Below are 113,629 nucleotides of genomic sequence, written 5' to 3' on the forward strand. Positions count from 1 at the left end.
CTGCCGGCCGCGATGGCCCCGCAGCGGTGGCTCACCCTGGAGGGGCTGCCGCTCACGCCGAACGGCAAACTGGACCGGCGGGCCCTGCCGCACCCCCCGCGCGAGGCTCCGGCATCCCCGGGGGACGCACGGGACGCCGGGTCCGACGACGAGACGACCCGGACGGTCCGCCGGATCTGGGCCGAGGTGCTGGGCCTGCCCGACATCGGCCCCGAGGACGATCTGTTCGACCTCGGCGGGCACTCGCTGACCGTGGTCCGGATCGCCGCCCGCATCCGCGACGCGCTCGGCGTGGAGGTGGACTTCGACGTCTTCTTCGACGTCCCGACCCCGGCGGGCATCGCCGCCGCCGTCCGCGCACTCCTCTAGACCCGCGGTCCCGTCGGACCGCACTCACCCCCGCCGGGGCACGGGCCGCCCGGCCCGTGCCCGGCCCCGCCCTGCCCCGGTCGGCCGACCGCACGGGTCCCGCCCTGCACCGGACCGCCGACCGTCCGGGTCCCGCGCCCGCTCCGAACCGGACACCGGCACGGCCGGCCGGTCGGCACCCGCACCCGCACCCGCACCCGCACCCGCATGTGGCCTTCGCCCCGCTCTCCGATCCCACGCACCTTCCTTCCGAAACGCCCGAACAGGACCCCGATGACGGATACCCAGGACCTGCCCACCGGCTGGTCCGCAGCCAAGCGCGCCCTGCTCAGCCAGCGGCTGCGCGGCACGGCAGCCCCCGCCCGGGTGGTGGAGCCCCGCCCGGCGGACACCTCACCGCCGCTCTCCAGCGGCCAGGAACGCCTCTGGTTCATGGACCAGTTCGCCCCCGGATCCACGGCGTACACACTGGCTCCGGCCCGCCGCCTCCGCGGCCCGCTCGACCGCGCCGCGCTGGACGCCGCGCTCACCGACCTGGTGGCCCGGCACGAGAGCCTGCGGATGACCTTCCCCGCCACCGAGGCCGGCACCGCCGAGGTACGGGTCGCCGAGCCCGCCCCGTTCACCGCCCGGCACGTGGACGCCACGACCGACCCCGACCCTGAGGCACGGGCGACCGCCGCACTCGGCGCCCTCATCGCGGAGCCCTTCGACCTCGGGGCCGGCCCACTGGTGCGCGCCCTGGTGGTCCAGGTCGCCGAGGACGACCACGTCCTCGCCCTGGTCATGCACCACATCATCTGCGACGGCTGGTCGATCGACCTCCTCCACCGCGAACTCGACCTCCGGTACGCCCACCACGCCCACGAGGAGCCCGGCGAACTTCCGGCCCTGGACGTTCAGTTCGGCGACTACGCCCGCTGGCAGCGGGACCGTCTGGAGAACGGCCCGCTCGCCGCCTCCCGCGCGTACTGGCGCACGGCGCTCGACGGCGTCCCGGCCCTCGACCTGCCCTCCGACCGGCCGCGGCCGCCCCTGTTCACGTTCGACGGCGCCGCCACCGAGTTCCGCTGGAGCCCGGACCTCTCCCGCCGGATCGGCGAGGCCGCGCGGGCGTACGGCGCCTCGACGTACATGGTCCTCATGGCCGGGTTCCAGGCCCTCCTCGGGCGCCACGCGGGGCAGCGCGACTTCGCCGTCGGCTCGGCCGTCGCCGGTCGCCTGCACCGTGAACTGGAGAACGTCGTCGGGGCGTTCGTCAACATGCTGCCGATCCGCGCCCGGCTCTCCGCCGAACTGGAGTTCGGGCAGTTGATCAGCCGGGTCCGCGAGACCACGCTCGACGCGTACGCGCACCAGGAGGTGCCGTTCGAGCAGATGGTCGGCGACCTGGCGGTGGAGCGCGACGTCAGCCGCGCCGCGGTCTTCCAGACCACCTTCGCCTTCCAGAACTACGGCGACCGCGCGGCCGGCCCCGCGACGGGCCCGGCGGGCCTGGACTCCCGGGGCTTCGGCTACGAGGCCACCACCACCCACGCCGACCTCGCCCTCTACATGCGCGAGGAGGCGGACGGCGGCCTGTACGGGCTGCTCACCTACCGCACCGACCTCTTCGACGCCGGCACCGTCGAGCGCCTCGTCGAACGCTTCGAGCTGCTGGTCACGGCGGGCGTCGCCGACCCCGCGCTGCCGGTCGACCGGCTGCCGCTCCTGGGCGCGGCCGAGCGTACGGCCGTCCTGGAGACCTGGGCCGCGGGGCCCGCGCTCCCGGACGACGGCCCCGCCACCCTCACCCGGGCGCTGGCCGACGCCGCCGCCCGGACGCCCGGCGATCCGGCACTGGTCTTCGGGGACCGCACCCTGTCCTACGGCGACCTCGACCGCCGGGCCAACGCCATGGCCCGGCGCCTGCGGGCCCTGGGCGTGGCCGCGGACGACCGGGTGGCCGTCTGCCTGGAGCAGTCCCCCGAGCTGGCGGTCGCCCTGGTCGCGGTGCTCAAGGCCGGCGGCGGCTATCTGCCCCTCGACCCCGAACAGCCCCCCGCACGGCTCGCCCACCTGGTCGCCGACGCCGGGGCCCGGGTCCTGATCACCGACCGCGCGCTGCGCCCGCGGTTCGGCGACCACCCCGCGGTCGACCTGCTGACCGACGGGGCCCACGGGACGGACGGCGAGGACGGGTCGCCCCTGCCGGAGGCCTCCGGCGCCGACCACCTGGCGTACGTCATCTACACCTCGGGCTCCACCGGTGCGCCCAAGGGCGTGGCGGTGCAGCACCGTCAGTTCCTCCACTACCTGGCGGGCGTGCGCGAGCGGCTCCGGATCGAGCCCGGGGCGTCCTACGGGCTGCTGCAGTCGCTGTCCTTCGACTTCAGCATGACCATGCTCTACCTGGCCCTGACCACGGGCGGCCGGGTGCACCTGCTGCCGCGCCGGATCGCCGGCGTGGAACTCGCCGGCGAGATCGAGCGGGCCGGCATCGAGTACCTGAAGATGACGCCCTCCCACCTGGCCGCCCTGACGGCCGACGCTCCGCTCGTCGAGCTGCTGCCGAGCCGCGCGCTGGTCCTCGGCGGCGAGGCCAGCGGCGCGTCGTGGGCGGCGGGCATCGCCGCGCTCGGCCGCTGCGCGGTGTTCAACCACTACGGTCCGACCGAGGCGACGGTGGGCATCACCGTCCACGAGGTGACCGCCCGGGCGGCGGGCGCGTCCGGCAGCACCCCGATCGGAACACCGCTGGCCGGCGGGCGCTGCTACGTCCTGGACGAGAACCGCGAGCCCGTGCCGCCCGGGGTGACCGGGGAGCTGTACGTGGGCGGGGACCGGCTGGCCCGCGGCTACCTCGGACGGCCGGACCTCACCGCTGAGCGCTTCCTGCCCGACCCGTACGCGCCCCGACCGGGCACGCCCGGGACCACTTCCCCGCTGATGTACCGCACCGGCGACCTGGCGCGCTGGCGGTCCGACGGGGCGCTGGAGTACCTGGGCCGCGGCGACGACCAGATCAAGGTCCGCGGCTACCGCGTCGAGCCCGGCGAGATCGAGGCCGCGCTCACCGCCCTGCCCGGCGTCACCCAGGCGGTGGTCACGGTCCGCGGCGAGGGCGTCCGGCAGAACCTCGTCGCCCACCTGGAGCGCCCCGCCGGCGGCGAACCGCCGACCGCGGCCGAACTCCGCGCCGCGCTGGGCGAGGTGCTGCCGGACTACATGGTCCCGGCCCGGTACGTCGTGCTGGAACGGCTGCCGCTGCTCGCGCACGGCAAGGTGGACCGGAAGGCGTTGCCGGCTCCGGCGGACGGTCCTGCGGAGGGCACCCGGGTGGACCCCGAGGGCGAGACCGAGCAGGTGATCGCCGCCCTCTGGGCGGACCTGCTGGAACTCCCCCGGGTCGGCGCGCTGGACGACTTCTTCGAACTCGGAGGCCACTCCCTCCTCGCCACCCAGGTCGTCGCGCGGATGCGGCGGGCCTTCCCCGACCTGGCCACCCCCGTCGGTGTGATGGACCTCTTCACGCACCCGACGGTCCGCCGGCTCGCCGAGCTGGTCACCGCGCCCGAGGGGGACCGCGGTCCGCTGCGGCTGCTGCACCGGCTCACCCCGGAGCGCCGAGAGCTCGCCGGCAGCGTGGTCTGCGCCCCCTACGGCGGAGGCAGCGCCCTGATCTACAAGCCGCTCGCCGACGCCATGCCGGCGGACTGGGCCCTGCACTCCCTCGCCGTCCCCGGCCACGAACTGGGCGAGGAGGCGATGGACATCGACGAGGTCGCGCGGCTCTGCGCCGAGGAGATCGTCGCGAACGTCGCCGGCCCGCTGGTGCTCTACGGCCACTGCGGGGTCGGTGTCCGGCTGACCGTGGAGATCGCCCGCCGGGTGGAGGCCGCCGGCCGGAAGATCGACGCCGTGCACCTCGGGGGCATCTTCCCGTTCGCCCGACCGGGGGGCCGGGGCGCCGCGCTCGCCGAGCGGTTCGCCGAACTCTCCGCCCGTCTGCGCAGCGACCAGGGCATGATCAACGCCCTGGCCGCCGCGGGACTGGACACCGACGAGGTGGACGAGGACCAGCTGCGGCTGATCGTGCGCAACCGGCGGGTCGGCACCAAGGAGGCCGAACGCTACTTCGGCGAGCTCTACGAGACCGAGGGCGGGGTCCTGTCGGCGCCGGTGATCGCCGTGTGCGGCGACCGCGACCCGGCGACCGAGTTCTACGAGGAGCGGTTCCGCGAGTGGCACCGCATCACCGGGACCGCCGCGGTGGTGGTGCTGGACGAGGCGGGGCACTTCTTCCTCAAGTACCGGGCGCCGGAGCTGGCCGCCATCCTGACCGGGGTGCACCGCTCGCTCGCCGCCGGGGAGGAGGCGCGCCACCGGCGTGCCGACGGCGCGACCTGGTGGCTGGCCGGGCTGTCCCGCGACGGCGCGGGGGCGGAGTCCGTCGCCGGGGTGCCGGAGGAGGCGGAGGCGGCCGGGCGGGCGGGCCGGGGGGACCGGGCCGGGGCGCGGGGAAGGTCCGGGACGCGCCGCCCGGTCCGCCCGACCATGGGCCGTTTCCTCACCATCGCCACCGGCCAGCAGCTCTCGATGATCGGCTCGGCCCTGACCGAGTTCGCGCTGCCGATCTGGGTCTACCTGCAGACCGGTTCGCTGTTCCAGCTCGGGCTGCTCGCCGCCTTCGGCCTGGTGCCGGGCATCGTGGTCGCCCCGCTGGCCGGTGCCGTCGTGGACCGGGGCGACCGCCGCCGGGTGATGCTCTGGGGCGACGTGGCCGCCGGTCTCACCCAGGCCGCCATGCTGGTGCTGTACCTCGGCGGTTCGCTGGAGGTCTGGCACTGCTACGTGATGATCTCCCTGCTCTCCGCCGCACTCGCCTTCCAGCGGGTCGCCTGGGGTTCGGCGGTCCCGCAGCTGGTGCCCAAGCGCTACCTCGGCCGCGCCAACGGCGTGGTGCAGATGGCGCTCGGCCTGGCCCAGTTCCTCGTCCCGCTCATCGCCGTCGGCATCCTGCACGTGATCGGCCTCGGCGGCATCCTGGTCTTCGACGTCGTCAGCTATCTGCTCGCCACCGGTGTGACCCTGGCGGTGCGCTTCCCCGACGCGATGGCCGCCACCCGCCGGGAGAGCGTCGCCGCCGAGATGCGGGCCGGGTTCCAGCGGGCCCTCGGCAGCCGCTATTTCCGGGCCATGCTGTTCTGGTTCGCGCTGCTCAACATCTTCCTCTCGCCGCTCTTCCTCCTCGTCACCCCGCTGGTCCTCTCCTTCTCGTCGACCGCGGCCGCGGGCTGGGTCTCCACCGCGGCCGGACTCGGCGCCGTCCTGGGCGGGCTCACCCTGCTGGTCTGGGGAGGCCCGCGACGGATGCGGCTGCGCGGCGTCCTGTGCGCCACCCTCGGCCTCGCCGCCGCCTGCGTCCTCACCGGACTACGGCCCTCGGTGGCCGTGGTCGCCGCCGGCGCGTTCGGCATGACCTACGGGCTCGCCCTGCTCAACGGCATCTACGCGACGGTCGTCCAGACCAAGGTCCCGATGCGCTTCCACGGGCGGGTGATCGCGGTGAACACCATGGTCGCCTGGTCCACCCTGCCGATCGGGTTCGCCCTGGTGGCCCCGGTGGGCCCGGGGCTGCTCCAGCCCCTGATGGACGAGGGCGGCGCGCTGGCCTCCAGCGTCGGCGCGCTGATCGGCACCGGTGACGGGCGCGGCATCGGCCTGCTCTACCTGGTGTTCGGCCTCGCCATGGCCGCACTGGCCCTCGTCAGCTTCTTCGTTCCCGTCCTGGCCCGGTTCGACCGGGAAGTCCCCGACGCCGAGTCCGACGACCTGATCGGCCTGGAGACCCTCCAGGCCCGTGCGAAAGGCGAGATCACCGCATGAGCTCCCCGACCGCGGACACCCGCCATCCGCTGACCGACGAGCAGCGCCGGCTCTGGATGCTCCAGCAACTGCACCCGGAGGACGCCGGGTTCAACATGTACCTGAACCGGCGCTGGAGCGGCCCGCTCGACCCGCGCGCCCTGCGCACGGCGCTCACCCGGCTGACCGCACGGCACCAGGTGCTGCGCACCCGGTTCACGCTGGACGGCGAGCGGCCCGTCCAGGTCGTCGAGCCCGTGCGCGAGGTCGTACTCACCCGCGTTCCGCTCCCCGACGCGGCGGACGAGGCGGCCTTCACCGCGGCCTGCGCCCCCTTCGCCAACGCCCCGTTCGACCTGGGTGAGCGCCCGCCGCTCCGCGCCGTCCTGGTCAGCTCCGGCGAGCACGAGCACGCGCTGAGCGTGGTGGTCCACCACATCGTCTCCGACGGCTGGTCGTTCACCGTGCTCTGGCGGGAACTCCTCGCGCTCTACCGCGAGGAGATCGGCGAGGGGCCCGCCGGGCTCCCGGAACTGGAGCTGTGCTTCGGCGACTTCGCACGCGCCGAACGGGCCAGGCTCGACGGCGGCGCCGCCGAGGAGGCCTTCCGGTACTGGAGCGGGCGACTGGCCGGTGTCGGAGCCCTGCGGATGCCCCTGGACCACCCCCGGCCGGCCGAACCCGCCCGGCCTGCCGGCTTCGCCGACCTCGCCCTCGGCGCCGATCTCGTCGCCGGGATCGACTCCCTGGCCCGCGAGCAGCGCTGCACCCCGTTCATGGTGCTGCTCGCTGCCTACCAGATGGTGCTGGCCCGCTGGAGCGGCAGCCTCGACTTCGCCGTCGGCACCCCCCTCGCCGGCCGCACCGAGACGGCCCACGAGGCGCTGCTCGGCTACTTCGCCCGCACCGGGGTGATCCGCGCGGACCTCACGGGGGACCCCGACTTCCGTACCGTGCTGCGCCGGGTCCGGACCGCCACGATGGCCGCGCTGAGCCATCAGGACGTGCCGGTCGAGCGGGTGGCCGCCGCACTGGGACTGCCCGTGCGGCCCGGGGCCGACGCGCTCTGCCAGGCGGTGTTCGTCCACCAGAGCCAGCACGACCCGGCCGACGCGGGCGCGGTGCTGCCCGCGGGCGTCCGCACGGCCGGCATGCACTCGGGCTTCGACCGGGCCAAGACCGATCTGCTGCTGGACAGCTGGCGCACCCCGGACGGCGGGATGACGCTCTCCTTCTGCTTCGACCGGGAGCTCTTCGAGCGGTCCACGGTCGAGGCGCTCGCCCGCCGGGTCCGCGGACTGCTGGCCCGCGCCGTCCTGGACGCCGGGACCCCCCTGCACGGCGACTGGCTGCTGACCGGCGAGGAGCGCGCCGGGCTGCTCGCCCTCGGTGCCGGGCCCTCCGTCGCCGGGGACGCCCCACCGGTCCTGCGCGGTTTCGCCGGCCAGGTCGCCGCCCGCCCCGGCGCGCCCGCCCTCGTCTGCGCGGGCGAGGTGCTCACGTACGCCGAACTCGACCGCGCGTCGGACGCGTTGGCCCGGCGGCTGGGTCCGGTGGCGGGCCGCGCGGTGGGGGTCCTGATCGAGCCCTCCTTCGGCCTGGTCGTCGCGCTGCTGGCGATCTGGAAGGCCGGGGCGGGCTACCTGCCGCTCGATCCCGCCCACCCCGGCGAGCGGCGGCGGCTGATGCTCGACGAGGCGGACGCCGCCCTGCTGGTCACCGGCGGCGACCGGCCGGACCTCGGCGTCCCGGTGCTGGTCCTCGACGAGCCGTCCGCCGGCGCCGGGGGGACCGAGGAGCCGGGTGCCGTGCCCGGAGCCGACGGAGCAGCGGCCGACCCGGGCGGACTCGCGTACGTCCTCTACACCTCGGGCTCGACCGGCGTCCCCAAGGGGGTCGCCGTCGAGCACGGCGCCCTCGCCGAGCGCGTCCGGTGGATGGCCGGCCCGGAGGGCTACGGGCTCGGGCCCGGCGACCGGATCGTGCAGTTCGCGTCGATCGGGTTCGACACCCACGCCGAGGAGCTCTGGCCCGCCCTCACGGCGGGCGCCTGCGTCGTCCTGCTGCCCGGCGGCGGGCGGATGCTGCCGGACCTGCTGCGCGGGGAGGCGGGACGGTCCGTCACCGTCCTCGACCTGCCCACCGCGTACTGGCAGGAGCTGGTGTCGCTGGGCGAGGGCACGCCCTGGCCGCCGGCGCTGCGCCTGGTGGTCCTCGGCGGCTCCGAGGCACGTGCCGTCACCCTCGCCCAGTGGCGGGAGCGGCACGGCGACGGCGTCCGCCTCGTCAACACCTACGGGCCGACCGAGGCCACCGTCATCGTCACCGCGGGCGATCTCGCGGGCGGCCGCGCCGACGCCCCCGTCGTCGGACCGGACGCCGGGCGGCGTCCCCCGCTCGGCCGCCCGCTGCCGGGCGTGCGCCTCTACGTGCTGGACGAGCGCGGCGGTCTCCTGCCCGCCGGCGCCGAGGGCGAGCTGTACGTCGGCGGCCGCGGCCTGGCGCGCGGCTACGTCGACCGGCCCGGGCTCACCGCGGAGGCCTTCCTGCCGGACCCGTTCGCCGACGCGCCCGAGGCACGGATGTACCGCACCGGGGACCGCGTCCGGTGGCGTGCCGACGGGCAGCTGGAGTTCCTCGGCCGCGCCGACGACCAGGTGAAGATCCGGGGATACCGGATCGAGCCGGCCGAGATCGAGGCCGCCCTCACCGCCCACCCGGCCGTCGCACGGGCGGCGGTGCTGGTCCGCGACGGGCGACGGCTGATCGCGTACGCCGTGCCGCGACCCGCGGCCGGGGAGGCCTCGGCCGCGGCGGGGGCGGGGGCACTGCGCGAGCACCTGGCCCGGCGGCTGCCGGCCTTCATGGTGCCGGAGGCCGTGGTGCTGCTGGACACCCTCCCGCTCACCGCCAACGGCAAGCTCGACACCGCCGCCCTCCCCGACCCCGGCCTCGATCCGGCGGGCGGTCCGGACGGGTATCTGGCGCCCCGCACCGAGGCCGAGGCCCTCGTGGTGGAGCTCTGGCAGCAGGTCCTCGGCCTGCCGAGGGTCGGGGTCGTGGACGATCTCCACGCCCTCGGCGCGGACTCGCTCCTGGTCACCCGGGTCGCCGCCCGCATCCGGGCGGACGTCGGGCTCGACGTGTCGATCCGCGACGTCTTCGAGAGCCCGACCGCGGCGGCCCTGGCGGCCCGGGTGGAGGCCCTGCTCATCGCCGAGATCGACGCCCTGAGCGAGGAGGAGGCCGCCGGCCGGCTGGTCTGACCCGCCACCGGGGAGTCCGTGCGCCGACCCGTCCCGCGCGGACTCCCCGCCGAGGAACACCCCCGCCCCGCCCGGTCGTGGGGCACCGGGTACGCCCGACGCCACCGCACGACCGGAGCGAGGTGCCCGACCACGCCGTACGAGCGGGGCGAGATGCCCACCGCGCCGTACCACCGGAACTGGGTGCCCGACGCCCCGCACTCCGCCGCAACGCCGGGCCGTGCGGTGCCCAAGGCGTCCGCCCGGACCGTCGCACGACCCGGGCGGACGCGCCCCCTCTCCCTCCACCCGCCCGGCCCCCTCTCCCTCCACCCGCCCGCCGCCCTTCCCCGACGAACGCACCGGAGATCACCATCGCCACCAACCCGCCGCCCGCCGCGACGACCGTCCCCGAGCTCCTCGACGCCCGTGCCGCCGAACACCCGGACCAGGCGGCCCTGCAGGTCGTCGGCGGCGGGCGGCTCTCCTACCGCCGCTGGCGCGAGGAGGCGCTGCGCGCCGCCCTCGGGCTCGCGGCCGCCGGGGTCGCACCGCGCGACCGGGTCGTGCTGCGCTTCTCCAACGCGCGCTGGGAGCGGTACGCCGTGGGCTTCCTCGCCGTCCAGTACGCGGGCGGGGTGCCCGTACCGGTCCGCGAGGACCTGTCCGCGACGGACGCCGCCGCCCTGGCCGCGCTGGCCGAGGCCCGCACGGTCCTGACGGACGGCGGGCTTCCGGGCGTACCGGGCCTCGTCGAGCTGACCCTGGACGCCCTGCTCACGGCGTACGACGCGGTGCCGGACGGCCCGCCGCACCGGGTCGGCCCGGACGACCCGGCGCAGGTGATCGGCACGTCCGGCACGACCGGCGCGCCCAAGGGCGTGCTCGCCGCCCACGGGAACCTGACCGCCGGCCTGGTCCCGCGCCCGCGGCGCCGCGCCTACGCCCACTCGCGGCACGCCCTGCACGCCTTCCCTATCGGAACCAACGCGGCCCAGGTGATGCTGCTCAACGCGCTGACCGCCACGCCCACCACGCTCAGCCTGCCCCGCTTCGACGCGGACCTGTTCGGCGACACCGTGCGGAGGTTCGGGGTGGGCACCGCCTTCCTGGTGCCCTCGATGGCGATCGAGCTGCTCCACGCGGGCACCGCGGGACGGTACGACCTGAGCAGTCTGCGGCTGGTCAACTCCTCGGCCGCGGCCCTGCCCGTGCCGGTGGCGGCCGCACTGGCGGCGGCCCTGCCCGACGCGACCCTGGTCAACACGTACACCTCCGCCGAGGCCTCGCCCGCGCAGATCTCGACCGTGGTCGACACCCGCCGGCCGGGCTCCCTGGGCCGTCCGGCGGACCCCCGCGACCTCCGGATCCTCGACGCGGAGGGGCTGCCGCTGCCGGCGGGCCGCGTCGGGGACGTCTGGCTCCGCCAGCCCGGGCCGCCCCGCGGCTACCTCGGCGCCGACGGCCGGGGCGACCGGGTGTTCCGGGACGGCTGGGTGCGGATGGGCGACGTCGGACACCTGGACCGGGACGGCTACCTGTACCTGGTCGACCGGGAGAGCGACGTCATCAAGAGCGGCGCGCTGAAGGTCTCCACGCTGCGGATCGAGGAGGTGCTGCACGAGCATCCCTCGGTCTCCGACGCGGCGGCACTCGGCGTGCCGCACCCGGTGATGGGGGCCGTCCCGGTGGCGGTGGTGGTGGCCGGACCCGGCGGTGTCGACCCGGACGAGCTGCGGCTGTTCCTGAGCGGACGGCTGAGCCGTCCCGAGCTCCCCGTCCGTCTCCTGGTCGCGGACGAACTGCCCAGGAACCCGAGCGGCAAGGTCCTCAAGCACCGGCTCCGCCCGCTGTTCGAGGCACCCGCGGAGCCGACCGGGCCCGTGGTCGCCCCGGCCACGGAGACGGAACTCCGGCTGGCGAAGCTCTGGCGGAGCCTGCTCGGCCGCCCCGTGACCGATGTGGCGGCCGAGTTCTTCGCGCTCGGCGGCGACTCGTTCCGGGCGGTCCAGCTCGCCACCGGGATCGGCGCCGAGTTCGGGATCCGGGCGGGCACCGCCCTGGTCTTCGAGCGGCCCTCGCTGCGGGCCCAGGCAGCCTGGCTGGACCACCCCGACCGGCGGCCGGCCGGCCCCGCCGGACCGGTCGCCCGACGGCCCGCCGCGCCGGACACCGTGACGCCGTATCTGGCCGCCCTCCGGGCGCAGCCGCACGCCGTCCCCCTCACCTCGCAGCAGGAGAACTTCTTCCGGTGGATGGCCGAGGCGCCCGGGCGGGACGCGGGCGCGGTGACGGCGCTGTTCCGGGTGACCGACCGGCTCGCGCCGGAGACCCTGGGCCGGGCCCTCACCGAGGTCGTCCGTCGCCATCCGGCGCTGCGCACCCGCTACGAGGCGGTGGACGGGGTGGTCCGGGCGGTGCTGGACGAGGAGCCCCGGGTGCGGATCACGCTGACCGCGGCTCCGGACGCCACGGACGCGGAGGTGGACGCGCTGCTGCTGGCAGAACGCGACCGGCTCACCGACCTGGGCCGCGACCCGATGACCCGCCTCCTGGTGGTCAGCCGGTCGGCGACCGACCACGTGGTGCTGGTCGCCGTGCACCACATGGTGTCCGACGGCTGGTCGATCGGGGTACTCCTGTCCGACCTGGGCGTCTGCTACTCCGCGCTGCGCCGGGGCCGGCCGGCCCCGCCCGCCCGGGTGGGCCCGGGCTACGGGGAGCTGGTGGACTGGGCGAACGGGCACTGGCCGGCCTCCCGCGCCCACTTCGCGGCCGCGCTCGCCGGCGCGCCGGAGGCCGTGGAGGAGTTCGACGGCCGCCGTCCGGTCGACGAGGTCCTCACCCGGGCCCTCGGGTTCGAGGTGCCGGTGCGGGCGGCGGACGCCCTGCGGGCCCGGGCGGCCGAGCTGGGCGCCACGCCCTTCCTGGCCGTCGCCGCCGCCTGGACCGGGCTGCTGGCGCGCCGCGGCGGCCGTCCCGACCTGGTGGTGATGACGCCGGTGCCCGGCCGCCCCCGGCCGGAGGCCGAGCGGACGGTGGGCTGCTTCGTCCAGTCGCTGCTGCTGCGGGTGGACGCGAGCGGGGGCCCCGGTTTCGCCGAGCTGGTGGACCGGCTGCGGACGGTCTACAGCGAGGCGCTCGACCACCAGCTGTACCCCTTCGCCGAGTTCAGCCCCTCCGTGCCGTTCGCGGCCTGGCTCCGGTACGAGGCCTGGGCCGCGCCCGCACAGCTGCCGGGCCTGACCTGCGAGCCCTGGGAGCTGCCGCGCGGCAGCACCGTGCCCTGGCCGCTGCCGGGCGGTGACCGGGGCGTGCCCGAGCTGACCGTGGTCGAGCAGCCGGACGGCGGGCTGCGGTGCTGGTTGCAGTACAACGCGCTGGCCTTCGACCTTCCCGTGGTCACCGGACTGGCGGAGGAGTTCACCGCGGCGCTGACCGCGGCCTGCGGCTGAGGCCCCGGTTCGGGTGGCCGCCGACGCGCGTCCGCAGCCCGGGCCGTGGTCGGCCACGGCCCGGGCTCCGGACGGCCTCGCGGGTGGTCAGCAGATCACCCAGTGGCCCGGGGAGGTCTCCCGGAGGGTGCTGAAGACGCCGACGCTCCACAGGCCGAGCTTCTGCTCGGAGCCGTTGGCGTAGGCGTAGCCGCCGGACTGGTGGGCCCGCCCGGCCTGGGTGTGGGCGTAGTTGCTCGCGGTCACGCACGCCCCGGAGCCCGTCGTGGTGGCGACGACGGGTCCGCTCCTGGCGCCGGGCGTCCCGGCGGCGTCGACGGCCGCGACGGCGTAGGAGTAGGTCGTGCCGGCCGTCAGTCCGGTGTCGGTGTAGGCGGTGGTCGTGACCGGCGCGCCGTCGACCCGGGCACCGTTGCGGTACACGTGGTAGGAGGTCGCGCCGGGGACCGGGTTCCACGCCAGCGAGGCGCCGGTCGCGGTGGTCGCGGTGACGCTCAGCCCGGTCGGGGCGGGCAGGGACGGCTGGGTCGTGCCGCCGCCCGCGCCGAGCGCCCTCGCCATGTTCGTCACGGCCGTCATCTGGGGACCCGCCTTCTGGGCGTAGTCGGCCGACTTGTACCCCCACCAGTCCCAGCAGCCGCGCGGGTTGCCGGTCATGGTGGTGGCCTGCGGGTACAGGACGATCATCTGGTTGGTGTCGGCGTACTCGTTCAGGTAGGCCTTGTCCATGAGGGCGTCGCCGACCGTGCCGAAGTGCTGGTGACAGCCGTGCAGGGTGACCATGAGGGTGCAGGTGGCGCCGTTCCGGCAGGACTTCGGGACGTAGGCGAAGCCCTCGTCTCCCATGCTGATCGCGCCGGCGTCGCCGCCGGGGGCGTAGGCGTTCTGGTCGAACCGGACCAGCGTGCCGTCGAGGGCGGCGGTCGCCGGGTTCACGGGGCCGAGCAGGTGGGTCAGCATGTCCCGCACGGGGTCGCCGCCGCAGTCGTTGACGTACGGCGAGCTGGTGGAGGAGCAGGCGTTGGGGCCCAGCGGGCTGACCCAGGCGTGGCCCGCGGACGAGGTGTCGGCGTAGACGACGTCCGCGCCGAAGTCCCGGTAGTAGGTGGCGAGGTCGTCGTTCACGGCCTTCTTGACGGTGGTGTCGTTGGTGCCGTGGAACAGCCAGACCTTGTCGCCGGACAGGTTGGCGACCGGGTCGACCGTGCCGGCCGCCGCCCGGTCGCGGGTCAGCTGCTCCAGCTGCGCCGGGGTCTTGCGTGCGGTGAAGGTCTCCATGCAGGCGTACTGGGCCGTGCTGACGCTGTTCTGGGCGCAGTCGTACGGACCGGCCGAGAAGATCCCCGCGCCCCGGAAGACCTCGGAGTAGGCGACGTGCAGCTGGTTCGCCATGAAGCCGCCGGACGAGAGCCCGCTGACGTAGGTGGCGCCGATGGCGTGGGGCTGGAGCGGGCCCGGGGTCGGCGGGGGTACGGCCGCCGTCGCGCCGGCGACCGTGGAGACGGCGATGCCGACGGCCGCCAGGGCCGCGGCGAGGTACTGCCTGATCTTCGTCTTCATTCGGGTTCTCCAGACGGGGGTGGGATGCCGACATCCTGGGGAACGGCGGCGTCTGCGGCCCACGGGCGGGTCCACCACTTCAACGGGTCGCGGTGTGGGGCCCGTTGCCATAGGAACGGGACGGGGCCGGCGCGGTGTCCGGCAGGGCGTTCAGTGGCCGGGAGAGCCGTGGGACAGCCGGTGCAGCCGGAGGGCGAGGTGGATCTCCAGGGCGCTGTCGGGGCTGTTCCAGTCGGGGCCGAGGAGTTGGGCGACCCGGTCGAGGCGCTGCACGACCGTGTTGACGTGGACGTGCAGGGCGTCCTTGGCCCGGGACAGGCTCGCCCCGTGCTCGTGGTACGCGGACAGGGTGCGCACGAGCTCGGTGCCGCGCTCGGCGTCGTAGGCGAGGACGGGGCCGAGGACGCGGTCGACGTACGGGCCGATGTCCGCGCGGTCGCCGAGGAGGACGCCGACGAAGCCGAGGTCGGCGACGTCCGCCCCGCTGCCGGTGCGGCCGAGGGAGTGGAGCGCGGTGAGGCAGCGCACGGCCTCGGCGTGCAGCGCCGCGTGGTGCGCGGGGGCGGTGCCGGGGCCGGCGGCGCCCACGGTGACCGGGGCGCCGACGGTCCGGCCGAGGTCGGCGGCGAGACCGCGGGCGAGGGTGCCGGGCTCGTCGCAGGGGACGAGGAGGACCGCGGCGCCGTGCCGGGTCCCGGCCAGGCCGCCGAGGCGGCGGGCCGTGCGGGCGTTCTCGGCGGCGAGCCGGGTCCGCAGGGCGGGCGCGCAGTCGAGGACGGCGACGGCGTGGGGGCGGGCCAGGTCGAGCCCGAGGCGGCGGGCGCGCAGGGTGAGGCTGCCGTCGTCCCGGTGGGCCACGGACCCCGGGCCGGCGAGGAGGTCGTCGAGGAGTTCGCCGCGTACCCGGTCCTCCGTCTCGGCGACGGAGCGGCGGATCAGCAGGAGCATGGCGGTGACGAGCGCCGCGCGTTCGAACAGGCGCCGGTCCGCCTCGGGCAGGTCCGCCCGGCCGGTCAGGACGATGCTTCCCAGGGGTTCGGCACCGGCGAGGACGGCGCAGGTCCAGACTCCGTCCGAGCGGACGGCCCGGCCCCCGGTGCGCGAGGCGTCGAGGTCCGCGGGCGAGGGGGCGACCGGGTCGGTGCCGACGCGGGCCAGTTCGCTTCCGTCGGTGTCGTGGAGGGCGACCCCGCCGCCGAGGAGGGCCGCGATCTCGGCCGCGACCTCGTCGCTGCCGGCGCCGCGCAGCACCAGCTTGGACAGCCGGTCGTGGGCGTCGGACGCCTGGTGGAGGGCTTCGCCGTGGGCGTGGGCCCGTGCGGTGGCCGATTCGAGGCGGGCGAGCGCGGTACGGGTCTCCCCCAGTCGGCGGGCGCTGTCGATGGCGACGGCCGCGTGGTCGGCGAGCGACCCGAGGAGGGCGATGGCGTCGGGGGTGAACTCGCGGGGGCTGCGGTCGGCCGCGAAGAGGACGCCGATGACCTCCGCGCCGAGGCGCAGCGGCACGCCGAGGATGCCGCGCAGCCCCTCCTCGGACACGCCGTCGTCGATGGTGCCGGTGTGACGGTAGCGGCGGTCGGCGTGGTAGTCGGTGCTGGCGTACGGGCGGGCGGTCTGCGCGACCAGACCGCCCAGGCCCTCCCCCATCCCCAGGCGGAGCTGCTGGAAGGCCGCCGACACGGAACCCTCGGTGACCCGCATGAAGGTGTCCTGCGCGACGGGGTCGTTGAGGGTCAGGTAGGCGACGTCCGCGCCGAGCAGCGTGCGGGCCCGGCGGACGATGGCGCGCAGGACGGCGTCGAGGTCGCGCAGCCGGGCCAGGTCTCCGGCGGTGTCGAAGAGCGCGACCAGTTCCGCCTCCCGGCGCCGGTACTGGTCGAGGACCCGCCGTACGGTCAGGGCGGCCTCGGTGGCCTCCTCGATCCGTGCGACCTCCGGCGCCGCGGCCCCGTCCGCCCGCGAGCGCGCGGGTTCCAGGGCGAGGTCCTCGGCCGGGGAGTCGGCGGCGAGCAGGTCGAGCAGGCGGCACGCGGCCGTCTCGGTGGGCGACGGCGTGCGGGCATCGGCTCGGCGACCGGTGGCCACGGGGCCTCCTGGCGGTGGTGCGGACGGGGGGTGACGCGGTGACGGGCCCGGACCGCGGCCGTCAGGGAGGTGACGGCCGCGGTCCGGGCCGCTCCGGGCGCGGGACGGGTGCTAGACGCGGTCGCCCGCGGGGACCGGGGGCTGTGCGGCCGTCTCCTCGTCCCGGCCGCGGCGGAGGTCGCGGCCGAGGGTCTCCCGGGTGACGGCCACGGTGATGGTGGTGATCACGGCCGCCGCGCAGAGGTAGACGCTGATCGGGGTGGAGCTGCCGTAGTCCTTGAGGAGTTCCACGGCGATGATCGGCGCGAGGGCGCCGGCGAGGATGGAGGCGAGCTGGGAGCCCATCGAGGCGCCGGAGTAGCGGACCTTGGTGTCGAACATCTCGGAGATGAACGCGGCCTGCGGCCCGTACATCGCGCCGTGCAGCAGCAGGCCGGCGGTGACGGCGAGGGTGATCACCACGAACGACTTCGAGTCGACGAGGCCGAAGAAGACGAACGCCCAGACCGCCATGCCCGCGGAGCCGATCAGGGTGACCGGGCGTCGGCCGACGCGGTCGGAGAGCGCGCCCCACATCGGGATGGTGACGAAGTGGACGGCCGAGCCGATGAGGACGGCGTTCAGCGCGGTGCTCTTCGGGAGTTCCAGGTGGACCGTGACGTAGACGAGGAGGAAGGAGGTGAGGATGTAGTAGGAGATGTTCTCGCCGAAGCGGGTGCCGATGGCGGACAGGACCTCGCGCCAGCTGCGCCTGAACACCTCGACGACCGGGGCCTCCTCCTTGGCGCCCGCGGCGGCGGCCGCCTCGGCCTTCGCCTGGGCCTCCAGGAAGACCGGGGACTCGGAGACCGAGACGCGGATCCACAGGCCGATCAGCACGAGGAGTCCGGACAGCAGGAACGGGATCCGCCAGCCCCAGGCCTGGAAGTCGGCCTCCGACTGGACGGCGGCGAGCAGCGCCAGGACACCGGTGGCCAGCAGGTTGCCGCCCGGGGCGCCGGCCTGGGGCCAGGAGGCCCAGAAGCCGCGGTGCTCGGCGCCGCCGTGCTCGGAGACGATGAGGACCGCCCCGCCCCACTCGCCGCCGAGGGCGAAGCCCTGCACCAGCCGCAGCACGGTGAGCAGGATCGGAGCCCAGACGCCGATGGTGGCGTACGTGGGCAGCAGGCCCATCGCGAAGGTGGCGCCGCCCATCAGGAGGAGGCTCAGCACCAGGAGCTTCTTGCGTCCGATCTTGTCCCCGAAGTGGCCGAAGACGATGCCGCCGAGCGGGCGGGCGGCGAACCCGATGGCGTACGTGATGAAGGCGATGAGCGTGCCCACCAGGGGGTCCGCGCTGGGGAAGAACAGGGTGTTGAAGACGAGCGCGGCGGCGGAGCCGTACAGGAAGAAGTCGTACCACTCGATGGTGGTGCCGATCAGGCTGGCTCCGACGATGCGGCCGATGCCGCTTCTCGGCTGGGTGCTGGTGTCAGACATGGGTTCACCGGTTTCGCGAACGGACGGGGACGGGGTGGGGCGTGAAGGGTGGGGCGCGAGGGGGTGCGGTGGGCGGGGGCCGGCTCAGCCCGCGGTCCAGCCGCCGTCGAGCGGGAGCGAGGCTCCGGTCAGGTAGCCGGAGTGGGGACCGCACAGCCACAGCACGGCGGCGGCGACCTCGTCGGCCTCCAGGAGCCGTTTGACCGGGGAGCGGGCCAGCATCACGTCGGACAGGACGTCGTCCTCGCTGATGCCGTGGGCCGCGGCCTGGTCGCGGATCTGTCCCTCGACGAGCGGGGTGCGGACGTATCCGGGGTTGACGCAGTTGCTGGTGACGCCGTACGGGGCGCCCTCGATGGCGGCGACCTTGCTCAGGCCCTCCAGGGCGTGCTTGGCGGTGACGTAGGCGGACTTGAAGGCGCTCGCCCGCAGTCCGTGGACGCTGGAGACGTTGACGACGCGGCCCCAGCCCCGCTCGTACATGTGCGGCAGGGTCCTGCGCATGAGCAGGAAGGGGGCGGTGACCATGACCTTCTGGATGAGTTCGAACCGCTCCGGCGGGAACTCCGTGAGCGGGGCGACGTGCTGCAGGCCCGCGTTGTTGACGAGGATGTCGATCTCGGTGGGCAGGAGCGCGATCGCGTCCGGGTCCGCGAGGTCGGCCACCTGCGCGCGGCCGCCGGCGGACTCGGCGACCGCCGCGGCCGCGTCCGCGTCCCGGTCCACCACGTGGACGAGGGCCCCGGCCCGCGCCAGCGCGAGGACGCAGGCCCGGCCGATGCCGCTGCCGCCGCCCGTCACCAGTGCGGCGCGTCCGCCCAGTTCGGTGCCGGCCGCGGGCGACACCGGGCCGTCCGGGGTGGGAGATGTGTTCGTCATGGCCGGAAACAGTAGGGAGACGGCGGGGCTTCCCCCATGGGTGTCACCGCCATAAAGAGGAGACGTTCCATGGGGGCATCCACCATAGGAGGACGACGTGCGGGCGTGCCGGGGGCGGGACGGGCGGACGGCGGGGCACGCGCAGGCCGAGCGGGCGGGGGCGGGCCGGCGGCCGCGGCGGTCAGGAGCGCTCGCGCACGGCCTTCCCCGCCGTCAGGGAGCAGTTGGCGGCCAGGCTCACCGGGTCCCGGTCGGCGGGCAGGGCGACGGTGCCCGACACGGGCGGCCGGTGCCCCTTCCCGAGCCAGTCCTCCAGGGCCGTGAACGCGGTGCGGTGGCACGGTGTGAGCGGCCTGAGCCGGCCGGGGAAGGCGTCGACGAGGGAGTCGGCGTGGGTGCCGCCCTCGATCCGGTAGTAGCGGTGCAGTCCGCCGCGGCCCGCCTCGCGCACCATCCGCGCGTAGACGTCGGAGTCCCGGCCGATGGGCAGCAGGGTGTCCAGGGTGCCGTGCAGCGTCATCAGCGGCTTGCCGATCCGTCCGGTCAGGGCGATCCGCTGCACGGCCCGCCGGACCTCCGCGGGGCGGGTCGTGTAGTCGTAGTCCGCGTCGCAGCCGGGCGTGCCCGTCGCGCAGTACGGGGTGCCCGCCTCGGTCGCCCCGTCGTAGTCCGGGTCGAGTTCCTCGCGGTAGACGCGCTGGGTCAGGTCCCAGTACACCTGGTGATGGTACGGCCACAGGAACTCCGAACCGGCGGGGAAGCCCGCGGCGTGCATCTTCCGGCGCGCCTCCTCCGCGCCCGCGCCGCCGGCGGCGTACACGGGGTAGGCGCGCAGGGCCGGGGGCAGGAAGTCCAGCAGGGTGGGCCCGTCGGCGCGCCAGAGCGTGCCCTCCCAGTCGACCCCGCCGTCGTAGAGCTCGGGGTGGTTCTCCAGCTGCCACCGCACCAGGTAGCCCCCGTTGGAGATGCCGGTGACCAGGGTGCGGGCCGGGGGACGGTGGTAGCGCTGGGCGATCGTGGCGCGGGCGGCCCGGGTGAGCTGGGTGACGCGGTCGTTCCACTCGGCGACGGCCTCGCCGGGCGCGTCTCCGTCACGGTGGAAGGCGGTCCCGGTGTTCCCCTTGTCGGTGGCGGCGTACGCGTAGCCGCGGGCGAGGACCCAGTCGGCGATGGCCCGGTCGTTGGCGTACTGCTCGCGGTTGCCCGGGGTTCCGGCGACGACCAGGCCGCCGTTCCACCGGTCGGGGAGGCGGAGGACGAACTGGGAGTCGTGCTGCCAGCCGTGGTTGGTGTTGGTGGTGGAGCTGTCGGGGAAGTAGCCGTCGATCTGGATCCCCGGCACTCCGCGGGGCACGGCGAGGTCCTTCGGGGTGAGACCCGCCCAGTCCGCCGGGTCGGTGTGGCCGGAGGCGACGGTGCCGGCCGTGGTCAGTTCGTCGAGGCAGGCGGTCTGCTGGTGCGCGGCGCCCGGCACCCGCAGGGCGGCCGACCGGGCGCAGTGGCCGCCCGCGGCGGGCGGTGACGCCGTCGCGGGGACGGTGGTGAGGGCGAGTGCGGCGAGGGCGAGTGCCGCGGGTGCGCTCCTCCGCGGGAGCACGGGCGAGGAGCGGAAGGGGGGACGGCGCATCGGTGTGCCTCCGGGCCGGTGGAAGGGGTCTCGCGGGAGGCTATGCGGCCGGCCGGCCACCAGACATGGCTGTGCGGCCCACCATCGGCGACCCGCCGGTGGGGGCCGGCACCATCCGCCGAACGGCCGGAGGCCGCGGGCCGCCACGGCCCGCTCGCCGCCGGGCGGCGCCGGAGCGCGCCGTCCGATCCGTCCTCCGGCGACGGCCGGGGCAGCGGTCGCCGCCACATCGGAGGGGGGTGGTGTGTGGGCGGCGGCCATGGTTGCGCCCGGTGCCCGCTGCCTAGGCTCCGTGCTCGTCGCTGGTACCGGCACCGGCTCTGACCGGCAGGTCATCCGGCTGCCCGAGGGAAGGGATCCTCATGGGTCTGGACAAGACGGTCGCGAGCGCGGCGGAGGCGGTGGCCGACATCCCCGAGGACGCCTCGCTCGCCGTGGGGGGCTTCGGCCTGTGCGGGATCCCGGAGACGCTGATCGACGCGCTGTGGCAGCGCGGTACGGGTGGTCTCCGGGTCGTCTCGAACAACTGCGGGGTGGACGACTGGGGCCTCGGACTCCTGCTGGCCGCCGGGCGGATCGCCCGGATGACCAGCTCGTACGTGGGTGAGAACAAGGAGTTCGCCCGGCAGTACCTCAGCGGGGAGCTGGAGGTCGAGCTCGTCCCGCAGGGCACGCTGGCGGAACGGCTGCGGGCCGGCGGCGCCGGCATCCCGGCCTTCTACACCCCCGCCGGCACGGGCACGCAGGTCGGCGAGGGCGGGCTGCCGTGGCGGTACGCCGCCGACGGCTCGGTGGCCGTGGCCTCGCCGCCCAAGGAGACCCGGGACTTCGACGGCCGCCCGCACCTGCTCGAAGAGGCCATCACCACGGACTTCGCCCTGGTCCGGGCGACCGTCGGCGACCGGCACGGCAATCTGGTCTTCCGCTCCTCGGCCCGCAACTTCAACCCGCTGGCCGCCATGGCCGGGCGCGTCACCGTCGCCGAGGTCGACCACCTCGTCGAACCGGGCGAGCTCGACCCCGACGAGGTCCACCTCCCCGGTGTCTTCGTCCAGCGCGTGGTCCGGGTCGTGCCCGGGGACCCCGCGGCCGAGCGGCGTGTCGAGCGCCGGACCGTACGACAGGAAGGCGCCGTCTGATGGCCCTCACCCGCGAGCAGATGGCGGCCCGCGCCGCCCTGGAGCTGGCCGACGGCAGCTACGTCAACCTCGGCATCGGACTCCCGACGCTCATCCCCAACCACCTGCCGCCCGGCGTCGAGGTGGTGCTCCAGTCGGAGAACGGCATCCTCGGCGTGGGCCCGTACCCCACCGAGGACGAACTCGACGCCGACCTCGTCAACGCCGGCAAGGAGACCGTGACGGCCCTGCCGGGCGCCTCCTTCTTCGACTCCGCGCTCTCCTTCGGGATGATCCGCGGCGGCCACATCGACGCGGCGGTCCTCGGGGCCATGCAGGTCTCCGCGGGCGGCGACCTCGCCAACTGGACGATCCCCGGCAGGATGGTGAAGGGCATGGGCGGCGCCATGGACCTCGTCCACGGCGCCGGGCGGGTCGTCGTCCTCATGGAGCACACCGCCAAGGACGGCACCCCCAAGCTCGTCGACGCCTGCACCCTGCCCCTGACCGGCCGGGGCGTGGTGCAGCGCGTCATCACGGACCTCGCCGTCGTGGACGTCGCCGCCGACGGGTTCGTACTGGCCGAGCTCGCCCCCGGCGTCACCGTCGACGAGGTCGTCGCCGCCACGGCCGCCCCGCTGCGGATCCCCCGGGAGGTCGGGACGGCCGTCTGATCCGCCGGGGTCCGCTTCCCGGGAAGGGCCGCTTCCCGGCGGCCTTCTGTGAACAGCGTGTTGCTGGCCCCGGTCCGGTCGCCGCGGGTGATCCATACTTCCCTCGGGCCGGGGAGGGGCGGGGAGTCGCGTGGAGTGGACGGTGGTGGCGGGGCTGGTCGCCGGGCTGCTGGTCGCGGTCGTCACGACGCCCGCCGGGGTCTCCGGGGCGGTGTTCCTGCTCCCCGTCCACCTGAGCGTCTTCGGGGTGCCGAACCCTGCGGTCACGCCGACCAACCTGCTGTTCAACGTGGTGTCCGGGCCGGGCGCCCTGTGGCGGTACCGCCGGGACGGGGCGCTGCGGGGGCGACTGGCCCGCCGGCTGGTCGCCGGGACCCTGCCGGGCGTCGTCGCGGGGGCGGTGATCCGCGTGTACGCCCTGCCCGGGCCGGGTGTCTTCCGGCTGCTGATCGCCTGTCTGCTGCTGCCGCTGGGCCTGTGGTTGTGCCTCCGCACGCTCTCCGCGCCGGCCGGCGCGGCGGTCCACGGCCGGGCCGAGCCGTCCCCGGCCGCCCTGGGCGGGCTCGCGCTGGGGGTGGGGGTGGTCGGCGGGGTCTACGGGATCGGCGGCGGCTCGCTCCTGGGCCCCGTCCTGGCGGCCCGCGGCATGCCGATGGCGCAGGTCGCCCCGGCGGCGCTGGCGACGACGTTCACCACCTCGGTGGTGGGCGCCGCCGCGTACGCGCTGCTCTCCGTCGCCGAGTCGGGAGCGGTCGCGCCGGACTGGTGGCTCGGTCTGGCGTGCGGCGCGGGCGGACTCGTCGGCGGCTACCTCGGCGCCCGCCTCCAGCCCCGGCTCCCGGAGCGGGCCCTGCGCCTGCTGCTGGGCACGCTCGCCGTCGCGCTCGGCGGTCTGTACGCGGTCCAGGCCGCGCTCTGAGCGAGGCTGTCGGGAGCCGGGCCGGGGGCGGTGACTCCGTGGCGCCCGGGCGGGGGCGAACGCCGTTCGGCCCCGCCCGGCGGTGCCGGTCGGGGCCGTGGCGGATCGGGCGGCCGGTGGTCGTCGCCTCCGGCCGGGCCGTGGTGTTCGCTGCCGGGGCTCAGGCGTTGCCGGCGAGCATGCCCTCCCGCAGGCGGTTCAGGGTGCGCGAGAGGAGGCGCGAGACGTGCATCTGCGAGCAGCCGAGCCGCTCACCGATCTGCGACTGGGTGAGTTCCTCGACGAAGCGCAGGTGGATGATCTGCCGGTCCCGCGGGTCGAGGTCGGCGAGCAGCGGGGCGAGGGCGTGGAAGTCCTCCACCAGCTCCATGGCCGGGTCCTCGCTGCCGATGTAGTCGGCGAGGGAGGCGTCGCCCGCCTCGTCCTCGCCGCTCAGCGCCGCGTCGAGGGAGGAGGAGTTGTAGCCGTTGGAGGCGAGGCGCGCCTCGGTGACCTCCTCCTCCGTGAGGCTCATGAGCTCGGCCAGTTCCTTGACCGTGGGCATCCGGCCCAGCCGGGTGCTCAGCTCCTCGGTGGCCTTGGCCAGCTCGACCCGGGCCTCCTGGAGGCGGCGGGGGACGTGGACCGCCCAGGAGGTGTCGCGGAAGAAGCGCTTGATCTCACCCACGATGTAGGGGACGGCGAAGGTGGTGAACTCGACCTCGCGGGACAGCTCGAAGCGGTCGATCGCCTTGATCAGGCCGATCATGCCGACCTGGACGATGTCCTCCATCTCGTCGGCACGGTGACGGAACCGGCCGGCGGCGTAGCGGACCAGGGTCATGTTCATCTCGATGAGGGTGTTCCGCGCGTACTGGTACTCGTGCGTCCCCTCCTCGAGCACCGTGAGCTGGCGGAAGAAGATCTTCGACAGGGCGCGGGCGTCCTTGGGAGCGACCGCCATGGGGTCCGGTACCGCCGGAAGAGTCTCCGCCCCGACCTCAACACCCGTGGCCGACATCGTGGTGACCGTCACACCATTCCCCTTTCGTGTTCATCCCGTGCCCCTGCTGGGTGGCCCGATGGCTGCCGCCTACCCGGTCGACGCGGGTCCATGCACACATATTTTCCAGGAAGTTCGCCCGGAACCCGAATGTAGCCCGGTGTGACGGGGCATCACGTAAGGTCACGCTGCACCCTGTTGAAACATCCCCTCTCGTCCGGTTTCGGCCCGATATGACATCCGGGTTTCTCGGTCTCCCCCTCGCCGGACCTTCCGGAGGGCGGACCCTCTCCGGCCGTGGCGGATGACCGGCCTCCGGGTTCCCCGCACGACGGCAGGGCAGACGGGACCTGCCGGACGGCCGATCGGAGGAGAGAGAGTCATGGTGCAGGATCCGTCGATGAGAGCGGTCGGATGGGCCCGGACGCTGCCCATCAGCAGTGGGGTGAAGGAGGCCCGGGACTGGACGCGCGAGCACCTGGAGACACTGGGCTGGGACCGTACGTCCCCGGACCTGCTGGACTCCGTGGTCCTGGCCGTCTCCGAGCTGGTGACCAACGCCCATGTCCACGCCCACAGCGACGCGCAGCTCATCCTGACGTGGGACGAGAAGTGCCTCCACGTGACCGTGCACGACGCGTCGTCCCACGTGCCCGAGCAGCGGGCGGCGGACGACGACGCCCTCGGCGGGCGGGGGATGCTCCTGATCGACGCCCTCGCCGACGAGTGGCAGACCCGCCCCTGCCCCCGGGGCAAGGACGTCACCGCCTGCTTCCACCCGCCGGCGCCCGGCCGCACCGCCTGACGACGCCGGGCGGGCCTCCCCGCCGGACGGCTCCGGCGTGCGGACGAGGGTCCGTCAGGGGCTCGGCCGCTGCGGGTTCTCGGCCTCGCCGCCCGGGGCGTCACCGTCCCCGGCGCGCGCCTCGGACAGGCCCGTCAGGTGCTCGTACGTGCCGGTGAGCACGAGCATGCGGTCGAGGTGGGCCGGTCTGCGCTCCAGGGACAGCCGCACCCCCGCCGCCATGGTGTCCCGGTGCAGAGCGAGGAACGTGGAGAGCCCCATCGAGTCGCACAGGGTCATGCGGGCGCAGTCGAGATGGACGTCGCCGGGGACGGAGGCCGAGGCGAGGTGCGCGCGGACCGCGGTCAGCAACTCGTCGGTGGTGTCCCAGGTGAGGTCGCCGGAGAGTCGCACGCGCAGGGCGCCGTCCTCACCGGTGGTGGCCTCCAGCTCGAAGTCGGTGTCGGGGAATGCGGTCATGCGTGGAGTCCTGGGGCCTGAGCGGGTACGCGGGTCAGAGCGCGGCGGCCGGCCGTGAGGTGGGCCTGCGCGCGGGGGAAGTCGTGCTGGGCGTCGGCGAGGAGGTCGAGCGCGCCGAGGAGGGCGCTGCCCGGGACACCGCGGGCCGCGAGCACTCCCGCGGTCCAGGTGAGGAATCCGGTGAACAGCTCCGGGTCGTCGACGTAGAGGGACGCGGCGAGGAAGTCGATGATGTGCGCGATGTCCTCGGCCGTCCGCTCCCGCTGCTCGTCGCTGTAGGCGGCCATGGCCGGGACCTTGGCCTCGAGGCCTTCGAGGACGTCGCGGGTGAGCTGGATCCGGGCCCGGGAGACGAGGGTGTACTCCTGGTCGAGGAGGTGCGGCAGGTGGTGGTCCGGGTCGGCCAGGGCCTCTCCCGGCGGTCCGAGACCGTCGACGAGGAGGGTCGCCGCGGCCCGGGCGTCGGAGGCCCACCCGTCGGCGCCGAAAAGCCGGGCGTACCGGCCGTCGGGGCCGAAGGCCGCTCCGCCGACGACCACGGGGATCCCCACGGCCTGGACGGCGGTGACGGCCGCGTGGGCCGTCGGCAGGCGGACGGGCAGGGACGAGGAGAGCGCGACCACGTCCGTGCCGCTCTGGTGCACGTGGGCGATCAGGTGCGGGGTGGGGACGTGCGCCCCGAGGTAGTCGACGGCGAAGCCGCGGGCGCGCAGCACCTCGGCGAGGAGACGGGCGGGGAGGGCGTGCCATTCGCCGTCGACGCAGGCGACGGTGACGTGCCGGCGGAAGGCGCCCGGGTCGTCCCGGCCGGCGGGGAGGCCGGGCGGGGTCCGGTGGGCGAGGGCGGAGATGACGCGGTCCTGGATCGCCGTCACCGCGTGCTCCTGGGCCACGGTCATCCGGCCGGCGGCCCATTCGCCGCCGACCCGGGCCTGTACGGGGCCGATGACGTCGAGCAGGACGTCCTCCAGGGGCGTACCGGCGTCGTACGCGGCGAAGACGGCGTCGGCGGCGGCCCTCTCGTCCCTGGCACCGAGGGCCGCCCACAGGCGTTCCCGGACGTCGGCGAGGTCCGGCGGCGCGATCACGGTCTCTGTCGTCATGCGGTGTACCTGCCCCGGGTGTGACCGTTGACCGCGGTCAGATGGGTGGTGTGCGGCGCGGTGATCGCCACGACCGCCATGTCGTCGTGCGGCCCGCCGCCGACCCAGTTCCCGGCGAGCATCTGGATCCGCTCGACGACGGCCTCGGCCGACAGTCCGACGCACTCGGCCAGCGCGGTCCGGAGGCGCCGCTCGCCGAACATGGTCGATCCGAGGGGGCCGCCGCGGGCCTCGGTGATCCCGTCCGTGTAGAGCAGGCACGTCTCCCCCGGTGCCAGGTGCACCGTCGCGGACCGGGAGTTGACGTCGGGGAGCACGCCCACGAGGGTTCCGCTCGTGTCCACGTCCTCGACCTCGCCCGTGCCGCGCAGGATGAGCGGTCCGGGATGGCCCGCGCTGGTCAGCCGGATCCGGACCCGTCCTCCCGAGCGCCGCACCGAGGCCAGGACCAGGGTGGCGAAGCGGGTGTGCCGGGCGGTCAGCAGGGCGCCGTTGAGCAGCTTCAGGACGTTCTGGTGGTCCCCGGCGAGGGGCAGCAGCGCGTGGAGGGTGCTGCGGATCCTGCCGGTGAGCACGGCGGCGTCGAGTCCCTTGCCGCACACGTCGCCCAGCACGGCCAGCGATTCCTGCTCGGCGTCGGCGCCGGGGTGGACGTCGTAGAAGTCGCCGCCGATCCGCTCGGTGTCCTGGGAGGTGCGGTATCCGCCGGCGAAGTCGACCCCGTGGACGTGGTGGAGCTGCGGGGGGAGGAGTTCGGCGATCAGCGCGCGGGTGATGCTCGCCTGCTCCGCGTACATGCGTGCCGCCGAGAGGGCGGCGCCGGCGCGGGCGGCGAAGAGCCGGGCGAAGAGTTCCTCGGAGGCGTCGAAGGCCGAGCGGCCGCTGCGCCGCAGCAGGATGAGGGCGCCGGCGGGCACGCCGTGGCCGGGGAGCGAGGTGATGGAGACGGATCCCGGGGGGCCGTCGAAGCCCTCGGGCACGGCCCAGTCCGGCAGGTCGGCGGGGTCCATCCACCGGGCTGGCACCCGGGGGAATCCCTGGAGGGCCTCGGCCAGGCCGGGAACGGCCGCGGGGTCCATGCGGACCGGGCGCGCGGTGACCCGGTCCCCCACGGCGGTCACCACGCCGTACCGATTCTTCGCGGGCGGGGAGATGACGAGGGCCGCGTCGGCGAGGTGGGTGGCGGCGAGCAGGGCCACCCGCTCCAGGCAGCGCTCGGGGTTGAGCGAGGCCAGCAGCTGCGTGGAGGCCTCGGACAGGAGCGCGGCGCGCTCCCGCTCGGTCCTCAGGGCGTCCTCGGCCGCGGTGAGGTCGGAGTCGTCGACGAGCCACCAGGCCACGTCGCCGTGGCCGGACTCGGTGGGGTGGGCCCGCAGGAGCCGGCCCTCGTGGCTGCCCCGGAGGGCGGGGCCGCCCATCCGGGCGGGGGCCGCCTCGGACCTGGGGCGCGGGGGGAGGGCCAGGCGGCGGTGCGCGTCGGCCAGCCAGCCGGGGACGACCTCGTCCAGCCAGGAGCCGACGCCGATCAGGGGGAAGAGGTCGGCGGCGGCCTCGTTGAACTCCACGACACCGCCCTGCCGGTCGGCGACCACCGCGGGGTGGGGCGAGCGGAGCCAGGAGGTGCCGACGGTCGCGGGGGTGCCCCGCGACCGGCCGGACTCGTCTTCGAAAACAGTCATATGCGAGGCCCAGCCTAGCGGCCCGCCACCTTCCCGCTCGACGACACTCGGTCATCCAGCCTCCCTCAGGGCGGGGAGCACATCAAGCGAAACCACCTCTTCCGGTACACCTGCGGCGGATGCTCGGCGATACCCCCACCGTCCTGCCACAGGAGCTTCACACCCGGGGCACGCGGTCTCCTCCGCCGCGGGGCAGGGATCAGAATTCGCGCCACTTCACCTGGCCGAAGGAGAAGACCCCGAAGAGCACGAGTCCGGCGGCCACGGCGATCAGCAGCCAGGGGCCCGCCGGGGTCTGCGCGAACGAACGGATCGCGTCGTCCATGCCCTTGGCCCGGTTCGGGTCGAACGCCAGCGCCGCCTTCACGCCGGAGAACCCGAGCGCGGCGAAGACGAGGCCGCGGCCCACGCCGCCGGCCACTCCGGTCACGTCCATGAACCGCTTCTGGGGCTTCGACATGCGGCCCCACGCGAGGTGCTTGCGGTACTTCCGCATGGCCGCCCGGCCGCCCATCCAGAGGCCCACGCCGAGGAAGCCGAGGGCGATCGCGCCGACCAGCCAGCGGCCTCCGGTGACATCCATGAGGCGGGCCGTGATGTCACGGCTCTGCCGGTCGGTGGAGCCCGCGCCGCTGCCCCGCTCGCCCATCGCGAAGGACAGGACGAGGAAGGCCGAGACGGCGTAGAAGACGAAGCGGCCGGCGGACAGGGCTCTCTTGTGCGGTTTGTCTCCCTTGGGGCCGGTCCCGCCGAAGACGGCCTCGGAGAGGCGCCAGAGGGACATCCCCGCGAGGCCGATGCCCAGGGCCCACAGGAGGACGGCGCCGATCGGCGTGTCCGAGACGATGGAGAGCGCCCCTCCCTTGTCCGCCTGTTCGTCCGAGCCCGTCAGGCCTATGCGTACGGCCAGTGCTCCGATGAGCAGGTACAGCACACCTCGTGCCGTGAAGCCGGCCCTGGCGGCCATCCGGACCGGCTCGCCCCGGACCGCGTTACCCGCCTCGGACGCCGCCATCTTCGCTGTCGTCATGTCGACTCGCTCCTCTCGGTCGACCTCCGGTTGCCCCGTCCGGGCCGTTCGAATCCATGGGCGCGGGGCTCGGTCCGGGAGGTCCGGCGAGACGGGTGGGGGCGGGGCACGATCGGGGCGCGGGGAGGCTCGAAAGCCACGGCGATAGGCGCCCTCACGGGGGCGGATCCCGCCGTTCACGCGGGGGTGCGCCCCGTCGTCCGCTCAGGCGCGCGCCCCGTCGTCGGCGGCGCGGAGGGAGAGGCGCGCCCGGACCCGCTTGCCCGTGGACTCCGGCTCGACCGTGACGCTCTCGCACACGGCGACGACGATCTCGACGCCGTGCTGCCCGATCCGGCGCGGATCGTGTCCGCGCGGGACGGGGGCCGCGGCTGCGCGGTCGAAGACCGAGACCTCCAGGAGGTCCTCCCGCAGTTCCAGCAGCAGCCGGCAGGGCCCGGGGGCGTGCCGGACGGCGTTGGTCACCAACTCGCTGACCACGAGCTTCGCGAGGTCGACGCGGTCACACGGCAGCGGTCGCGGCAGGACGTCGGACGCGGCGGCGAGGAAGTCGGCGGTGAAGTCGCGGGCGGCGCCGATCGCGCCGCCGGCGGCGGCGCTGTCGAACCCTGCGCTGGCGGACAGCAGGGGTTCCGGCGCTGCACGGTCGGCGATGATCGCGTCCGTCATGGCCCTGGGACTCCCCTCGTACGGTTGGTCGGGGCGCTGGGCACCCCGTACACCGCCTTTCCCCCCTTCGCGGTTTCCACACCGCCCGCCACGGGAATCACGCCGACCGGCCCCGCCCGGGGGGACGCGGGAGCGGGCCTCAGCCCCCGCTCGCCGGGGGCTCGGGGCGCCCGTCCGCGGCGCCGTGCCAGTCGAGACAGACGACGAGCGCGGTGTCCGGCACGTCGCCGGGCGGCTCCCGCAGCGCGCGGACGACGGCCCTGGGGACGTCGGCGCAGCCGAGCCGCGCGGCCCGGGACACGGCCAGGGCGACGGCCCCGTCCGGCGCCCCGTCCGTCCCGCCGGGCCGGGGGCGGCCGGGCTCCCGGGCGACGACGACGAACCGGTCCCCGGGCAGCAGGCGGAGGCGCTGCGTGGCGTAGACGGTGTCCTCGAACATGCCGAGGGGCAGTTGGCGGTCGAGGGCGATGCGCTCGGTGCCGGTGCCGCGGGTCCGCCAGAGCGTCGGCGACCCCGCGTCGACGACCTCGGTCGCGCCGGTCGCGAGGTCGAGGCGCATCAGGAGCGCGGCGAGCGGGCTGGTTCCCCGGTACTGGCCGTAGAGCGCCTGGTCGGTGAGGCTGGCCTGGCCCACCAGGTCGAGCCCGGCCCGCCGGGCGTTGCGGATCGCGCTCAGGGCGAGGGTGCTCACCAGGGCGGCGGGAGTGCCGGGCCCCGCGCCGTCGGCGACCACCAGCAGCAGCTCGTCCTCGGTCACGCTCCAGTCCAGGAGGTGTCCTCCCGAGCCGTAGGCGGGCTCCCAGTGGGCGTGCAGGTCGAACGCCGGGCCGGCGCAGGCCCGGCCCGCCAGGGTGTCCCACTGCATCTCCCCCGCGAGGGTGAGGGGACGCGTCCTGCGGGTGCTGCGGTAGAGGTCGGTGTGGCGGTCGGCCACGCAGAGGGCGTGGCCGAGCGTCTCGGCGACGCGGCCGAGGCTCCGGACCGTCGTCCCGGTGGCACGGTCCCCGGGCAGCAGGACCACGAGGACGCCCAGCCGGTCGCCGCGCACGGTGACCGGAAGGAAAACGGTCGCCGTGAGCCCGTCATCACGGAAAAGATATGGTTGCTGCGTGCGGAGGACCCGACCGACGGTCCCCGCGTCCACGGGCACGGGCCGCACCCCGGCACGTGCCTGCACGGGCCGCACGGGCCGCAGCGACGTGAAGCCGTAGTCGATGAGCAGCAGATCGGCGGAGTGCGCGGCGTACTGCTGCGCGAGACTGGTACGGAGGGAGTCCAGGAGGAGGTGTGGTGCCGCCCCGCGCAGTGCGCTTTCCACTGTCACGTGTCGATCCACCGAATTCGCACCGCCTTCTGGAGAGATGTGGAGATGACCGGTCCGTCGGAAGGTCGACGGCCTCGGCCCCGGACGCCCGAGGAGTGTCGGCAGTCATGAACACCAACCCCTCCCCGTCGCGGCGGGAGCGGCAGCAGACGACGGAGGCCGCCCGGGAGGTCATCGAGCTCCTCGAGGTCCTCTGGGAGCGGGGCCGGGACATGGTGTCGCCGACACCGGTGTCGGCGAGTCAGCTGCGCGTGCTGTACAGCCTGGACCGCGAGGAGGGGATCAGCCTGCGCACCCTGGGCGACCTGCTCGGGTCCGCGCCGCCCTCGGTGAGTCGTATGTGCGACCGGCTGGAGGCGCTGGGCTTCGTCCAGCGGCTGCCCAGCCCCGTCAGCCGGAGGCAGCTGGAGCTGCACCTGACCGCGCACGGCAAGGCGTACCTGCGGGACCTGCGGACCCAGCGCGAGGAGGCCCTGCTCGCGGTGATCGCGGACATGTCGCCGACGAGCCGCAAGGCGCTGCTGCGGGGGCTCACCGGGTTCCAGGAGGCCCTGGAACAGGACGGGCCCGCGGGCTCGTCACGTCCCGACACGCCGCTCAAGGACGTCAGTTCGGCCTGACCTCCGCGCGCCGCCGGCTCCGGTCGGCCGCACACCCCATGTCCGCACTTCCACCCTCCGGTGATCCTCGCCGTGTCCCATCGGGCGGCGCTCCCGATGTTGCCACAAGGATACAGTTGTCACACGGCAACTGTTGACGGGGTCCCGTGCCAGTCGAGACAGATGACGAGGGCGTCGTCCTCCAGCGGGCTGCTGCCGTGGTACGCGGCCAGCTCGCGCAGCACGGCCTGCGGCACGTGCGTGGGCGGGAGCAGCCGCGTCCCGCTGAGGGCCCGGGCGAGCGCCCGCTCCCCGTAGCTCTCCCCCTCGGGCGAGACGGCGTCGTACACCCCGTCGCTGCCGAAGAGCAGCCGGTCCCCCGGCAGCACCTGGAACCGCTCGGGCACGTAGGGGGAGTCCTCGAACATGCCGAGGGGCAACTGCGCCTCGAAGGAGACGGCCTCGACCGAAGGGCCCCGCAGCCGCCACAGCCGGGGCGACCCCGCGTCCACGGCCTCCACCTCGCCGGTCGCGAGGTCGAAGCTCAGCAGCAGCACCGAGACGAAGGCGGTGCCCCGGTACTGCGCGTACACGGCCTGGTCGGCCAGGGCCGCCTGGTCCGCGAGGCCCAGCCCGGCCCGGCGGGCGTTGCGGAGCGCGTTGATCGCCAGGTTCGTCAGCAGGGCGGCGCCGATGCCCTCGCCCATGCCGTTGGTGACCGTCAGGTTCAGTCTCCCGGCCGAGACCGACCAGTCGTAGTTGTCCCCGAAGATCGCGTAGGCCGGTTCCAGATGCGCGCCGAGGGCGAACTCGGGGCGGGCGCACGAGCGGCCGGGGAGGAGCTGCCACTGCATCTCGGCCGCGAGGGTGAGCCGGGTCGCCCGCCGTGCCAGGACGTACAGGTCCGTGTCCCGCTCGGCCACCATGATCTCGTGCCCGAGGGCGTCGCAGACCTGGCCGAGCGCGGGGAGAGCGGGGCCGACGTCGGCCCCGGCCGGGAACGCCACCGTGAGGACGCCCAGGCGGTCGCCCCGCACCGTGACCGGGAGGTGGACCAGGACGCCTTCGAACCCGAGGGTCACGTGCGGCTCCTGGGCACCGAAGGCCCGTCCCTGGGGGCTGTCGTGGATCGGCACCGACGGCGCCGCGCCGGGCGTCCGCTCGACGAGCTGGAGTGTCCGCAGCCCGTAGTCGGCCAGCCGGAGTTCCACCCACCGGGCGCCGTACCGCTTCCCCAGTGCCGCCTCGACGACACCCACCAGCTGGTGCGGCGCTGCCCTGCGGAGCTCCTGCTCCACGTCGGCGATCTCGTGCACGTTCTTCCGCTTCCTTCCTACCGCGCCGTCCGGGGCACCGGACCGCACCACCCTGCGTTCATCTCGCTCCGCCGGCCGCGGCCAGCGCCTCCTCCACACCGCTGTGCGGCGGGATCGTGGTGGTCACCCCGGTGATCTCCAGGATGCGCCGCACCGCTGACGTCGGCGCGGCGAGGTACACGTCCCCCCCGACCCCCCGCGCCTTGTGCACCGCCCTGATCAGGACGTTCAGACCGGACGAGTCCATGAACTCCAGGCCGGTCAGGTCGAGGACGACATGGGCCCGGCCGTCCCGGAGCTGCTCCCCCAGACTGCCTTCGAGCAGCGGGGCGGTCTCCATGTCGAGCTCACCTCCCAGGGACAGCACCGCTGTGCCGGCGTCGCGGATCGTGACGTCAACGGCCAGGTTCGACTCTCGTTCGGACATGTTCCCTGCTTTCCACGGTGGGGACGGACGGTGGGACGGACGAGCGGCGCTCATGTGACCTTGACTCCGACCAGACACGTGTCGTCGTCCGTGTCCGACTTGCTGCGGGACAGCAGCAGGTCGAGCCGTCGTTCGAGGCTGTCGGCGGGCAGCCGGGCGGTGGCCAGCAGTTGGGCCACCGATTCGGGGACCGAGGTGTCGCGCCGTTCGACGAGGCCGTCGGTGTACATCAGCACGGTGTCGTCGGGTTCGAGCCGCAGCTCCGCCTCCTCGTACTCGGCCTCGGCGAGGGCGCCCAGGAGGACCCCCCGCAGCAGCGGCAGGTCGGCCGCCTCGCCGCCCCGGACGAGCACCGGCGGGAGGTGTCCCGCCCGGGCCCAGCGCAGGGTGCGGCTCTCGGGGTCGTAGATCCCGCACACGGCGGTGGCCGTGAGGTGGGCCGTGAGGTGGTGGGCGACGCTGTTCAGCCAGGCGAGCAGCTGTCCGGGACCCGCCCCGGTGACGGCGAGGCCGCGCAGGGCGTTGCGCAGCACCACCATCCCGGTGGCGGCCTCCACGCCGTGCCCCGCGACGTCGCCGACGCAGAGCAGGACCTTCTTGGAGGGCAGCACGACGGCGTCGTACCAGTCGCCGCCGACCATGGAGTCGGACTCGGCAGGGCGGTAGCGCACCGCGACGTCGAGCCCCGGCGCGTCCAGCGGCGGCTTGGCCGGGGGCATGATGGCGTGCTGGAGCTGGAGGGTGAGCCGGTTGCGCTCCTCCGCCTCCTCCTCCGTGGCGACGAGCCGGTCCCGGGTCGCCGTGAGGGCGACCTCGGTCCAGTGCTGCGCCGAGATGTCCTGATAGGCGCCCCGGACCGCCTGGATCCGGTCGTCGGCCCCCAGGGCCGGCTCGGCGATCACCCGGATGTGCCGGGTGACCCCGTCCCGGCGCATCAGGCGGAAGGCCGCGGACCCGGCCCGCCGCTGGTGCAGGACGGAGTGGAGGAAGCGCCGGATGGCGCCGGCGTCGTCCTGGTGGACGTGGGCGGCCAGATCGCGCAGCGAGACCGGCGGCGCCGTCTTCTCCCGGCCGAAGAGGTCGAAGAGCTGGCCGTTCCAGGTGATCTCCCCGGTGAGGACGTCCTCCTCGAAGGCGCCGACCCGGCCCAGCCGCTGGGCGTGCTGGAGCAGGTTGGCCAGGCGGGCGGACTCGTCCTCGATACGCCATATCAGGAAGACGCTGTCGCCGTGCCGGCTGATGCTGATGTCGGCGAGCGAGGACAGCGGCACCTGGTCCACGAGCGCGGTCAGCCGGGTCCGCCGCGAGCGGAACGGTTCGCCCGTCGCGTAGACCCGCTCGATCCGGTCGAAGAGCTCGCTGCCGCCCGCCGTCGCCGGGTACGCCTCCAGGAGCAGCGCCCCCTCGACGGCGCCCCGGGGGCGGCCCGCCGGGTCCTGGAACAGCGCGTTGGCGTGCCGGATGCGGAAGTCGGCGAGGTGTCCCGCGTCGTCCAGGTGCGGGGTGAGGACGAGGGCGGGGTCGTGGAGTCCGTCGGCGAGTTCGGCCAGCTCCAGCGCCCCCTCCCCGCCGGGCGTGGGGTTGGGGGTCGGCCCGCCCTGCGCGGGCAGGGCCTCCAGGGTGTGGGCGCAGAGCTCGGCGAGGGCCTCGATCTGGCGTTCCACGGCGCGGGGCTGGGGCTCCAGCGGGCGGGCCCAGCAGACCTCCAGGACGCCGTGGATGCGGCCGCCGGTCCCGGCGGGGACGACGACGCGGCCGCCGTCGGGGTGGCGGGAGCGTCCGATCGACGGGACGCCCGCGGCGGCCAGGGAGGGGTACCAGACCGCGCGCCGGGCCATGAGGGCCTGCCGGGCCGCGGTGGTCACGCCCGGCGGGACGTAGTGCCAGCGGGCCGCCTCGTCGGGGCCGAACCCGGCGTGGCCGCGCAGGCTGAGCGAGGCGTCCGCGCCGGTGGTCCAGATCGCCACCGCGACGGCGCCGAGCGGTTCGAGGGCGTGCGCCAGCAGCGACTCGGCGACGGACTGGGTGTCGTCGGCGCTGAGCGCCGCGCTCTCCGCCGTGCGCAGGCGAACGCCGACGGAGGCGTCGGACCCGGCCGTCCCGGGCTCGTCGGCGGTCGCCTTCAGGAAGTCGCCGGCGACCTCGGCGACCCGGTCGCGGGCCGCCTGGTTGATGATGTCCGCGGCGAGTTCCAGCTGGGAGAGCCCGGCCTGTTCGGCCAGCTCACCGAGCTGGCGCGCGGCCTGGGCGGGTCCGCACCCCAGACGCTCGACGATCACTCCCTTGGCGAGCTCGATCAGGGCGCGGCCCTCCGCCGCGGCGTGCGCGGCCCGCACCTCGCCGCGCAGCCGTTCCACCACGGCCGTCAGCCGGCCGGCGCCGAAGTGGTCGCGCTCCGTCGTCCGGTCTTCGTCGTCGGGCCGCCCGGGAAGGGCGGCGGGGATCTCCTCGGGCGCCGGAGCGCCGCCCTCCGGGATGCCGGAGCGCGGGTCTCCGTCCCGGAGGTGGGGACCGCTCACGTCGAGGACTCCTGGGGTCGTGCGGCCCGAGGGCCGCCGGAAGGGCGGGGACACGCGCCCGAGGGGCGCGGTGCCCGCGCCGGGGTGCGGCGCGGGCGGGCGGGGGCTGCCACGGGGCTAGGCGTCGTTCAGCCAGCGGTGGACGCAGGCGATGAGTTCGTCGGCGTCGACGGGCTTGGTCACGTAGTCGCTGGCGCCGGCGGAGAGGCTCTTCTCCCGGTCGCCGGGCATCGCCTTGGCGGTGACGGCGATGACGGGCAGCCCGGCGAACCGGGGCATCTCCCGGATCCGCGCGGTCGCCGTGTAGCCGTCCATCTCCGGCATCATCACATCCATCAGCACGAGATCGACCTCCGCGTGCTCCAGGAGGGCTTCGATGCCCTTCCTGCCGTTCTCCGCGTGCAGGACCGTGATCCCGTGCAGCTCCAGGATGCCGCTGAGGGCGTACAGGTTGCGGGCGTCGTCGTCGACGACGAGGACCGTGCGGCCCTGCAGGGTGGTGTCGATCGTCTGCGGCTCCGGAGCCCGGTGCTCCCCCCGGACCAGGGGTACGACGTCCCCGGGCTGCTCCGCGGACAGGTGGAGGGCGATCCGCTCGCGCAGTTCGTCGAGGCTGGAGAGGAGTTCCAGGGGCCGGCGGCGGGCCAGGTCCTGGAGGGTCCGCTCGTGGTCCGCGGCGAGCCGGCGGTTGTTGTGCGCGAGGACGGGCACGGTGCGCAGGGCCTCGTCGCCGTCCATGGCGTCCAGGAAGCGCAGGGCGTCGCCGTCGGCCATGTCGACGTCAAGCACGACGCAGTGGAAGGGCTGGGTGGCCAGGGCGGTGGCGGCCTCGTGGGGTCCGACGACGGCGATCAGCTCGACGTCGTCCCGGCCGGCGCGCCCGCCGTCGTCGAGTTCCGTGACGGCGTTCTCGGCGACGAGCGCGAGGAGCCCGCGCGGACGGTCCTCGATCACGAGCAGCCGCCGCGTCGGACGGGCCGAGGGGGCGGTGGACCGCCGGCGGAACGCGGGGGCGTCACCGGGGTCCGCGGGCGGTGCCGGGGGGAGCACCAGGCCCTCCGCCGCCGGCCCGGGCAGGGCGGGCTGCTCCACGAAGTCGGGGCGGGTGACGGGGAGGTACAGGGTGAAGGTGCTGCCCTCGCCGGGGACGCTGGCGACCGTCAGGGCGCCGCCGAGCAGATAGGCGATCTCGCGGCTGATGGAGAGGCCGAGTCCGGTGCCGCCGTACTTCCGGTTGGTCGTCCCGTCGGCCTGCTGGAAGGCCCCGAAGATCGCCTCCAGGTTCTCGCGGGCGATGCCGATGCCGGTGTCCGCGACACGGAAGGCGACGACGGGGCCGCCCCGGTGCACGGTCGCCGGGAGCTCGTCGTCCGAGACGGGTTCGATGCGGAGCTCGACGCTGCCGTGCTCGGTGAACTTGACGGCGTTGGAGAGCAGGTTCCGGAGGACCTGGCGGAGCCGGGTGTCGTCGGTGACCAGGTCGACGGGGACGCCGGCCGCGGTGGAGACGGTGAAGGCGAGGCTCTTCTGCGAGGTGAGCGGGCGGAAGGTGGCCTCGACGTAGTCGAGGAGTCTGCGCAGTGCCACGCGCTCCGGGTTGAGGTCCATCTTGCCGGCCTCCACCTTGGACAGGTCGAGGATGTCGTTGATCAGCTGCAGCAGGTCGGATCCGGCCGAGTGGATGATCCCGGCGTACTCGACCTGCTTGGCGGTGAGGTTGCGCGTCGGGTTCTGGGCCAGCAGCTGCGCCAGGATCAGGAGGCTGTTGAGCGGGGTGCGCAGTTCGTGGCTCATGTTGGCCAGGAACTCGGACTTGTACTTCGAGGCCAGCGCGAGCTGCTGGGCGCGGTCCTCCAGCTCCTGGCGGGCCTGCTCGATCTGGAGGTTCTTGGCCTCGATGTCGCGGTTCTGCGTCGCGAGCAGGGCCGCCTTCTCCTCCAGCTCGGCGTTGGAGCGCTGGAGCTCCTCCTGCTGCACCTGGAGCTCCTCGGTGCGCGAGCGCAGTTCGCCGGCCAGTCGCTGGGACTCGTCCAGGAGCTCGTCGGTGCGGGCGTTGGCGACGATCGTGCTGAGGTTCACGCCGACCGTCTCCATGAGCTGCTCCAGGAAGTCCCGGTGCACGGAGGTGAAGGGGCTGAAGGACATCAGCTCGATGACGCCGAGCACCTGGCCCTCGACGACGATCGGCAGCACCACGAGGCTGCCGCGGGCCGTGTGGCCGAGCCCCGAGGAGATGGTGACGTAGTCGGCGGGGACGTTCTCGGCGACGATGGTGCGGCGGCTGCGGGCGGCCTGCCCGACGAGCGACTCGCCCAGCCGGAAGCGGTTCTTGCCCTCGTCGCCGGCGGGGCGGCCGTAGGAGCCGACGAGGCCCAGCTCGACGCCGGCCGTTCCCTCCTCGGCGAGGTAGAACGCGCCGTACTGGGCGGTGACGAGCGGGGTGAGCTCGTCCATGACGAGTTCGGCGACGACGGCGAGGTCGCGGGGGCCCTGCATCAGGGCGGAGATCCGGGCCAGGCTGGACTTGAGCCAGTCCTGTTCCTGGTTGGCGCGCGTGGTCTCGCGGAGCGAGCCGACCATCGCGTTGATGTTGTCCTTGAGTTCGGCGACCTCGCCCGAGGCCTCCACGGTGATCGAGCGGGTCAGGTCGCCCTCGGCGACGGCGCTCGCCACCTCGGCGATGGCGCGAACCTGTCGGGTGAGGTTGCCGGCCAGCTCGTTGACGTTCTCGGTGAGCCGCTTCCAGGTGCCGGAGACCCCTTCGACCTCGGCCTGGCCGCCGAGGCGGCCCTCGCTGCCGACCTCGCGGGCCACGCGGGTCACCTCGGCCGCGAACGAGGACAGCTGGTCGACCATGGTGTTGATGGTCGTCTTCAGCGCGAGGATCTCGCCCCGGGCGTCCACGTCGATCTTCTTGGACAGGTCGCCGTTGGCGACGGCGGTGGTGACCTGGGCGATGTTGCGGACCTGGCCGGTCAGGTTGCTCGCCATGGAGTTGACGTTGTCCGTGAGGTCCTTCCAGGTGCCGGCCACGTTCGGCACCCGGGCCTGGCCGCCGAGGCGGCCTTCGGTGCCGACCTCGCGGGCGACCCGGGTGACCTCGTCGGCGAAGGAGGAGAGCTGGTCCACCATCGTGTTGATGGTCGTCTTGAGCTCCAGGATCTCGCCCCGGGCGTCCACGTCGACCTTCTTCGACAGGTCGCCGTTGGCGACCGCCGTGGCCACGTGGGCGATCGCCCGCACCTGCGCGGTGAGGTTCCCGGCCATGGAGTTGACGGAGTCGGTGAGATCCCGCCACGTGCCGGAGGCGCCCTTGACGTCGGCCTGGCCGCCGAGGATGCCCTCGGTGCCGACGTCGCGGGCCATGCGCGTGACCTCGTCGGCGAAGGAGGAGAGCTGGTCGACCATCGTGTTGATGGTGTTCTTGAGCTCCAGGATCTCGCCGCGGGCGTCCACGTCGATCTTCTGGGAGAGGTCTCCCTTGGCGACGGCGGTGGCGACCTGGGCGATGTCGCGGACCTGGGTGGTGAGGTTGCCGGCCATGGCGTTCACCGAGTCGGTGAGATCGGCCCAGGAGCCGGAGACGCCCGGCACCGCGGCCTGACCGCCCAGCGTCCCCTCCGTGCCGACCTCGCGGGCCACCCGGGTCACTTCGGAGGTGAAGAGGGAGAGCTGGTCGACCATCCCGTTGAAGACCCGGGAGATCTCGCCCATCAGGCCGTCGGCCTCGTCGGGCAGGCGCGTGCCGAAGTCGCCGTCGCGCACGGCCGTGAGTCCGGCCAGGAGCTGGCGGAGCTCGGGCTCCCCCACCGCGGCCGGTCCCGGCCGCTCCCCGATCGAGGAGCCCTTGGTCGTCGTCTCAGACATGCCTCATCCTCGTTCGCCATCCGGCATTCGCCTGCGGGCCATTCGGTCACGACCTGGTGCCGCACCGCCCGCGCTCCCATCACGACCACGGTCTCGACCGTTGCCGTACGGCAATGATGACGACCCTACCCCTCCGTGATCGACAAGAGGAGAGCGGTGCCGGGTCAGGAGGCCGAAACCCGTCACGCGGAAGAGCCCGGCGCCCTCCTTCCGGAGGGTGCCGGGCTCATCGCGCCGTGGGCGATCTCACATCGGGCGACCCCGGGTCGCCGGGCCGGGGCCGCGGGGCGAGGGCCCGGGGGGACGTACGGCTCCGGGGGCCGTGACACCGCGCCCCGGCGCGCCGAGGGCTCAGGAACAGATGACCAGGGGCGTACGGCGGAGGCCGGGTGTTCCGCCGTCGCTCAGAAGGGGCGGCCGGGGAAGCGGGCGACCGGGCCGCGGCCGCGTCGACCCGCGCGGCGGCCGAGCGCGTACACGACGGCGGCGGCGGCGGCCGCACCGACGGCGGCACCGGCCCGCGCCGTCTCGGGCGCGCGGACCACCCCCAGGGTCCGGGCCCCGGCGGTCTCCGCCGCAGGCGGGGCGGCCGGAGTCCCCTCGGACGCGGTGGCCGGGACGGCCTCGGTCCGCGGCAGCGGAAGGAAGAGCAGTGTCCCCATGGTCTCCGTGCCCCGCGCGGGATCCTCGCCCGCGACGGCGGCGTGGTCCACACGACGGGCCGGGCCGACACGGCCCCGCCCGGCGTACGACCCGAGGCGAAGGATGGCGGCTCCACTGTTCTCCGAGGCAGTCATGGGTGCCGTCTCGCCCGACGAGCCGCTCGCAAACCTCGGGGACGGCACCGGCACCGCCCCGCCGGGGTTCGCCGGATGCCGCCGCGGCGGATCGACCCGGACACCGTCCGGTTCCACGCGGACCCGTGCGCACGGCTCGGCGTGGGGCGACCGCTCTCTCCCGCTTCGATTCCGTCCTCGGGGGCAGACGACTGGGACGCGTCCCATCCGGACCGGTTCACCCTCCGATGACCGGTTCGTCGCTCTTCGCGGAAGGAGAACCCATGACTCGCACCGTCGCCCAAGTGATCGTCGACGGTCTCGCGGACCTCGGCGTCGGCCACGTCTTCGGCGTCGTCGGAGACGCGCTCAACCCCCTCACCGATGCGATCCGGACCACGGACGGCATCGAGTGGACCGGCTTCCGGCACGAGGAGGCGGCCGCCTTCGCCGCGGGGGCGCACGCCCAGCTGTCGGACGGGCTGGGCGTCTGCATGGGCACCGTGGGGCCCGGCTCGGTCCACCTGCTGAACGGTCTGTACGACGCGGCCAAGAGCGGCGCCCCGGTCCTGGCGATCTGCGGCCAGGTGCCGCTGTCGGAGATGGGCGGCGACTACTTCCAGGAGGTGGACAACGACCTCCTGTTCCGGGACGTGGCCGTGTACCGGGCCACGGTGACCTCCCCCGCCCAGATGCCGAGGCTGCTGGAGTCCGCCGTACGGGCGGCCGTGACGGGCCGGGGCGTGGCGGTGCTGACCGTTCCCGGCGACCTCGGCGACCAGAAGGTGGAGGACGACCGGCCCCTGCGGTTCGCGCTGCCCCGCCCGGCCGTGACCCGGCCCGACGACCCGGCGCTGGCCGAGGCGGCGGAGCTCGTCTCGGCGGGCCCACGGGTCACCCTGCTCGTGGGGCGGGGCGCCCGGGACGCGCGCGAGGAGGTGCTGCGCGCCGCCGAGCTCCTGGCCGCTCCGATGGTGCTCACGCTCAAGGGCAAGGAGGGGTTCGAGCACGAGAACCCGTACGAGGTCGGCCAGACCGGCCTGATCGGCAACCCGGCCGCCGCCCACGCCCTGGACTCCTGCGACACCCTGATCCTGCTGGGCACGGACTTCCCCTACCGCGACTGGTATCCGAAGGACTGCCGGGTCGTGCAGATCGACACCCGGGAGGAGCGTCTGGGGCGCCGGGTCCCGGTGGACGTGGGCCTGGCGGGGGACGTCGGCGCGACGCTGCGGGCCCTGTTGCCGCTGCTCTCCCCCGTCGCCTCGCGCTCCCACCTGGACGGGGCCCGCGAGCGGTTCCTGCGCTGGGAGGAGGGTCAGGCGGGTCTCGCCGACCCCGCCCACGACAAGCGCCACCTGCTCGGGCGGGTACGGGCGGTGTTCGACAACCGGGACGAGGAGATCCGCCCGGAGGCGCTGGCGGCCGCGGTGGACCGCCACGCGGCCGACGACGCGGTCTTCACCTCCGACACCGGGATGGCCACGGTCTGGCTGTCGCGCTTCGTGCGGATGCGCGGCGACCGCCGGCTCATCGGCTCGTACAACCTCGGGTCCATGGCCAACGCGATGCCGCAGGCGATCGGCGCCCAGCTGTGGGCGCCGGACCGGCAGGTCGTGGCCTTCTGCGGCGACGGCGGGCTGAGCATGCTGCTGGGCGACCTCATGACGATCCGGTCCGAGCGGCTCCCGGTGAAGCTGGTGGTCTTCGACAACCGCCGCCTCGGCATGGTCAAACTCGAACAGGAACAGGCGGGGCTCCCCGAGTTCGGCACGGTCCTCGACAACCCGGACTTCGCCGCGGTGGCCGAGGCCATCGGCCTGACCGGCATCCGCGTCACCGAGCCGGGAAAACTCGACGAGGCCGTGCGCCGGGCCCTGGCGATCCCGGGACCGGTGCTGCTGGACGTGCTGACGAACCCCGCCGAGGTGGCCGTGCCCGGCAAGCCGACGGTGTCGCAGGGCTGGGGCTTCGCGATCGCCAAGATCAAGGAGAACCTCCCGTCGGCCGACGGCTGAGGGTTTCCTCCGGCGGGACGGAGGCCGGCGAGCGGCTCGCCGGTCGGCCTCCGTCCCGCCGGAGCCGGTCGGCGCGTCGGCCGGACCCGTCCGGCGCGACCGAGAGCGAAGGGAAGGACACCTGATGAGCAGCGAGAACCCACAGGATCCGGACACCCCCGGAACCGATGAGCCACGCGGACGGATCGGGCCGCCTCCTGAGGACCCCGGCCGGGCCGCGGGGGCTCCGAACGCCGCGGAGGACGCCGAGGCCCAGACCCGGAGCAAGGCCGCCGAACTCGCCTACCAGGGCACGGAGATCGCCGGACGGGCCACCGACCGGGTGCGGGAGAAGGCGGGGCACGCCGCCGGGTTCGTCAGGGAGAGCGCCCCGGACGGGCTGCGGGACACCCCGGCGGACGTCGTGGCGCATCTGCGGGCCGCGGCGGTCCGCGCCGGGCACGTCGTCGCAGGAGGCGAACCGGGGCCGCTGCGGGCGAGGGCCCGTCGCGCCGCGAGGGCGGCGACGACCGGGCCCGCGCCGCTGATCGCGGCGGCGGCCGCGCTCGCCGCACTGCTCCTCGCGCGCCGGGCCCGCAGGGGGCGCTGAGGTCTCCCCCGGTGCCCCGGAGCCGCCTTCGTGAAGGCGGCGGCGCGTACGCGGCCGGGGTCGCGCGCAGCGGCGCCTGGGCCCGGGGACACAGGCCCGCCGCCTTCCTCTGCCGGCGCCTCTGAGGGCCGTCGGGTTCCAGAGGCGTCCGCCGCCGGTGCGGGCACCGAGCTCCGCACCGGCGGCACCGCGGCGGCCGTACGCCTCAGTGCAGACCGTGCCGGTCGTCGTCCGTCATGGTCGGGGTGGTCGGCGGGACGACCATCCGGCGGCGGCGCAGGATGCTGGTGTACACGGCGGTGCCGATGATGCCGACGGCCATCAGGATCAGCCCGACCAGGTCGAGGTCGACCCCCTCGATCTCCCAGTCGGACGCGAACGTGAGGATCGCGCCGACGGCTATCAGGATGATGCAGACTCCCAGACCCATGGTTCCTCCCTTGTCGGGTCGGACGTCACCCGCGTACCCCGGTCCCCGGCTCTCATCCGCCGGCGGGGGCCCGGGCTCGGGACGGCGCCGGGGCATGGGAGGCGCCGCCACGGGTAGCAGCCGTCCGGAAGCCGACGGCAGGCGGCCCTCCGGTGCCGGTCACGGCGGCCGGAGGCCGGGCAGGGAGGTACGGAGACCATGACCGGTGACGGCTCGTACGAGCGCGACCGCGCCTACATCACGACCCGGATCACGGCCGACGGCCGGGACGGCTACGCCGTCGAGCCCGGGCGCTACCGCCTGGTCGTCGCGCGGGCCTGCCCGTGGGCGAACCGGAGCGCCATCGTGCGCCGGCTGATGGGCCTGGAGGACGTGCTCTCCCTGGGGCTCGCCGGGCCCCTGCACGACGAGCGCAGCTGGGCCTTCCACCTGGACCCCGGCGGCCGGGACCCCGTCCTCGGCATCGACTGGCTGCGAGAGGCGTACGAACGGCGCGAGCCGGGCTACCCGAAGGGCGTCACGGTGCCGGCGATCGTCGACGTCCCCACCGGCGCGGTGGTGACCAACGACTTCGAGCGGATCACGCTCGACCTCGGCAGCCAGTGGACGGCCCACCAGCGGGACGGGGCGCCGGAGCTCTACCCGGAGCGGCGGCGCGACGAGATCGACGACGTGGCGGGCAAGGTCTACCGGGACGTCAACAACGGTGTCTACCGGTGCGGCTTCGCCGGGAGCCAGCGGGCGTACGAGGAGGCCTACGCGCGCCTCTGGGAGCGGCTGGACTGGCTGGAGGAGCGGCTCGCCGGGCGCCGCTACCTGGTCGGCGACACCCTCACGGAGGCCGACGTCCGCCTCTTCCCCACGCTGGTGCGCTTCGACGCCGTCTACCACGGCCACTTCAAGTGCAACCGGCAGCGGCTGACCGAGATGCCGGCCCTGTGGGGCTACGCGCGGGACCTGTTCCAAACCCCCGGGTTCGGGGACACCGTCGACTTCGCGCAGATCAAGGCGCACTACTACGTGGTCCATCACGACATCAACCCGACCGGGATCGTCCCCGCGGGTCCGGACGTCCGCGGCTGGCTGTCGCCGCACGGCCGGGAGGAGCTGGGCGGCCGCCCGTTCGGCGACGGGACGCCGCCTCCCCCGCCGCCCCCGGCCGAACGCGTCCCGCGGATCTGACCGCGTGTGCTCTGCCCGCGGGCGCGGGCAGAGCACACGGGTACGCGGCAGGCGCGGCGGCGGGATGCGGCCTCCGGAACGCGAAGCGCCCGCCCCGGTCCACCGGGGCGGGCGCTTCGCGCGGATCACGGTCACCCGCCCGGCCGCGGTGACCGCGGCCGGGCGGGTCTCACGGGGTCAGGGGCCCTGCTCGGTCTGTTCCTCGCGTCCGATCCCGGGACGCTGACTCTTGGCCCGGTGGCCGTCGGCGCCCTCGCGGTCGGTGTCCCCCGCGCGGCCCTTCACGGCGTCCCGCGCCTTCTTCCGCGCCTCTTCGTCCCCGCTCTCCCCCTCCGCTTCGGAGGGGGTGGTGCGGGACGGGCGGCTACTCCGCTCGTGTGCGTTCACAGGGAGCTCCTTCCCTCGTGCTCCGCAGGGCGGGCACGGTCTGGACGGTCCGCCGGGACCCTCGGAGGCCTCGGCCTCCGGGCCGGCGGAACGCGTCTCACTGCTCCGGTCGGTCGTCCGGGGCCGTCCAGGAGTCGCGGCGGGCCGCGGCGGCCGGAGGCTGGGCGGGCGGCGCGGTGGCGGCCCTTCTGCGGGCCGCGCGCCGGGATCCCCACCAGAAGGCGGCGATCAGCAGCACGGCGACCAGGGCACCGACCAGGATCAGCAACAGCGCGGGGGATCCCCCCGCGGCGAGCGGTACGGCGGTCACGGTCGGAATGTGCATGGAAACGCCTTCCTGTCGGTACCGGAGCGGAATGCCCGGATCCGGCGGGTACCCCGCCTGAGATCATCCATGCGGGCGCCGTTCCGGAGCGTCCTCAGATCATCGGGCCGCCGTAGGGGCTGCCTCCGAGTCCGTAGTGCATGCCCAGCTCGGAGCGGTAGCCGGGGTCCTCGAGGTGCTTCTCCCGGTGGAACTCGGGGGCGTCCTTGATCTGCTCCCTGGTGCGGTCGACGAAGATCGTCTGCGCCTCCAGGTCGATGCTCACCACGGTGGAGGCGGGGAGGAGGACCTCCTTGCCGAAGATCCAGACCCCGGTGTCCACGACCAGGTACGCGTCCTCGACCTCGTCGGAGTGCTTGTCCACCTTGCCGACGTGGCCGTCGGTCGCCTCGACCCTGTAGCCGGTCAGGTCGGTGCCGGCCAGGTGCCCCGCGGTCGACTTGTAGGCCCACGCGTGCTCAGTCATGAGAGAACAACTCCTCCGGTCGGCGGGGGCGTTCGGCGGATCGCCGTCGCCCTCCTCGTCGATGTGCCGTGCGCGGCGGGTGCGTTCCCCGCCTGGCGACCGCCTGCCCCGGGTCCGGCGGGCCAATCACCCGTCGTCTCACCCGTCGTCCGCGGAGGGGCGCCGCGGGCGGTGCGCCTCCCGCGCTCGCGTCCCGCCCGCGGACGCGTGCCTTCCGCCCGGGAGGCGTGAAATCCCGGTGCGGGGTTACGAGCAGAGACACGGCGCCGCTGACGCAGTGGTGCGAGTCCCCACGGAACTGGTCACCATGTCTGAATCGCCCCTGCACAAGACGACCGGGCCGCCCGGCTCACCGCTGGTCCGCTCGTGGCGCACGACGGCCCGTCAGCTCCGCGGAAGGTTCGGCCGGCCCGTCGACACCACCTTCCGCTACGACCCGGACGATCCCTGGGCCGTACGGACCACGTTCCGGCTGCCGCTCGGAGTGGAGATCCACTGGACGTTCTCCCGGGAGCTGCTCCGCTCCGGGACCCGGGTCCTGAGCGGCGAGGGCGACATCCGGCTCTGTCCGCTGCGCACCGAAGGCAAGGAGGGGGTCGTCCGCCTGCGGCTGGGTCCGGCCGAGGCGTTCGCCACCGTCGACATCGACCGCGCCGGGCTGCGGAGCTGGCTGGCGGAGACGTACGAGGTCGTGCCGGACGGCGAGGAGGCCGGGCGGATCGACTGGGCGGCCGAGGCATCCCAGCTCTTCGCCCGGCCGTAGGCCGTCGCTCGGCCGTGCCCGATGTCCTCCGGTCCCGGCCCCGGGCCCGTCCCGAGCCCGGACCTCGGTGTCAGTGCCCTGAAGTAGGCTTCCCGCCACCGCACACCGACCCGGAGGATCCAGAGAGTTGACCGGCATGTCCGCTTTCCCGCTGCCCTTTCACACCGCGCGTTCGGCTCCGTACGCGACACCGCGCACGCTGCGGGAGCTGCAGATGACGCAGTGCAGCGCGCACATCCGGTCCAAGCCGGACTGGTCCGAGAAGAGGAACGACGCCGGGATCGTCGCCCGGTGGACACGGGAGGCGCTCGCCCAGGGTCTCACCGAGGCGCAGGTCCGCTACGTGCTCGACGAGCTCGCGCACTACGCCGCGCTGCGGGACGGCGCGACCGGCGCCGAGGTGTCGGCCGTGGACGGGGTGTGGCAGTCGGACAGCCTGGTCGACGCCGCGCTCAGGGAGCGCCTGCGCGAGGCGGTCCGGGTGCTGGAGGAGGTCCCCGAGGAGGAACGGGACTGGCACCCCGGATCCGACGGCCAGGTGCTGGACCTCGTCCACCCCTCGCTGTTCTGCCTGGTGCGGGAGGCGAGCGGGGCCCCCGAGGAGACCTGGAACAACCCGGCGACGCCGTACACGAAGTACGAGTTCTCGGAGCGGTTCCAGTGGCTGCCGACGGACGTCGACGTCGCGGACGACGGCTCCGTCTCCTTCCGCTCGTACGTCAACAACGTCCACCCGGAGAGGCACCGCGACCTGCTCTCCGTCCTGCCGGAGCTGGTCGGGCGCATGCGCCCGCTCTGGGAGGAGGTGCTGACCGACCTGCGCCACCCGCGGCCGCTCAGGATCGAGGCCGACCCCTGGGGCTGGTACGAGCCGTCGCCGAAGCGTCCGGAGAGGGCCTCCTACGCCGACGACGCGGCCTTCGCGGAGGCACGCCGCGCCTGGGACGAGGCCTACGACGCGTGGTGGGAGAACCGCCGCCCGATCGTCCCGGACGCCCCCCGGTTCACCGCGCCCGCGATCCCGGACGCCTCCGAGCGGGTCGACCTGCGCGGCCGCGGTCTCCAGGTCATCGTCAAGCTGGCCACCATCCACCTCACGCCGGAGAAGCCCGAGTACGCCGGCGGGTCGTGGCACGTGGAGGGGATGATGAACGAGCGCATCGTCTCGACCGGCATCTACTACTGGGACAACGAGAACATCACCGAGAGCGGCCTGAGCTTCCGGACGGCCCTCGACGACCCGGACTACGAGCAGAACGACGACGGCGGCCTCCGCGAGGTCTACGGCCTGGAGGACGAGGACGCGCTGAACCAGCTCCTCGGGTCGGCCGCGACGCCGGAGGGCCGTTGCCTGGCCTTCCCGAACGTGCTCCAGCACCGCGTCGGCTCGTTCCGCCTCGCGGATCCCACCCGGCCGGGGCACCGGAAGATCCTCGCGTTCTTCCTGGTCGACCCGGAGCAGAGGATCGTCTCGACGTCCGACGTGCCGCCGCAGCAGCCCTGGGCCGAGACCTCGACCATGACGCGCGAGCAGGCCGAGACCTTCCGCGAGGAGCTCATGAAGGAACGCAAGTTCTTCGTCGACGAGCACAACGAGCAGGTCTACGAGCGGGAGTTCTCCCTCTGCGAGCACTGACCGGCTCCGGGGGCCATCGGCCGGGGGCCGCCGCCGTCCCCCTGGAACTCGTGACCCGCGGCCGCCGCGTGCGGGCCGAGGCCCGCTGAGTCCCGGCCTCCCCGGCCGGCGCCGCCTCATCCGTTCGCACGACAGCACGGGCGGGCCCGGCGCGTGGGACGCAGAGTGGGGGCAGACGCCGAGACGGGGAGGTGGCGATGCGCACGCTCACGAGCCGCCGCTGCTCGCGGGGCCGCGCGCCGGGGACGGGTCGTGGCTGAGCCGCCGAAGGCGGCGCGCGAGGCGGGGCACTCCGTCGAGCGGGTCGTCCGGCCGCGGCGGGCCCTGCGCGCCGGCCTCGCCCACGGTGTGGCCGTCGGCGTGGCGGTCGTGCTCGGCATCCTGCTGCCCGCGGTCGACGGCGGTTCGCGGGTCGCCGCGGACCGCGCGGTGGCCGTGCTCAACGTGCTCGGCGTGGGCGTCCTCAGCGTCACCACGCTGATCTTCTCGCTGATGTTCCTCGTCGTGCAGTGGGCCGCGGGCAACTTCAGTCACCGGCTCGCGCTGTTCCGGTCCGACCCGATGGTGTGGCGCGTGTTCGCGTTCGTCCTCGGGGTGCTGGTCTACTCCGTGACCGCGGTGCTCACGATCGGCTCGCGCCCCACGGTGTCCGTGGCGGTCCCGATCGCGGCCCTGGTCATGGCCGCCGCCGCGTTCGTGCTGGTCCGCCGCCTCCAGCTGGTCGCGCTGCGTTCGATCCAGCTGGCGCACGTCCTGGACGAGCTGCGCGACCGAGGTCTGCGGGCCCTCGACGTGTACGGCCCGCCGGACGGTACGGCCGGCCCGCGGGGACCGGGCGCACCGGGGGCGCAGGCGCCGGACGCCGCGCCGCACGGGCCCGCCGCCGTCTCGGTGCTCTGGCGGGGCCCGTCCGTGCTGGTCGAGCAGTTCCGTCTGGTTCCGCTGGTGGAGGCGGCGCGGCGGGGCGGGGCGACGGTCGTCCTGCGGGTGAAGGTCGGGGACGTCGTCTACGAAGGCGACGTGGTGGCCGACGTGCACCACGGGACCGTCCGGGAGGCCGACGTCCTGGGGGCGGTGCTGGCCGGGCCCGAGCGCGCCTTCCACCAGGATCCGGTGCTCGCCTTCCGGCTGCTGTCCGACATCGGACTGCGGGCGCTGTCCTCCGCGATCAACGATCCGGCCACCGCGGTGCAGGCCCTGGACGCCGTCGAGGACCTCCTGCGTCGTGCCGCCGCCGGCCCGGTCGTACGGACGACCCGGGCGATCCCCGACGCGTCCGGCGCGGTGCGGGTGTTCCTGCCGGTGGCGGGGTGGGACGACCTCCTCCGGGTCGGACTGGACGAGATCCTCGTCGTGGCCCCCGCCATGCCACTGGTGCTCGCACGCTGCCGCAGGCTCCTGACCGGAGTGCTGTCCGTCGCTCCGGCGCCGCTCCGGCCGCCGCTGGAGGAGCGCCTGGCGTGGACGGACCAGCAGCTTTCCGGCCGACCCCCGTTCCTCCGCGACGGGGCGGGGTCCGGCGGCTAGGGGGCGGGGGCGGCCCCTGAGGCGGGGTCCGGCGGCGGCTCGGCCGTGCGCCCGCGGGTCCCGGGGCCTTACCCGTGCCCGTGCCCGACAGGGCGGCGCCCCCCGCGGGCCTGTGGTCCGTGGGGGGCGCCGCCCTGTCGACGCGTCCGGCTCAGACGCCCGAGGGGACCTCGGCCTTCTCCTCGGCCGCCTGTCCGCCGTCCTCCGCCGCCAGCCTGCGGTTGCGGCGGACGGAGGACCAGAAGGACCAGGCGATCAGGATCACGCCGATGAGGCCGGTGACGACCTCGGGGATCTGGTAGCGGATGCTGATCATGAGGATCACGGCCAGCGCGCCGATCGCGTAGTGCGCGCCGTGCTCCAGGTAGACGTAGTCGTCGAGGGTGCCCTGGCGGACCAGGTAGACCGTCAGCGAACGCACGTACATGGCGCCGATGCCGAGGCCCAGGGACATCAGCACGATGTCGTTGGTGATGGCGAAGGCGGCGATGACGCCGTCGAACGAGAAGGAGGCGTCGAGGACCTCCAGGTAGAGGAACATGAAGAAGGCGGCCTTGCCGGCCATGACGACCACGGGGACGTTCTTGCCCGTGCGCCGCGCCTCCTCTTCGGCCTCGTGCTCGCGCTCCTCCTCTTCCTCCAGCTTGTTCTCGAAGTAGCCGGAGAGCCCGCCGACGACGAGGTACGTGATGAGGCCGAAGACACCGGAGAGCAGGACGGTCGCCGTCTTGTCGACGTGCGCGCCGCCGTGCTGGTGGGCCTGGACCGCGAAGGTCATGGCACTGACGGCCAGGACGACGAGCGCCACGCAGACCGAGAGCATGTCGATCTTGCCGAGCTTGGCCAGCGGCCGCTCCAGCCAGCCGAGCCACTTGATGTCGCGGTCCTCGAAGATGAAGTCGAGGAAGATCATCAGCAGGAACATGCCGCCGAAGGCCGCGATCGACGGGTGCGCGTCGGTCACGAGCTGCTCGTAGCGCTCGGCGTCGTTGACCGCGAGGTCGACCGCCTCGATGGGGCCCACCTTGGCGCTGATCGCCACGATCACGACGGGGAAGACCAGCCGCATGCCGAAGACCGCGATCAGGACACCGATGGTGAGGAAGATCTTCTGCCAGAAGGCACTCATCTTCTTCAGGATCCCGGCGTTGACCACGGCGTTGTCGAACGACACCGAGATCTCCAGGATGGAGAGGATCGCCACGATCCCGAAGGCCGCCCAACCCCCGTAGAACACCGCCGCGACGAGGCCGAGCGCGGTCACCGCGAACGACCAGCCGAACGTCTTCAGAACCACTGGCTACCCAATCGTTTCGAGCGGGGCCTCCCCCGCGCCGTACCTGTCTTTGCCAAATGCTGACCAAGTCTAGGGCGAGGCACCCGTCGTCCACACGCCGCCCGAGCCGCGGATCCGGTCCGGCTCACGGCGCACCCGGGAACAGCCTTCACCTACGGCGCCGTTCAGGAGGTCGCACGCGACTCCGCCGCGGCGCCTGACGGGCGAGCTGCTCTATGCCCTCGATGCACTATTCTCACCGTTATGCCCGAAATCGACTTCATGGGGCGGCAGTTGACCGGGAGGCCGTGCGCGGCATGGCGCAACGAACCCGTGACGAGTCAACTCCGGAGGTGCGAGGCTCCGTTGAGGTCGAGAATCGTCCCGGACGACCATTCCGCCGCCGGGGACGCGAGCCACAGGACGGCCGCCGCGATCTCGGCGGGCTCGGCCACCCGGCCGAACGGGCTCTGGGCGCGGATCGCCTCGCCCTCCACCCCTTCGAGGCGGGGCGCGACCCGTTCCGTGGCGAAGAATCCGGGCGCGACCGAGGCGACGGCGATCCCGTACGGGGCGAGGGAGACCGCGAGCGACTGGCCGAGCGCGTGGACGGCGGCCTTCGTGGCGCCGTAGGCGGGGTGGTCGGGTTCGCCGCGGAACGCCCCGCGGGAGCCGATGTTCACGATGCGTCCGCCCGTGCCCTGGTCGATCATCCGGCGGGCCGCGAGATGGCTGAGCTGGGCGGTGGCGAGCAGGTTGACGCTGACGTGCCGCTGCCAGACCTCGACCCACTCCTCGTACGGGGTGTCGGGGAGGGGGTGGCGGACGTTCACGGCCGCGTTGTTGACGAGGACGTCGATCCCGCCGAGCGCCCCGGCCGCCGCGTCGGCGACGGCCGCCGCTCCGGCCGGGTCCCCCAGGTCGCCTCCGACCAGGGCGTGGCCCGTGCCGTCGAGGGACTCCAGGGTCAGCCTGGCCTCCTCGACGCGCGAGGCGTAGTGGACGGCGACCCGGTCGCCGTTGGCGGCGAACGCCCGGGCGACGGCACGGCCGAGGCCTCGGGAGGCACCGCTGACGAGGACGCGGCGACCGGAAGCGGGCAGGTTCATCGGGGGCCTTCCGAGCGGGGACGGGGCGCGCCGGACATTCTGCACGGCGCCCCCGTCACCCCCGGAGGCGGCTCGGGGGCGCTCCCGGCGCCCGGGCCCCCTGGGCACTCCGGCCGCCGAGCACTCCGGCCGCAAGGCGCTCCCGCCGTCAGGCTCTCCGACCGTCCGCCCCCGCCGTCAGGCTCTCCGACCGCGTCAGGCGATCTCCAGCACGATCTTGCCCGTCGTCCGGCCCCGCTCGCCGATCTCGTGGGCCTTCGCCGCCTCCGCGAGCGGGACGACGACCTCGACCACCGGCCGCAGCCGCCCGGCCTCGACCAGGGCGGCGATCTCCCGCAGGCCGAGGTGGTCGGGCTCCACCAGGACCCAGGAAGCGCGTACGCCGTCCCGCGCGGCGGGCACGTCGTCCGGGCCCGGCAGGGTGATCAGCCGGCCGCCCTCGCGCAGCACCTTCAGGGAGCGTTCCGCCGTCTCGCCGCCGATGCCGTCCAGGACAACGTCCACGTCCGAGACGACGTCCTCGAAGGGCGCCTCGCGGTAGTCCACGACCTCGTCGGCGCCCAGCTCGCGCACCAGGTCGTGCTTGGCCGTACTCGCCGTGCCGATGACGTACGCGCCGCGGGCCTTGGCGATCTGCACCGCGAGGTGCCCCACGCCGCCGGCCGCCGCGTGCACCAGCACCCGCTCACCGGGGCGGACGTCCGCCGCGTCGACCAGGGCCTGCCAGGCGGTGAGCGCCGCGAGCGGCAGCGCCGCGGCCTCCACGTGGGTCAGCGAGGCGGGCTTGGGGGCGAGGTGCCGGGCCGGGGCCACCACGTACTCGGCGTAGCCGCCCGCCTGCCGGGGGAAGAGCGGCATCCCGAAGACCTCGTCGCCGGGGCGGAGGATCCCGACGCCCGGACCCACGGCCTCCACGGTGCCGGAGACGTCCCAGCCGACGGCCGGGACGGCGCCCCACTCGATCAGACCCCCACTGGCGCGGGTCTTCCAGTCCACCGGGTTCACACCGGCCGCGTGGACCCGCACCAGGACCTCGCCGAGGCCGGGCTCCGGGCGCTCCACCTCGCGCTCGACCAGGGTCTCGGGTCCGCCCCACTGCTCCACGACCACCGCACGCATGCTGTCCGCCTCGTTTCCTTCTCGTTCGGCCACCGGACCGTTCCGGCGGCGACGCGTCCACGATCCGGTACGGGACGACCGGACGGTGTTGGCCGTTCGGCCAGCATGTGACAGGATCTGGCCATGACCGAGACAGTCGACCGGCCGAGGCCGCACAGCCCGCGGACGGCACCCGAGGCGCCGCACCGGGTGGCCGTACTGGCGCTGCCCGGGGTGCCCCCGTTCGAGCTCGGCATCCCCTCCCGGGTCTTCGGCAGCGCCGAGGACGCGGACGGGCGCGCCCTGTACGAGGTCGTGATCTGCACGGCGGACGGGGCGCCCGTGCTCAGCGACGCCGGCTTCACGGTGCAGCCCGCGGCCGGGCCCGAGGCCCTCGCCGCCGCCGACACCGTGGTCGTCCCGCCCACGCACGCCATGCCGGAGCTCGGCCGCGGCGGTCCGCTGCCCCCCGAGGTGGCCGCGGCCATCGCCGGCATCCGGCCCGGAACCCGGCTGGTGTCCATCTGCACCGGGTCGTACGTGCTCGCCGCCGCCGGACTGCTCGACGGCCGGCCCGCCACCACCCACTGGAACCTGGCCCCGGAGTTCCGCCGGGCCTACCCCGGGGTGAAGCTGGACGACGAGGTGCTCTTCGTCGACGACGGCGACGTGCTGACCTCGGCGGGCGTGGCGGCCGGGGTGGACCTGTGCCTGCACATGATCCGCCGCGACCACGGCGCCTCGGTCGCCAACCGCGCCGCCCGCATGTGCGTGGTGCCCCCGTGGCGGGACGGCGGCCAGGCCCAGTTCATCGACCGTCCCGTGCCCGAGCCCACCCTGGCCAGCACCACCGCCACCCGCGCCTGGGCCCTGGAGCACCTGTCCGAGCCGCTCACCCTGGCCCGGCTGGCCGAGCACGCCCGGATGAGTCTGCGGTCCTTCACGCGCCGGTTCCGCGACGAGGTCGGCTCGACCCCGGTGCAGTGGCTGACGGCCCAGCGCCTGGAGCTGGCCCGTCAGCTGCTGGAGACGACGGACCTCCCGATCGACCTGGTGGCCCACCGCGCGGGCCTCGGCTCCGGGAACTCGCTGCGCGCGCACATGCGGACGGCGTTCGGGGTCTCGCCCGCCGCCTACCGCCGGGCGTTCGGCACCGACGGCCCGGCGGCAGGCGGAGCGGAGACGCGCCCGTCCGGGTGAGCGGTCCCCCGGTGCGCGGCACCCCGGGCGGACCGCCGTCGGCGTGCTGGCGCGGGGCGGCCCGGCGTTCGTCCTACGCTGCAACGCCGGGACGAACCCGCCGGGACCGAGCCTCTCCGAAAGCGCGGATGCCTTGTTCGCCGTCACCGTCATCGCGGGCATTCTGTTCACCTGGTGCGTCCTGTCGCGCCGGCTCGCGCTGTGGAGCATCACCGCGCCGATCGCCATGATGGCGACGGGCATCGCCCTCACCAGCGGCTCGGACCCGCCGCTCGTCTTCGACTTCGGCGACCTGGCCGGATTCGAGCACGCGGTGGAGGTCGTCCTCGCCCTCCTCCTCTTCGTCGACGCGACCGAGGTGCCGGCGGGGGCCGTCCGGCGCGAGAGGCGGATCGCCACCCGGCTCCTCGGCGTCGCCCTGCCGCTCACCCTGGGCGCCGCCTTCCTGGCCGCGCTCGCCTTCTTCCCCGACCGGCCCGGCTGGGTGCTGGCCACCCTGGCCACCGTCGTCGTCCCGCTCGACCTCGCACCCGCCACGGCCGTCGTCCGGGACGCGCGCATCCCGGCCCGCCTGCGGGAACTCCTCAACGTGGAGGGCGGGCTCAGCGACGGGGTGGTCTCCCCCGTCTTCCTGGTCTGCGTCGCCGCTGCCTCCGAGTACCGGACGGCGGGCGAGGACTACGCCGAGGCCCTCCTCGACGCCGTCGGGGCGGCGGGGTGGGCCGTCGGCGCCGGCGCGCTGGTCGGCACGGTGTCCGGCCGGCTGCTGCGCCGGTCCTGGGCCCGCGGCTGGGCGCTGCCCACGGCGACGAGGCTCGCGGTGCTGAGCGTGCCCGTCGCCGCGTACTCGCTGTCCCTCGCCCTGGGCGGCAACGGATTCGTCGCCGCGTTCGTCGCCGGGCTCTGCGTCGCCCCGGCGCTGCGTCATCTGCCGGAGGGCACCGTGAAGATGACGGACGATCTGGCGACCCTGGCGCTGTGGTTCCTCTTCGGCCAGCTGGTCAGCGACGAGTTCTGGGACGGCTTCCACCTCAGCGTCCTCCTGTACGCCGTCCTCGCCTGCACCCTGGTGCGCGTGGTGCCCGTGCTGCTGGCCCTCGCCGGGACGGACCTGTCCCTGTCCGACCGGCTGTTCCTGGGGTGGATGGGGCCGAGGGGCGTGGCCTCGGTGGTCTTCGGCCTGCTCGCCGCGATCGAGCTGCGGGAGGCCGGCGGGGGCGACTTCGTCTCCCGGGTGATGGTGATCACCGTCATGGTCAGCATCGTGCTGCACGGGCTGAGCTCCGAGCCGCTGGGCCGGCGCTACGCCCGGGGCCGGCGTGCCGCGCCGGAGCCCCGGGCCGGCGGGTGACGGCGGGCGGGCCGGGAACCCGGCCCGCCCGACGCCGCTCCGTCAGGCGGGGAGCCAGGTCCGCCAGGTGGCCTCGTTCCCCTCGACCCAGCGGCGGGCCGCCTCCCGCGGAGAGAGCTTCTGCTCCGCGATCATCAGGGCGACGTCGTTCTGCATGTCGGTCGTCCAGCGGAACTTCTTCAGGAAGGCGGCCGCGTCGCCGCCGCCGTCCGCGAAGCGGGCGTTGAGGAACTTCTGCAGGGGCGTGTGCGGGTACGCGCAGGCCACCTTCTCCGGTTCGGCGTCGCAGCCCTCCTTGTAGGCGGGCAGTCGCACCTCCGTCATGGGGACCTTCTCGAACAGCCACTGGGGCTTGTACCAGTAGCTCAGGAAGGGCTTCTTCTCCTTGGCGAACTGCTTGATCTGGGTGATCTGCGCCGCCTCCGAGCCCGCGAACACGACCTGGTAGTCCAGGTCCAGGTTGTTCACCAGCGCCTTGTCGTTCGTCACGTACGACGGGGAGCCGTCGAGGAGCTGGCCCTTGCCGCCGCTCTCCGCGGTGCGGAACTCGTCGGCGTACTTGTCCAGGTTCTTCCAGTCGGTGACGTCGGGGTGCTGCTCGGCGAAGTACGTCGGGACGAACCAGCCGATGTGGCCGGTCACCCCGAGGTCGCCGCCGCGCGCGATCGTCCCCTTGTCGTCGATGTACCGCTTCTCCTGGTCGGGGTGGCCCCAGTCCTCCAGGATGGCGTCCACCCGGCCCTGGCTGAGCGCGTCCCAGGCGGGCACCTCGTCGATCTGCACGGTGTCCACCCGGTAGCCGAGCTCCTTCTCCAGGAGGTACTGGGCGACGGCGACGTTGGCCTGCGCGCCCACCCAGGACTGCACGGAGAGCGTCACCGTGCGGGAGCCCTTGGCGTCGGCGTACGGAGAGGCCTGGCGGGTCATGTCGGCGGCTCCGCAGCCGGTGAGACCGGCCGCGAGGGCGGCGGCGGTCACCAGGGCGGTGCCGCCGAGTGCGAGGCGGGTGCGAGCCATCTCAGGCCCCCTTTCCGGCGAGGTCGCGGCGCTGCGTCGGCTGGGTCACGCGGTCGAGGACGAGGCCGAGGCAGACGATCGCCGCTCCTGCCACGAGTCCGGTCGCCAGGTCGCCCTGGGCGAGGCCGAAGACCGCGTCGTAGCCGAGCGCGCCGCCGCCGACGAGGCCGCCGATGACGACGACCGCGAGGACGAGGACCACGCCCTGGTTGACGGCGAGCAGCAGCGCCGGCCGGGCGAGCGGCAGTTGGACCTGGAGCAGCTGCTGGCGTCCGGTCGCCCCCAGCGACCGGGAGGACTCCATGGCGGCCGGGTCCACCGCGCGGACGCCCTGGGCGGTGATCCGCACGACGGCGGGCAGCGCGTACACCACGGCGGCCGCGACCGCCGGGGCACGGCCCACGCCGAACAGCGCGACCACGGGGATCAGGTACACGAACTGCGGCATCGTCTGGAAGACGTCGAGCACCGGGCGCAGCGCGCGGCCCAGGCGGGTGCTGCGGGCCGCGGCGACGCCCAGCGCGAAGCCGAGCACGAGGGTCACGGCGACGGCGGCCAGCACCTGCGAGAGGGTGTCGAGGGCCGGGTCCCAGACGCCGAGGACGCCGATCGCGGCCATCGCGAGGACGGCGGTCGCGGCGGTGCGCCAGGTGCCGATGAGCAGGGCGAGGGCGCCGACCGCCAGCAGGACCGACCACCAGGGCAGCCACTGCAGGCCGTCGCGCAGGGGGTTGAGGACCCAGGTGGTGAACCGGGCGGCCCAGTCGGCGGTGCCGCCGACGACGGGCACGCCGGAGTACAGGTGGGCGGTCATCCAGTCGACGGCCCGGTTGACGGGTTCGGCGGTGTCGACCGTCCACGCGTCGGGCCAGCCGAGCCGGTCGGTGAGACGGCCGGCGACGGCGACCGCGGCGGTCACCGCGAGGGCGACCGTCCAGCCGGTTCGCGAGCCGCGCGCGGGGGCCGCGCCGATCCTCGCCCCGGCCGCGGCGGTGACGCGGTCCAGGACGACGGCGAGCAGCACGATGGGCACGCCGGCGGCGAGCGCGGCGCCGACGTCGACGGAGGCCAGCGCCTGGTAGACGCGGTCGCCGAGGCCGCCCGCGCCGATGACGGACGCGATGACGGCCATGCCGAGCGCCATCATGATCGACTGGTTGAGGCCGAGCAGGAGTTCCTTGCGGGCCAGCGGCAGCCGGGCCGTCAGCAGGCGCTGCCGTCCGGTGGCGCCGAGGGAGGCGGCCGCCTCCATGACGCCGGCGTCCGCGCCGCGCAGTCCGAGCGCGGTGAGCCGGGCCATCGGCGGGGCGGCGTAGACGACGGTGGCGAGGACGGCCGCGGGGACGCCGATGCCGAAGACCAGGACGACGGGCAGGAGGTACGCGAAGGCCGGCAGGACCTGCATGGTGTCGAGGACCGGCCGCAGGACGCGGTCCATCCGGTCCGAGAGGCCGGCGGCCAGGCCGAGGGCGCCGCCGAGCAGGACGGACGCGGCGACGGCGACGACCATCAGGGCGAGGGTCTGCATGGTGGGCACCCACATGCCGAGCAGCCCGCAGGCGCCGAAGGCGACGACCGACGTCAGGGCGAGCCGGACGCCCGCGACCCGCCAGGCCAGCAGGCCCGCGGCGGCGGTGACGCCGGCCCAGCCGAGGGCGAGCAGCAGCAGGTACACCGCGCGGACGGCCACGACCACGGCGTTGCTGACGTGTCCGAGGAAGTAGAGGAACAGCGGGTGGCCGTCGCGGTTGTCGATGATCCAGTCGCTGGTGCGGCCGAGCGGCCCCGACAGGTCGACGGCGAGCGAGCCGGGCCAGCTGCCGCCGCCCAGGAGCAGGACCCCGAGGACGAGCGCGAGGGCCGCGCCGCCGGCGATCAGCCGGCCGCGGTGGCGCGCGAGCGCGCGCAGCGCACCGGGCCCGCCGGAGGCGGCGGTGGGGCGGGGAGAGGCGGGAGTGGCGGTGGCGGTCATCGGCCCCACCGCCCCAGGACGCGGGGACCGGTCGCGGCGCACACCGGAAGCGGGGCGGCGGGCGTGGTGCTGCCCGCGGCGGCGCGAGCGCCGAAGGTCCGGGCGCCGACCCGGTGCGAGGCCTCCGGGCCCGGCGGTGGCCAGGTCGTGTGGGCGTACATCAGGCCACCGCCTTCCGGGGCGCGGCAGGGACCCCGGCGACGACGCCGAGGAGTCCCACGTGGTCGACCACGCCGAGGCAGCGGCCGTTCTCGACCACCCGGGCGTTGCCGCCCGTCCGGGCGACGGCCTCGATGGCCTCGTGGACGGTGGCGCTGGGGGCGAGCGCGGGCCCGGCCTCGCTCTCGTCGGCGAGCGCGGGGCGCATCGCCGAGCGGACGGTCAGCACCTGCTCGCGCGGCACGTCCCGCACGAAGTCCCGGACGTAGTCGTCGGCGGGGGCGCCCACGATCTCCTCCGGGGTGCCGAGCTGCACGATCCGGCCGTCGCGCATCAGCGCGATGCGGTCGCCGAGCTTGAGCGCCTCGCTCAGGTCGTGGGTGATGAAGACCATGGTGCGGCCCTCCTCCCGGTGCAGGCGGACGACCTCTTCCTGCATGTCCCGGCGGATGAGCGGGTCGAGCGCGCTGAACGGCTCGTCGAAGAGCAGGACCTCGGGGTCGACGGCGAGCGCGCGGGCGAGCCCGACACGCTGCTGCTGGCCTCCGGAGAGCTGGCCCGGCCTGCGGTGCTCCATGCCCTCCAGGCCGACCTTGGTGACGAACTCGGCCGCGCGTGAGCGGCGTTCGCCGCGTCCGACGCCCTGGATCTCCAGCCCGTACGCGACGTTGTCGAGCACCGTGCGGTGCGGGAGCAGCCCGAAGTGCTGGAAGACCATGGCGGCGCGGTGGCGGCGCAGTTCGCGGAGCCGGCCGCCGTCCATGGACAGCACGTCCTCGCCGTCGAGGGCCACGGTGCCCGCGGTCGGCTCGATGAGCCGGGTGAGGCAGCGGACGAGGGTCGACTTGCCCGAGCCGGAGAGGCCCATGACGACGAAGACCTCGCCCTTGCGGACGTCGAAGGAGACGTCGCGGACGGCGGCGGTACAGCCGGTCCGCTCGCGGAGCTCCGCGGCGTCGAGGGAGGCGAGCTCCGGGTCGGCGGGCACGCGCTCGGCCTTCGGGCCGAACACCTTCCACAGCTCGCGCACGGAGAAGACGGGTGCGGCGGCGTCCTGCGGCGGGTGGGTCATCGTCGGGCCCCTTCCAGGAGGTCCACGCATTTCTCGCCGACCATGAGCACCCCGATCATCGGGTTGACGGCGGTCATGGTCGGAAAGACGGACGCGTCGGCGATCCGGACGCCGTCGAGGCCCCGGATGCGCAGGTCGGGTGCGACGACGGCGAGTTCGTCGTCGGCGGAGCCCATCCGGCAGGTGCCGGCGGGGTGGTAGACGGTGTGCGCGACCTTGCGGGCGTAGGCGCTGAGCTCCTCGTCGGAGGTGACCTCCGGGCCGGGGCACACCTCGCGCTTCAGCCAGCCGGCGAGGGGCTCACGGGCCGCGATCTCCCGGGCGATGCGGATGCCGTCGACGAGCGTCCGGCCGTCGTAGTCGTCCTCGTCGGTGAAGTACCGGAAGTCGAGGGCGGGTTTGGCCTCGGGGTCGGCGCTCGTCAGGTAGAGCCGGCCGCGGCTGCGCGGCTTGGGGATGTTGGGGGTCATCGACACGCCGTGCGGGGGCCGTTCGTAGCCGAGCCGCTCGGGGTTGTCGGTGAAGGGGATCTGGTAGAAGTGGAACATCAGGTCGGGCCCCTCGGACTCCGGGTCGCGGCGGACGAAGAGTCCGGCGTCGGAGTCCATGGCGGAGTTCTCCGGGATGGGGCCGTGGGTCTCCCACACGATGACCGACTCGGGGTGGTCGAGCAGGTTCTCGCCGACGCCCGGCAGGTCGTGCACGACGGGGATGCCGAGCTTCTCCAGGTCGGCGCGCGGGCCGATGCCGGAGTGGAGGAGCAGCCGCGGGGTGTCCACGGCTCCCGCGCAGACCAGGACCTCGCGCCGGGCGCGTACGACGTGCTCGGCGCCGTCCTGGGTGCGGATGTGGACGCCGGTGGCGCGGGTGCCCTCCAGCTCCAGGCGGAACGCCCAGGTCTCCAGGGCGATGTGCAGGTTCGGCCGGTCCAGGAACGGGTGCAGGTAGGCGACCGAGGCGGACGACCGCTTGTTGTCCTCGGGGTGGTAGGCGAGGTCGAAGAAGCCGACGCCCTCGTGGAAGGGCTGTCTGTTGAAGCCCTCGACGCGGGGGACGCCGAGCGCGGTCTGCGCCGCGTCGACGAAGTCCCGGGCGATCGCGTTCCGGTCGGCCTCGTCGACGGGGACGATGTTGTTGCGCAGCCGGGCGAAGTAGGGGTCCATGGCGGCCGCGTCCCAGCCGTCGGCACCGGCCTCGGCCCACTCGTCCCAGTCGGAGGGCAGCGGCTTGAACGCGATGAGCGTGTTGTGCGAGGAGCAGCCGCCGAGGACCCGGGCGCGGCTGTGGCGGATGTGCGAGTTGCCGCGGGGCTGCTCGGTGGTGGGGTAGTCGTAGTCCAGCTCGCCGCCGAGCAGGCCCATCCAGCGGCGCAGGGTGAGGACGTCGTCGCGGCCGACGTCGCTGGGGCCGCCCTCGATGACGGCGACGGTGACGTCCGGGTCCTCGGTCAGCCGGGAGGCGATGACGGAGCCGGCGGTGCCCCCGCCGACGACTACGTAGTCGTACAGGTGGGAGTCGTTCATGCCTGGTCCTTCGCCGTCGTGCCCGCGAACCAGCGCACGGGGCGCGGAGCGAGGTTCTGGTAGATGTGCTTGGCCTCGCGGTACTCGGCGAGGCCGGTGGGGCCCAGCTCGCGGCCGATGCCGGACTTGCCGAAGCCGCCCCACTCCGCCTGCGGCAGGTAGGGATGGAAGTCGTTGATCCAGACCGTGCCGTGGCGCAGCCGGGCCGCGACCCGCCGGGCGCGGTTCTCGTCGGAGGTCCAGACGCCGCCGGCGAGGCCGTACTCGGTGTCGTTGGCGAGGGTGACGGCCTGTTCCTCGGTGCGGAAGGTCTCGACGGTGAGGACGGGGCCGAAGACCTCCTCGCGGACGACCCGCATGCCGCGGTGGCAGCGGTCGAGGACGGTGGGCCGGTAGAAGTAGCCGGGGCCGGCGGGCCGCTCGCCGCCGGCGCGCAGGACCGCGCCCTCGCCGAGGGCGGAGGCCACGTACTCCTCGGTGCGCGCGAGCTGGGCGGCGGAGACCAGGGGGCCGCACTCGACGCCCGGGTCGGTGCCGCGGCCGAGCCGGATCCGCTCGGCGCGGCGGGCGAGTTCGGCGACGAAGCGCTCGCGCAGCGACTCCTCGACGATGAGGCGGGAGCCGGCGGAGCAGACCTGGCCGCTGTGGATGAAGGCGGCGTTGAGCGCCTGGTCCACGGCGGTGTCGAAGCCCTCGGCGGTGGCGCAGGCGTCGGCGAAGACGACGTTGGGGTTCTTGCCGCCGAGTTCGAGGGCGACCTTCTTCACGCTGTCGGCGGCCGCGCGGGCGACCTTGGTGCCGCTGACGAGTCCGCCGGTGAAGGAGACGAGGTCGACGCCGGGGTGCTCGGCGAGCCGGGCGCCGACGGTGTGGCCGGGGCCGGTGACGATGTTGGCCGCGCCGAGGGGCAGTCCGGCCTCCATGAGCAGTTCGACGAGGACGACCGTGGTCAGCGGTGTGATCTCGCTGGGCTTGATCACGAAGGTGTTGCCGGCCGCGAGGGCGGGCGCGATCTTCCAGCTGGCCTGGAGCAGCGGGTAGTTCCACGGCGTGATCAGGGCGCAGACGCCGACGGGCTCGTGCACGACGACGCTGTGGATGTCGTTCGATCCGGCGTCGACGACCCGTCCGCCGTCCTCCTTCTCGACGAGGTCGGCGAAGTAGAGGAAGGCGTCGCGGACGCAGTCGACGTCGACGCGGCCCTCCTCCAGGGTCTTGCCCGCGTCCTGGCTCTCCAGGGCGCCGATCCGCTCGCGGTCGCGCTCCAGGAGGGCGGCGACCCGCCGCAGGAGGGCGGCGCGCTCGGCGACCGGTGTGCGCGGCCAGGATCCGTCGTCGAAGGCGGCCCGCGCCGCGTTCACGGCTTCGTCGGTGTCCGGGACACCGCCCTCCGCCACGATCGCGAAAGCGGTCTCGTCGACGGGGTCGATGATCTCGCGCGTGGCGCCGGACAGGGCCGAGCGCCATTCTCCGCCCACATGGATGGTCTGTTGTGCTGCCGTCACGTCGGGTATGGCCTTTCGTTCCTCTGAGTCCCCCTGCCGGTGTCACCGGCGGTTCGGCCGCCTGCCCGGGGTGCGGACATCCATGCGGAATGACCTGCGGAGAGTGGCCGTCGTCACGCTTCAAGCGGGCGTAATCCGGGCATATCGCCGGTCGGTCGAGGTGTGGCCCGTTCCGGCCGAAGGCGGCCCGGACAGCGGCCCCGTCGTCGTAGCCTTGGAATGTCCGCGCGTCGGCGCGGCCGGTACGCCACACGGAAGGAGCGCAGCGTGGACGGCACCGTCTGGCTGGTCGTGGCCGTGGTTCTCCTGCTCGCGACGGCGGGGTGCGCGGCCGTGCTGCTCGTCCGTGTCTTCCGGGCCCGCCGGCTCCTCCTCGACGCGGGGATCCCCCTGCAGTCGAAGGCGCTGTTCTGGGCGGCGGTGGTCTACACGGTCTCGCCGATCGACCTGATCCCGGACCCCGTCTACCTGGACGACATCGGGGTGCTCCTGATCGCGTTGCGCGCGCTGTACGCGGCGGCCGGGCGGAGCGGTGCGGACGAGAAGGGCCTGCTCACGGATCCCGGGACCGCGATCGGCGGCGACGCGTCGGCGCCCCGCGGACCGCGAGGAGGCGTCTGACCGGGGCTTCCGCCCGTCAGACGCCTCTCTGCCGACGTCCCCGCGTGTCGCGGGTCACACGTCCCGCCGCCCGACGCCGCGCACGTCGCTCCCGCGCGTCACGTCGTGCGTGCGGCCCGTCACGGAGCGCGGTGTCGTGTGTGCCGGCGGCTCCGTCGGGCCGGCCTCCGCGGTCGGCTTCTCAGGCGGGCGACCCGGCGGGCGCCACCGCCTGCTCGCCCGGCCGCGGCTGCGCCCCGGCGGCCTCCCGCGGGAACAGGGCCAGGGGCGCCTCGCCCTCGAAGTACGTCTCCGCCCGCTTCATGGCCCGTTCGTCGGCGAGCACCTGGCCGGGCCGGGAGCCGTTGCCGAGGAGGACTCCGCCGAAGCCCATGCGGAGGTAGGCCGCGGTGTTGTGGAGGGTGGTGGCCAGGCCGTCGGCGACGGCCTCGTCCTCGTCCGACAGGGCCGCCACGGCCCACAGCGTCCGGCCCGCCATCCGCTTCTTGAAGTCCAGGTCGGGCACTCCGAGCCAGCCCGACCAGTAGTCGAGGTAGCGCTTGGTCTGGGCGGACAGGGTGTACCAGTAGAGGGGCGAGGCGATCACGATGTCGGTGGCCTCCAGCGTGGCCTCCCGCAGGGTGCGCTCGGCCTCGGAGACCGGCCAGTCGCCCTCCTCGTGGCGCCCGTCCTGGAAGTCGGGCAGCGGCAGCCCGTTCAGGTCGATCCACCGCCGGGGGACATCGGCGGGCAGGGCCTCGGCGGCGGCCCTGGCGAGTATCGAGGTGTTGCCGTCGGCACGTGAGCTGCCCAGCACGAACAGGAAGGAGCGGTCCGCGGATCGCGGGGAATGAATGGTCATGTCCGGACGCTAACGCTTGACACTGGTGTCAAGGTCAACAGACCGACCGACGACGGGGCGGAAGGCGAGCGCATGCTGATCGGGGAGTTGTCGCGGCGGACCGGGGTGAGCTCGCGGCTGCTGCGCTACTACGAGGCGCAGGGCCTCCTGGAGGCGCGGCGCGGCCCGAACGGCTACCGGTCGTACGACGAGGACGCGGTGACGACGGTCCGCAAGGTCCGTGCCCTGCTGGCCGCCGGGCTCCCCACCGAGGTGATCCGGGTGGTGCTGCCCTGCACCGGCGGGGACGGGACGGCGTTCGACTGGTGCGCCGACATCCGCGATCTGATGCTCCGTGAACTGGCGGCCGCCGACGCCCGTATCGACGACCTGCACCGGCGCCGCACCACGCTCGCCGGGTATCTGGCCGGCGCGTGAACGGGTCCGCCGCCGGCGGTGCCCCCGGGGTGGGGGCGCCGCCGGCGGCGGGCGTTCGCCGGGTCGGTCAGGAGCGGCCGAGGAGGCCCGGGATGCCCTGGGGTGCGGGCAGCGGGAGGTCCAGGCGGTTCTGCGCCTGCGCCGGGGTGGCGACGCAGCGGAGGTCGGCGGCCGGGAGCCTGCCCGTCGTGAGGTAGGCGGTGGCCGTCGTGTCGGCGCAGGACTTGGAACCGTAGACGCCGTGGCCCTGGCCGCCGAGGACGGTGACCATGCGGGCGCCCTTCATGGCGCGGCGCAGCCCCTGCCCGCTGACCAGCGGGGTCTGGGAGTCCCACTCGTTCTGCAGGATCAGCGCCCCGACGGAGTTGTTCACCGTGGTGGCGGGCTCGGAGCCGTTCTTCCAGAAGGCGCAGGGCTTGATGTGCGAGGCGAAGTCGCCGTACAGCGGGTACCGGGCCTTGTCGCGGATCGCGTCGCGGCGGTACTGCTCCGGGTCGCGGGGCCAGGAGCGGGTGTCGGCGCACGCCACGGCCCAGAAGACCGCGTCCGAGTTGTCCGAGGGGACGGCGCGGCCGAACGACGGCGGTACGTGGCGGGGGGCCTCGGCGCGGCGCGAGGGCGCCGGTGCGGGAGTCCCCTCGGCGGCCTTCCTGAGCTCGGCGACCGCCTCGGCGGCGCCCTGCACGTCGAAGAACACGGCTCGGCCGGCGCGGATGTCGTCACCGGTCAGGAGCGTGCCCTGGATCTCGATCGGCTCGCGGTCCGCGCGGGCGACCAGGTCCCAGAAGGTCTTCGAGACCTTGGCCGGGGTGTCGCCGAGGCCGTACGTCGCGTGCCGTTCGGCGGTCCACTCGGTCCAGCGCGTGAAGGCCGGCTCCGCGCCCTCGGCCCAGACCTGGATCATGCCGCGCCAGATGCGCTGCGGGTCGACCGCGCTGTCGAGGACGAAGCGGTCGGTGCGCTTGGGGTACATCTGGGTGTAGACGGCGCCCAGGTACGTGCCGTACGAGTACCCGAGGTACGAGATCTTCTTCTCGCCGAGCACGGCGCGGATGACGTCCATGTCCCGTGCGGTGTTGCGGGTGGTGAAGTGGGCCAGGGCGTCACCGCTCTTCGCCCGGCACTTGTCGGCCACGGTCCGCGCCCAGCGGACGTCCTTGTCGAAGGTCGCCGCCTTGTACGGGCGCTGCCAGTTCAGTTCGTCCTCGTTCAGGCCGCAGCCGAGGGGCGAGCTCTGGCCGACGCCTCTGGGATCGAAGCCGATCAGGTCGTACCGCTCCTTCACGGCGGTCGGCAGTTCCGGGCCCATCCAGAGGGGCATGTCGAGGCCGGGACCGCCGGGGCCGCCGGGGTTGAGCAGCAGGACGCCGTGCCGCTTCTGGGGACTCGTGGCCTTGATCCGGGACACCGCGACGTCGAGCTTCCTGCCGCCCGGCCGGCTGTAGTCGAGCGGCACCTTGAGGGTGGCGCACTGGTAGTTCGCCGGCAGGTCGGCCTCGCAGCGCTTCCAGCGCGGCGTCTGGTGGGTGTACTGCCGGAGGGGATCGCTGACGACCTGACGGGGTGTCGGGGCGGCCGCGGACGCGACGGCGGGTGTGAGAGCGGGCACCAGGGTCGCGACCGCGCTGATGGCCACGAGGGGTGCTATTCGCGTGCTTCGCACAGTGAGTCAGATCCTTGCGGGAGGTGGATTCGTCTCATGCACCTTTGCTCAGAAGGGAGTTGCGCGAATCCTTCCGCCGGTCACGACTCGTCAGACCACAGGAGGAGCGCACGCGGGAGGAATGGTCCCCGAGGCGGAGAACGCGACCCCCGGTTCTCCCGTCCGGGGGCCGCGTGCTCCGCCCCGGGCGTCCGCGAACGCCGGTTGTGCCGGCGCGACCGGACGGGCGCCCCCCCGACGCCCGTGTCAGGCCAGGACGTGGAGGGCGGCCGGCCGGACCCGGAGGGTCACCGGGAGGACCGCGTCGACCTCGCCGTCCGCGCCGTACGGGAGGGGACGGTCCGCCTCGATGCGGACCACCTCGCCCCGCAGGATCTCGACCTCGGGCCGCTTCACGTGCGCGCCCGTCTTGAGCTCGTTCATCATCGCGAAGAAGAGACGTTTCGGCGCCTTCTTGATGATCACGACGTCGAGGGTGCCGTCGTCGATCCGCGCTCCCGGGGCGACGTTCCGGCCGAATCCGTAGTAGCCCGAGTTCGCCACCACCACGGTGTAGCCGGTGCGCTCGTGGCGCACCCCGTCGACGGTGACGCGGTACGCGGCGGGCTTCCAGGCGAGGACCGCCCGCAGGCCGCCCGCGTAGTAGGAGGCCGCGCCGCGCAGCAGACGGGAGTGGTTGGCATGGCGGTTGGCGACCGCGTCCACCCCCGCGTACACGCTGCCGAGGACGCAGGTCCGCGCGTGCACGGCGGACTCCACCTCGATCGTGTCGACGGCCCGCGGCTCCGCGTGGAGCAGCGTCTCGGCGAGCTTCCGGGGGTCCGAGGGGAGGCCCAGGGCGCGGGCGAAGTCGTTGCCGCGTCCCGCGGGGACGAGGCCGAAGACCGTGTCCGTACCGCTGAGGGCGCCGCCGACGCAGCCGGCCATCCCGTCACCGCCGACGGCGAGCACCACGTGCCCCTGCGCCCCGGCCTCCCGGGCGAGTTCGCGTGCGTGCTCCAGGCTGCGGCTGTAGACGGTGTCGAGGCTCGCACCCGCCTCCCGCAGCAGACGGGCCAGCGGGAGGAGACCCGCCGTGCCGCTGGAACCCCCTGCGGTGGGGTTGACGACGGCGGTGAACTGTCGCATGGACATGGCCTCCGGGCGGCAGAAGTAGGGTTCAGCGGACGGGGATGAGGACTCCGGGACTGAGCACACCGGAGGGGTCGACCTCGGCCTTGACGGCCTGCAGCATACGGATGCCCAGCGGGCCGACCTCCCGGGCGTACCAGTCGCGGTGGTCGGTGCCGACGCCGTGGTGGTGGCTGATGGTGCCGCCGGCGGCCAGGATCGCGTCGTTTGCCGCCCGCTTCGCCGGCTCCCAGTGCGCGACGGCGTCCTCGCCCTGGGCGGAGACGACGGTGAAGTACAGGGAGGCGCCGTTCTCGTAGGTGTGGGAGATGTGGCACATCACGAGCGGCGGGGTGCCGGCCTCGGTGAGCGTGTCGGTCAGCGCGGACCGCACCGCCGTGTAGAGACCGGGGAGGGCGGACCAGAAGGCCGCCGTCTCCAGCGTCTCGGCGAACGCCCCGGCGTCGAGCAGGGCGTCCCGCAGGTAGGGCGCGTTGTACCGGCCGTGCTCCCACCGGTCGCCGGGCTCCTCGCCGATGAGCTCGCCGCCGCAGGCGAGGAGGACCTCGCAGGCCGCGGCGCGGCGGGCCGCCGTGTCCTCGGCGCCGCCCTCGTAGCCGACGACGGCCATGCAGCCCGGGTTCTCCGGGAGTGCGGCGCTGCCGATGGCGTCCGGCTGGGCGAGACCGATGAAGGTCTCCGACTCGTCCGAGAGGCGGAGCACCGTGGGGCGGGGGCCGTCCTGGGCGAGCCGGCGCAGCGCGGCGGTGCCGGCCTCGAAGGAGGCGAAGCGCCAGCCCTCGTAGATCCGCTCGGCGGGGAGCGGGCGGATGCGCACGGTCACGGCGGTGATCACACCGAGGGCGCCCTCGGAGCCGAGGACCAGCTGGCGCAGGTCGGGGCCGGCCGCCGAGCGCGGGGCCCGGCCGGTCTCCAGGGTGCCTTCCGGGGTGGCGACGGTCAGTCCGAGGACCATCTCGTCGAAGCGGCCGTAGCCCGCCGAGGCCTGGCCGCTGGAGCGGGCCGCGGCGAAGCCGCCGACGGTCGCCCACTCGAAGGACTGCGGGAAGTGGCCGAGGGTCCAGCCCCGCTCGTTGAGCAGGGCCTCGCACTGCGGTCCGCGCAGGCCGGGCTGGAGCGTCGCGGTGCGGGAGACCTCGTCGACGGCGATCAGCAGGTCGAGCCGCCGCAGGTCGAGCGCGACGAACGGCCGCTTCGTGGTGGGCGCGAGGCCGCCGACGACGGAGGTGCCGCCGCCGAAGGGCACCGCGGCGACGCCGTGCTCGGCGCAGGCCCGCAGCACGGCGAGGACCTCGTCGTGGTCGCCGGGGAGCAGGACCGCGGCGGGGATGTCGTCGACCTCGCCGGCGCGAATGCGCAGCAGGTCGGGGGTCGACTTGCCGCGGGTGTGCCGTATGCGGCTCTCGTCGTCCTCCCGCAGGGCGTCGGGCGCGCCGAGGGCCGCCCGCAGCGCGGTGCGGGCCTCGTCGGGCAGTGCCGCGGCGGGCGGCTCGATGTCGGCGAGGGCGGCCGGGCCGCTCTCCCTCGGCGTGACGCCGAGCAGGTCCCGCAGCAGGCCGGTGACCGAGTCGGGCAGGGGTGCCGCCTTGGCCGGGTCGCCCCAACCGCTCCACAACATGTCCACTTCGAGGGGTTCCTTACGGTCTGTTTCACGGATGGCGCTGCCGCACGGCCGACGCTGGCATTACACTGTGACAGATGACGCCCATTCGTCACAACCATGAAGACACAGATCCCGTGCTCGACGCCGCACGCGACTGCGTGCTCGCCGTCGGCGTACGGCGGACCACCCTCACCGACATCGCCCGGCGCGCGGGCGTGTCCCGGATGACGATCTACCGGCGCTGGCCCGATGTGCGCAGCCTGGTGGGCGACCTGATGACCCGTGAGTGGATCGCCGTCGCCGCCGGCGCCATGCCGCCCGCCGACGACGACCGGCCCGAGCGGGAGCGGATCGTCGAGGGGCTCGTCGCGGGAGCCGCCGCGTTCCGGGCGCACCCGCTCTTCCACAAGATCCTGGACGTCGACCCGGAGCTGCTGCTCCCGTACATCCTCGACCGCCGCGGAGCCAGCCAGGACGCCCTCCTCGGACTCCTCCACACCGCGCTCGAGTACGGCCACGAGGACGGCTCGGTGCGCCGCGTCCGGCCGGACCTGCAGGCCCGGTCGCTGCTGCTCGTCGTCCAGTCCTTCACGCTCTCGCTGCGCACCATGACCGACGACACCGATCCCGAACTGAGCGAAGCCGCCTTCCTCGACGAGCTGCGCACCCTGCTGGAGAGGACCATCGCCCCATGACCCCCACGAGCAGCCCCGCCCTGCCCGGCTCCTCCCTCGACGCCGAACGCCGCCGGCGCGAACTGGGCCGCCTCGCCGAGGGCGGGCCCGACGCGACGGTCGACGTCCTGGTCGTCGGGCTCGGTGCCACCGGCGCCGGGGCCGCGCTCGACGCCGCCACCCGCGGGCTCACCGTCGCCGCGATCGACGCCCACGACCTCGCCTTCGGCACCTCCCGCTGGAGCTCCAAGCTGATCCACGGCGGGCTGCGCTACCTGGCGTCGGGACAGCTCGACGTCGCCCACGAGAGCGCGGTCGAGCGGGGCGTCCTCATGGAGCGCACCGCCCCCCACCTGGTGCGCGCGCAGCCCTTCGTCCTGCCGCTCACCCCACTCGTCAGCCGCGGCCAGGCCGCCCTCGCCCGCGCCGGGTTCCTCGCGGGCGACCTGCTGCGCGTCGGCGCCCGCACCGCGCGCGGCACCCTTCCCCAGCCGCGGACACTGTCCGCCGTCGAGACCCGGCACCTCGCCCCGGCCCTGCGCCCCACCGGACTGCGCGGCGGGCTGCTCTCCTGGGACGGACGGCTCTCCGACGACGCACGCCTGGTGACCGCGATCGCCCGCACCGCCGCCGCGTACGGCGCCCGGATCCTGACCCGGACCCGGGCCCTGGAGCTCGACCGCGACGGCGCCCTCGTCCGCGACGAGACCACCGGCCAGGAGCTGCGGATCCGCGCCCGCACGGTCGTCAACGCGGCCGGGGTCTGGGCCGGCGGCCTCGTCGACGACGTCCGCCTGCGCCCCTCGCGCGGCACCCACCTCGTGCTGCGCTCCGAGGACCTCGGCCGGCTCTCCGCCGGCCTGCACATCCCGATCCCCGGCGAGTCGAACCGCTTCGTGCTGGTCCTGCCCCAGGGCGACGGACGCGTGTACGTCGGCCTGACCGACGAACCCGTCGACGGCGACATCCCCGACGTGGCGGAGGTCCCCGAGACCGACATCGGCTTCCTCCTCGACGTGCTCGGCTCCGCCCTGGACGTCACCGTCCACCGCGCCGACGTGGTGGGGGCCTTCGCGGGCCTGCGGCCGCTGCTCGACACCCGTGACGCGGCGGGCCGCACCGCCGACATCTCGCGCAGGCACGCGGTGCTCACCTCCCCGTCCGGCGTCGTCACCGTCGTCGGGGGCAAGCTGACCACGTACCGGCGCATGGCCCAGGACGCCGTCGACGCCGCCGTGACCGCCGGGGGCCTGACCGCGGGGCCGTGCCGCACGGCGTCCCTCCCGCTGGTCGGCGCCGCCCGTCCGCAGGTGCTGGCCGGGCTCGACGTCCCGGCCCGCCTGGTGTACCGCTACGGCACCGAGGCGACCGCCGTGCACGCGCTCGGCGTCGCGGACCCCGCCCTCGCGCGGCCGGTCGTGCCCGGCCACCCGGTCACGGTCGCCGAGCTGGTGTGGGCCGCCCGCCACGAGGGCGCCCTCGACACCGGCGACCTCCTGGACCGCCGCACCCGGATCGGGCTGGTCCCGGAGGACCGCGCCGCGGCCGAGCAGGCGGCCCGGGACGCGCTGGCGCGGACCGCGCCGGTGGGGTGAGCGGGCGCGGGCTCCGCGCGGACGGGCGGACTCCGGTGGCAGCGGCGGGGCAGGGCCGTCGCCGCCCGCCCTCCCCGAACCGGGCCGGGGCGGGAACGGGGGCGGGCTACGGGTGCCGCCACCGTGCGGGCCGGCCAGAGGTCCGGGGCGAGGTGTCTGGGGCGAGGTCCGGTGCGAGGTGTCCAGGGCGGGGTCCGGGGGCGGGGTCCGGGGCGGCCGCGGGCCGGCCAGAGGTCCGGTCGCGGCCGGCCCGGGGCCGCCGTGATGTCCGATCCGGCATGCGCGGGCAGAATTGACGTGGACGCCCCGCTCCCCCGGTGAGCAGCGCGCTCGCCGTCCGTCGGCGCCCGGAAAGGGGGCCCCGTGTCCTCGCCTCGACCGGAGGATCGGCCGGGAGACGACCAGGCGCCCGGACCACTCCGCTCGGAGCCCGGGACGCTGCTGGAGCAGGTGGCCGTGGCCGTGCTCGGCATCGACGAGGACGGCCGGATCTGCTACTGGGGGCCCGGGGCACAGCGGCTCTTCGGCCACCGCGCCGAAGACGTCCTGGCCCGTCCGGCGTCCGTCCTGTTCCCTGCCGCGCCCCTGGACGGGGCCGGCGCGGCGGAGCGGCTCGCGGAGCGCGGCCGCGCCCTGGGGTACTGGCGGGCGCGGGTGCCGACGCTGCACCGGGACGGCAGGGTCTTCGACTGCGGGTTCCGGGTCTTCCCGGTGACCGGTGCCGGGGGCCGTTCCGTCATCCTGGGGCTGGCGAGCGAGAGCGAGGGCCTCGACCGGGTCAAGACCAACCTCGCCTTCGTCGACGCGCTGTTCGCGACCTGCCCCATCGGCCTCGTGATGCTCGACGAGGACCTGCGGTACGTCCACCTCAACCAGGCCCTGGCGGACATGGACGGCACCCCGATCGAGGACCACATCGGCCGGACCACCGCGGAGTTCATGATCACGTCCGACGGGGGCGCGTTCGAGCGCCTGCTCCGCTCCGTCGCCGAGGAGGGCCGGACCGTCGTCAGCACACCGGTCGTGCTGCGCACGCCGGGCCGTCCCGACCTGGAACAGGTGCGCTCCGTGAGCTTCTTCCCGCTCAGCCGGGCCGTGGGCTCCCGGCCGGGCGTGGGCGGGCTCCTGGTCGACGTCACCGACCGCGAGCAGGCCCTCGTGGAGGCGGCGGCCGGACGGCAGCGGCTCGCGCTGCTCGACCGGGCGGCGGCGGGCATCGGCACCACGCTCGACGTGCGCGTCACGGCCCGCGAACTGGTCGACACGGTCGTCCCGGAGTTCTGCGACGCCTCCGTGGTGGAGGTCGTCGAGTGGAAGGACGAGAACGAGGTCCTCGATCCGGAGTCGGCGCTGGTCACCCGTAGGATCGCGGCCGTCACCAGCCTGCCGCCGCCCGCCGCCGAGCTCGTCGGCGGCCTGGAGCTCGTGACGTATCCGCCCGGCTCGAACATCCACCGCGCCCTCGCGACGGGCCGGCCCGTCTGCGTGCCCGTGAACGACGACTTCCTGGCCCGGACGGTCCTCCACCGCTCCCGCGCCCGGCTGCTCGTCGAGAGCGGTCTGACCTCGCTGCTCATCGCCCCGCTCATCGCCCGGGGCACCGTGCAGGGCATCACGATGTTCGGCCGCTCCGGCGACCGGCCCGACTTCACCGGGGAGGACCTCAGCCTGGCGGGCGAGCTCGCGTCGCGGGCGGCGCTCTGCCTGGACAACGCGCGGCTCTACAGCCAGGTCCAGGACATCGCCCTCACCCTCCAGCGCGCGCTGCTGCCCACCGCTCTGGCGAGCAGTCCGTCCGTGCGGGTCGCCCACCGCTATCTGCCGGGCAGCCGGGTCACCGAGGTCGGCGGCGACTGGTACGACGTCCTCGACCTGCCCGGCGGGCGGGTGGCCCTGGTGGTCGGCGACGTGATGGGCCACGGCGTGCCCGCGGCGGCGGCGATGGGGCGACTGCGCATCACCACCAAGGCGCTGGCCCGGCAGAACCTCGAACCCGACAGCCTCCTGGCGGAGCTCGACGCCTGCGCCCAGGAGGCCGGCATCGCCTACGCCACCTGCCTCTACATCCGCTACGACCCCGCGACGGGCCTGGCCCGCGTCGCGAACGCCGGCCATCTGCCGCCGCTGCTCCGCCGGGCGGACGGCACGGTCGAGTCGGTCGACGAGGTGCTGGGAGTGCCGCTGGGCGTCGGCGGCGTGCCCTTCCGGACGACCGGGATCGAGCTCCGCGACGGGGACACCCTCGCGCTGTACACCGACGGACTGGTCGAGGCCCGCGGCGTCGACATCGACCGGGGCATGGCGGCCCTGCGGGACAGGCTGGCGGCCGCGGACGGCTCCCTGGAGTCGGCGGCGGACGACGTGCTGGCCCGGCTGCTGCCCGAGGGCCCCACCGACGACGCGGTCATCGTGCTGGCCCGGATCCGGCGCACGGACCCGGCTCCCACGGACTCCGGCGACCAGGACTGACACCGCACCCCGAACAGGCCGGCGGAAACGGCCGAGGGAAACGCCGGAGCACGCCGGCGGAACGGCCGGGGGCAGGTCGCCGACCAGTTCAGCCCCCGCTCGACGCCCGCACCCGCAGCCGCGGGAGGACGAACAGCCGGTGCCGGGGCGCGTCCGGCTGCTCGATCCGGCGTACCAGCAACTCCACCGCGGACGCGCCGACTTCGTGCTTCGCCGGGGCGACGGCGCTCAGCGGGACGTCGGCGAGTCCGGCGACCTCGTCGTCGTAGGCCACGATCGCGACGTCGCCGGGGACCTGGACGGAGCGCGCCCGCAACCTGCGGAGCAGCGCGAGCGCGTGGTTGTCGGGGTGGGCGACGACGGCGTCGACCCGGCCGGCCGCCACGGCGTCCAGGAGTTCCTCGACCGGCTCGTCGTACTCCGGGCTTCCGGGGCCGGCGTCGCCGGTGTCCAGGACGGACACCGGGAGGAGGGCGTCGAGTCCGGCGGCCCGGACCCCGGCACCGAACCCCTCGACGATCCACCGCGCGGTCGGGCTCGTGCCCCGGACGAGCAGGGCGAGGCGCGTGCGGCCGCCCTCCGCGAGGTGGCGCACCGCGAGGCGGGCCCCGTGCACGTGGTCGGAGACGACGTGGTCGATGCCGGCCGTCTCGTCCGACTCCGGGCGGCGTTCGACGATCACGACGGGGACGGGGAGGTGCTCGTACCAGCCGCGGGGCCCGGTCGGGACGACGAGCAGCCCGTCGACGCCGTCGCCGATCATCCTCTCGACCTGGGCGCGCTCCTCGGCCGCGTCGTACCCGGAGATGTCGAGCACCAGCCGGGCGTTCCGGGCCGTCGCCGCCTCGCGCGCGCCCTTGATCACCTCGGGGTAGTAGTAGTCGGCGGACGGCACGACCAGGCCGAAGACACGCTCCCGGCCGCGGCCCGACGGGACGGGGACCGTGTCGGCGGGCGCGGTCTCCGCCCAGGTCTCGGGGAGCATGGCACCGCCGTGCACCCGTGCGACCAGGCCGCGGTCGGCGAGCACCTCCACGTCCCGGCGGACGGTCACCGGGGAGACGCCGAGTTCGGCGGCGAAGTCGCTGACCCTGAGGGAGCCCTCCTCGCGCAGTCTGCGCAGGATCGCCTGATGCCTGTGTTCCGCGTGCACTCCCCGCTCCCCTCGGACGACGGCCCGGTCGGAGGGAGTGTAGCGATGACGAGATCGACTCAGTCGGTTTTTGATCGAACGGACAACTGCTGGCGGTTCCTGTCCAAACTGTTGCCTTGTTGATTTTCCGCGTGCTAGAAACCCCACGCTCACGAGCCAGCGACAGCGCCGAGGCAACGAGGCGCTCCTCCCGTAAAGGTCGTCCCCATGCCCTCTCCCTGGCCTCGCCGCACCTTCCTCCACGCCGCCGGCGGGGGCGCGCTCGCCCTCGGACTCGCCGGGACGGCGGCGCACCCCGCACCGGCCGCGGACCTCGGACCCGCCGGCCCGCCCACCGCCTCCGAAGCCCTCGGCACGGCGTCCGACGCGGAGTTCGACACCCTGCGCGCCCGGTGGCGCGACCTCATCCTCGGCACGGGCTTCAGCCCCACCGCGGAGCCGTTCCGCGGCATCCTCGGCACCCTCGGCGCGACCGCCGCCGAGTACCGGGCCACGATGGCGCCGGCGAGCGGCTCCCTGTGGCCGGGACGGTCCTGGGCCGATCCGGACCCCGACACCGACGCGGAGTCCTACGCCTTCTCCGCGGCGATGAACGACAGCTGCAACCGACTGCGGACCATGGCCGAGGCGTACTCCCAGCCGGGCACCGGACTGACCGGGGACGCCGGGCTCCGGGACGCCGTCATCACCGGCCTCGACCACCTGTACGCCGAGGTCTACAACGAGCGCACGACGCGCTACGGCAACTGGTACAACTGGCAGATCGGCGCCCCTCAGGCCCTCATGGACACCTGCGTCCTGATGTACGACCACCTGTCCGCGGACCGGATCGCCGCCTACTGCCGGGCCGTGGACGCGTTCGTACCGGACTCGGTCTTCGCCTCGTACACCGGGACCTCCACCGGAGCGAACCGCGTCGACCTCTGCCGCGGGGTCGTCCTGCGCGGGATCGTCGGCAGGGACCCGGCGAAGATCGCACTCGCGTCCCGGGCGCTGGAGCCGGTCTTCCCCTACGTCACCTCCGGCGACGGCTTCTACGCCGACGGCTCCTTCGTCCAGCACCGCAACGTCCCCTACATCGGGGGCTACGGCGCCGTCCTGCACGACGGCGTGGGCCGGCTGCTCGCCCTGCTGCGCGGATCGAGCTGGGCGGTGACGGGGCCGGGCACGCAGCTCTTCCTCGACACGATCGAGAAGGCCGTCGCCCCCTTCCTCTACAACGGCCTGATCATGGACAACGTCAGCAGCCGGGGCATCAGCCGCATGGGAACCAGCGACCACCAGCGCGCCCACGGACTGATGGCGACCATCCTGCTGGTCGGCCAGGGCGCGAGCCCCGAGGAGAACGCCCGCTGGCGGGCGATGGTCAAGGGCTGGCTGCGGCGCGACTACCACTACCCGGCGCTCAGCAACCCCGGCCTCAGCCTGATCAGGGCCTCGCTCCTGCAGGGCCTCCAGGACGACGCGTCCGTGCGGGCCGCCCCCGAGCCCGTCGAGCACCGGCTGTTCCCGCAGATGGCCCGGGCCACCCACCGGCGCCGCGACTGGGCGGCCTCCGTGTCCATGGCCTCGAACCGCATCGCCCACTACGAGTTCGGCAACGGGGAGCACGCCCGCGGCTACCACACCGGGGCAGGCTGGCTCTCCTGGTGGGGCGGCGACTTCGGCCTCGAACAGTACTCCGACGCGTACTGGCCCACCGTCGACCCCTACCGCCTGCCCGGCATCACCGCCTCGCGCAAGCCGCTCGCCGACGGCGAGGGCGGCGCCTGGGGGCAGCCCATGCCGGACGCGGCCTGGGTCGGCGGCACCACCGACGGCGAGTTCGCCGCCGTCGGCCAGCACCTCAAGGGCCTCTCCAGCACCCTGGACGCCAAGAAGTCCTGGTTCTGCCTCGACGACTCGATCGTCTGTCTCGGCGCCGGGATCACCGCCGGCGACGGACACGCCGTCGAGACCACCTTCGACAACCGCGCCCTCGGCACGACGGGCGCCCCCGTGCTCACGGTCGACGGCCGGGCCCAGCCGGTCGCCCAGGGCTGGACGGGCACCTTCGACGGCGCCTCGTGGGCCCACATCGCCGGACAGGCGGGCTACGTCTTCCCCGGCGGGACCCGGCTCGAAGCGGTGCGCGAGGAACGCACCGGCTCCTGGCGCGACATCAACACCGGCGGTTCCCCCGACCCGGTCACCCGCCGCTACCTGACCCTCTTCGCCGACCACGGCGTGGACCCGGCCGGCGCCGCCTACGCCTACGTCCTGCTGCCGGGCGCGAGTGCGCACGGCACCGCCCGGTACGCCCACGACCGCGGCCGGCTGCGGATCCTCGCCAACTCCGGTGCGCAGCAGGGCGTCCGCGTACCGGGGCTGGGGCTCACCGCGGTGAACTTCTGGAGCGCGGGCGCCGTCGAGCGGCTGCGGGTCAGCGCCCCCGCCTCCGTGCTCGTACGGGAGCACCGCGACGGCACCGCGACCCTCGTCGTCTCGGACCCCGCCCGGCAGGCGACCTCCCTGGAACTCGTCTGGAACCGCAGGGTGAGCCGCGTGCTCTCCCGTCCGGCCTCGGTCACGGCGACCACGACCGGCTCGTCGCTGAGGCTCGTGCTGGGCGACCTCACGGGGCTGGCCGGCGCGCCCCAGAAGATCACCGTCCGCCTCGGCTGACCGCGGTCCGGGAGGGTGCGGCCCGAGGCCGGGGGCGACCAGGGCGGACATCGGGCGAAACCTGCTGGCGGGGGGCGTGCGACCCCAACAGGGGGGCGTGCGGGGGCAGTTCGTCGAAAGCTAAAGAACAAGCCAAGCATGACCCGCCCGTCACCTCCGGAACGCACCGGAACCGACGATGCCGGATGCCGGGAGTAGTCATATCGTCACAGGTCAGCGGATCCGCCGCCGCCTGCGGTGCCGGCACGGGCCGTCAGGGGTGGCGGATTCCGCCTTCAAAGGTTCAGCACATTTTGCATACATCCCCTCTCCAGACCGGCCGCGATGCTCTAGATTGACCATGCTTCACAGCTCGGACACCAGGCGACAAACGATGATCTTTCGATCACGTGCCGGCGGACGGTCGGCGCGCACATCCCCGGTCGCCCGCGTCACCGTGTCCACGGAACGCTGCAACACCGGTACGTCATGCGCGGGGAGGGCGGGGGCCCTTCCCGGCAGGAGGAACAGCGCGGGGCGGGAGGCGGGGGCCTCCCGAGGGGAGGAGCAGCGCGGGGGGCGGGGGCCTCCCGGGGGGAGAGGAACCGTGTGGAGCCAACACGTCGAGCCCACTGACGCCCTGGGGGGGTCTGTGCAGCAGGGGGAATTAGTCAGTCCGTTTCCATCGGCGCCCGGGCGCCTGGACAACGGACCGATCAGCCGGACCACGATCGACTGGGAGCAGCGCTACCGCCGGGCCGTGATCGTCAGCGACACCGTGGCCACGGCCCTGGTGGTGGCGGCGATCGGGGGCTTCTTCGGGGCCCGTGACGCGGCGAACTGGCACGAGAAGTGGCGGATCCTCGCGTTCGCCACCGAGCTGCTGGTGCTCGGGGCGCTCGCGGTGAGCAGGGCCTGGGCCCCGGCCGTCCTCGGACAGGGGGCGGAGGAGTTCCGCCGGCTCGGCCGCTCCCTGGGCACCGCCGCGGTCGTGCTCGCGCTGGGCGGCATAGCCCTGACCTCGCGCAACATCAAACTCTGGATCTTCGTGGCCCTGCCGGTGATCGCGCTGGTCACGATGACCGAGCGGTACCTGCTCCGCCTCTGGCTGCACCGGCAGCGCATCGAGGGGCGGTGTCTGCGCCCGGTGCTGGCCGCCGGCAGCCCGTCCACCGTGCGCGACCTGATCGCCCGCACCCGGAAGTTCCCGCACCTGGGCTGGCGCGTGGAGGCGGTGTGCACCGCGGGGAGTCCCGGGGCCGACCTCGACCAGGTGGACGGCGTACCGGTGGTCGGAGAGCTGTCCGACGTGGCGGGCCACGTGCGCCGGGACGGCTACCGGGTCGTCGCGGTCACACCCGACCCGCACTGGTCGCCCGACCGGCTGCAGAGGCTGGCCTGGAACCTGGAGGGCAGCGACGCCGAGATGGTCGTCGCCCCGGTCCTCATGGAGGTGGCCGGTCCGCGGCTGCACGTCGACGCGGTCCTGGGCATCCCGCTGCTGCGGGTCAGCATGCCGGCCTTCACCGGCGGCCGCCGGGCGGTCAAGGAGATCGTCGACCGGCTGGGCGCGGCGGCCCTGCTGCTGCTGTTCGCGCCGCTGATGGCGTTCGTCGCGCTGCTCGTCGTGGTCGACAGCCGGGGCGGCGCGGTCTACCGCCAGCGCCGGGTCGGCAAGGACGGCCGCGAGTTCACCATTCTCAAGTTCCGCACCATGGTCGTCGGCGCGGACGCGGCCCGCGCCGAGCTCGCCCACCGCAACGAGGGCGCCGGCCTGCTGTTCAAGATGCGACGCGACCCACGGGTCACCCGGGTGGGAACGGTGCTGCGCCGCTACTCGCTCGACGAACTGCCGCAGTTGTTCAACGTGCTCACCGGCTCCATGTCGCTGGTCGGCCCGCGGCCCCCGCTGCCGGAGGAGTCCGCCGCGTACGGACCGGACATCCGGCGGCGCCTGCTCGTGAAACCGGGGCTCACCGGCCTGTGGCAGATCAGCGGACGCAGCGACCTGTCGTGGGAGGAGGCGGTCCGGCTGGACCTGCGGTACGTGGAGGACTGGTCACTCGCGCTGGACACGGTGATCTTGTGGAAGACGCTCCGTGCGGTGATCCACGGCCAGGGGGCCTACTGATGCACGGGGGGCGTCGTCCGGTCGGTTCGGGGACGGCAGGCCGCAAGGGCCTGCCCAGGGGGAGGAACAGGGCATGAGAGTCAGCGTTTTCGGGCTCGGCTACGTGGGCTGCGTATCGGCCGCGTGCCTGGCCAGCCTCGGACACGAGGTCATCGGCGTGGACGTGAACCAGGTGAAGGTCGACCTGGTCAACGACGGCAAGGCGCCGGTCGTCGAGGAGCGGATCGGCGAGCTCGTCGCCGACATGGTGGGGACCGGTGCGTTACGCGCCACCCGGGACGTCCGTGAGGCGATCCTGGCCAGCGACGTGTCGCTGGTCTGCGTGGGCACGCCCTCGGAACCCAACGGCAGCCTGTGCACGACGTATCTGGAGCGGGTCACCGAGGAGATCGGGGCCGCGGTCGCCGAGCGGGGCGGGCGGCAGACGGTCGTGTTCCGCAGCACCATGCTACCGGGGACCTGCCTCGACCTGCTGGTGCCGATCCTGGAGAAGTTCGCCGGCGGCACGGCCGGGGTGGACTTCGGCGTCGCGGTCAACCCGGAGTTCCTGCGCGAGGGGACCAGCGTGCGGGACTTCTTCGACCCGCCGAAGACCGTCATCGGCGAACTCGACCGGGAGAGCGGCGACGTGGTCGCGGCCCTCTACGACGGGCTGCCCGGCGAGGTCTTCCGGGTGCCGGTCCCCACGGCCGAGGCGATCAAGTACGCCGACAACGCGTTCCACGGCCTCAAGATCGGCTTCGCGAACGAACTGGGCGCGGTGTGCCGGGCCCTCGGGGTCGACTCGCACCAGGTGATCGACGTCTTCCTGGCCGACCGCAAGCTCAACATCAGCCCCGCCTACCTGCGGCCCGGCTTCGCCTTCGGCGGCTCCTGCCTGCCCAAGGACCTGCGCAGCCTGGTGCACGCGGCGCGGCGGCACGACGTCTCGGTGCCGATCCTCGCCCACGTCCTGGCGTCCAACGCCGACCACCTCCAGCGCGCGGTGGACCTGGTCGAGCGCACCGGGAAGCGCCGGGTCGGCCTGTTCGGCCTGTCGTTCAAGCCCGGCACCGACGACCTCCGCGAGAGCCCGCTCGTCGAGCTGGCCGAGCGGCTCTTCGGCAAGGGGTACGACCTGCGGATCTACGACCCCAACGTGAACCTCTCCCGACTGCTCGGCGCGAACCGCGAGTACATCGAGACCCGGCTGCCGCACCTCGCGCAGCTGCTCGCGGACTCCGTCGACGAGGTGATCGACCACGCCGAGGTGTGCCTGGTCGGCACCGGGGACCCGGCCGTCCTGTCGGCGCTCCCCCACGGCGACACCCCGGTGATCGTCGATCTCATCCACCTTCCCGACGCCGACGAGCGCCGGGCCGAACCGGGGTACGTGGGCCTTGCTTGGTGACATGACCGGGAGCGCCGGGCCGACCCGGCGCGCGCTGATCCTGGTGGAGAACCTGTCGGTGCCGTTCGACCGGCGCGTGTGGCAGGAGTGCACGACCCTGCGCGACGCCGGGTGGGAGGTGCACGTCATCTGCCCCCGGGGCGAGAAGCGGGACACCGAGCCGGAGGCGGTGATCGACGGGGTACGGATCCACCGCTACCCCCTGCGCGCGGCCACCGGCGGTCCGGCCGGCTATCTGAAGGAGTACGGAACGGCGCTCTGGCACACGCTCCGGCTCGCCCGCGCGGTGGGCCCCGTCGACGTCGTCCACGCCTGCAACCCGCCGGACCTGCTGTTCCTGCCGGCCCGCTGGCTGAAGCGACGCGGCGCGCGGTTCGTCTTCGACCAGCACGACCTGGTGCCCGAGCTGTACCTCTCCCGGTTCGACCGGGGCGAGGACCTGCTCTACCGCGCCGTCTGCGCGCTGGAACGGATGACGTACCGGGCCGCGGACGTCGTGCTCGCCACCAACGAGAGCTACCGGGACGTCGCGCTGCGCCGCGGGGGCCGGCGGCCGGAGGACGTGTTCGTGGTGCGCAGCGCGCCCGACGTCGACCGGTTCCACCCGGTGCCGCCCGAGCCGGAGCTCAAGCGCGGCAAGCCCCATCTGCTGTGCTACCTCGGCGTCATGGGACCGCAGGACGGCGTCGACTACGCGCTGCGGGCGCTCGCCAGGCTCCGCGACGAGCTCGGGCGGAGCGACTGGCACGCGGTGTTCGTCGGCTCCGGCGACGCCTTCGACGCGATGGTCCGGCTGTCCCGGCGGCTGGGACTCGCGGATCAGGTGGAGTTCACCGGACGCGTCCCGGACGCCGACCTGGCGCGGTACCTGTCCACCGCGGACGTCTGCCTCTCCCCCGACCCGCGCAACCCGCTCAACGACGTGTCGACCATGAACAAGGTCCTCGAGTACATGGTGATGGGCCGGCCGATCGTCTCGTTCGACCTGCGGGAGGCCCGGGTCTCCGCGGGCGACGCCGCCGTGTACGCCCCCGCCAACGACGAGGGCGCGTTCGCCGGACTCGTCGCCCGGCTCCTCGACGACCCCGAGGAGCGCGCCCGGATGGGGAAGACCGGCCAGGAGCGGATCAGCGGGGAACTCGCCTGGCGGCACTCGCAGGAGCAGCTGCTCGCCGCCTACGCGGCCGCCTGTCGCGACCACGCCCCCGTGTCGGCGAACGGCCCGGCCCGGACGGGGAGAAGGCCGCGTCGTTGAGCGAAGACACCATACGTCTGGTCACGATCGGACGGATCATCCGTCGTCGCGGGCGCTTCCTCACCATCCTGGCCGTGGTGGGAGCGCTCGTCGGCTACGGCACCTCCCTGCTGCTCCCGCCGCGGTACACGACCTCGGCGTCGGTGCTGCTGCCCGGGGCGTGGGAGGAACGCGAACTCCTCACCCAGGCGGAGATCGCGACCAGTTCGGTGGTCGTCGACCGCGCGGCGACCGCCCTGGGCTGGGCGGGCGTCGACGGCGCCGAGCTGCGGGACCGGGTCACCGCGGAGGCGGCGGACGGCAACATCATCAAGATCTCCGGCACGGCGAGCACACCGGAGCGCGCCCAGCGGCTGTCCGACACGGTCGCCGACCAGTTCGTCGTCTTCGCCGCCCAGATCACGGGGGCGCACACCGACCCGGCGGCGGCGAAGCGGCCCGAGGAGCTGCGGCAGCTGGTGACCAGGACCACCCGCCGCATCGACGAACTGGCCGACGAGGCCGGTCCGGGAAAGAGCGTGGAGAGCGTGCAGACCCGCACCGAGCTCTCCAAGCTGCGCACCACGCTCCAGGAGGCCGTGGACAAGCTGGAACAGGCCGGCCCGGCCAAGGAGCGGCCCGACATGGTCGTCATGGGCCCCGCGGCCCGGCCCGCCGGCGAGGCCCCGCCGACCCGGGTGCAGCTCGTCCTGGCCGGGGCGCTGCTGTTCGTGCTGCTCGCGGTCGTCTGCCACCTGGCCGCCGCGCGGGTCGGACGCCGGCTGCGGACCGGGGCGGACATCACCGCGGCCCTGGGCTCGCCCCTGCTCGGCAGCGTCGACGTGGCCGGCGGCCGGACCGCGGACCGGTCCGGCGGCGGCCCGCGCGCCCTGTTCCGCCGGCTCCTCGGCATCGACGTCCGCTGGGACGTCCCGTCTCCGGGCGCCTCGGGCGACGAGGAGAGCAGGCGGATCCGCTACCGGCGGGTGGGCGCCCGCCTGCGGGACCGGCTGCCGTCGGGACGGCTGCTGGTCGTCGTGCCGGAGGGCGACGAGACCGCCCGCAGGGCAGCCGAGCAACTCGTCGCGGAGGCCGGGAGCGACCCCGCCGCCGACTCCGCGCACCCCGAGGGCCTGGTGCTGCACGTCGTGGACGTTCCGGTGTCCCGGCCGATGGTCGCGGACCGCGAATCCGAGTCCGGCGCCCTCCTCGTGGTCGGCGCGGGCAGCTGGACCGCCGGGGAGCTCACCGGGATCGCCGAGGCCTGCGCGGACGCCGGACACGAGGTGATCGGCACCGTCCTGGCCGGCACGGTCCGGGCGCGTCCTGAGCGTGCCGCCGGCCGCTCCCGCCGGGGGCCCGCTCCGGCGCCCGCGGTGGGCGCCGGCACGAAGGGCGGTGCGGCATGACGACGCGTACGGCCTCCGAGCCGACGGGCCCCGCTCCCCTCCTCGACCTCCAGGTCCTGGTGGTGGCGGTCCGCAGACGGCGCCGCCTCTGGTCCTCCGTGGCCCTCGTGGGCCTGCTCCTCGGCGGGGCGTCCGCGGTCCTGCTGCCCCCGCCGCCCACGGCGACGACCAAGCTCCTGGTGGCGCACCAGGAGGACCAGCCGAACGACCCCGGAACCCTCATCCAGACGGACGCCGCGCTGCTCCGGACGACCCGGATCGCCGACGAGGCCCTGCGGGCCCTCGGCTCCCGGGAGAAGTCCGAGGACTTCATGGAGGACTACGAGGCCGTCGGACTGACCAACAACCTGCTGCGGATCGACGTGGCGGGGGCGAGCGGGACGGAGGCCGTGGCGCGCGCGCAGGCGCTGGCCGACGCGTTCGTCGCCGACCACGTCAGGCGCATAAGGGAGGCGGCGGACGCCGAGGCCAAGGCCCTCCTCGACCAGCGCGACCGGCTCCGCAAGGACCTCGCCGAGGTCGACCGGACGATCGGGGAGGGCTCGCAGGACGAGGGGCCGAAGGTGTCGGCGGACCGCGAGACGCTGTTCGCCCGGCGGGCCGAACTCACCTCCCAGATATCGGACTACGGACGACGCGCCGCGGAGGCCAGGATCGGCACGCCCCGGCTCGTCTCCGGCACGCAGATCGTGGACGCGCCCCGCCTCGTCCGGCACTCCCTGCCCACGACCGCGGCCACCAGCGCGGGGATCGGGCTGGCCCTCGGACTGGCCCTCGGGCTCGGGGTGGCCGCCGTGGGCGCCGTGGTGGCGGACCGCCCGGTGCTGCGCCGCGAGATCGCCGCGCACCTGGGCGCCTCCGTCATCGCCGAACTGCCCGGCCGCTCGCCGCGGTGGTGGCGCCGGCGCCGGGTCCGGGCCGCCCGGACGAGGCTCGCCTCCTCCGTGTCCCGCACCGTGCGCGGGTCCGCGGAACCGGTGTCGCTGCTGGAACTCGGCTCCGCCCGCGCCACCGCCGGGATCGCGCGGGACCTCGCCGGGGAACTCGCGGCGGACGGCCCCGTGGCCGTCCTCGACGGGCTGCCCGGCCGGCCGCTCGCCCGCCGCGGGCGGAAGCAGGAGGAGCTCACCGTGGTCGACGCCGGGGACGCCTCCTCGGTGCCGCACCAGCAGCGGCGGCTCGGCATCGGCTCGGTGGCGCCCGGCACGGCGTGGGGCGACCTCCAGCACCTCGGCACCCGGACGGTCCTCGTGGTCCGCGCGGGACACGGCAGCGCCGCCTGGCTGCACACCGTGGCGCGTCACCTCGCCGACCAGCGGATCTCCGTCATCGGTGTGGTGCTGATCGACCCCGATCCGGGCGACCGGACCGACGGGACGCTGTGGGACGGGCCGCCGGCCGCGCCGCGCGACGAGGGGGATCCGCCGGCCCGGCGGAACGGGACGGGCCGGCGGAGGACGGAACGGCTGCCGATGTGGGCGGCACGGGTGGCGGACGACGACCAGGAAGGGCGGTAGGACATGTGTGGCATCGCAGGCACGTACCGATGGCCGGACGGCAAGGTCGTCACCGACCGGCTCACCGAGACCCTCGCCCACCGCGGTCCCGACGGGGCCGGCCGGTACAGCCACCGCGCCGGTGACGGCGAGGTGCACCTGGGGCACCGACGGCTGGCCATCGTCGACCTGTCGGAGACCGGCGCCCAGCCGATGGTCTCGGACGGGCTGGTCCTCACGTACAACGGCGAGCTCTACAACGCGCCCGAGCTGCGGGCCGAACTCGCCTCCTCCGGCGTGCGCTTCCGGGGCACCTCCGACACCGAGGTCCTCCTGGAGGCGTGGCGGCGCTGGGGCACGGACTGCCTGCCCCGGCTGCGCGGCATGTTCGCGTTCGGGGTCTTCGACGAGCGCACCGGGGAGCTGGTCCTCGCCCGCGACCAGCTCGGCATCAAGCCCCTGTTCCTGCTCCGGCGCGGCGGCGGCCTGGTCTTCGCCTCCGAGCTGAAGGCCCTGTCCACCGCCGTCGGCGGCCCGCTGGAGGTGGACGACGCCGCGCTGGTGGCCTCGCTCCTCTACTACTGGGTGCCGGACTCGCGGTGCGCCTTCCGCGAGGCGGAGAAGCTGCCGCCGGGCAGCTGGATCAGGTTCCGTCCGGACGGCGGGGTGCAGCGCGGGCGGTACTGGCACCTGCGGGAGGTCGCGGCCGAGGGCCGGGAGCGGGCGCGGAGCGGCGAACTGCCCGACATCGCCGCCGTCGTCGAGGAGTCGACCCGGCGCCACCTGCTCGCCGACGTCCCCGTGGCCACCTTCCTCTCCGGCGGTCTGGACTCCAGCTATCTGACCGCGCTCGCGGCGCGCGACCGGCCGGGGATCTCCGCCTACACGATCGGGTTCCGGGCCGAGGACGCCCGGTTCGAGGCGATGCCGGACGACCTCCGGTACGCCCGTCGGGTGGCCGAGCGGTTCGGCGTCGACCTGCACGAGATCGAGATCGCGCCGGACGTGCTCGATCTGCTGCCGCGGATGACGTACCACCTGGACGAGCCGATCGGGGACCCCGCCGCGATCAACACCTTCCTGATCTGTTCGGCGGCCCGGGAGGCCGGGGTGAAGGTGATGCTCTCGGGGATGGGCGCCGACGAGCTGTTCGCCGGCTACCGCAAGCACCTGGCGAACCTGATCGCGCTGCGCTATCAGCGCGTCCCCGGCCCGCTGCGGCGTGGTCTCTCCTCGGCGGTGGACCGGCTGCCGGTCGCCTCGGCGCGCCGCGGGTACCGGTCGGTGCGGTTCGCGAAGCGGTTCCTCTCCTTCGCGGACCTGCCGGAGGAGACGGCGTTCCGGCGCAGCTACACCATGTACGACCGGGAGGAGCTGCTCGGCCTGGTCGACCCGGACCTGGCGGGGACCGTCGGGGACGTGCTGACCGAGCACGAGGACGTCTACGAGGACAACGACCTCGACGACTTCGTGAACCGGATGTGCCTGGGCGACGCCCGGATGTTCCTGCCGGGTCTGAACCTCGCGTACACGGACCGGTCGAGCATGGCCGCGTCGACGGAGGTGCGGGTGCCGTACGTGGACGTCGAGGTGGTCCGGGCGGCGTTCGCGGTGCCCGGCGACCGCAAGATCGTGGGGCGGCAGGGCAAGGCCGTCCTCAAGGAGGCGGCCACCACGGTCCTGCCGCGGGAGATCGTGTACCGGCCCAAGGGCCTGTTCAGCGCCCCGCTGCGGGCCTGGATGAGCCGCGACCTGGCGCCGCTGGTGCGCGAGGTGGTGAACGACGGCGTGCTCGTCCGGAACGGGTTCCTGCGACGCGACGCGCTGGCGCGGATGGTCGCCGAGGACGCCGCCGGGCAGCGGGACTTCTCCAAGCATCTCTGGCACGTGCTGACCCTCGAGTACTGGTATCGCGGCGCGACCTCCGGGTCCGGCCGCGATGCGCACGAGAAGGCTTAGAAACAAGGGGACTTCGGTGAAACAGGTTGTACAGAACTACAAGAGCGGTGAGCTCGCGGTGCTCGACGTGCCGGTGCCGGGATGCAAGCCGGGCGGTGTGCTGGTCCGCACCTCCTACTCGCTGATCTCGACCGGGACCGAGCTCATGAAGGTGTCCGAGGCCGGCATGTCGATGCTGGGCAAGGCCCGTTCGCGTCCGGACCAGGTGGCGAAGGTCATGCAGAGCGTGGCCACCAACGGCCTTCCCGCCACCTACCAGAAGGTGATGGGCAAGCTGGACTCCTACACGCCGCTGGGCTACTCGCTGTGCGGGGTGGTCGAGCAGGTGGGGCCCGGGATCGACGACGTGAAGGTCGGCGACGTGGTGGCCTGCGCGGGCAACGAGCACGCCCTGCACGCCGAGCTGAACTGGGTGCCGAAGAACCTCTACGCCCGTGTGCCGGAGGGCCTCGCGCCGCAGCACGCCGCGTTCGGCACCGTCGGGTCGATCGCGATGCAGGGCGTCCGCCGCGGCGAACCGCAGCTCGGCGAGGTGGCCCTGGTCATCGGGCTCGGACTGATCGGGCAACTGGTGGTGCAGCTGCTGGCCGCCGCGGGCGTCCGGGTCGTCGGCGTCGACCCCGACCCGGCGCGCTGCGAGCTCGCCGAGCGGCTGGGCGCCGCGGCCTGCGGCGATCCCGACTCCTCGGCCGTCGAGGCCGCCGTCGCCGAACTCACCGACGGCCACGGCGTGGACCAGGTGTACCTGGCGGCCGGCGGCGGCAGCAACCAGCCGGTGGAGCTGGCCGCCCGGCTGTGCCGGGACCGCGGCCGGGTCGTCGACATCGGCAAGTGCCGGCTGGACCTGCCGTGGAACGCGTACTACGAGAAGGAGCTGGACGTCCGGTTCTCCCGGTCGTACGGCCCCGGCCGCTACGACCCGGAGTACGAGCTGGAGGGGCGGGACTACCCGATCGGGTACGTCCGCTGGACGGAGCGCCGCAACCTCGCGTGCTTCCTCGACCTGGTGTCCCGCGGCAGCGTCGACGTGGAGCCGCTGGTGTCCCACGTCGCCGACTTCGACGACGCCGTCGAGACGTACGGGCGGCTCAAGGACGGCGAACTGAAGGCCGTCGCCGTGCTGTTCCGGTACCCCGAGGACGAGGGCCGGGAGCAGGCGCCCGCGGTCACCCTGCCCGCCGTCCGCCGCGGCGGCCCGGCGCCCGCCACGACCCGGTCGTCGAGGACGCCGGTGCGGCTCGCGTTCGTCGGCGCGGGGAACTACGCGACGTCGATGCTGCTGCCGCACCTGGCCCGGCGCGAGGGCGTCGCGCTGTCCACCGTCGTCACCACGACGGCCCTGTCCGCGGCCAACGCGCAGCGCAAGTTCGGCTTCGCCGACGCGACCACCGATCTCGACGCCGTGCTCGGCGACCCGTCCGTCGACGCCGTGTTCGTCGTGACCCGGCACAGCTCCCACGCCGAGTTGACCCGCAAGGCCCTCCTCGCCGGCAAGACCGTGTTCGTGGAGAAGCCCCTCGCGCTGACCGAGGACGAGCTGGCCGGTGTGCTCGCGGCGGTGGAGGAGTCCGGGAACGACCGGGTCCAGGTCGGCTTCAACCGGCGGTTCGCGCCGCTCCTGCAGGAGGCGAAGGCGCAGTTCGGCGTCCGGACGGGTCCCGCCCACCTCCGCTACCTGGTCAACGCCGGACGGCTCCAGCACGGCAGCTGGTACCTCCGGCAGGGCACCGAGGGCTCGCGCTTCGCCGGCGAGGGCGGGCACTTCATCGACACGGCGAGCTGGCTGCTCGGCGCCGACCCCGTCTCGGTGTACGCGGTCGCCTCGTCCGGCCAGGACGACCTGCAGGTCGTCCTGGGGTACCCGGACGGATCCACCGCCACCGTCGGCTATGTGACCACCGGCCCGTCCAGCTTCCCCAAGGAGACGCTGGACCTGGTGGCCGACGGGAAGGTGCTGCGGCTCGACGACTTCGTCCGCGCCTCGGTCTACGGAAGCCGCCGCTGGGTCAGCTCGCGACTGCCGCAGGCCCGGAACAAGGGCCAGAACGCGGAGCTGGCCGCGTTCGTCAAGGCGGTGCGGACGGGCGGCCCGATGCCGGTGCCGCTGGAGTCGCTCGTGGCCACCACCGCGGCCACCCTCGCCGTGCGGGACTCGCTGGCGAGCGGCACTCCGGTGGCGCTGGCGGGGGCGCGATGAGCATGAGCGCGGGCTGGTACCTCCGGCGGTTGTCGCGGATGGGGCCGGAGGAGGTCGGCGGCCGGGTGGCCGACGCGGTGCGCCGGCGGCGCTGGCGCTCGGCGCTGCCGGAGTGCCCGGACGCGACCGGCGCCCGGTTCACCGCCGTGCTGCCCGCCGGGACCCTGGCCTCGGTGCCCCCGGAGGCGGCGAAGCGCCTGGTGGCCGAGGCGGACCGGCTGATGGCGGGGCACGCCGAGTTCTTCGGGGTGCACCGCGACGACCTGGTCGACCCCGACTGGTGGTACGACCCCAAGACCGGCCGACGGGCTCCGTGGGGGTACGCCTTCGACGTGCCGTACCGGCGCGAGGAGGTGGTCGGGGACATCAAGCAGATCTGGGAGCCGTCCCGGCACCAGTACCTCACCGTGCTCGCCGCCGCGTACGCGGTCACCGGGGACGAGCGGTACGCGGAGCGGGTGGCCCGGCACCTGCGGCTGTGGTGGGCGGCCAACGCCCCGCTGCGCGGGGTGCACTGGATCAGCGGCATCGAGCTCGGGATCCGGCTGCTCTCCTGGGTGTGGGTCCGGCGGCTGCTCGACGGCTGGCCGGGGGCGGCCGCGCTGTTCGAGGAGAACCCGGTGGCGCGCAGGCAGATCTGGCACCACCAGCGCTGGCTGGCCGCCTTCCCTAGCCGGGGCTCCTCGGCGAACAACCACATCGTCGCGGAGGCCGCCGGGCAGCTCGCCGCGGCCTGCGCGTTCGACTGGTTCCCCGACTCGGCGCGCCGGCGCGCCGACTCGATGCGGATGCTGGACCGGCACCTGCGGAGCAACACCTTCGGCTCGGGCCTCAACCGCGAGCTGGCCACCGAGTACCACGGACTGGTGCTCGAACTCGGACTCGCCGCGGTGGCCGAGGCGGACGCCGCGGGCGTGCCGGTCCCCGCGACCGTGCGGCTGGTGCTGCTGCGGATGACCGACGCCCTCGCCGCCGTCGTCGACGGCCGGTTACGGCCGCCGCGCCAGGGGGACGCGGACGACGGACACGGCCTGGTCCTGGACGGCGCGGGCACCGACCGCTGGGGCTCTCTCCTCGCCACCGGGGAAGCCCTGTTCGGCCGGCTCGACTGGTGGCCGGAGGTGACCGGCACCGATGTGCGGACGCCGCTGCTCACCGCGCTGGTCCGGCCGTACGCGAGGGACGGGGCCGCGCCGAGGGTGACCCGGCCGGCGCGCCGGCCGGCCCACTTCGCCGACGCGGGCATGACCATCCTGCGCGGTCCGGGGGAGATCTGGTGCCGCTGCGACGGCGGCCCCCACGGCTTCCTCTCGATCGCCGCCCACGCCCACGCGGACGCCCTGTCCGTGGAGGTGCGGCACGACGGCGTCGACGTGCTCGCCGACCCCGGGACCTTCTGCTACCACGGGCAGCCGGAGTGGCGGCGCTACTTCCGGTCGACCCTCGGCCACAACACCCTGGAACTGGACGGCGCCGACCAGTCCGTGTCCGGCGGCCCGTTCCTGTGGACCCGGCACGCCCGCACCCGCGTGCTGGTCGCGGACCCGTCCGGCGCGGACACCGGGGGGACGGCGCGCTGGTCCGCCGAGCACGACGGCTACGGGGGCTCCGTGCACCGCCGCCGGGTGGAGCTGACCGGCGCGAGCCGCGAGCTGCGCGTGGTCGACGAGGTCAGCGGCGGCGGCACCGTGCGCCTGGCCTTCCACCTCGGACCGGCGATCTCCGCGGATCTGACGGGGAACCGGGCGGTGCTCACCTGGACCCGGGACGGCGAGGACCGCTCCGCGGTACTCGACCTCCCCGAGGAGCTGTCCTGGCGGGCGCACCGCGGCGAGAACCACCCGCCGCTGGGCTGGTACTCCGCCGGCTTCGGACGCAAGGAGCCCGCCACCACGCTGATCGGCACCGGCTTCGCCGACGGCGTCTCGGGGTTCACCACCGTGCTCGGGTTCGACGGCTAGGCGGGCGCGTGGGGATCGGGGGGCGGTACGGGGCGCGGGCGGTGGTCCCGCTGACGCTGGTCGCGCTGGTGGCGACCGGCTGCACGGGCACGCCGCCGGCGCCGGGCGGTCCGTCCGCGGCGCCGGGGGCGTCCGCGGCGTCCCCCGCCCACCGCTCCCCCGCCTCCGCCGCGCCGCCCGCGGCCCGTGGGGCCGCCGCCGCTCCCGCCCGGGTCTGCGACCGGACGGCCGCGGGCCCGGTGAAGGCTCCCGCGGGCGCGGTGACGGTCGATCCGGCCGTCGTCGGCGACCTCGCGGCGAAGACCGAGCAGAACCCGCCGCACACCACGTTCTGGCTCCGCCCCGGCCGGCACCGGCTGGAGCCCGACGCCTACGCCCAGGTGATCGCCAAGGAGGGGAACCGCTACCTCGGCGCCCCGGGGGCGGTGCTGGACGGCCGGAAGGTCAACCAGTACGCGTTCGGCGGGACCGCCCCCGGCGTCACCGTCCGCCATCTGACCGTGGAGCACTTCGTCGCTCCGCACAACGAGGGAGTCGTCAACCACGACATGGCCGACGGGTGGGTGATCGAGCACACGACGATCCAGCACAACTCCGGTGCCGGGCTGATGGCGGGCGCCCGGCAGCGGCTCGGGGCCAGCTGTCTGCGCGGCAACGGCCAGTACGGCATGAACGCGTACAAGACCGGGAACTCGATCCGCGGTCTCGTGGTCGAGGGCAACGAGATCACCGGCAACAACACCGACGACTGGGAGCGGCGGCAGCCGGGCTGCGGCTGCACCGGCGGCGTCAAGTTCTGGGCGGTCGACGGCGCCGACGTCCGCGGGAACTGGGTCCACGGCAACCGGGGCACCGGGCTGTGGGCGGACAACAACAACAACGACTTCCTCTTCGAGGACAACCTGCTGGAGTCCAACGACGGTGCCGCGCTGATGTACGAGACCAGTTACAACGCGGTCATCCGGAACAACACCATCAGGGGGAACAACCGGGTCGAGGGACGGGCCTACGCCGAGGACGGCGACGACTTCCCGTACGCGACCGTCTACGTCTCCGAGTCCGGCGGCGAGCCGCGGATCCCGGCCCGCACGGACCGCATCGAGATCCACGGGAACGTGCTGGAGGACAACTGGAACGGGATCACCCTGTGGGAGAACGCCGACCGGTTCTGCAACAGCCCGGCGAACACCTCCACCGGTTCGTGCACCCTGCTGGTGAAGGACACCCGGCGCTGCGCACCGCCCGCGATCGCGAGCGCCCCGCTGTACGGCGACTGCCGGTGGAAGACGCAGCGGGTCGACGTCCACGGCAACCTCTTCGCCCTCGACCCGGCCGCCGTCGGGTGCGGCGCGGAGTGCGCCCGCATGGCGGTGTTCGCGAACGAGGGTGGCTCGCCGGACTGGTCCCCGTACCGGGGCCGGCGGGTGGCCGAGGCGATCACCCACCGCCAGGGGAACCGCTGGCACGGAAACGTCTACCGCGGGCCGTGGTCCTTCCTCGCCGGCGCCCCGGGCCGGGTCCTGCGTCCCGCGCAGTGGCGGGACGCGCCGTACCGGCAGGACGCGGGCAGCAGCTTCGCCCCCGGGGCCGGTGGTTGACGTGCACGAGGACCTGAGGGACGGGGAGCGGACGGAGGCGGGCGCGCGGGCCCCGGTGCCCCGGCCGGGCGGCGGCACGCCCAAGGCGGTCGGCGTCGTCTGGGCGCTGCTGGGGCTGAACACGCTCGGCTCGGCCGGGGCGAAGACCGTCGTGGCGATCCCCCGCTCCCTCATCCAGATGGCCACCATGGGCGCGCTGGTCGCGGCGTTCACGCTGGCCCTGGCGCTCAATCCGCGGCTGCGGATCCGGCCCAGCGCCTTCGTGTTCCTGCTCACGCTGCTGCTCGTGCCGAGCCTGATCGGCAGCGTGCAGCAGGAGGCCGCCTACGGCGCCCTGTTCCGGTGCGCCCGGCTCGCCCTGTTCGTGGGGACGCTGTGGCTGCTCAGCCGGTGGTGGGACGGGAGTCTGACGTTCGTGCGGTACCACGTCCGGATGTACTTCGCGGTCCTGGTGCTGGTGGCCGCGGGCCTGGCGGTCTCCCCCGGCACGGCCATGCCGGAGTACTACGGCGGGCGGCTGGTCGGCGCGCTGTGGCCGCTCACCCCGCCGCAGATCGGGCAGTACGCGGCCGTGGTGATCGGGCTCGCCGTGCTGCTCCTGCTGGGCCGCCGGACGACCGGCGCCGGTGCCGCGGTGGTCATCGTGCCGTCCTTCGTGCTGCTCGCGATGACCCATACCAGGACGGCCACCCTCGGCCTGCTGATCGGGCTGGTGCTGGCGATCGGCTCGCTCTTCCTGACCAGCGGCGCCGCCCGCCGGTTCTTCGCCTGGGCGGTGTTCTGCGCGACGGTGGCGGCGGTGGTGTTCAGCTCCGCGCTGCGGGCGTGGTTCCTGCGCGGGCAGAGCCAGGAGAACTTCGCCAACCTCACCGGTCGCGCCAAGGTCTGGGACGCGCTCCTCGCGGAGCCCCGGACCCTCGGGGAGAGGGTGTTCGGCACCGGGCTCGGCGACAAGTCCTTCGACGGGCTGCCGATCGACAACAGCTGGCTGGCGGTCTACGACGAGCAGGGCCTGCTCGGCGTGACGCTCGTGGCGGCGATGGTCCTGGTGCTCGGCGGTGTCGCGCTGCTGCGGCCGCCGTCGCTCCCGAGGGCCTGCGCGATCTTCCTGATCGGGTACTGCGGGATCTCCTCGTACACCGAGGTCGGCCTGGGCGACGCCTCGGCCTATCTGCTGCACCTGGCCCTCGCGGCCTCGCTCCTCGCGGCACCCGCCGCGGCCCCGACCCTTCCGACGTACGACATTCCCCGCCGGCGCGGCCCGCTGCGGGCCAGGAGGTGACCTGAGCATGCATGTCCTTGTGGTCCACAACCGCTACTCCTCGGCGCAGCCGAGCGGGGAGAACAGGGTCGTCGACGAGGAGGTGGGGCTGCTGCGCGCGGCCGGCCACCGGGTCGACATGTTCGAGCGGCGCAGCGACGACATCGCCGCCCGCTCGCTGCTGGGCAAGGTGGCGGTGCCGCTGCTGGTGCCGTGGAACCCGGCGACGCGTACGGAGCTGACCGCCCGGCTGCGCGCCGACCGGCCGGACGTGGTGCACGTCCACAACGTGTTCCCGCTGCTGTCGCCCTCGGTGCTCGCGGCCTGCGCGGACGCCCGCGTGCCCGTCGTCGCGACGCTGCACAACTACACCCAGGTCTGCCCGCCGGGCACGCTGCACCGCGCCGGCCGGCAGTGCACCGAGTGCGTGGGGTCGGCGGCCTCGCTGCCCGCCGTGCGGCACGGCTGCTACCGGGACTCCCGGCTCGCGACGGTTCCGCTCGCGGTCGGCCTGGCGGTCAACCGGCGCCGGTGGTGGTCCGGTGTGGAGCGGTTCTTCTGCATCTCGTCGGCGCAGCGCGACGTGCTGGTCCGCTCGGGCATGCCGTCCGAACGGCTGGCGGTGAAGCACAACTTCGTGCCGGACCCGGGTGTCCAGCGGACCGGCGAGGGCGAGCAGCTGCTCTTCCTCGGCCGTCTCGCGGAGGCGAAGGGCATCCGGTTGCTGATGGCCGCGTGGGACGAGCTCGCCGCGGCGGGCGGGATCGGCGTGCCGCTGGTGATCGCCGGGGCCGGGCCGCTGGAGCGCGAGGTGACCGCCTGGGCGGCGGGCCGGGACGACGTCCGGTACGCGGGTCTGTGGGACCCGGCGGAGTGCCGGCGGGCCGTCGCGCGGTCGGTGGCCGTGGTGGCGCCCTCGCTGGCCATGGAGACCTTCGGCCTGGTGGTCGCGGAGGCGATGGCGGCCGGGGTGCCGGCCGTGGCCGCCGCGCACGGCGCCTTCGTGGAGCTCGTCGAGGACGGGGTGACCGGCGTGCTGCACCGGCCGGGCGACCCGTCGTCGCTCGCGGCCCGCCTGCGGGCGGTCGCGGAGGACGCGGGGCGCAACCGGGAGATGGGCCGGGCGGCCCGGCGCCGGTACGAGCGGGGGTTCAGCCCCGCCGTCGGGCTCGCGCGCCTGGAGGAGGAGTACCGCACCGCGATCGCGGGGCGGTCGGGCGGCGGGGACGCCCCGCCGCCGGTGGGGAACGAAGAAGCCGGCTCGTCGCGGGGCTCCCGCGCGGGCGGAGATGGGGGGAAGTAGATGACACGATGCCGACTCTGCGGCTCGGCGGCGTTGACCAGCGTCGTCGACCTGGGGGCGACCCCGCCGTGCGAGAGCTTTCTCGCGGCGGACGCCCTGGACCTGCCGGAACCCGCGTACCCGCTGCACCTGCGGGTCTGCACCGGGTGCTGGCTGGCCCAGATACCGCCGCTGATCACGCCGGAGGAGACGTTCAGCGAGTACGCGTACTTCTCGTCGTTCTCCTCCTCCTGGGTGGAGCACGCGCGGACGTTCGTCGCGGACGCGGCGGGGCGGGTGGGGCTCGGCCCCGACTCCTTCGTGGTCGAGGTGGCGAGCAACGACGGGTACCTGCTCAAGCACGTGGTGGACCGGGGGATCCGCTGCCTGGGCGTCGAGCCGTCGGTGAACGTCGGTGCCGCGGCGCGGGACGCGGGCGTGCCCACGCTCACGGCGTTCCTGAGCCCGGAGACGGGTGCGGCGGTCCGCGCCGAGCACGGCCCGGCGGACCTGGTCGTCGCGAACAACGTGTACGCGCACATCCCCGACGTGGTCGGGTTCACCGAGGGCCTGCGCGCGCTGGTGGCCGACGACGGCTGGGTCTCGATCGAGGTGCAGCACCTGCTGACCCTGATCGAGGAGAACCAGTACGACACGATCTACCACGAGCACTTCCAGTACTACACGGTCGCGTCCGCGGCCCGGGCGCTGGAGAGCGGCGGTCTCACCCTGGTGGACGTCGAACTGCTGCCCACGCACGGCGGCTCGATCCGGCTGTGGGCCCGGCCGGCCGGGGTGGCCGGCGAGCCGAGCCGGCGGGTGGCCGAGGTGCTCGACCGGGAGAAGTCCGCCGGACTGCGCGAGCTGTCCGGGTACACCGAGTTCTCGGCGCGCGTGGCGAAGGTCCGCCGGGACCTGCTGCGGTTCCTGATCGGCGTGGCGGAGCGCGGCGAGACGGTCGTCGGGTACGGCGCCCCGGGCAAGGGCAACACCCTGCTCAACCACTGCGGCATCCGCCCCGACCTGCTCCCGTACACGGTCGACCGCAACCCCTACAAGCACGGCCGGTACACCCCGGGCACCCGGATCCCGATCCTGCCGCCCGAGCAGATCGCCGCCGACCGGCCGGACTACGTCCTCGTCCTCCCGTGGAACCTGCGGGACGAGCTGGTCGAGCAGCTGTCCTTCGTGCACGCCTGGGGCGGCCGTCTGGTCTTCCCCATCCCGGAACTGAGCATCGTCGAGGTGAAGCGATGAAGGTCGTCCTGTTCTGCGGCGGTTACGGGCTGCGGATGCGCAGCGGAGCCTCCGACGACATCCCCAAGCCGATGGCGATGGTCGGCCCGCGTCCGCTGATCTGGCACGTCATGCGCTACTACGCGTCCTTCGGGCACAAGGAGTTCATCCTGTGCCTGGGCTACGGGGCCCACCACATCAAGGACTTCTTCCTCAACTACGAGGAGACGACGTCCAACGACTTCGTGCTGCGGGGCGGCCGGACGGAGCTGCTGTCCACCGACATAGCCGACTGGACCATCACGTTCGCGCAGACCGGCATCGAGTCCCCGATCGGGGAGCGGCTGCGCCGGGTGCGGCACCACCTGGACGGCGACGAGATGTTCCTCGCCAACTACGCCGACGTGCTCACCGACGCCCCGCTGCCGGAGATGATCGACCGGTTCGCCCGGCGCGACGCGGGCGCGTCGATGATGGTGGTGCCGCCGCAGTCCTCGTTCCACTGCGTGGACCTGGGCGAGGACGGACTGGTGGGCGGGATCACGGCGGTGAGCGACATGCCGCTGTGGGAGAACGGCGGCTACTTCGTGCTCCGCCAGGAGGTCTTCGACCACATTCCGGAGGACGGTGACCTGGTCGCCGACGGCTGTGGCGGACTGGCCAAGCGGGGACGGCTGCTGGCCTACCGGCACCGCGGGTTCTGGAAGCCGACCGACACCGTGAAGGAGCGGGCCGCCCTCGACGCCGCCTACACGCGGGGCGACCGCCCGTGGGCCGTGTGGGAGCGGGACCGGGCCGGCTCGGGTGCGCCGGTGGGGACCGCGTGATCCGGCTCGGGGCCCGGTCCGTCGACCGGATCGCCGCGGTGGGGGCGCACTGCGACGACATCGCCATCGGCGCCGGCGGCACGCTGCTGACCCTGTGCCGCGCGCGGCCGGGTCTGCGGGTCGACGCGCTGGTGCTGTCCGGCGGCGGAGGCGAGCGCGAGGAGGAGGAGCGGGCCGCGCTCGCCGCGTTCTGCCCGGACGCCGATCTGCGGCTGACGGTGCTCAAGCTGCCGGACGGCCGGCTGCCCGCGCACTGGGAGGAGGCCAAGTCCGCCGTCGAGGAGCTGCGGGCGCGGACGGACCCGGACCTGATCCTCGCGCCGCGGACCGACGACGCGCACCAGGACCACCGCGGTCTGGCGCGGCTGCTCCCCACCGCGTTCCGCGACCATCTCGTGCTCGGCTACGAGATCGTCAAGTGGGACGGCGACCTCGGCCGTCCGTCGGCGTACCAGCCGCTGGCGCCGGAGGTGGCCGAGGAGAAGGTCCGGCTGCTGCAGGAGCACTACCCCTCGCAGCGGCACCGTCCCTGGTACGACCGGGAGGCCTTCCTGGGCCTGGCCCGGATCCGCGGCATCGAATGCCAGGCGCGCTACGCCGAGGCGTTCGCCGTCACCAAACTCACTCTCGACCTGGGGGAATGAACCTTGCGCGTACTGCTGACCGGACACCAGGGCTACCTGGGCACCGTGATGGCCCCGGTCCTCGCGGCCGCCGGGCACGAGGTCGTCGGGCTGGACTCCGGCCTGTTCGCGGACTGCGTGCTGGGCCCGTCGCCCGCCGACCCGTCCGGGCACCGGGTGGACCTGCGGGACGTCACGGCCGAGCACGTGGCCGGGGTGGACGCCGTGATCCATCTGGCCGCGCTCTCCAACGACCCGCTGGGGTCGCTGGCCCCGGACCTCACGTACGACATCAACCACCACGCCTCCGTGCGGCTCGCCCGGCTGGCCAGGGACGCCGGCGTCGGGCGGTTCCTGTACGCGTCCACCTGCTCGGTCTACGGGGCCGCCGGCGGTGACGAGCTGGTGGCGGAGGACGCCCCGCTGCGCCCGGTGACGCCGTACGCGGAGTCCAAGGTGCGGGTGGAGGACGACCTGCACGAGCTCGCCGACGGCGACTTCGCCCCCGTGTACATGCGCAACGCCACCGCGTTCGGCTTCTCGCCGCGGCTGCGCGCCGACATCGTGCTGAACAACCTGGTGGGCCACGCGCTGCTGACCGGCGAGGTCCTGGTGATGTCAGACGGCACGCCCTGGCGTCCGCTGGTGCACGCGGCCGACATCGCCCGGGCCTTCACCGCGGCGCTGGCCGCGCCGCGGGAGGCGGTGCACGACCGGGCCTTCAACATCGGCAGCGAGGTCAACAACGTCACGGTCGCCGAGATCGCCGGGCAGGTCGCCGAGGCGGTGGACGGCTCCAAGGTGGTGATCACGGGCGAGACGGGCGCGGACCCGCGGTCGTACCGGGTGGACTTCTCCCGGTTCCGGGCGGCGCTGCCCGGCTTCGACTGCGAGTGGACCGTGAAGCGGGGCGCCCTGGAACTCGCGGACGCCTACCGCGCGTTCGGGCTGACGCAGGAGGACTTCGAGCGTCGGTTCACCCGGCTCGCGGTGCTGCGCTCGGCGTCGGAGTCGGGCGCGGTCGACGACACCCTGCGGTGGCGCCGGTGACCGCGTCCGCCCCGGGTCCCGCGGCCTCGGCCGGCGAGCGGATGCACGCTCTGGTGGAGCGGCTGTACCCGCTCTGCCGGAGCATCACCGGCGACGGGGTGCGCGCCACCCTGGACATCGTCGGGGAGTACCTGCCGCTGGAGGTCCACGAGGTGCCGACCGGGACGCAGGTCCTCGACTGGACGGTCCCGCAGGAGTGGAACATCCGGGACGCGTACGTCGCCGACTCCGCGGGCCACCGGGTCGTGGACTTCGCCGCGTCCAGCCTGCACGTGCTCGGCTACAGCGTGCCCGTGGCGCGCACCATGCCGCTCTCCGAACTGCGGGCGCACCTGCACACCCTGCCGGAGCATCCGACCTGGGTGCCGTACCGCACGAGCTACTACAAGCCGGAGTGGGGGTTCTGCCTGGCGCAGGAGACCCTGGACGCGCTGCCGGACGGCGACTACGAGGTCCGCGTCGACTCCACGCTGGAGGACGGGCACCTGACCTACGCCGAGCACGTGGTGCCCGGCCGGGTCGCCGAGGAGGTGATCGTCTCCTGCCACGTCTGCCATCCGTCGCTGGCCAACGACAACCTGGCCGGCGTCGCGGTGGCCACCTTCCTGGCGAGGGCGCTGGCCGAGGAGACGCCGTACTACACGTACCGGTTCATCTTCGCGCCCGGCACCATCGGGGCGATCACCTGGCTGGCCCGCAACGCGGAACGGATCGACCGGGTCAGGCACGGGCTGGTGCTGGCCTGCGCCGGCGATCCGGGCCGGCTGACGTACAAGCGGAGCAGGCGGGGCGACGCGGAGATCGACCGGGTGATGGCGCACGTCCTGAACGCCTCCGAACGGCCGCACCTGATCAAGGAGTTCACGCCGTACGGCTACGACGAGCGGCAGTACTGCTCCCCCGGGTTCGACCTCGGCGTGGGCTCCCTGAGCCGGACCCCGTACGCCGGGTACCCCGAGTACCACACCTCGGCGGACAACCCGGACTTCGTCTCCCCGGAGGCGATGGAGGACACCCTCGCCGTGTGCCGCGAGGCGTTCGCCGTGCTCGACCGCAACCGGCGGTACGTCAATCTCAGTCCGCACGGCGAGCCCCAGCTGGGCCGTCGCGGACTGTACGACTCGCTCGGCGGGCGCAGCGACGCCCAGCAGGCGCAGATGGCCATGCTCTGGGTGCTCAGCATGTCCGACGGCGAGCACGGCCTGCTGGACGTCGCCGAGCGGTCGGGGCTGCCGTTCGACTCGGTCGCCGGCGCGGCCGACGCCCTGGCGGCCGCCGGACTGGTCAAGGCGTGACGTGACGAGCACCGAGAGGGAGACGGCGACCGCGGAGCCGGCGGGACCCGCCCGGCCGCCCGTGCGGCGGGGCATGGCCGGCCGGCTGTCCTGGGGGCTCGCCGACCAGGCGGCGTCCAGCGCGACCAACTTCGTGGTGGGCATCTACGTGGCACGCTCGCTCGGACTGGAGGCGTTCGGCGTGTTCAGCCTGGCCTGGGTGACCTTCGGCGTCGTGCTGGGGGTCTCCCGGGGGCTGGCCACCGACCCGCTCATGGTCCGGTTCAGCGGGGTGCCGGAGGAGTCCTGGCGGGGGGCGGTGGCCCGGTCGTCGGGGACCGCCCTCGGCGTCGGCGTCGCCGTCGGCGCGGTGTGCCTGGCCCTCGGGCTCGGCTTCGGCGGTCCCGTGGGCCACGCCTTCGCCTGCCTCGGCGTCGTGCTGCCGGGGCTGCTGCTCCAGGACGCCTGGCGGTTCTCCTTCTTCGCCGCCGGCGCCGGGCGCAAGGCGTTCGTCAACGACCTCGTGATGGGCGCCGCCCTGGTGCCGGCCATGGTCGCGGCCGCCCGGGTGGGCAGCGTCGCCGCCTTCGTCCTGGCCTGGGGGGCGGCCGCCGCGGTGGCCGCCGGCTACGGCCGTCTCCAGTCCGGCATCCGGCCCCGGCCGGCGGGGGCGCGCCCGTGGATCCGCGAGCAGCGCGACCTCGGGTACCGCTACCTCGTCGAGAACGTCGGCGTCAGCGGCGCGGGCCAGCTGCGGGCGTACGGGCTCGGCGCGATCGTCGGCGTCGGCGCGGTCGGGGTGGTGCGGGGCGCCGAGCTCCTCCTCGGTCCGTTCCTCGCCGTCCTGATGGGCCTGTCGCTGGTGACCGTCGCCGAGGCGGCACGGGTGCTGCGGCAGGCCCCGCACCGGCTGCGCGCGTTCTGCTTCCTGCTGGGCGGCGGACAGGCCGCGGCCGCCCTGCTGTGGGGCGCGGCGCTGCTCCTCGTGCCGGACCGGCTCGGCGCGTTCGTCCTCGGCGACGTCTGGCAGGCCGCCGCCGCCCTGATCGTGCCGGCCACCCTCGGTGTCGCGGCCGCCGGCCTCGGCACCGGCGCGGCCGCCGGGCTGCGGGCCCTGGCCGCGGCCCGGCGGAGCCTGCGCTGCCAGCTGATCGCCTCGACCCTCTACGTCGGCGGCGGACTCGGCGGCGCGCTCGCGGCCGGGACGGTCGGCTCGGCCTGGGGCGTGGCCGTCGCGACCCTCGGCAGCTCGGCCGTGTGGTGGCTGGAGCTGCGGTCCGCCCTGCGTGAGCACCACCAGAAACCCCTTCCCGAAGTGAGGACACCATGACCGCCCCACCCCGGCTCGGCATCGGGCTGCCCGTGTACAACGGCGAGGAGTACCTCGCCGAGGCCCTCGACGCCCTGCTCGGCCAGACCTTCGAGGACTTCGAGCTGGTCATCTCGGACAACGCCTCGACCGACGGCACCCGGGACATCTGCCGGAAGTACGCGGCACGGGACTCGCGCATCCGGTACATCCGGCTGACCCGGAACATCGGCGCCGCGCCGAACCACAACTACGTGTTCACCCAGTGCCGCGGCGAGCTGTTCAAGTGGGCCTCGCACGACGACCTGTACGCCCGGGACCTGCTGCGGCGCTGCGTGGACGCGCTGGACGAGCGGCCGGAGGTGATCCTCGCCCACGCCGACCAGGCCGTCATCGACGGCGACGGCCGGGTGAAGGTCCCGTACGACTACACCCTCGCGACCGCCTCGCCGCGTGCTCCGGAGCGCTTCCGCAGCATGCTGTTCGAACCCGGCGGGGACGACTTCTACGGGGTGATGCGGGCCGACGTGCTGCGCCGGGTCAGGCCGCACGACAGCTACCACCACGCGGACCGCACGTTCGTCTCCGAGATCGGCCTGCACGGTCCGTTCCACCAGGTGCCGGAGCTGCTGTACTTCCGCCGGGACCACCCCACCCGCGCGGAGCGGGCGAACCCCTCGAAGCGCTCCCGCTGCGTCAACCTGGACCCCCGCCGGGCGGGCCTGCTGCATCCGACGCCCCGGCTGCTCGCCGAGTACGTCTGGGGCTTCGTCGCGGCGATCCGGCGGGCGCCGCTGACGCCGGCCGACCGGCGCGCCTGCTACGGCCACCTCGTGTCGTGGGCGGCCAGCCGGGCCCGGCCGGGCGCCGGGGAGCGGGTCGAGGACCGGACCCCGGTCGACCCGGACCGGCTCGCCGTCTCCCTCGACGACATCGTGGCCGGCCGCGAGGGCGGGCGGACGTGAGGACCCCGGCCGGGCCTCCGGTGCGGGTGGGCCTCTTCGGCCTGCTCGGCTCCGGCAACCTCGGCAACGACGGGTCGATGGAGGCCGTCCTCGGGTACCTCCGGCGCGACCACGGGGACGCGGTCGTCGACGCGATGTGCGGCGGACCCGAGGTCGTCCGGCTCCGCCACGGGCTTCCCGCGACCCGGCTGCACTGGTACCGCGGGGAGTACCGGACCGCGTCCCGGGCGGGCGCGGTGGCGGGCAAGGGGCTCGGCAAGCTCGTCGACGCGGTCCGCACCGCCGCGTGGGTGCGCCGCCACGACGTGGTGATCGTGCCGGGCATGGGCGTCCTGGAGGCCACGCTGCCGCTGCGGCCGTGGGGCTTCCCGTACGCCCTGTTCCTGCTCTGCGCGTCCGGCCGGCTCTTCGGCACCCGGGTCGCGCTGGTCGGCGTCGGCGCCGGGCCGGTCGGCAACCGGGCGACGCGGACGCTGGTGCGCTGGTCGGCGCGGCTCGCCGCGTACCGCTCGTACCGCGACACGCAGTCCCGCGACGCCCTGCGGGAGATGGGCGTGGACACCGCGGGCGATCCGGTCCACCCGGACCTCGCCTTCGCGCTGCCGGCGCCGTCGTCCGGGGCGCCCTCGGGGGCCCCGGGTCCGGTGTGCGTCGGCGTCATGGACTTCCACGGCGGTGACGACGACCGCGACCGTGCCGAGGAGATCCACCGGCGCTATCTGGACGGGACGACCCGCTTCGTGCGCGCCCTGGTCGAGGACGGCAGACCGGTGAGGCTGCTGACCGGCGACGCGGTCGACGCGACGGTGGTCGCGGCGATCCTCGACGCGGTGGACTCGCCGCTGGTCACGGCCGCCGAGACGGCCTCGCTCGACGATCTGATGAAGGAGATGGCCACCGCCGACGCGGTGGTGGCGACGCGCTATCACAACCTGGTCTGCGCGCTGCGGGTCGGCGTGCCGACCCTCGCGCTGAGCTACGCGGCGAAGAGCGACGCCCTGATGGAGCTCATGGGCCTCGGCGCGTACCGCCATCCGGCGCGGGAGGCCGACGCAGACCGGCTGCTCGACCGGTTCCGGGAGCTGGAGAGGCACGCGGCGGAGCTGCGGCAGACCCTCGCCGAGCGGAACCTGTCCGTCGGCCGGCACCTCGACGAGCAGTTCACCGCCCTGACCGCGGCCGTGTTCCCCGGAACCGGCCGGGCCGACGCCCCGGCCCACACACACGCACACGCCCACCCCCACGCACCGCGGGAGACCCCATGAAAGCGATCCCCGTCCCGGAGATCGACGGCGCCCACCTGTTCGAACCGACGCCGTACGCCGACGAACGCGGCTTCTTCTGCCGTACGTTCGACGCCGACGTCGTCCGCTCGGTGGGCCTCGACCCGGACGCCTTCGTGCAGGACAGCGTGTCCCGCTCGGTCCGGGGCGTGCTGCGCGGCATGCACCTGCGCTCCGGCGCCGGCGAGGCCAAGCTGGTGCGGTGCTCGTACGGCAGGATCTTCGACGTCGTGGTGGACCTGCGGCCGGGTTCGCCGACCTACCGCAGCCGTGCCTTCTTCGAGCTCTCCGGCGAGACGCAGAAGACCCTCTACATCCCGGCGGGGTGCGCCCACGGCTTCCAGGCGCTGTCCGCGACGGCGGACACCTCGTACCGGATCGACCGGCCCCACGACCCGGCCGAGGACGTGACGATCGCCTTCGACGACCCGGACCTGGCCATCCCGTGGCCGCTGCCGCCCGTGTCGGTGTCCCCCCGGGACCGCGAGGCGCCGAGCCTCGCCGAGGTCCTGGAGCAGCAGCGCCCGAGCCCCGGAGAGTGACCCGCATGGAGACGGAAGTGACACAGGAGACCGAGGAGTTCGCCCTGCCGCGGTCGCGCGAGGCGAACGCGCGGCTGCACGCCCTGATCCCCGGCGGCGCGCACACCTACGCCAAGGGCGACGACCAGTATCCCGAGGACCTGGCCCCGGTCATCAGCCACGGCCGCGGCGCCCACGTCTGGGACGTCGACGGCAAGCGCTACATCGAGTACGGCTCCGGCCTGCGGTCGGTGAGCCTCGGGCACGCCCATCCGCGGGTCGTCGAGGCGGTCCGCCGGGAGATCGACCGCGGCGGCAACTTCGTCCGGCCGTCCATCGTGGAGGTCGAGGCGGCGGAGCGCTTCCTGGCCACGGTGCCGACCGCCGAGATGGTCAAGTTCGCGAAGAACGGCTCGGACGTCACCACCGCGGCGGTCCGTCTGGCCCGCGCGGTGACGGGCCGGCCGAGGGTGGCGGTCTGCGGCGACCACCCGTTCTTCTCGGTGGACGACTGGTTCATCGGCACCACGCCGATGAACGCCGGCATCCCGGCGGCGACCACCGAGCTCACCGTGGCGTTCCCGTACGGGGACCTGGCCGCGACGGAGGAGCTGCTCGACCGGTACCGCGGCGAGGTCGCCTGTCTGATCCTCGAACCGGCGGGGCACACCGAGCCGCCGCCCGGGTACCTCGCCGGCCTGCGCGAACTGGCCGACCGGCACGGCTGCGTGCTGGTCTTCGACGAGATGATCACCGGTCTGCGCTGGTCGGAGGCGGGCGCGCAGGGTCTGTACGGGGTCGTCCCCGACCTCTCGACGTTCGGCAAGGCGCTGGGGAACGGCTTCGCCGTCTCCGCGCTCGCCGGGCGCCGCGAGCTGATGGAGTGGGGCGGACTGCGGCACTCGGGCGACCGGGTGTTCCTGCTGTCGACCACGCACGGCGCGGAGACGCACGCGCTGGCCGCCGCGGCGGCCGTGCAGACCACGTACGTGGAGGAGGGCGTGACCGCCCGTCTGCACGCCCTGGGCGAGCGGTTGGCCGCGGGCGTGCGGCAGGCCGCGGCGGGCATGGGTGTCGCGGACCACGTCGTCGTCCGGGGGCGGGCCAGCAATCTGGTCTTCGGGACGCTCGACGCGGAGGGCAGGCCGTCGCAGGAGTACCGGACGCTGTTCCTGCGCCGGCTCCTCGCGGGCGGGATCCTGGCACCGTCGTTCGTGGTGAGCAGCGCCCTCGACGAGGCCGACGTCGACCGCACGGTCGAGGTGGTGGCGCAGGCCTGCGCGGTCTACCGGAAGGCGCTGGACGCCGGGGATCCCACGCCGTGGCTGGGGGGCCGGCCGGTGAAGCCCGTCTTCCGGCGCACGGTGTGAGGAGGCGCCGGACGTGAGGTGACGCCCGGCGCGAGGTGACGCGAGGTCACCCGGGGTGCGGTCCGGAGCGCCTGTGCCGGGCGGAGTCCGCGACCCGGTCGACGGTCCAGGCGGTCGCCGGTACCACCGCGAGGGCGGTGAACCAGCCTCCGAGGGTGTCTGTCGGGTAGTGCGCGCTCAGGACGATCTGGGCCCAGCCCATGGCGGCGCCCGCGGCCAGGGCCGCGAGGAGCACCAGGGTGGTCCCGGCCGCCCTGCCGAGGCCGGAGCGGCCGGTCGCGAGGAGCACCGCGACGAGGGCGAGAGCGGTGAGGAAGGCGGTGTGCCCGCTCGGGTAGGAGAGGTTCCCGTCGCCGTTGATGGTGCGTCCCACGAGGTGCTTGAGCACGCGCGTCGCCACCACGGCGGCGCCGACGCCGGTGACGACGAGCACCGCCGCGCGCGGGCGGCGGAGCAGCAGGCAGCCCGCGACGACCGCGGCGATCAGGGCCGCCGCGCCGAGCGGTTCGCCCAGGAAGTCGACGGCGAGGGCGAGGTGGCGGGTTCTCGTCCCCGTGCCCTCGACCGCGGCCAGGATGCGCACGTCGAGCCGGCCGGGCCGGGCGGCGTCCGCGTACCGGAGCCCGAGCGCGAGGACGAGGAGCGCGGCGGCGGTCGCCACCGGGAGGAGCACGGAGCGGATCGGCGGGGGCAGCACCGCGGGCGCGGGCCGGTCCCCTTCGGCCAGGCGTTCCAAGGCGAGCCCCCCGTCGTGTCCGGCCGTCGTGACCGGGCCCTCTCCCGCGAGCGTATACCGGGGGCGGGGCCGGTTCTGCGCCGATTCCTCTCGGGCTCGGGGCGCGTCCCGGAGGGCGTCCCGGGAGGGCAGCGGCCGGTGCCCCCGCCACCACGGCGGATGTCCGGCGCGCGGCCCGCGCCGCGGCGCGGGAGGGGCTCGGTCCGTTCCGGGCGGAGCACCGGTTCCGCTGAACGAGGGGGGCGCCGGGCTCCGTGACGGCAGGGACTAGCGTGACCGCATGATCTCCCCTTCGCCACGGGTCGCCCTGCACCCGCTCGACCTCACCGACCAGGACGAGTTCTGCGCGCTCGTCCGCGCCAGCGCCGAGCTCCACGGGCCGTGGATGCAGCTGCCCTCCACGGCCGAGGCGTTCCGGACCTGGATGCGCCGCTTCGAGGGGGGCGCCAACCTGGGCCTGCTGATCCGGGTCCGGGAGACCGGCGAGGCCGCCGGCATGGTCAACATCAACTCGATCATCCGGGGCCGGTACCAGGGTGCCTCCCTCGGCTACGCGGCCTTCGCGCCGTCCGCGGGGCGGGGCTACATGGCCGAGGGGCTCGCCGCCGTCCTGGAGTACGCCTTCGGCGAGCTGCGGCTGCACCGGCTGGAGGCCAACATCCAGCCGGGGAACGAACCGTCGCTGGCCGTGGTGCGGCGGCTGGGCTTCCGTTACGAGGGGCTGTCGCCGGACTACCTCTACATCGACGGCGGCTGGCGCGACCACGAGCGCTGGGCCGTGACCGCGCCGAAGCCCTGGACGCCCGACCCCTCCCTGCCGGAGGTCTGAGGCGCCGCGCTCCGGGCGGCCCGGGACCGCCCGGAGCGCCCCCGTCTCAGGGGACCGACCGGATCCGGCGCACGAGCACCGATCCCGCGAGGGCCAGGGCGCCCGCGAGGGCGTACAGCGCCGTGTAGCCGCCCAGCCGGGTCACGACCGGCGCCGCGACGACGGGGGCGAGGACCTGCGGAAGCGCGTTGGCGATGTTGATGACGCCCAGGTCCTTGCCCCGGTCCTCGGCCGCCGGGAGCACGTCGGTGAGCAGGGCGAAGTCCACGGCCGTGTAGACGCCGAAGCCGAGGCCGAGCACCAGCGAGGCGACGACGGCGCCCGTCCACGTCTGCCAGACGGCGAGCAGCAGGGTGGCCGCCGCGATGACCAGGCCGGAGCCGATCACGTACGGCTTCCGCAGTCCGCTGCGGTCCGAGCGGATGCCGCTGACCACGACCGTGGAGAGCAGGGTGAGCGCGTTGAGCGCCGTGAGGACGAGGACGCCGTTGTCCGCGTTCCCGCTGTAGTGCACGGCGTCGGTCAGGTAGTAGAGCAGGTACATCGTGCTGATGGAGTACGACAGGTTCATCAGGAACCGGGTGAGCCAGGCCCAGCCGAAGTCGGGATGGCGGCGCGGGTCGATCCAGAAGCCCGTGAGGAACGACCGCCACCGGAAGGGCGGACGGTCGGCCGGGGAGAGCACGGTGTCACGGCGCATCACGACGTACGGAACGGCCGCGAGCACCGTGAAGACCGCGCAGGCCAGGTAGCCGCCGCCGACTCCGCCCGCGAGCGTGGCCAGTGCCGTGCCCACCAGGATGCCGACGACCTGGGAGACCCCGAGCCAGCCCCCGACCAGACCGCGCTGCCGTGGAGGCACCTGGTCGGGGACGGCCGCGGTGAGCGCGGCGAAGGCCGCGTTGAGGGCGAGCTGGACCAGGCACCAGCCGGCGATCACGGTCGTGACGCTCCGCGCCGAGGCGAGGAGGAGGAGCCCGGCCGCGCCGCCGGCCACTCCGCCGGCCACCCAGGGGACGCGCCGGCCCACGGCGGCCGTCGTCCGGTCGGAGAGGGCCCCGAAGACGGGGTTCGCGATCATCGACACCGCCGCTCCGACGCCGGTCACCAGGGCGAGGGTCGATGCCTTGTGGTCGGGCGTGAGGTGCTCCGCCTGACGGGCCAGCAGCAGTTGCAGCGGGCCGAACCAGCCGACCCAGACGCCGAGGTTGGCGAGGGAGAGCGCGCCCACCCAGCGCCCTCCGGCCGGGGTGGCCGGCTCGGCGGCGGGTCCGGCGGCGGTTCCCTCCGCCGCCGTCCCCTCGGTGGTCATCCGGCGCTCCTGATCAGGTCGCGGTACCAGGCGAAGGACCGCTTGGGGGTCCTGACGAGCGTCTCGTAGTCGACGTGGACCAGCCCGAAGCGCTGCCGGAAGCCCTCCGCCCATTCGAAGTTGTCGAGGATCGACCAGATGAAGTAGCCGCGGACGTCGGCGCCCTCCTCCATCGCCCGGTGCAGGGCGCGGACGTGGCCGTCGTGGTAGGCGATCCGGCGGGCGTCGTCGATCCGGCCCGTCTCGGGGTCGGGCCCGTCGGCGTACGAGCAGCCGTTCTCGGTGATGTAGAGGGGCGGCAGCCGGTCGCCGTAGCGCTCGCGCAGGGTGGCCAGCAGCTCGCGCAGGCCGTCCGGGACCACCGGCCAGCCGAAGTCGGTGAGTTCGCGTCCCTCGATCTGCCGGATGTCGAAGGGGAGGTCGGGCGGGATCTCGATGCCGCCGAACGAGGCGCCGGCGGGGCCGGCGGTCTCCTCCCCGGCGGAGGGGTCGGCGGCCTGCCCCGGAGCGCCGACGAGCATCGGGTTGTAGTAGTTGACGCCGTACCAGTCGAGGGGGGCCGAGATCGTCTTCAGGTCCTCCGCGACCGGGCCGGGGAGGAGGGAGTCCAGGCCGGCGGGGTAGGAGCCGGTGAGGATCGGGTCCGCGAAGAGGCGGTTCGTGAGGGTGTCGTACAGCTCCGCGGCCGCCCGGTCCTCGTCGCTGTCGCCGGCGGTCCAGACGGGGCTGTGGGAGGCGGCGATCCCGATGCTGCGGGCCCCGGCGGCGCGCAGGGCCTGGACCGCCAGTCCGTGGGCGAGGAGTTGGTGGTGGGCCGCGGGCAGCGCGTCGAAGACCAGGCGCCGTCCGGGGGCGTGCTCGCCGATGCCGTAGCCGAGGAGGGTCACCTCGGCCGGTTCGTTGACGGTGATCCACAGGGGCACGCGGTCGGCGAGCCGCTCGGCGACGACCGAGGCGTACGCGGCGAACCGCTCGGCGGTGTCGCGGTTCAGCCAGCCGCCCTGCTTCTCCAGGGCCAGCGGGGTGTCCCAGTGGAAGAGGGTGGGGGCCGGGGTGATCCCGGCGGCGCACAGCTCGTCGACCAGCCGGTCGTAGAAGTCCAGGCCCCTGACGTTGACCGGGCCTCGGCCGTCGGGCAGGACGCGCGACCAGGAGATCGAGAACCGGTAGGCACCGACGCCGAGTTCGGCCATCAGCGCGACGTCCTCGCGGTAGCGGCGGTAGTGGTCGGTGGCCACGTCGGCCCGCGAGCCGTCCTTGATCCGGCCCTGTTCCCCGGTGAACGCGTCCCAGCTGGACGGGCCGCGGCCGTCGGCCGTGAGCGAGCCCTCGATCTGGAAGGCGGAGGCGGACACTCCCCAGAGGAAGCCGGCCGGGAACTCGGGTACGGGCGCTGTCATGTGGACTCGCTTCGATCGGCGGCGTGCGGGTTGCTCACGGCACTTTCGGGGCCGTGGGTCCGCCCTGTCAATGGAAAGTGAACAATTCTCATGTTCTTGGGGACGGGCGCGACGCGAACGGGTCCTTCCCGCGTGCGGGAAGGACCCGTTCCCCTCTCGGGGCGCCACCGGTCGGCCGCCTGCCGGGGCGTCACCACACGAGCGCGCGCCGGAGGTCCGCCGCCCGACCGCCGCCGTCAGCAGGTCCGGCGGACGTACCCCGGTGCGCCCGCGGGTCGGACGTCTGTGTCGCGCAGGACCACGGAGAGCGTCCCGCCCCAGGTCGCACAGGCCCGGGCCAGGCCCTCGGGCCGGTACTCGATGACGAGCACCCGGTGGTCGAAGGCGGTCGCGTAGGCGCCGCACTCGTCGTACTGGCCGCACTCCTCGGCGACCGCGAAGTCGAAGCCGAGCGCCCGTCCGCGCCGGGCGAGCTCGGAGGCGTTCTTCTGGCCGATGGCGAGCCCGGCCGCGTGCGCGCGGCCGATGAGCAACCGCGCGAAGGCGAGGTCGTGTTCGGGCGTGAGGAGACCCCGGGAGCGTGCGTGGGAGTCGAGGTTGTCCGCCTCGACGGCCTGGTAGCCGGCGGCGGCGCACCCGTCGATCCATCCGCCGACGATCGCGGCGAGGCGCTCGCGCTTGGCGGGCACGGAGACGTCGAAGAGGGCCTCGTCCCAGTCCTGGTCGACGACCGGCGCTCCCCCGGCGTCCCGGAGGAGCAGGTCGGGGTGGTTCTCCTCCCACCAGGCGGTGGCGTCCGGCTGGGCCTGGAAGGCGTTGACGTAGCAGATGTTGTACAGCCCCCGTGCGGGCTTCGCCGTACGGTCGCGGGAGACGGCGCCGACCCCGGCGGGCGGCGGGTAGGGGCCGCCGATCTGGTAGTCGAACCCGACATGGGGCTCGGGCGGGACGACCGCTCGGCCGGCGGAGGGCGGCGGGGAGGAGGGGGCGTAGTCGGCGCCCCCGCCCTCCGCCGCCGCGGTGCAGCCCGTCACGGCGGCGAGGAGGCCGGCCAGGGTCAGGGCCGCGAGGCGGTGCCGGCGCCTTCGCGCGCTGCGGAGGGGGCGGGATGCGCGGGCGATCACGGTGCGGGGGCTCCTGCTCGTCGGTTCCTGGGGACGGCACCCGGGCCGCCCACGGACCCACGGTACGGGCGCGGGGCGCCCCGCGCGTGCCGGTCCGCGGAACGCCGTGCGGAGGGCACGGAATTCACCCGAACCGGTTGCAACGACCGTTCCCAGCCATGTATCTGAACTCTGATCAGGTGCTCGGATCGTGGACGAGGTCTTGCGCGGCCCGTCGGCCCTCCCTACTGTCCCGCGCAATGGTCAGGAATGCTTCCTGACCATCGTCTGGACATCGATGCGAGCCCCCACCGCTGCCCTCGCGCAGCACTCACCCAGAGGACGTCGGATGTCGTACGCACCTCAGGCACGCCCCGCACCGGAAGACCGCACCCCCCGCACGAGCCGCCCCCTGACGGTCGCCGTGGCCCTCGCCACGGCCCTGGCCGGCCTCACCGGCCTGACCGGCGGCACCGCCTCCGCCGAGGACCGGGCCGCCACCGCGGCCGCCCCGGACGGCGCCGCCGGTCCGGTCGTCGACGTGTCCACGGCCGCACAGCTGCGCGGCGCCCTGGCCGACGCGCAGCCGGGTCTGACCATCAGGCTGGCCGCCGGCGAGTACCGCGGCTCGTTCGTGACGACACGGCCGGGGACGGCCGCCGCGCCGATCACACTCACCGGCCCGCCGGAGGCCGTCCTCGTCAACGACGGCCCGTCGGGCACGGCGCCATCCTGCCCGGCTCCGACGAGCGGCTGGGACTCGGGCTACGGGCTGTGGCTGTACGGCGCGCCGTACTGGAGGCTGACCGGTTTCACGGTGAAGGAGTCCAAGAAGGGCGTCGTCCTGGACGACTCCCACCACGTGACGATCGACGGCCTCTCCGTCCACCACGTCGACGAGGAGGCGGTGCACTTCCGGCGCTCCTCGGCCGACGGCGTCCTCCGGAACTCCACGATCACCCACACCGGCCTGGTCCAGGCCGGGTACGGCGAGGGGGTCTACATCGGCTCGGCCGGCTCCAACTGGGCCTGCCACGGCAACGAGGGAGGCGTGGACCGCTCGGACCGGGTCCAGGTGCTGGACAACAGGATCGGACCGGCGGTCGCCGCCGAGCACATCGACGTCAAGGAGGGCACCTTCGACGGGGTGATCCGCGGGAACACCTTCGACGGGACGGGGATCAGCGGCGCCAACTCGGCCGACTCGTGGGTCGACGCCAAGGGGGTGGGCTATCTGATCGAGGGCAACACCGGGACGTTCACCCGGCCGGGGACGTTCGCCAACGGGTACGAGACCCACAACCCGTCGACGACCCCGTCGTTCCCGAACGGCTGCGGCAACGTGTGGCGCGGCAACCGCTCCGACCTCGGCGGGGTGGGCGCCTACGCCGTGAAGATCACCTCGACGTCGAAGTGCGCGACCGCCCCGAACGCCGTGCACGCGTCCAACACGGTGACGAACGCCCGCAGCGGCCTGACGAACGTCCCCGTGACGCCCTGACGGCCGCGAGCGGTGCGGCCCCCGGCGCCCCGGGCCCCCCCCCCCCCCCCACCGGGGGCCCCCCCCCAAGTCAAGGGTCCCGGAAGCGGCCCCCCGGGGCTGGTTTGCGCAGCCGAAATGAAATTAATGCCAGTTAAAGAATTTA

At 74.3% G+C, this 113,629-nt stretch carries 84 protein-coding genes (1 of these 84 running past the window's edge); 46 read left to right on the top strand and 38 right to left on the bottom strand.

The genetic code is table 11. The features are described from left to right. From ACF09E_RS14915 to ACF09E_RS14930, 4 genes are all read left to right on the top strand, one after another. Positions 1–369 carry the 3' portion of an amino acid adenylation domain-containing protein gene (locus ACF09E_RS14915; RefSeq protein ID WP_392205561.1) on the top strand. It extends 2,715 nt beyond the left edge of the window, so 369 of the gene's 3,084 nt are visible here — the last part of the coding sequence; its start codon lies beyond the left edge, outside the window; the stop codon is at positions 367–369. 273 nt (positions 370–642) lie between these two features. Next, the gene (locus ACF09E_RS14920) at positions 643–6,237 is read left to right on the top strand and encodes an amino acid adenylation domain-containing protein (RefSeq protein ID WP_392205562.1); all 5,595 of its coding nucleotides are present in this window, start codon (positions 643–645) and stop codon (positions 6,235–6,237) included. Next, positions 6,234–9,482 (top strand): amino acid adenylation domain-containing protein, encoded by a 3,249-nt coding sequence (locus ACF09E_RS14925; RefSeq protein WP_392205563.1) that lies wholly within the window; start codon positions 6,234–6,236, stop codon positions 9,480–9,482. The genes ACF09E_RS14920 and ACF09E_RS14925 overlap by 4 nt, the downstream gene beginning before the upstream one ends. Before the next feature lie 122 nt (positions 9,483–9,604). Next, positions 9,605–12,916 (top strand): AMP-binding protein, encoded by a 3,312-nt coding sequence (locus ACF09E_RS14930; protein WP_392205564.1) that lies wholly within the window; start codon positions 9,605–9,607, stop codon positions 12,914–12,916. Positions 12,917–13,003: 87 nt separating this feature from the next. Here the strand turns inward: ACF09E_RS14930 and ACF09E_RS14935 are convergent, their stop codons facing one another. The 5 genes from ACF09E_RS14935 to ACF09E_RS14955 form a co-directional block, all read right to left on the bottom strand. Further along, a complete protein-coding gene (locus ACF09E_RS14935; protein ID WP_392205565.1) occupies positions 13,004–14,476 on the bottom strand; it encodes a fibronectin type III domain-containing protein in 1,473 nt (490 codons plus the stop codon). A gap of 150 nt (positions 14,477–14,626) precedes the next feature. Next, positions 14,627–16,561 carry a helix-turn-helix domain-containing protein gene (locus ACF09E_RS14940; protein WP_392205566.1) on the bottom strand — a complete coding sequence of 645 codons (1,935 nt, stop codon included), beginning with the start codon at positions 16,559–16,561 and terminating at the stop codon, positions 14,627–14,629. Positions 16,562–16,672: 111 nt separating this feature from the next. After that, complete coding sequence (locus tag ACF09E_RS14945) at positions 16,673–18,040, bottom strand: MFS transporter (RefSeq protein ID WP_392205567.1); 1,368 nt, start codon at positions 18,038–18,040, stop codon at positions 16,673–16,675. An 84-nt stretch (positions 18,041–18,124) separates the two neighbouring features. Further along, a complete protein-coding gene (locus tag ACF09E_RS14950; RefSeq protein WP_392205568.1) occupies positions 18,125–18,919 on the bottom strand; it encodes a 3-hydroxybutyrate dehydrogenase in 795 nt (264 codons plus the stop codon). 181 nt (positions 18,920–19,100) lie between these two features. Next, positions 19,101–20,546, bottom strand: coding sequence for a tannase/feruloyl esterase family alpha/beta hydrolase (locus ACF09E_RS14955; protein ID WP_392205569.1), 1,446 nt, complete (start codon positions 20,544–20,546; stop codon positions 19,101–19,103). Positions 20,547–20,908: 362 nt separating this feature from the next. Between ACF09E_RS14955 and ACF09E_RS14960 the strand changes: the two genes are divergently transcribed. The 3 genes from ACF09E_RS14960 to ACF09E_RS14970 all read left to right on the top strand — a co-directional run bounded on the left by ACF09E_RS14960 (position 20,909) and on the right by ACF09E_RS14970 (position 23,257). Further along, complete coding sequence (locus ACF09E_RS14960; protein ID WP_392205570.1) at positions 20,909–21,685, top strand: CoA transferase subunit A; 777 nt, start codon at positions 20,909–20,911, stop codon at positions 21,683–21,685. Next, a complete protein-coding gene (locus ACF09E_RS14965) occupies positions 21,685–22,338 on the top strand; it encodes a CoA transferase subunit B (RefSeq protein WP_392205571.1) in 654 nt (217 codons plus the stop codon). The genes ACF09E_RS14960 and ACF09E_RS14965 overlap by 1 nt, the downstream gene beginning before the upstream one ends. 130 nt (positions 22,339–22,468) lie before the next feature. Next, complete coding sequence (locus ACF09E_RS14970) at positions 22,469–23,257, top strand: sulfite exporter TauE/SafE family protein (RefSeq protein ID WP_392205572.1); 789 nt, start codon at positions 22,469–22,471, stop codon at positions 23,255–23,257. A 160-nt stretch (positions 23,258–23,417) separates the two neighbouring features. On the opposite strand, the gene ACF09E_RS14975 is transcribed toward ACF09E_RS14970, so the two are convergent. Next, entirely contained in the window at positions 23,418–24,272 is an 855-nt protein-coding gene (locus ACF09E_RS14975; RefSeq protein WP_392205573.1) for an RNA polymerase sigma factor SigF, read from the bottom strand. A 349-nt stretch (positions 24,273–24,621) separates the two neighbouring features. Here ACF09E_RS14975 and ACF09E_RS14980 point away from each other — a divergent pair, with 349 nt between their 5' ends. Further along, positions 24,622–25,044, top strand: a complete 423-nt coding sequence (locus ACF09E_RS14980) for an ATP-binding protein (RefSeq protein WP_392205574.1) — start codon at positions 24,622–24,624, stop codon at positions 25,042–25,044. A gap of 54 nt (positions 25,045–25,098) precedes the next feature. Here ACF09E_RS14980 and ACF09E_RS14985 read toward each other — a convergent pair whose 3' ends face one another. The 6 genes from ACF09E_RS14985 to ACF09E_RS15010 form a co-directional block, all read right to left on the bottom strand. Beyond that, positions 25,099–25,503, bottom strand: a complete 405-nt coding sequence (locus ACF09E_RS14985; RefSeq protein ID WP_392205575.1) for an STAS domain-containing protein — start codon at positions 25,501–25,503, stop codon at positions 25,099–25,101. Further along, positions 25,500–26,606 (bottom strand): B12-binding domain-containing protein, encoded by a 1,107-nt coding sequence (locus tag ACF09E_RS14990; RefSeq protein ID WP_392205576.1) that lies wholly within the window; start codon positions 26,604–26,606, stop codon positions 25,500–25,502. The genes ACF09E_RS14985 and ACF09E_RS14990 overlap by 4 nt, the downstream gene beginning before the upstream one ends. Continuing rightward, positions 26,603–28,285: a PP2C family protein-serine/threonine phosphatase gene (locus ACF09E_RS14995; protein WP_392205577.1), complete on the bottom strand. Its 1,683-nt coding sequence runs from the start codon at positions 28,283–28,285 to the stop codon at positions 26,603–26,605. The genes ACF09E_RS14990 and ACF09E_RS14995 overlap by 4 nt, the downstream gene beginning before the upstream one ends. Positions 28,286–28,484: 199 nt before the next feature. Continuing rightward, entirely contained in the window at positions 28,485–29,315 is an 831-nt protein-coding gene (locus ACF09E_RS15000; RefSeq protein ID WP_392205578.1) for a DUF1206 domain-containing protein, read from the bottom strand. A 204-nt stretch (positions 29,316–29,519) separates the two neighbouring features. Continuing rightward, complete coding sequence (locus ACF09E_RS15005) at positions 29,520–29,984, bottom strand: ATP-binding protein (protein WP_392205579.1); 465 nt, start codon at positions 29,982–29,984, stop codon at positions 29,520–29,522. Positions 29,985–30,123: 139 nt separating this feature from the next. Next, positions 30,124–31,308, bottom strand: a complete 1,185-nt coding sequence (locus ACF09E_RS15010; RefSeq protein ID WP_392205580.1) for a PP2C family protein-serine/threonine phosphatase — start codon at positions 31,306–31,308, stop codon at positions 30,124–30,126. Positions 31,309–31,415: 107 nt separating this feature from the next. On the opposite strand from ACF09E_RS15010, the gene ACF09E_RS15015 reads away from it, so the two are divergent. Beyond that, positions 31,416–31,928, top strand: coding sequence for a MarR family winged helix-turn-helix transcriptional regulator (locus ACF09E_RS15015; RefSeq protein WP_148006696.1), 513 nt, complete (start codon positions 31,416–31,418; stop codon positions 31,926–31,928). 119 nt (positions 31,929–32,047) lie between these two features. Here the strand turns inward: ACF09E_RS15015 and ACF09E_RS15020 are convergent, their stop codons facing one another. The 5 genes from ACF09E_RS15020 to ACF09E_RS15040 all read right to left on the bottom strand — a co-directional run bounded on the left by ACF09E_RS15020 (position 32,048) and on the right by ACF09E_RS15040 (position 40,833). Further along, a complete protein-coding gene (locus ACF09E_RS15020) occupies positions 32,048–33,223 on the bottom strand; it encodes a PP2C family protein-serine/threonine phosphatase (RefSeq protein WP_361852435.1) in 1,176 nt (391 codons plus the stop codon). A gap of 58 nt (positions 33,224–33,281) precedes the next feature. Next, positions 33,282–33,650 carry an STAS domain-containing protein gene (locus tag ACF09E_RS15025; protein ID WP_392205581.1) on the bottom strand — a complete coding sequence of 123 codons (369 nt, stop codon included), beginning with the start codon at positions 33,648–33,650 and terminating at the stop codon, positions 33,282–33,284. Positions 33,651–33,700: 50 nt separating this feature from the next. Beyond that, positions 33,701–36,169: a SpoIIE family protein phosphatase gene (locus tag ACF09E_RS15030; RefSeq protein WP_392205582.1), complete on the bottom strand. Its 2,469-nt coding sequence runs from the start codon at positions 36,167–36,169 to the stop codon at positions 33,701–33,703. Positions 36,170–36,286: 117 nt separating this feature from the next. Next, positions 36,287–40,036 carry a HAMP domain-containing protein gene (locus ACF09E_RS15035; RefSeq protein ID WP_392205583.1) on the bottom strand — a complete coding sequence of 1,250 codons (3,750 nt, stop codon included), beginning with the start codon at positions 40,034–40,036 and terminating at the stop codon, positions 36,287–36,289. 404 nt (positions 40,037–40,440) lie between these two features. Beyond that, positions 40,441–40,833, bottom strand: a complete 393-nt coding sequence (locus ACF09E_RS15040; protein WP_392205584.1) for a hypothetical protein — start codon at positions 40,831–40,833, stop codon at positions 40,441–40,443. A 263-nt stretch (positions 40,834–41,096) separates the two neighbouring features. Here ACF09E_RS15040 and ACF09E_RS15045 point away from each other — a divergent pair, with 263 nt between their 5' ends. Both ACF09E_RS15045 and ACF09E_RS15050 read left to right on the top strand, forming a co-directional pair. Further along, positions 41,097–42,830 carry a thiamine pyrophosphate-dependent enzyme gene (locus ACF09E_RS15045; protein ID WP_392205585.1) on the top strand — a complete coding sequence of 578 codons (1,734 nt, stop codon included), beginning with the start codon at positions 41,097–41,099 and terminating at the stop codon, positions 42,828–42,830. A 124-nt stretch (positions 42,831–42,954) separates the two neighbouring features. Further along, positions 42,955–43,419, top strand: a complete 465-nt coding sequence (locus tag ACF09E_RS15050) for a hypothetical protein (RefSeq protein ID WP_392205586.1) — start codon at positions 42,955–42,957, stop codon at positions 43,417–43,419. A 205-nt stretch (positions 43,420–43,624) separates the two neighbouring features. On the opposite strand, the gene ACF09E_RS15055 is transcribed toward ACF09E_RS15050, so the two are convergent. Next, positions 43,625–43,849 (bottom strand): DUF6458 family protein, encoded by a 225-nt coding sequence (locus tag ACF09E_RS15055; protein ID WP_392205587.1) that lies wholly within the window; start codon positions 43,847–43,849, stop codon positions 43,625–43,627. A gap of 198 nt (positions 43,850–44,047) precedes the next feature. On the opposite strand from ACF09E_RS15055, the gene ACF09E_RS15060 reads away from it, so the two are divergent. Beyond that, positions 44,048–45,031 (top strand): glutathione S-transferase family protein, encoded by a 984-nt coding sequence (locus ACF09E_RS15060; RefSeq protein ID WP_392205588.1) that lies wholly within the window; start codon positions 44,048–44,050, stop codon positions 45,029–45,031. Positions 45,032–45,208: 177 nt separating this feature from the next. Here the strand turns inward: ACF09E_RS15060 and ACF09E_RS15065 are convergent, their stop codons facing one another. The 3 genes from ACF09E_RS15065 to ACF09E_RS15075 form a co-directional block, all read right to left on the bottom strand. Beyond that, a complete protein-coding gene (locus tag ACF09E_RS15065; RefSeq protein ID WP_392205589.1) occupies positions 45,209–45,418 on the bottom strand; it encodes a hypothetical protein in 210 nt (69 codons plus the stop codon). A gap of 97 nt (positions 45,419–45,515) precedes the next feature. Continuing rightward, on the bottom strand, positions 45,516–45,743 hold the full coding sequence (locus ACF09E_RS15070) for a DUF6479 family protein (RefSeq protein WP_392205590.1): 228 nt from the start codon (positions 45,741–45,743) through the stop codon (positions 45,516–45,518). Positions 45,744–45,837: 94 nt separating this feature from the next. After that, positions 45,838–46,209: a PRC-barrel domain-containing protein gene (locus ACF09E_RS15075; RefSeq protein ID WP_392205591.1), complete on the bottom strand. Its 372-nt coding sequence runs from the start codon at positions 46,207–46,209 to the stop codon at positions 45,838–45,840. Positions 46,210–46,516: 307 nt separating this feature from the next. Here ACF09E_RS15075 and ACF09E_RS15080 point away from each other — a divergent pair, with 307 nt between their 5' ends. From ACF09E_RS15080 to ACF09E_RS15090, 3 genes are all read left to right on the top strand, one after another. Then, positions 46,517–46,972 (top strand): SsgA family sporulation/cell division regulator, encoded by a 456-nt coding sequence (locus tag ACF09E_RS15080; protein WP_392205592.1) that lies wholly within the window; start codon positions 46,517–46,519, stop codon positions 46,970–46,972. A gap of 127 nt (positions 46,973–47,099) precedes the next feature. Further along, positions 47,100–48,608, top strand: a complete 1,509-nt coding sequence (locus ACF09E_RS15085; RefSeq protein ID WP_392205593.1) for a DUF4246 domain-containing protein — start codon at positions 47,100–47,102, stop codon at positions 48,606–48,608. A gap of 252 nt (positions 48,609–48,860) precedes the next feature. Next, positions 48,861–50,135, top strand: a complete 1,275-nt coding sequence (locus tag ACF09E_RS15090; protein ID WP_392205594.1) for a DUF2254 family protein — start codon at positions 48,861–48,863, stop codon at positions 50,133–50,135. Between the two features lie 151 nt (positions 50,136–50,286). On the opposite strand, the gene ACF09E_RS15095 is transcribed toward ACF09E_RS15090, so the two are convergent. The 3 genes from ACF09E_RS15095 to ACF09E_RS15105 form a co-directional block, all read right to left on the bottom strand. Continuing rightward, complete coding sequence (locus ACF09E_RS15095) at positions 50,287–51,432, bottom strand: DUF475 domain-containing protein (RefSeq protein ID WP_392205595.1); 1,146 nt, start codon at positions 51,430–51,432, stop codon at positions 50,287–50,289. A gap of 320 nt (positions 51,433–51,752) precedes the next feature. Next, positions 51,753–52,520, bottom strand: coding sequence for an SDR family NAD(P)-dependent oxidoreductase (locus ACF09E_RS15100; protein ID WP_392205596.1), 768 nt, complete (start codon positions 52,518–52,520; stop codon positions 51,753–51,755). 195 nt (positions 52,521–52,715) lie between these two features. Further along, complete coding sequence (locus tag ACF09E_RS15105; RefSeq protein WP_392205597.1) at positions 52,716–53,639, bottom strand: NADP-dependent oxidoreductase; 924 nt, start codon at positions 53,637–53,639, stop codon at positions 52,716–52,718. Between the two features lie 123 nt (positions 53,640–53,762). On the opposite strand from ACF09E_RS15105, the gene ACF09E_RS15110 reads away from it, so the two are divergent. Next, a complete protein-coding gene (locus ACF09E_RS15110) occupies positions 53,763–54,818 on the top strand; it encodes a GlxA family transcriptional regulator (RefSeq protein ID WP_392205598.1) in 1,056 nt (351 codons plus the stop codon). 133 nt (positions 54,819–54,951) lie between these two features. Next, positions 54,952–56,169, top strand: coding sequence for a cation:proton antiporter (locus ACF09E_RS15115; protein WP_392205599.1), 1,218 nt, complete (start codon positions 54,952–54,954; stop codon positions 56,167–56,169). A 42-nt stretch (positions 56,170–56,211) separates the two neighbouring features. Here the strand turns inward: ACF09E_RS15115 and ACF09E_RS15120 are convergent, their stop codons facing one another. The 5 genes from ACF09E_RS15120 to ACF09E_RS15140 form a co-directional block, all read right to left on the bottom strand. Then, positions 56,212–57,186 carry an ABC transporter substrate-binding protein gene (locus tag ACF09E_RS15120; protein ID WP_361861275.1) on the bottom strand — a complete coding sequence of 325 codons (975 nt, stop codon included), beginning with the start codon at positions 57,184–57,186 and terminating at the stop codon, positions 56,212–56,214. 1 nt (position 57,187) lies between these two features. Continuing rightward, a complete protein-coding gene (locus ACF09E_RS15125) occupies positions 57,188–59,158 on the bottom strand; it encodes an ABC transporter permease subunit (protein ID WP_392205600.1) in 1,971 nt (656 codons plus the stop codon). 160 nt (positions 59,159–59,318) lie between these two features. Further along, positions 59,319–60,389: a glycine betaine/L-proline ABC transporter ATP-binding protein gene (locus ACF09E_RS15130; protein WP_392205601.1), complete on the bottom strand. Its 1,071-nt coding sequence runs from the start codon at positions 60,387–60,389 to the stop codon at positions 59,319–59,321. Continuing rightward, a complete protein-coding gene (locus ACF09E_RS15135; RefSeq protein ID WP_392205602.1) occupies positions 60,386–61,912 on the bottom strand; it encodes a GMC family oxidoreductase in 1,527 nt (508 codons plus the stop codon). The genes ACF09E_RS15130 and ACF09E_RS15135 overlap by 4 nt, the downstream gene beginning before the upstream one ends. After that, positions 61,909–63,417 carry an aldehyde dehydrogenase family protein gene (locus tag ACF09E_RS15140; RefSeq protein ID WP_392205603.1) on the bottom strand — a complete coding sequence of 503 codons (1,509 nt, stop codon included), beginning with the start codon at positions 63,415–63,417 and terminating at the stop codon, positions 61,909–61,911. The genes ACF09E_RS15135 and ACF09E_RS15140 overlap by 4 nt, the downstream gene beginning before the upstream one ends. 267 nt (positions 63,418–63,684) lie before the next feature. Between ACF09E_RS15140 and ACF09E_RS15145 the strand changes: the two genes are divergently transcribed. Further along, positions 63,685–64,038, top strand: coding sequence for a YkvA family protein (locus ACF09E_RS15145; RefSeq protein WP_392205604.1), 354 nt, complete (start codon positions 63,685–63,687; stop codon positions 64,036–64,038). Between the two features lie 181 nt (positions 64,039–64,219). Here ACF09E_RS15145 and ACF09E_RS15150 read toward each other — a convergent pair whose 3' ends face one another. Next, positions 64,220–64,879 (bottom strand): flavodoxin family protein, encoded by a 660-nt coding sequence (locus ACF09E_RS15150; protein WP_392205605.1) that lies wholly within the window; start codon positions 64,877–64,879, stop codon positions 64,220–64,222. A 72-nt stretch (positions 64,880–64,951) separates the two neighbouring features. Between ACF09E_RS15150 and ACF09E_RS15155 the strand changes: the two genes are divergently transcribed. Further along, a complete protein-coding gene (locus ACF09E_RS15155) occupies positions 64,952–65,296 on the top strand; it encodes a MerR family transcriptional regulator (protein ID WP_392038970.1) in 345 nt (114 codons plus the stop codon). 67 nt (positions 65,297–65,363) lie between these two features. On the opposite strand, the gene ACF09E_RS15160 is transcribed toward ACF09E_RS15155, so the two are convergent. The 3 genes from ACF09E_RS15160 to ACF09E_RS15170 form a co-directional block, all read right to left on the bottom strand. Then, the gene (locus tag ACF09E_RS15160) at positions 65,364–66,959 is read right to left on the bottom strand and encodes an alpha/beta hydrolase (RefSeq protein ID WP_392205606.1); all 1,596 of its coding nucleotides are present in this window, start codon (positions 66,957–66,959) and stop codon (positions 65,364–65,366) included. A 246-nt stretch (positions 66,960–67,205) separates the two neighbouring features. Beyond that, positions 67,206–68,087: a diacylglycerol/lipid kinase family protein gene (locus ACF09E_RS15165; RefSeq protein WP_392205607.1), complete on the bottom strand. Its 882-nt coding sequence runs from the start codon at positions 68,085–68,087 to the stop codon at positions 67,206–67,208. A 31-nt stretch (positions 68,088–68,118) separates the two neighbouring features. After that, complete coding sequence (locus tag ACF09E_RS15170) at positions 68,119–69,714, bottom strand: FAD-binding oxidoreductase (RefSeq protein ID WP_392205608.1); 1,596 nt, start codon at positions 69,712–69,714, stop codon at positions 68,119–68,121. A 74-nt stretch (positions 69,715–69,788) separates the two neighbouring features. On the opposite strand from ACF09E_RS15170, the gene ACF09E_RS15175 reads away from it, so the two are divergent. The 3 genes from ACF09E_RS15175 to ACF09E_RS15185 all read left to right on the top strand — a co-directional run bounded on the left by ACF09E_RS15175 (position 69,789) and on the right by ACF09E_RS15185 (position 74,431). Then, positions 69,789–70,388, top strand: coding sequence for a TetR/AcrR family transcriptional regulator (locus ACF09E_RS15175; protein WP_392205609.1), 600 nt, complete (start codon positions 69,789–69,791; stop codon positions 70,386–70,388). Beyond that, positions 70,385–71,962, top strand: a complete 1,578-nt coding sequence (locus tag ACF09E_RS15180; protein WP_392205610.1) for a glycerol-3-phosphate dehydrogenase/oxidase — start codon at positions 70,385–70,387, stop codon at positions 71,960–71,962. The genes ACF09E_RS15175 and ACF09E_RS15180 overlap by 4 nt, the downstream gene beginning before the upstream one ends. A 363-nt stretch (positions 71,963–72,325) precedes the next feature. After that, a complete protein-coding gene (locus ACF09E_RS15185) occupies positions 72,326–74,431 on the top strand; it encodes a SpoIIE family protein phosphatase (RefSeq protein ID WP_392205611.1) in 2,106 nt (701 codons plus the stop codon). Positions 74,432–74,519: 88 nt separating this feature from the next. On the opposite strand, the gene ACF09E_RS15190 is transcribed toward ACF09E_RS15185, so the two are convergent. Then, positions 74,520–75,584, bottom strand: coding sequence for a LacI family DNA-binding transcriptional regulator (locus tag ACF09E_RS15190; protein ID WP_392205612.1), 1,065 nt, complete (start codon positions 75,582–75,584; stop codon positions 74,520–74,522). A gap of 207 nt (positions 75,585–75,791) precedes the next feature. Between ACF09E_RS15190 and ACF09E_RS15195 the strand changes: the two genes are divergently transcribed. The 22 genes from ACF09E_RS15195 to ACF09E_RS15300 all read left to right on the top strand — a co-directional run bounded on the left by ACF09E_RS15195 (position 75,792) and on the right by ACF09E_RS15300 (position 106,603). Beyond that, on the top strand, positions 75,792–78,248 hold the full coding sequence (locus ACF09E_RS15195) for a polysaccharide lyase 8 family protein (protein WP_392205613.1): 2,457 nt from the start codon (positions 75,792–75,794) through the stop codon (positions 78,246–78,248). Positions 78,249–78,879: 631 nt separating this feature from the next. Continuing rightward, a complete protein-coding gene (locus ACF09E_RS15200; protein ID WP_392205614.1) occupies positions 78,880–80,358 on the top strand; it encodes a sugar transferase in 1,479 nt (492 codons plus the stop codon). Positions 80,359–80,431: 73 nt separating this feature from the next. After that, on the top strand, positions 80,432–81,748 hold the full coding sequence (locus tag ACF09E_RS15205) for a nucleotide sugar dehydrogenase (protein ID WP_392205615.1): 1,317 nt from the start codon (positions 80,432–80,434) through the stop codon (positions 81,746–81,748). A 1-nt stretch (position 81,749) separates the two neighbouring features. Then, positions 81,750–83,003: a glycosyltransferase family 4 protein gene (locus tag ACF09E_RS15210; RefSeq protein WP_392205616.1), complete on the top strand. Its 1,254-nt coding sequence runs from the start codon at positions 81,750–81,752 to the stop codon at positions 83,001–83,003. Further along, positions 83,000–84,391 carry a polysaccharide biosynthesis protein gene (locus ACF09E_RS15215; RefSeq protein WP_392205617.1) on the top strand — a complete coding sequence of 464 codons (1,392 nt, stop codon included), beginning with the start codon at positions 83,000–83,002 and terminating at the stop codon, positions 84,389–84,391. The genes ACF09E_RS15210 and ACF09E_RS15215 overlap by 4 nt, the downstream gene beginning before the upstream one ends. Next, positions 84,388–85,908 (top strand): Wzz/FepE/Etk N-terminal domain-containing protein, encoded by a 1,521-nt coding sequence (locus tag ACF09E_RS15220; protein WP_392205618.1) that lies wholly within the window; start codon positions 84,388–84,390, stop codon positions 85,906–85,908. Before ACF09E_RS15215 ends, ACF09E_RS15220 begins: the two co-directional genes overlap by 4 nt. Positions 85,909–85,911: 3 nt before the next feature. Next, entirely contained in the window at positions 85,912–87,846 is a 1,935-nt protein-coding gene (gene asnB, locus ACF09E_RS15225) for an asparagine synthase (glutamine-hydrolyzing) (protein ID WP_392205619.1), read from the top strand. A 16-nt stretch (positions 87,847–87,862) separates the two neighbouring features. Then, the gene (locus ACF09E_RS15230) at positions 87,863–90,043 is read left to right on the top strand and encodes a bi-domain-containing oxidoreductase (RefSeq protein WP_392205620.1); all 2,181 of its coding nucleotides are present in this window, start codon (positions 87,863–87,865) and stop codon (positions 90,041–90,043) included. Beyond that, positions 90,040–92,004: an alginate lyase family protein gene (locus tag ACF09E_RS15235; RefSeq protein ID WP_392205621.1), complete on the top strand. Its 1,965-nt coding sequence runs from the start codon at positions 90,040–90,042 to the stop codon at positions 92,002–92,004. Before ACF09E_RS15230 ends, ACF09E_RS15235 begins: the two co-directional genes overlap by 4 nt. Before the next feature lie 8 nt (positions 92,005–92,012). Continuing rightward, complete coding sequence (locus ACF09E_RS15240; protein WP_392205622.1) at positions 92,013–93,602, top strand: right-handed parallel beta-helix repeat-containing protein; 1,590 nt, start codon at positions 92,013–92,015, stop codon at positions 93,600–93,602. A gap of 55 nt (positions 93,603–93,657) precedes the next feature. Continuing rightward, on the top strand, positions 93,658–94,884 hold the full coding sequence (locus tag ACF09E_RS15245; RefSeq protein ID WP_392205663.1) for an O-antigen ligase domain-containing protein: 1,227 nt from the start codon (positions 93,658–93,660) through the stop codon (positions 94,882–94,884). A gap of 7 nt (positions 94,885–94,891) precedes the next feature. Next, a complete protein-coding gene (locus ACF09E_RS15250) occupies positions 94,892–96,166 on the top strand; it encodes a glycosyltransferase family 4 protein (RefSeq protein WP_392205623.1) in 1,275 nt (424 codons plus the stop codon). Then, entirely contained in the window at positions 96,167–97,402 is a 1,236-nt protein-coding gene (locus ACF09E_RS15255; RefSeq protein WP_392205624.1) for a class I SAM-dependent methyltransferase, read from the top strand. Beyond that, entirely contained in the window at positions 97,399–98,208 is an 810-nt protein-coding gene (locus ACF09E_RS15260) for a glucose-1-phosphate cytidylyltransferase (RefSeq protein WP_392205625.1), read from the top strand. The genes ACF09E_RS15255 and ACF09E_RS15260 overlap by 4 nt, the downstream gene beginning before the upstream one ends. Further along, complete coding sequence (locus ACF09E_RS15265; RefSeq protein WP_392205626.1) at positions 98,205–98,852, top strand: PIG-L deacetylase family protein; 648 nt, start codon at positions 98,205–98,207, stop codon at positions 98,850–98,852. Before ACF09E_RS15260 ends, ACF09E_RS15265 begins: the two co-directional genes overlap by 4 nt. Positions 98,853–98,855: 3 nt before the next feature. Next, positions 98,856–99,881, top strand: a complete 1,026-nt coding sequence (locus tag ACF09E_RS15270) for an NAD-dependent epimerase/dehydratase family protein (protein ID WP_392205627.1) — start codon at positions 98,856–98,858, stop codon at positions 99,879–99,881. A 41-nt stretch (positions 99,882–99,922) separates the two neighbouring features. Next, on the top strand, positions 99,923–101,176 hold the full coding sequence (locus ACF09E_RS15275; protein ID WP_392205664.1) for a DUF4910 domain-containing protein: 1,254 nt from the start codon (positions 99,923–99,925) through the stop codon (positions 101,174–101,176). Position 101,177: 1 nt separating this feature from the next. Then, positions 101,178–102,485 carry a hypothetical protein gene (locus tag ACF09E_RS15280; protein ID WP_392205628.1) on the top strand — a complete coding sequence of 436 codons (1,308 nt, stop codon included), beginning with the start codon at positions 101,178–101,180 and terminating at the stop codon, positions 102,483–102,485. Then, complete coding sequence (locus ACF09E_RS15285; RefSeq protein WP_392205629.1) at positions 102,482–103,429, top strand: glycosyltransferase family 2 protein; 948 nt, start codon at positions 102,482–102,484, stop codon at positions 103,427–103,429. Before ACF09E_RS15280 ends, ACF09E_RS15285 begins: the two co-directional genes overlap by 4 nt. A gap of 77 nt (positions 103,430–103,506) precedes the next feature. Continuing rightward, positions 103,507–104,694, top strand: coding sequence for a polysaccharide pyruvyl transferase family protein (locus ACF09E_RS15290; protein WP_392205665.1), 1,188 nt, complete (start codon positions 103,507–103,509; stop codon positions 104,692–104,694). Continuing rightward, complete coding sequence (locus ACF09E_RS15295) at positions 104,691–105,254, top strand: dTDP-4-dehydrorhamnose 3,5-epimerase family protein (protein WP_392205630.1); 564 nt, start codon at positions 104,691–104,693, stop codon at positions 105,252–105,254. Before ACF09E_RS15290 ends, ACF09E_RS15295 begins: the two co-directional genes overlap by 4 nt. A 5-nt stretch (positions 105,255–105,259) precedes the next feature. Beyond that, entirely contained in the window at positions 105,260–106,603 is a 1,344-nt protein-coding gene (locus ACF09E_RS15300; RefSeq protein ID WP_392205631.1) for a glutamate-1-semialdehyde 2,1-aminomutase, read from the top strand. Positions 106,604–106,649: 46 nt separating this feature from the next. Here ACF09E_RS15300 and ACF09E_RS15305 read toward each other — a convergent pair whose 3' ends face one another. After that, on the bottom strand, positions 106,650–107,339 hold the full coding sequence (locus ACF09E_RS15305; RefSeq protein WP_392205632.1) for a phosphatase PAP2 family protein: 690 nt from the start codon (positions 107,337–107,339) through the stop codon (positions 106,650–106,652). A 280-nt stretch (positions 107,340–107,619) separates the two neighbouring features. Here ACF09E_RS15305 and ACF09E_RS15310 point away from each other — a divergent pair, with 280 nt between their 5' ends. Beyond that, positions 107,620–108,168: a GNAT family N-acetyltransferase gene (locus ACF09E_RS15310; RefSeq protein WP_392205633.1), complete on the top strand. Its 549-nt coding sequence runs from the start codon at positions 107,620–107,622 to the stop codon at positions 108,166–108,168. Positions 108,169–108,214: 46 nt separating this feature from the next. Here the strand turns inward: ACF09E_RS15310 and ACF09E_RS15315 are convergent, their stop codons facing one another. The 3 genes from ACF09E_RS15315 to ACF09E_RS15325 form a co-directional block, all read right to left on the bottom strand. Further along, entirely contained in the window at positions 108,215–109,480 is a 1,266-nt protein-coding gene (locus tag ACF09E_RS15315; protein ID WP_392205634.1) for an MFS transporter, read from the bottom strand. Further along, a complete protein-coding gene (locus ACF09E_RS15320) occupies positions 109,477–110,880 on the bottom strand; it encodes a glycoside hydrolase family 1 protein (protein ID WP_392205635.1) in 1,404 nt (467 codons plus the stop codon). Before ACF09E_RS15320 ends, ACF09E_RS15315 begins: the two co-directional genes overlap by 4 nt. 236 nt (positions 110,881–111,116) lie before the next feature. Then, positions 111,117–112,004 carry an endo alpha-1,4 polygalactosaminidase gene (locus tag ACF09E_RS15325; protein ID WP_392205636.1) on the bottom strand — a complete coding sequence of 296 codons (888 nt, stop codon included), beginning with the start codon at positions 112,002–112,004 and terminating at the stop codon, positions 111,117–111,119. A 328-nt stretch (positions 112,005–112,332) separates the two neighbouring features. On the opposite strand from ACF09E_RS15325, the gene ACF09E_RS15330 reads away from it, so the two are divergent. Next, on the top strand, positions 112,333–113,484 hold the full coding sequence (locus ACF09E_RS15330) for a right-handed parallel beta-helix repeat-containing protein (protein WP_392205637.1): 1,152 nt from the start codon (positions 112,333–112,335) through the stop codon (positions 113,482–113,484). The last annotated feature ends 145 nt before the right edge of the window (positions 113,485–113,629 follow it).

Origin of the sequence: Streptomyces sp. NPDC014891 (assembly GCF_043081085.1) — a bacterium.
Taxonomy (GTDB): domain Bacteria; phylum Actinomycetota; class Actinomycetes; order Streptomycetales; family Streptomycetaceae; genus Streptomyces.

Excerpts from the sequence above, each read along its gene's own strand:
- ACF09E_RS15055 (WP_392205587.1), bottom strand. The coding sequence starts at position 43,849 with ATGGGTCTGGGAGTCTGCATCATCCTGATAGCCGTCGGCGCGATCCTC.
- ACF09E_RS15135 (WP_392205602.1), bottom strand. The coding sequence starts at position 61,912 with ATGAACGACTCCCACCTGTACGACTACGTAGTCGTCGGCGGGGGCACC.
- ACF09E_RS14950 (WP_392205568.1), bottom strand. The coding sequence starts at position 18,919 with ATGACGAACACATCTCCCACCCCGGACGGCCCGGTGTCGCCCGCGGCC.
- ACF09E_RS15310 (WP_392205633.1), top strand. The coding sequence starts at position 107,620 with ATGATCTCCCCTTCGCCACGGGTCGCCCTGCACCCGCTCGACCTCACC.
- ACF09E_RS15075 (WP_392205591.1), bottom strand. The coding sequence starts at position 46,209 with ATGACTGAGCACGCGTGGGCCTACAAGTCGACCGCGGGGCACCTGGCC.
- ACF09E_RS15110 (WP_392205598.1), top strand. The coding sequence starts at position 53,763 with ATGACCGAGACAGTCGACCGGCCGAGGCCGCACAGCCCGCGGACGGCA.
- ACF09E_RS15045 (WP_392205585.1), top strand. The coding sequence starts at position 41,097 with ATGACTCGCACCGTCGCCCAAGTGATCGTCGACGGTCTCGCGGACCTC.
- ACF09E_RS15125 (WP_392205600.1), bottom strand. The coding sequence starts at position 59,158 with ATGACCGCCACCGCCACTCCCGCCTCTCCCCGCCCCACCGCCGCCTCC.
- ACF09E_RS14990 (WP_392205576.1), bottom strand. The coding sequence starts at position 26,606 with ATGACGACAGAGACCGTGATCGCGCCGCCGGACCTCGCCGACGTCCGG.
- ACF09E_RS15235 (WP_392205621.1), top strand. The coding sequence starts at position 90,040 with ATGAGCATGAGCGCGGGCTGGTACCTCCGGCGGTTGTCGCGGATGGGG.
- ACF09E_RS15315 (WP_392205634.1), bottom strand. The coding sequence starts at position 109,480 with ATGACCACCGAGGGGACGGCGGCGGAGGGAACCGCCGCCGGACCCGCC.
- ACF09E_RS15120 (WP_361861275.1), bottom strand. The coding sequence starts at position 57,186 with ATGGCTCGCACCCGCCTCGCACTCGGCGGCACCGCCCTGGTGACCGCC.
- ACF09E_RS15295 (WP_392205630.1), top strand. The coding sequence starts at position 104,691 with ATGAAAGCGATCCCCGTCCCGGAGATCGACGGCGCCCACCTGTTCGAA.
- ACF09E_RS14920 (WP_392205562.1), top strand. The coding sequence starts at position 643 with ATGACGGATACCCAGGACCTGCCCACCGGCTGGTCCGCAGCCAAGCGC.
- ACF09E_RS15210 (WP_392205616.1), top strand. The coding sequence starts at position 81,750 with ATGACCGGGAGCGCCGGGCCGACCCGGCGCGCGCTGATCCTGGTGGAG.
- ACF09E_RS15285 (WP_392205629.1), top strand. The coding sequence starts at position 102,482 with ATGACCGCCCCACCCCGGCTCGGCATCGGGCTGCCCGTGTACAACGGC.
- ACF09E_RS15025 (WP_392205581.1), bottom strand. The coding sequence starts at position 33,650 with ATGTCCGAACGAGAGTCGAACCTGGCCGTTGACGTCACGATCCGCGAC.
- ACF09E_RS15195 (WP_392205613.1), top strand. The coding sequence starts at position 75,792 with ATGCCCTCTCCCTGGCCTCGCCGCACCTTCCTCCACGCCGCCGGCGGG.
- ACF09E_RS15220 (WP_392205618.1), top strand. The coding sequence starts at position 84,388 with ATGACGACGCGTACGGCCTCCGAGCCGACGGGCCCCGCTCCCCTCCTC.
- ACF09E_RS15330 (WP_392205637.1), top strand. The coding sequence starts at position 112,333 with ATGTCGTACGCACCTCAGGCACGCCCCGCACCGGAAGACCGCACCCCC.
- ACF09E_RS15050 (WP_392205586.1), top strand. The coding sequence starts at position 42,955 with ATGAGCAGCGAGAACCCACAGGATCCGGACACCCCCGGAACCGATGAG.
- ACF09E_RS15000 (WP_392205578.1), bottom strand. The coding sequence starts at position 29,315 with ATGACGACAGCGAAGATGGCGGCGTCCGAGGCGGGTAACGCGGTCCGG.
- ACF09E_RS15155 (WP_392038970.1), top strand. The coding sequence starts at position 64,952 with ATGCTGATCGGGGAGTTGTCGCGGCGGACCGGGGTGAGCTCGCGGCTG.
- ACF09E_RS15060 (WP_392205588.1), top strand. The coding sequence starts at position 44,048 with ATGACCGGTGACGGCTCGTACGAGCGCGACCGCGCCTACATCACGACC.
- ACF09E_RS14985 (WP_392205575.1), bottom strand. The coding sequence starts at position 25,503 with ATGACCGCATTCCCCGACACCGACTTCGAGCTGGAGGCCACCACCGGT.
- ACF09E_RS14980 (WP_392205574.1), top strand. The coding sequence starts at position 24,622 with ATGGTGCAGGATCCGTCGATGAGAGCGGTCGGATGGGCCCGGACGCTG.
- ACF09E_RS15260 (WP_392205625.1), top strand. The coding sequence starts at position 97,399 with ATGAAGGTCGTCCTGTTCTGCGGCGGTTACGGGCTGCGGATGCGCAGC.
- ACF09E_RS15040 (WP_392205584.1), bottom strand. The coding sequence starts at position 40,833 with ATGACTGCCTCGGAGAACAGTGGAGCCGCCATCCTTCGCCTCGGGTCG.
- ACF09E_RS15005 (WP_392205579.1), bottom strand. The coding sequence starts at position 29,984 with ATGACGGACGCGATCATCGCCGACCGTGCAGCGCCGGAACCCCTGCTG.
- ACF09E_RS15130 (WP_392205601.1), bottom strand. The coding sequence starts at position 60,389 with ATGACCCACCCGCCGCAGGACGCCGCCGCACCCGTCTTCTCCGTGCGC.
- ACF09E_RS15080 (WP_392205592.1), top strand. The coding sequence starts at position 46,517 with ATGTCTGAATCGCCCCTGCACAAGACGACCGGGCCGCCCGGCTCACCG.
- ACF09E_RS14960 (WP_392205570.1), top strand. The coding sequence starts at position 20,909 with ATGGGTCTGGACAAGACGGTCGCGAGCGCGGCGGAGGCGGTGGCCGAC.
- ACF09E_RS15180 (WP_392205610.1), top strand. The coding sequence starts at position 70,385 with ATGACCCCCACGAGCAGCCCCGCCCTGCCCGGCTCCTCCCTCGACGCC.
- ACF09E_RS15150 (WP_392205605.1), bottom strand. The coding sequence starts at position 64,879 with ATGACCATTCATTCCCCGCGATCCGCGGACCGCTCCTTCCTGTTCGTG.
- ACF09E_RS15035 (WP_392205583.1), bottom strand. The coding sequence starts at position 40,036 with ATGTCTGAGACGACGACCAAGGGCTCCTCGATCGGGGAGCGGCCGGGA.
- ACF09E_RS15100 (WP_392205596.1), bottom strand. The coding sequence starts at position 52,520 with ATGAACCTGCCCGCTTCCGGTCGCCGCGTCCTCGTCAGCGGTGCCTCC.
- ACF09E_RS15070 (WP_392205590.1), bottom strand. The coding sequence starts at position 45,743 with ATGCACATTCCGACCGTGACCGCCGTACCGCTCGCCGCGGGGGGATCC.
- ACF09E_RS15165 (WP_392205607.1), bottom strand. The coding sequence starts at position 68,087 with ATGCGACAGTTCACCGCCGTCGTCAACCCCACCGCAGGGGGTTCCAGC.
- ACF09E_RS15250 (WP_392205623.1), top strand. The coding sequence starts at position 94,892 with ATGCATGTCCTTGTGGTCCACAACCGCTACTCCTCGGCGCAGCCGAGC.
- ACF09E_RS14935 (WP_392205565.1), bottom strand. The coding sequence starts at position 14,476 with ATGAAGACGAAGATCAGGCAGTACCTCGCCGCGGCCCTGGCGGCCGTC.
- asnB (WP_392205619.1), top strand. The coding sequence starts at position 85,912 with ATGTGTGGCATCGCAGGCACGTACCGATGGCCGGACGGCAAGGTCGTC.
- ACF09E_RS15105 (WP_392205597.1), bottom strand. The coding sequence starts at position 53,639 with ATGCGTGCGGTGGTCGTGGAGCAGTGGGGCGGACCCGAGACCCTGGTC.
- ACF09E_RS14965 (WP_392205571.1), top strand. The coding sequence starts at position 21,685 with ATGGCCCTCACCCGCGAGCAGATGGCGGCCCGCGCCGCCCTGGAGCTG.
- ACF09E_RS15320 (WP_392205635.1), bottom strand. The coding sequence starts at position 110,880 with ATGACAGCGCCCGTACCCGAGTTCCCGGCCGGCTTCCTCTGGGGAGTG.
- ACF09E_RS15255 (WP_392205624.1), top strand. The coding sequence starts at position 96,167 with ATGACACGATGCCGACTCTGCGGCTCGGCGGCGTTGACCAGCGTCGTC.
- ACF09E_RS14945 (WP_392205567.1), bottom strand. The coding sequence starts at position 18,040 with ATGTCTGACACCAGCACCCAGCCGAGAAGCGGCATCGGCCGCATCGTC.
- ACF09E_RS15015 (WP_148006696.1), top strand. The coding sequence starts at position 31,416 with ATGAACACCAACCCCTCCCCGTCGCGGCGGGAGCGGCAGCAGACGACG.
- ACF09E_RS15275 (WP_392205664.1), top strand. The coding sequence starts at position 99,923 with ATGCACGCTCTGGTGGAGCGGCTGTACCCGCTCTGCCGGAGCATCACC.
- ACF09E_RS15300 (WP_392205631.1), top strand. The coding sequence starts at position 105,260 with ATGGAGACGGAAGTGACACAGGAGACCGAGGAGTTCGCCCTGCCGCGG.
- ACF09E_RS15205 (WP_392205615.1), top strand. The coding sequence starts at position 80,432 with ATGAGAGTCAGCGTTTTCGGGCTCGGCTACGTGGGCTGCGTATCGGCC.
- ACF09E_RS14955 (WP_392205569.1), bottom strand. The coding sequence starts at position 20,546 with ATGCGCCGTCCCCCCTTCCGCTCCTCGCCCGTGCTCCCGCGGAGGAGC.
- ACF09E_RS15290 (WP_392205665.1), top strand. The coding sequence starts at position 103,507 with ATGGAGGCCGTCCTCGGGTACCTCCGGCGCGACCACGGGGACGCGGTC.
- ACF09E_RS14925 (WP_392205563.1), top strand. The coding sequence starts at position 6,234 with ATGAGCTCCCCGACCGCGGACACCCGCCATCCGCTGACCGACGAGCAG.
- ACF09E_RS14995 (WP_392205577.1), bottom strand. The coding sequence starts at position 28,285 with ATGACTGTTTTCGAAGACGAGTCCGGCCGGTCGCGGGGCACCCCCGCG.
- ACF09E_RS15175 (WP_392205609.1), top strand. The coding sequence starts at position 69,789 with ATGACGCCCATTCGTCACAACCATGAAGACACAGATCCCGTGCTCGAC.